General features: G+C 65.9%; 103 protein-coding genes, 4 tRNA genes and 1 pseudogene (1 of these 108 running past the window's edge). 20 read left to right on the forward strand and 88 right to left on the reverse strand.

Going from position 1 to position 115,343, the window contains the following annotated elements:
• The 8 genes from EF834_RS13410 to EF834_RS13445 all read right to left on the reverse strand — a co-directional run.
• Positions 1-6,988: amino acid adenylation domain-containing protein (locus EF834_RS13410; protein WP_408014518.1), on the reverse strand; the 6,988-nt coding region annotated here is incomplete at its 3' end.
• 557 nt (positions 6,989-7,545) lie between these two features.
• Positions 7,546-8,301 carry a FadR/GntR family transcriptional regulator gene (locus tag EF834_RS13415; protein ID WP_127947748.1) on the reverse strand — a complete coding sequence of 252 codons (756 nt, stop codon included), beginning with the start codon at positions 8,299-8,301 and terminating at the stop codon, positions 7,546-7,548.
• Between the two features lie 206 nt (positions 8,302-8,507).
• Positions 8,508-10,538, reverse strand: coding sequence for an acetoacetate--CoA ligase (locus EF834_RS13420; protein WP_127947749.1), 2,031 nt, complete (start codon positions 10,536-10,538; stop codon positions 8,508-8,510).
• Positions 10,535-11,401 (reverse strand): HpcH/HpaI aldolase/citrate lyase family protein, encoded by an 867-nt coding sequence (locus tag EF834_RS13425; RefSeq protein ID WP_127947750.1) that lies wholly within the window; start codon positions 11,399-11,401, stop codon positions 10,535-10,537. The genes EF834_RS13420 and EF834_RS13425 overlap by 4 nt, the downstream gene beginning before the upstream one ends.
• Positions 11,398-11,871, reverse strand: coding sequence for a MaoC family dehydratase (locus EF834_RS13430; protein ID WP_127947751.1), 474 nt, complete (start codon positions 11,869-11,871; stop codon positions 11,398-11,400). Before EF834_RS13430 ends, EF834_RS13425 begins: the two co-directional genes overlap by 4 nt.
• 3 nt (positions 11,872-11,874) lie before the next feature.
• The gene (locus EF834_RS13435) at positions 11,875-13,047 is read right to left on the reverse strand and encodes an acyl-CoA dehydrogenase family protein (protein ID WP_127947752.1); all 1,173 of its coding nucleotides are present in this window, start codon (positions 13,045-13,047) and stop codon (positions 11,875-11,877) included.
• Complete coding sequence (locus EF834_RS13440; protein WP_127947753.1) at positions 13,044-15,155, reverse strand: acetyl/propionyl/methylcrotonyl-CoA carboxylase subunit alpha; 2,112 nt, start codon at positions 15,153-15,155, stop codon at positions 13,044-13,046. Before EF834_RS13440 ends, EF834_RS13435 begins: the two co-directional genes overlap by 4 nt.
• Before the next feature lie 8 nt (positions 15,156-15,163).
• Positions 15,164-16,708, reverse strand: coding sequence for a carboxyl transferase domain-containing protein (locus EF834_RS13445; protein WP_127947754.1), 1,545 nt, complete (start codon positions 16,706-16,708; stop codon positions 15,164-15,166).
• Between the two features lie 118 nt (positions 16,709-16,826).
• Here EF834_RS13445 and EF834_RS13450 point away from each other — a divergent pair, with 118 nt between their 5' ends.
• A complete protein-coding gene (locus EF834_RS13450) occupies positions 16,827-17,480 on the forward strand; it encodes an SACE_7040 family transcriptional regulator (RefSeq protein ID WP_127947755.1) in 654 nt (217 codons plus the stop codon).
• A gap of 16 nt (positions 17,481-17,496) precedes the next feature.
• On the opposite strand, the gene EF834_RS13455 is transcribed toward EF834_RS13450, so the two are convergent.
• The 4 genes from EF834_RS13455 to EF834_RS13470 form a co-directional block, all read right to left on the reverse strand.
• A complete protein-coding gene (locus EF834_RS13455; RefSeq protein ID WP_127947756.1) occupies positions 17,497-17,760 on the reverse strand; it encodes a GlsB/YeaQ/YmgE family stress response membrane protein in 264 nt (87 codons plus the stop codon).
• Positions 17,761-18,000: 240 nt separating this feature from the next.
• The gene (locus tag EF834_RS13460; RefSeq protein ID WP_127947757.1) at positions 18,001-18,681 is read right to left on the reverse strand and encodes a YoaK family protein; all 681 of its coding nucleotides are present in this window, start codon (positions 18,679-18,681) and stop codon (positions 18,001-18,003) included.
• Complete coding sequence (locus EF834_RS18750; protein WP_408014512.1) at positions 18,612-18,968, reverse strand: class I SAM-dependent methyltransferase; 357 nt, start codon at positions 18,966-18,968, stop codon at positions 18,612-18,614. The genes EF834_RS13460 and EF834_RS18750 overlap by 70 nt, the downstream gene beginning before the upstream one ends.
• Complete coding sequence (locus EF834_RS13470) at positions 18,904-19,476, reverse strand: MarR family winged helix-turn-helix transcriptional regulator (RefSeq protein WP_127947759.1); 573 nt, start codon at positions 19,474-19,476, stop codon at positions 18,904-18,906. The genes EF834_RS18750 and EF834_RS13470 overlap by 65 nt, the downstream gene beginning before the upstream one ends.
• A 119-nt stretch (positions 19,477-19,595) precedes the next feature.
• Here EF834_RS13470 and EF834_RS13475 point away from each other — a divergent pair, with 119 nt between their 5' ends.
• Together EF834_RS13475 and EF834_RS13480 are read left to right on the forward strand one after the other, a co-directional pair.
• A complete protein-coding gene (locus EF834_RS13475) occupies positions 19,596-20,177 on the forward strand; it encodes an NADPH-dependent FMN reductase (protein WP_127947760.1) in 582 nt (193 codons plus the stop codon).
• Positions 20,174-20,554: a DoxX family protein gene (locus EF834_RS13480; RefSeq protein WP_127947761.1), complete on the forward strand. Its 381-nt coding sequence runs from the start codon at positions 20,174-20,176 to the stop codon at positions 20,552-20,554. Before EF834_RS13475 ends, EF834_RS13480 begins: the two co-directional genes overlap by 4 nt.
• Before the next feature lie 79 nt (positions 20,555-20,633).
• Here the strand turns inward: EF834_RS13480 and eutC are convergent, their stop codons facing one another.
• From eutC to EF834_RS13560, 16 genes are all read right to left on the reverse strand, one after another.
• Entirely contained in the window at positions 20,634-21,386 is a 753-nt protein-coding gene (gene eutC, locus EF834_RS13485; protein ID WP_127947762.1) for an ethanolamine ammonia-lyase subunit EutC, read from the reverse strand.
• Positions 21,383-22,789 carry an ethanolamine ammonia-lyase subunit EutB gene (locus EF834_RS13490; protein ID WP_127947763.1) on the reverse strand — a complete coding sequence of 469 codons (1,407 nt, stop codon included), beginning with the start codon at positions 22,787-22,789 and terminating at the stop codon, positions 21,383-21,385. The genes eutC and EF834_RS13490 overlap by 4 nt, the downstream gene beginning before the upstream one ends.
• Complete coding sequence (gene eat, locus EF834_RS13495) at positions 22,786-24,240, reverse strand: ethanolamine permease (protein ID WP_127947764.1); 1,455 nt, start codon at positions 24,238-24,240, stop codon at positions 22,786-22,788. The genes EF834_RS13490 and eat overlap by 4 nt, the downstream gene beginning before the upstream one ends.
• A gap of 129 nt (positions 24,241-24,369) precedes the next feature.
• The gene (locus EF834_RS13500) at positions 24,370-24,912 is read right to left on the reverse strand and encodes a DUF779 domain-containing protein (RefSeq protein ID WP_127947765.1); all 543 of its coding nucleotides are present in this window, start codon (positions 24,910-24,912) and stop codon (positions 24,370-24,372) included.
• A complete protein-coding gene (adh, locus tag EF834_RS13505; RefSeq protein WP_127947766.1) occupies positions 24,912-26,435 on the reverse strand; it encodes an aldehyde dehydrogenase in 1,524 nt (507 codons plus the stop codon). Before adh ends, EF834_RS13500 begins: the two co-directional genes overlap by 1 nt.
• Positions 26,436-26,520: 85 nt before the next feature.
• Positions 26,521-27,816, reverse strand: a complete 1,296-nt coding sequence (locus EF834_RS13510; protein ID WP_408014519.1) for a GAF domain-containing protein — start codon at positions 27,814-27,816, stop codon at positions 26,521-26,523.
• 67 nt (positions 27,817-27,883) lie between these two features.
• Positions 27,884-29,362: a mycofactocin dehydrogenase MftG gene (gene mftG, locus EF834_RS13515; RefSeq protein WP_127947767.1), complete on the reverse strand. Its 1,479-nt coding sequence runs from the start codon at positions 29,360-29,362 to the stop codon at positions 27,884-27,886.
• 2 nt (positions 29,363-29,364) lie between these two features.
• Positions 29,365-30,762 carry a mycofactocin biosynthesis glycosyltransferase MftF gene (gene mftF, locus EF834_RS13520; protein ID WP_127947768.1) on the reverse strand — a complete coding sequence of 466 codons (1,398 nt, stop codon included), beginning with the start codon at positions 30,760-30,762 and terminating at the stop codon, positions 29,365-29,367.
• Positions 30,763-30,844: 82 nt separating this feature from the next.
• Positions 30,845-31,525: a mycofactocin biosynthesis peptidyl-dipeptidase MftE gene (mftE, locus tag EF834_RS13525; protein ID WP_127947769.1), complete on the reverse strand. Its 681-nt coding sequence runs from the start codon at positions 31,523-31,525 to the stop codon at positions 30,845-30,847.
• 15 nt (positions 31,526-31,540) lie between these two features.
• Complete coding sequence (locus tag EF834_RS13530) at positions 31,541-32,122, reverse strand: hydrolase (RefSeq protein ID WP_127947770.1); 582 nt, start codon at positions 32,120-32,122, stop codon at positions 31,541-31,543.
• Between the two features lie 314 nt (positions 32,123-32,436).
• Positions 32,437-34,014: an SPFH domain-containing protein gene (locus EF834_RS13535; RefSeq protein ID WP_127947771.1), complete on the reverse strand. Its 1,578-nt coding sequence runs from the start codon at positions 34,012-34,014 to the stop codon at positions 32,437-32,439.
• A gap of 34 nt (positions 34,015-34,048) precedes the next feature.
• On the reverse strand, positions 34,049-34,597 hold the full coding sequence (locus EF834_RS13540; protein ID WP_127947772.1) for a hypothetical protein: 549 nt from the start codon (positions 34,595-34,597) through the stop codon (positions 34,049-34,051).
• 116 nt (positions 34,598-34,713) lie between these two features.
• Entirely contained in the window at positions 34,714-35,256 is a 543-nt protein-coding gene (locus tag EF834_RS13545) for a hypothetical protein (protein WP_127947773.1), read from the reverse strand.
• A 121-nt stretch (positions 35,257-35,377) separates the two neighbouring features.
• Positions 35,378-35,752 (reverse strand): hypothetical protein, encoded by a 375-nt coding sequence (locus EF834_RS13550; protein ID WP_127947774.1) that lies wholly within the window; start codon positions 35,750-35,752, stop codon positions 35,378-35,380.
• A 25-nt stretch (positions 35,753-35,777) separates the two neighbouring features.
• Complete coding sequence (locus EF834_RS13555) at positions 35,778-36,509, reverse strand: hypothetical protein (protein ID WP_127947775.1); 732 nt, start codon at positions 36,507-36,509, stop codon at positions 35,778-35,780.
• Positions 36,506-36,820, reverse strand: coding sequence for a type VII secretion target (locus tag EF834_RS13560; protein WP_127947776.1), 315 nt, complete (start codon positions 36,818-36,820; stop codon positions 36,506-36,508). Before EF834_RS13560 ends, EF834_RS13555 begins: the two co-directional genes overlap by 4 nt.
• Positions 36,821-37,271: 451 nt before the next feature.
• Here EF834_RS13560 and EF834_RS13565 point away from each other — a divergent pair, with 451 nt between their 5' ends.
• Positions 37,272-37,580, forward strand: a complete 309-nt coding sequence (locus EF834_RS13565) for a hypothetical protein (RefSeq protein WP_127947777.1) — start codon at positions 37,272-37,274, stop codon at positions 37,578-37,580.
• Between the two features lie 112 nt (positions 37,581-37,692).
• Complete coding sequence (locus tag EF834_RS13570; protein WP_127947778.1) at positions 37,693-38,337, forward strand: hypothetical protein; 645 nt, start codon at positions 37,693-37,695, stop codon at positions 38,335-38,337.
• 509 nt (positions 38,338-38,846) lie between these two features.
• Here the strand turns inward: EF834_RS13570 and EF834_RS13575 are convergent.
• From EF834_RS13575 to mftA, 7 genes are all read right to left on the reverse strand, one after another.
• A complete protein-coding gene (locus EF834_RS13575; RefSeq protein WP_127947779.1) occupies positions 38,847-40,805 on the reverse strand; it encodes a mycofactocin system FadH/OYE family oxidoreductase 2 in 1,959 nt (652 codons plus the stop codon).
• Positions 40,802-41,614, reverse strand: a complete 813-nt coding sequence (locus tag EF834_RS13580; protein ID WP_127947780.1) for a mycofactocin-coupled SDR family oxidoreductase — start codon at positions 41,612-41,614, stop codon at positions 40,802-40,804. Before EF834_RS13580 ends, EF834_RS13575 begins: the two co-directional genes overlap by 4 nt.
• An 8-nt stretch (positions 41,615-41,622) precedes the next feature.
• On the reverse strand, positions 41,623-43,590 hold the full coding sequence (locus EF834_RS13585) for a mycofactocin system FadH/OYE family oxidoreductase 1 (protein WP_127947781.1): 1,968 nt from the start codon (positions 43,588-43,590) through the stop codon (positions 41,623-41,625).
• 23 nt (positions 43,591-43,613) lie between these two features.
• Entirely contained in the window at positions 43,614-44,792 is a 1,179-nt protein-coding gene (gene mftD, locus EF834_RS13590) for a pre-mycofactocin synthase MftD (RefSeq protein WP_127947782.1), read from the reverse strand.
• A 32-nt stretch (positions 44,793-44,824) separates the two neighbouring features.
• Positions 44,825-46,048 carry a mycofactocin radical SAM maturase gene (mftC, locus tag EF834_RS13595; protein WP_127947783.1) on the reverse strand — a complete coding sequence of 408 codons (1,224 nt, stop codon included), beginning with the start codon at positions 46,046-46,048 and terminating at the stop codon, positions 44,825-44,827.
• Positions 46,049-46,160: 112 nt separating this feature from the next.
• Positions 46,161-46,421, reverse strand: a complete 261-nt coding sequence (gene mftB, locus EF834_RS13600) for a mycofactocin biosynthesis chaperone MftB (protein ID WP_127948111.1) — start codon at positions 46,419-46,421, stop codon at positions 46,161-46,163.
• 59 nt (positions 46,422-46,480) lie between these two features.
• Entirely contained in the window at positions 46,481-46,582 is a 102-nt protein-coding gene (gene mftA, locus EF834_RS13605) for a mycofactocin precursor MftA (protein WP_127947784.1), read from the reverse strand.
• Positions 46,583-46,806: 224 nt separating this feature from the next.
• Here mftA and mftR point away from each other — a divergent pair, with 224 nt between their 5' ends.
• The 6 genes from mftR (at position 46,807) to EF834_RS13635 (ending at position 51,520) form a co-directional block, all read left to right on the forward strand.
• Positions 46,807-47,448 (forward strand): mycofactocin system transcriptional regulator, encoded by a 642-nt coding sequence (gene mftR / locus EF834_RS13610; protein ID WP_127947785.1) that lies wholly within the window; start codon positions 46,807-46,809, stop codon positions 47,446-47,448.
• Positions 47,438-48,241: a mycofactocin oligosaccharide methyltransferase MftM gene (mftM, locus tag EF834_RS13615; RefSeq protein WP_127947786.1), complete on the forward strand. Its 804-nt coding sequence runs from the start codon at positions 47,438-47,440 to the stop codon at positions 48,239-48,241. The genes mftR and mftM overlap by 11 nt, the downstream gene beginning before the upstream one ends.
• 166 nt (positions 48,242-48,407) lie before the next feature.
• Positions 48,408-49,463 (forward strand): ferredoxin--NADP reductase, encoded by a 1,056-nt coding sequence (locus tag EF834_RS13620; protein WP_127947787.1) that lies wholly within the window; start codon positions 48,408-48,410, stop codon positions 49,461-49,463.
• Positions 49,464-49,901: 438 nt separating this feature from the next.
• Positions 49,902-50,192: a hypothetical protein gene (locus EF834_RS13625; RefSeq protein WP_127947788.1), complete on the forward strand. Its 291-nt coding sequence runs from the start codon at positions 49,902-49,904 to the stop codon at positions 50,190-50,192.
• A gap of 280 nt (positions 50,193-50,472) precedes the next feature.
• The gene (locus EF834_RS13630) at positions 50,473-50,835 is read left to right on the forward strand and encodes an SPW repeat domain-containing protein (RefSeq protein ID WP_127947789.1); all 363 of its coding nucleotides are present in this window, start codon (positions 50,473-50,475) and stop codon (positions 50,833-50,835) included.
• A gap of 76 nt (positions 50,836-50,911) precedes the next feature.
• Positions 50,912-51,520, forward strand: coding sequence for a TetR/AcrR family transcriptional regulator (locus EF834_RS13635; protein ID WP_127947790.1), 609 nt, complete (start codon positions 50,912-50,914; stop codon positions 51,518-51,520).
• 52 nt (positions 51,521-51,572) lie between these two features.
• On the opposite strand, the gene EF834_RS13640 is transcribed toward EF834_RS13635, so the two are convergent.
• Positions 51,573-52,340, reverse strand: coding sequence for a glutamate racemase (locus EF834_RS13640; RefSeq protein ID WP_127947791.1), 768 nt, complete (start codon positions 52,338-52,340; stop codon positions 51,573-51,575).
• A gap of 46 nt (positions 52,341-52,386) precedes the next feature.
• Positions 52,387-53,601: an NAD(P)/FAD-dependent oxidoreductase gene (locus EF834_RS13645; protein WP_206615280.1), complete on the reverse strand. Its 1,215-nt coding sequence runs from the start codon at positions 53,599-53,601 to the stop codon at positions 52,387-52,389.
• A 221-nt stretch (positions 53,602-53,822) separates the two neighbouring features.
• Here EF834_RS13645 and EF834_RS13650 point away from each other — a divergent pair, with 221 nt between their 5' ends.
• The 5 genes from EF834_RS13650 to EF834_RS13670 are packed head-to-tail and all read left to right on the forward strand — an operon-like array spanning position 53,823 to position 56,400.
• On the forward strand, positions 53,823-54,296 hold the full coding sequence (locus EF834_RS13650; protein WP_127947792.1) for an Asp23/Gls24 family envelope stress response protein: 474 nt from the start codon (positions 53,823-53,825) through the stop codon (positions 54,294-54,296).
• Complete coding sequence (locus EF834_RS13655; protein ID WP_127947793.1) at positions 54,293-54,598, forward strand: Asp23/Gls24 family envelope stress response protein; 306 nt, start codon at positions 54,293-54,295, stop codon at positions 54,596-54,598. Before EF834_RS13650 ends, EF834_RS13655 begins: the two co-directional genes overlap by 4 nt.
• On the forward strand, positions 54,595-54,774 hold the full coding sequence (locus EF834_RS13660; RefSeq protein ID WP_127947794.1) for a DUF2273 domain-containing protein: 180 nt from the start codon (positions 54,595-54,597) through the stop codon (positions 54,772-54,774). The genes EF834_RS13655 and EF834_RS13660 overlap by 4 nt, the downstream gene beginning before the upstream one ends.
• Positions 54,767-55,753, forward strand: coding sequence for a DUF6286 domain-containing Asp23/Gls24 family envelope stress response protein (locus EF834_RS13665; protein WP_235871200.1), 987 nt, complete (start codon positions 54,767-54,769; stop codon positions 55,751-55,753). The genes EF834_RS13660 and EF834_RS13665 overlap by 8 nt, the downstream gene beginning before the upstream one ends.
• Positions 55,750-56,400 carry a hypothetical protein gene (locus tag EF834_RS13670; RefSeq protein WP_235871201.1) on the forward strand — a complete coding sequence of 217 codons (651 nt, stop codon included), beginning with the start codon at positions 55,750-55,752 and terminating at the stop codon, positions 56,398-56,400. The genes EF834_RS13665 and EF834_RS13670 overlap by 4 nt, the downstream gene beginning before the upstream one ends.
• 30 nt (positions 56,401-56,430) lie before the next feature.
• Here EF834_RS13670 and EF834_RS13675 read toward each other — a convergent pair whose 3' ends face one another.
• Positions 56,431-56,838, reverse strand: coding sequence for a YybH family protein (locus EF834_RS13675; RefSeq protein ID WP_127947795.1), 408 nt, complete (start codon positions 56,836-56,838; stop codon positions 56,431-56,433).
• 117 nt (positions 56,839-56,955) lie between these two features.
• Here EF834_RS13675 and EF834_RS13680 point away from each other — a divergent pair, with 117 nt between their 5' ends.
• Positions 56,956-57,831 (forward strand): LysR family transcriptional regulator, encoded by an 876-nt coding sequence (locus EF834_RS13680; RefSeq protein ID WP_127947796.1) that lies wholly within the window; start codon positions 56,956-56,958, stop codon positions 57,829-57,831.
• A gap of 60 nt (positions 57,832-57,891) precedes the next feature.
• Here the strand turns inward: EF834_RS13680 and tuf are convergent, their stop codons facing one another.
• From tuf to EF834_RS13785, 20 genes and pseudogenes are all read right to left on the reverse strand, one after another.
• Positions 57,892-59,082, reverse strand: a complete 1,191-nt coding sequence (gene tuf, locus EF834_RS13685; protein ID WP_127947797.1) for an elongation factor Tu — start codon at positions 59,080-59,082, stop codon at positions 57,892-57,894.
• 90 nt (positions 59,083-59,172) lie between these two features.
• Positions 59,173-61,275, reverse strand: a complete 2,103-nt coding sequence (gene fusA / locus EF834_RS13690; RefSeq protein ID WP_127947798.1) for an elongation factor G — start codon at positions 61,273-61,275, stop codon at positions 59,173-59,175.
• A gap of 158 nt (positions 61,276-61,433) precedes the next feature.
• Positions 61,434-61,904, reverse strand: coding sequence for a 30S ribosomal protein S7 (rpsG, locus tag EF834_RS13695; RefSeq protein WP_127947799.1), 471 nt, complete (start codon positions 61,902-61,904; stop codon positions 61,434-61,436).
• Complete coding sequence (gene rpsL / locus EF834_RS13700; RefSeq protein WP_127915634.1) at positions 61,904-62,278, reverse strand: 30S ribosomal protein S12; 375 nt, start codon at positions 62,276-62,278, stop codon at positions 61,904-61,906. The genes rpsG and rpsL overlap by 1 nt, the downstream gene beginning before the upstream one ends.
• 328 nt (positions 62,279-62,606) lie before the next feature.
• Positions 62,607-63,131: pseudogene (locus EF834_RS18780) on the reverse strand (DUF3558 domain-containing protein).
• Positions 63,132-63,231: 100 nt separating this feature from the next.
• Positions 63,232-63,774 carry a putative immunity protein gene (locus EF834_RS13710; protein WP_127947800.1) on the reverse strand — a complete coding sequence of 181 codons (543 nt, stop codon included), beginning with the start codon at positions 63,772-63,774 and terminating at the stop codon, positions 63,232-63,234.
• Between the two features lie 2,458 nt (positions 63,775-66,232).
• Entirely contained in the window at positions 66,233-67,630 is a 1,398-nt protein-coding gene (locus EF834_RS13715) for an amidase (RefSeq protein WP_127947801.1), read from the reverse strand.
• 327 nt (positions 67,631-67,957) lie between these two features.
• Complete coding sequence (locus EF834_RS13720) at positions 67,958-68,707, reverse strand: class I SAM-dependent methyltransferase (RefSeq protein WP_127947802.1); 750 nt, start codon at positions 68,705-68,707, stop codon at positions 67,958-67,960.
• Positions 68,708-69,180: 473 nt separating this feature from the next.
• Positions 69,181-69,567 carry a DUF3558 domain-containing protein gene (locus EF834_RS13730; protein WP_408014513.1) on the reverse strand — a complete coding sequence of 129 codons (387 nt, stop codon included), beginning with the start codon at positions 69,565-69,567 and terminating at the stop codon, positions 69,181-69,183.
• A gap of 162 nt (positions 69,568-69,729) precedes the next feature.
• Positions 69,730-70,359, reverse strand: a complete 630-nt coding sequence (locus tag EF834_RS13735; protein WP_164874135.1) for a TetR/AcrR family transcriptional regulator — start codon at positions 70,357-70,359, stop codon at positions 69,730-69,732.
• A gap of 395 nt (positions 70,360-70,754) precedes the next feature.
• A complete protein-coding gene (locus EF834_RS13740; protein WP_127947806.1) occupies positions 70,755-71,540 on the reverse strand; it encodes an enoyl-CoA hydratase family protein in 786 nt (261 codons plus the stop codon).
• 11 nt (positions 71,541-71,551) lie between these two features.
• Positions 71,552-72,715: an acyl-CoA dehydrogenase family protein gene (locus EF834_RS13745; RefSeq protein ID WP_127947807.1), complete on the reverse strand. Its 1,164-nt coding sequence runs from the start codon at positions 72,713-72,715 to the stop codon at positions 71,552-71,554.
• A gap of 23 nt (positions 72,716-72,738) precedes the next feature.
• Positions 72,739-74,721, reverse strand: coding sequence for an acetyl/propionyl/methylcrotonyl-CoA carboxylase subunit alpha (locus tag EF834_RS13750; RefSeq protein WP_127947808.1), 1,983 nt, complete (start codon positions 74,719-74,721; stop codon positions 72,739-72,741).
• Positions 74,722-74,732: 11 nt separating this feature from the next.
• Positions 74,733-76,331 (reverse strand): acyl-CoA carboxylase subunit beta, encoded by a 1,599-nt coding sequence (locus EF834_RS13755; protein WP_127947809.1) that lies wholly within the window; start codon positions 76,329-76,331, stop codon positions 74,733-74,735.
• On the reverse strand, positions 76,328-77,476 hold the full coding sequence (locus tag EF834_RS13760; RefSeq protein ID WP_127947810.1) for an acyl-CoA dehydrogenase family protein: 1,149 nt from the start codon (positions 77,474-77,476) through the stop codon (positions 76,328-76,330). The genes EF834_RS13755 and EF834_RS13760 overlap by 4 nt, the downstream gene beginning before the upstream one ends.
• Entirely contained in the window at positions 77,473-79,224 is a 1,752-nt protein-coding gene (locus tag EF834_RS13765) for an acyclic terpene utilization AtuA family protein (RefSeq protein ID WP_206615281.1), read from the reverse strand. The genes EF834_RS13760 and EF834_RS13765 overlap by 4 nt, the downstream gene beginning before the upstream one ends.
• Positions 79,221-80,051 carry a TIGR03084 family metal-binding protein gene (locus EF834_RS13770; RefSeq protein ID WP_127947812.1) on the reverse strand — a complete coding sequence of 277 codons (831 nt, stop codon included), beginning with the start codon at positions 80,049-80,051 and terminating at the stop codon, positions 79,221-79,223. Before EF834_RS13770 ends, EF834_RS13765 begins: the two co-directional genes overlap by 4 nt.
• A 108-nt stretch (positions 80,052-80,159) precedes the next feature.
• Positions 80,160-80,513: a hypothetical protein gene (locus EF834_RS13775; protein ID WP_127947813.1), complete on the reverse strand. Its 354-nt coding sequence runs from the start codon at positions 80,511-80,513 to the stop codon at positions 80,160-80,162.
• A 159-nt stretch (positions 80,514-80,672) separates the two neighbouring features.
• Positions 80,673-82,211 carry a DHA2 family efflux MFS transporter permease subunit gene (locus EF834_RS13780; protein ID WP_127947814.1) on the reverse strand — a complete coding sequence of 513 codons (1,539 nt, stop codon included), beginning with the start codon at positions 82,209-82,211 and terminating at the stop codon, positions 80,673-80,675.
• Between the two features lie 224 nt (positions 82,212-82,435).
• Complete coding sequence (locus EF834_RS13785; protein ID WP_127947815.1) at positions 82,436-83,401, reverse strand: NADPH:quinone oxidoreductase family protein; 966 nt, start codon at positions 83,399-83,401, stop codon at positions 82,436-82,438.
• Between the two features lie 141 nt (positions 83,402-83,542).
• Here EF834_RS13785 and EF834_RS13790 point away from each other — a divergent pair, with 141 nt between their 5' ends.
• Positions 83,543-84,352, forward strand: coding sequence for an acyl-[acyl-carrier-protein] thioesterase (locus EF834_RS13790; protein ID WP_127947816.1), 810 nt, complete (start codon positions 83,543-83,545; stop codon positions 84,350-84,352).
• Between the two features lie 16 nt (positions 84,353-84,368).
• Here the strand turns inward: EF834_RS13790 and EF834_RS13795 are convergent, their stop codons facing one another.
• The 27 genes from EF834_RS13795 to EF834_RS13925 all read right to left on the reverse strand — a co-directional run bounded on the left by EF834_RS13795 (position 84,369) and on the right by EF834_RS13925 (position 110,857).
• Positions 84,369-84,569, reverse strand: a complete 201-nt coding sequence (locus EF834_RS13795) for a hypothetical protein (RefSeq protein WP_127947817.1) — start codon at positions 84,567-84,569, stop codon at positions 84,369-84,371.
• Positions 84,570-84,777: 208 nt separating this feature from the next.
• Positions 84,778-88,737, reverse strand: coding sequence for a DNA-directed RNA polymerase subunit beta' (locus EF834_RS13800; protein WP_127947818.1), 3,960 nt, complete (start codon positions 88,735-88,737; stop codon positions 84,778-84,780).
• Between the two features lie 134 nt (positions 88,738-88,871).
• Positions 88,872-92,378, reverse strand: a complete 3,507-nt coding sequence (gene rpoB, locus EF834_RS13805) for a DNA-directed RNA polymerase subunit beta (protein WP_127947819.1) — start codon at positions 92,376-92,378, stop codon at positions 88,872-88,874.
• Between the two features lie 394 nt (positions 92,379-92,772).
• Positions 92,773-93,684: a mammalian cell entry protein gene (locus tag EF834_RS18530; RefSeq protein ID WP_235871203.1), complete on the reverse strand. Its 912-nt coding sequence runs from the start codon at positions 93,682-93,684 to the stop codon at positions 92,773-92,775.
• 27 nt (positions 93,685-93,711) lie between these two features.
• Positions 93,712-94,359, reverse strand: coding sequence for a mammalian cell entry protein (locus tag EF834_RS13815; protein WP_127947820.1), 648 nt, complete (start codon positions 94,357-94,359; stop codon positions 93,712-93,714).
• A gap of 38 nt (positions 94,360-94,397) precedes the next feature.
• Positions 94,398-95,648, reverse strand: a complete 1,251-nt coding sequence (locus EF834_RS13820) for an MCE family protein (RefSeq protein ID WP_127947821.1) — start codon at positions 95,646-95,648, stop codon at positions 94,398-94,400.
• The gene (locus EF834_RS13825) at positions 95,648-96,886 is read right to left on the reverse strand and encodes an MCE family protein (RefSeq protein WP_206615282.1); all 1,239 of its coding nucleotides are present in this window, start codon (positions 96,884-96,886) and stop codon (positions 95,648-95,650) included. The genes EF834_RS13820 and EF834_RS13825 overlap by 1 nt, the downstream gene beginning before the upstream one ends.
• Positions 96,887-96,897: 11 nt before the next feature.
• On the reverse strand, positions 96,898-98,124 hold the full coding sequence (locus EF834_RS13830) for an MCE family protein (RefSeq protein WP_127947823.1): 1,227 nt from the start codon (positions 98,122-98,124) through the stop codon (positions 96,898-96,900).
• Positions 98,117-99,118, reverse strand: a complete 1,002-nt coding sequence (locus EF834_RS13835; RefSeq protein ID WP_127947824.1) for an MCE family protein — start codon at positions 99,116-99,118, stop codon at positions 98,117-98,119. The genes EF834_RS13830 and EF834_RS13835 overlap by 8 nt, the downstream gene beginning before the upstream one ends.
• The gene (locus tag EF834_RS13840; protein WP_127948114.1) at positions 99,115-100,179 is read right to left on the reverse strand and encodes an MCE family protein; all 1,065 of its coding nucleotides are present in this window, start codon (positions 100,177-100,179) and stop codon (positions 99,115-99,117) included. The genes EF834_RS13835 and EF834_RS13840 overlap by 4 nt, the downstream gene beginning before the upstream one ends.
• A gap of 8 nt (positions 100,180-100,187) precedes the next feature.
• Positions 100,188-101,513, reverse strand: a complete 1,326-nt coding sequence (locus tag EF834_RS13845) for an MCE family protein (protein ID WP_127947825.1) — start codon at positions 101,511-101,513, stop codon at positions 100,188-100,190.
• A complete protein-coding gene (locus tag EF834_RS13850; RefSeq protein WP_127947826.1) occupies positions 101,510-102,370 on the reverse strand; it encodes an MlaE family ABC transporter permease in 861 nt (286 codons plus the stop codon). Before EF834_RS13850 ends, EF834_RS13845 begins: the two co-directional genes overlap by 4 nt.
• A gap of 4 nt (positions 102,371-102,374) precedes the next feature.
• Positions 102,375-103,163 carry an MlaE family ABC transporter permease gene (locus tag EF834_RS13855; protein ID WP_127947827.1) on the reverse strand — a complete coding sequence of 263 codons (789 nt, stop codon included), beginning with the start codon at positions 103,161-103,163 and terminating at the stop codon, positions 102,375-102,377.
• An 11-nt stretch (positions 103,164-103,174) separates the two neighbouring features.
• Entirely contained in the window at positions 103,175-104,224 is a 1,050-nt protein-coding gene (locus EF834_RS13860; RefSeq protein ID WP_127948115.1) for an ABC transporter ATP-binding protein, read from the reverse strand.
• A 271-nt stretch (positions 104,225-104,495) separates the two neighbouring features.
• Entirely contained in the window at positions 104,496-104,885 is a 390-nt protein-coding gene (gene rplL / locus EF834_RS13865; protein WP_127947828.1) for a 50S ribosomal protein L7/L12, read from the reverse strand.
• 86 nt (positions 104,886-104,971) lie between these two features.
• On the reverse strand, positions 104,972-105,523 hold the full coding sequence (gene rplJ / locus EF834_RS13870; protein ID WP_127947829.1) for a 50S ribosomal protein L10: 552 nt from the start codon (positions 105,521-105,523) through the stop codon (positions 104,972-104,974).
• Between the two features lie 491 nt (positions 105,524-106,014).
• Positions 106,015-106,728: a 50S ribosomal protein L1 gene (rplA, locus tag EF834_RS13875; protein WP_127947830.1), complete on the reverse strand. Its 714-nt coding sequence runs from the start codon at positions 106,726-106,728 to the stop codon at positions 106,015-106,017.
• A gap of 92 nt (positions 106,729-106,820) precedes the next feature.
• Positions 106,821-107,255 carry a 50S ribosomal protein L11 gene (gene rplK / locus EF834_RS13880; RefSeq protein ID WP_127947831.1) on the reverse strand — a complete coding sequence of 145 codons (435 nt, stop codon included), beginning with the start codon at positions 107,253-107,255 and terminating at the stop codon, positions 106,821-106,823.
• A 108-nt stretch (positions 107,256-107,363) separates the two neighbouring features.
• On the reverse strand, positions 107,364-108,191 hold the full coding sequence (gene nusG / locus EF834_RS13885) for a transcription termination/antitermination protein NusG (protein WP_127947832.1): 828 nt from the start codon (positions 108,189-108,191) through the stop codon (positions 107,364-107,366).
• Between the two features lie 60 nt (positions 108,192-108,251).
• Positions 108,252-108,743 carry a preprotein translocase subunit SecE gene (gene secE / locus EF834_RS13890; RefSeq protein WP_127947833.1) on the reverse strand — a complete coding sequence of 164 codons (492 nt, stop codon included), beginning with the start codon at positions 108,741-108,743 and terminating at the stop codon, positions 108,252-108,254.
• Positions 108,744-108,776: 33 nt separating this feature from the next.
• A tRNA-Trp gene (locus EF834_RS13895) sits at positions 108,777-108,849 on the reverse strand.
• Positions 108,850-109,034: 185 nt separating this feature from the next.
• Positions 109,035-109,460 carry a (3R)-hydroxyacyl-ACP dehydratase subunit HadB gene (gene hadB, locus EF834_RS13900; RefSeq protein WP_127947834.1) on the reverse strand — a complete coding sequence of 142 codons (426 nt, stop codon included), beginning with the start codon at positions 109,458-109,460 and terminating at the stop codon, positions 109,035-109,037.
• On the reverse strand, positions 109,447-109,932 hold the full coding sequence (gene hadA, locus EF834_RS13905; RefSeq protein ID WP_127948116.1) for a (3R)-hydroxyacyl-ACP dehydratase subunit HadA: 486 nt from the start codon (positions 109,930-109,932) through the stop codon (positions 109,447-109,449). Before hadA ends, hadB begins: the two co-directional genes overlap by 14 nt.
• Positions 109,933-110,076: 144 nt before the next feature.
• Positions 110,077-110,244 (reverse strand): 50S ribosomal protein L33, encoded by a 168-nt coding sequence (rpmG, locus tag EF834_RS13910; protein WP_003937613.1) that lies wholly within the window; start codon positions 110,242-110,244, stop codon positions 110,077-110,079.
• 62 nt (positions 110,245-110,306) lie between these two features.
• Positions 110,307-110,379: transfer RNA gene (locus EF834_RS13915), tRNA-Met, on the reverse strand.
• Positions 110,380-110,424: 45 nt separating this feature from the next.
• A tRNA-Thr gene (locus EF834_RS13920) sits at positions 110,425-110,497 on the reverse strand.
• A gap of 274 nt (positions 110,498-110,771) precedes the next feature.
• A tRNA-Tyr gene (locus EF834_RS13925) sits at positions 110,772-110,857 on the reverse strand.
• Between the two features lie 168 nt (positions 110,858-111,025).
• Between EF834_RS13925 and EF834_RS13930 the strand changes: the two genes are divergently transcribed.
• Positions 111,026-111,517 (forward strand): YajQ family cyclic di-GMP-binding protein, encoded by a 492-nt coding sequence (locus EF834_RS13930; RefSeq protein WP_127947835.1) that lies wholly within the window; start codon positions 111,026-111,028, stop codon positions 111,515-111,517.
• A 60-nt stretch (positions 111,518-111,577) separates the two neighbouring features.
• Here the strand turns inward: EF834_RS13930 and htpX are convergent, their stop codons facing one another.
• Together htpX and EF834_RS13940 are read right to left on the reverse strand one after the other, a co-directional pair.
• A complete protein-coding gene (gene htpX, locus EF834_RS13935) occupies positions 111,578-112,441 on the reverse strand; it encodes a zinc metalloprotease HtpX (protein WP_127947836.1) in 864 nt (287 codons plus the stop codon).
• 114 nt (positions 112,442-112,555) lie between these two features.
• Complete coding sequence (locus EF834_RS13940; RefSeq protein ID WP_127947837.1) at positions 112,556-113,584, reverse strand: polyprenyl synthetase family protein; 1,029 nt, start codon at positions 113,582-113,584, stop codon at positions 112,556-112,558.
• A gap of 112 nt (positions 113,585-113,696) precedes the next feature.
• On the opposite strand from EF834_RS13940, the gene EF834_RS13945 reads away from it, so the two are divergent.
• Complete coding sequence (locus EF834_RS13945; protein WP_127947838.1) at positions 113,697-114,971, forward strand: geranylgeranyl reductase family protein; 1,275 nt, start codon at positions 113,697-113,699, stop codon at positions 114,969-114,971.
• A 36-nt stretch (positions 114,972-115,007) separates the two neighbouring features.
• Here EF834_RS13945 and EF834_RS13950 read toward each other — a convergent pair whose 3' ends face one another.
• On the reverse strand, positions 115,008-115,343 hold the final stretch of the coding sequence (locus EF834_RS13950; RefSeq protein WP_127947839.1) for a demethylmenaquinone methyltransferase. The gene runs 363 nt beyond the window's last position; only the last 336 of its 699 coding nucleotides appear in the window; the start codon falls outside the window, past its right edge — the gene reads right to left on this strand; its stop codon occupies positions 115,008-115,010.

The following is a 115,343-nucleotide window of genomic DNA, read 5'->3' on the forward strand; positions in this document are numbered from 1 at the left end:
TGAACCCGAACGAGGCACCCGCATGCGAGGCCACCACCGGACGCGCACGATCAGCCGGCAGATCCAACTGCTCCGGCAACCCCGCCAACGCCTGCTTCCAGTACTCGACCTGCCGCGCGATCACCGAATCGGCGTCGTCCTCCGAACCGAGGACCTCCCGCTGCCACAACGCGTAATCGGCGTACTGCACCGCAAGCGGCGCCCACCCCGGAACCATCCCGGAAGTCCGCGCCGCATACGCGCTCACCACATCCCGCATCAGCGGGCCCATCGAGAACCCATCCGCCGCAATGTGATGCAACACCAGCACCAACACATGCTCGGACGGGGACACCTCGAACAACCGCGCCCGCACCGGCAACACCGTCGCCAGATCGAACCCGCCGACCACCAACTGCTCGATCCGCGCGAGCACCTCCGACTCCGCGACGACCTCGACCCCGAAATCGAGATCGACCTCGCCGACCGGACGCACCACCTGGAACCCGACCCCGTCGACCTCCGGGAACACCGTCCGCAACGCCTCGTGCCGGCCCACCACATCGACCATCGCCGCCCGCAACCCGGCCACATCCAACGACCCCGACAACCGGATCGCCATCGGAATGTTGTTCACCGCCGACCCCGGATCGAACCGGTTCAGGAACCACATCCGCTGCTGCGCCAACGACAACGGCACCCGATCCGGACGCGGACCGGCCACCAACGCCTTCCGCGCACCCCCACCGGCATGCTGCTCGACCGCGACCGCCAACGCGCCGACCGAGGGCGCCTCGAACAACACCCGCACCGGCACCTGCGCATCCAACGCAGCCCCCAGACGCGACACCACCTGCGTCGCGACCAGCGAATTACCACCCAGAGCGAAGAACTCGTCATCGAGACCGACCCGCTCGACCCCGAGAACATCGGCGAACACACCCGCCACGATCTCCTCGACCGGCGTCGTCGGAGCCCGGAACTCACGCGCCTCCACCGTCGGCGCCGGCAACGCCCGCCGATCCAGCTTGCCGTTGACGTTGAGCGGAAGCCGATCGAGTTCGACGAACGCCGACGGCACCATGTACGAGGCGAGCGACTTCGACAGGCCCGCCCGCACCGCGGCCTCGTCCACCGGCCCCTGGGTGGGCACGAGGTAGGCGACGAGTTGCTCGTCGCGGACGACGACGACCGCCCGCGCGATCTCCTCGCGCTCGAGCAGCGCGGCCTCGATCTCACCGAGCTCGATCCGCAGACCCCGCAGCTTCACCTGGAAATCGGTGCGCCCCAAATACTCCAACACACCGTTCGCGGTCCACCGCACCAGATCCCCGGTCCGATACATCCGCTCACCGGCACCGCCGTACGGGTCGGCGACGAACCGCTCCGCCGACAGATCCGCCCGGCCCGCATACCCGCGCGCGAGCTGGACCCCGGCCAGATACAACTCACCCGGCACCCCCACCGGCACCGGACGCAACCGGTCATCGAGCACCAACGCCCGCGTGTTCGCCACCGGACCACCGATCGGCACACTCGCACCGACCGCATCCGCGCCGGTGACCTCGTGCGCGGTGGCCTGCACCGTCGTCTCCGTCGGCCCGTACACGTTGACCACCGACGCATCGGTCAGCGCACCCAGACGCGACACCGTCCGCGCCGCCAACGCCTCACCACCGGAGAACACCCGCGTCAACGACCCCGCCCCATCGGCATCGAGATACTCGACCGTCGCCTCGAGCACCGACGGCACGAACTGCGCCACCGACACCGACTCCGCACCGATCACCCGCGCCAACTCCACCGGATCCCGATGCGCATCACGCCCCGCGACCACCAGCGACGCACCGACCTGCAACGGCCAGAACAACTCCCACACCGACGCATCGAACGTGAACGGCGTCTTGAGCAACACCCGATCCGCCTCGGCGAGCGGATAATCCGCCTGCATCCACCCCAGCAGACTCACCACCGACCCGTGCGCAACCGCCACACCCTTCGGCCGCCCCGTCGACCCCGACGTGAAGATCACGTACGCGGTGTTCGACGACCGCAACGGCGCCACCCGCTCCGCATCCGACACCGGTGCACCGGAGAAGCCGGACAGATCGGCCTCGTCCACGTTCACCACCGGCACCGCAGTAGACAGATCGGCACCCTCACCCGAGGTGGTGAGCACGAGTGCCGGGTCGGCGGTATCGAGGATGTAGCCGTTACGGTCGGCCGGCTGGTCCGGATCGACCGGCACGTAGCCGCCACCGGCGACCGTGACCGCATACACCGCCACCAACATCTCCACCGACCGGCCCATCGCCACCGCGACCAGCGACTCCGGGCCCACACCCGCGGCGATCAGCAACCGCGCCAACCGGTGGACCCGGCCCGCGAACTCCGCATACGACACCGACCGGCCCTCGAACACCACAGCCGCCGCGTCCGGGGTCCGTGCCGCCTGCGCCTCGAACAGATCGACCAACGTCGCCGACCCGCCGATCGGGCGCCCGGTCGCGTTCCAACCCTCGAGCACCAGCGCCCGCTCCGCCTGATCGAGGACCTCGACATCCCCCACCGGCCGCGCCGGATCGGAGGTGACCGCCTCGAGCACCCGCACCAGCCGCTCACCCAACGAGACGATCGTGGCCTCGTCGAACAGATCGGTGGCGTACTCGAAGGCGGCCGCGATCGGCGCCGGAGCACCGGAGTCCTCGAACGCTTGCGAGATCTGGAGCTGCAGATCGAACTTCGATATAGGCACGTCCAACTCGGCCGCGCTCGCCCGCAGACCCGCAAAGCTCATGTCCCGAGCGCTGGTCACCTCGGTCGACAGCATCACCTGGAACAACGGATGACGGGCGGGTGATCGAGTCGGCTTCAGTGCCTCGACCAACCACTCGAACGGGACGTCCGCGTTGCTGTAGGCCTCGACGTCCGTCTCCTTGACCGCTGCCAGCAGATCGACGAACGACGCGGCCGGATCCACCTGGGTCCGCAGCACGAGCGTGTTGACGAACATGCCGATCAACCCGTCGAGTGCTTGGTCGCCTCGACCGGCGACGGGGCTCCCCACGACGATGTCCGACTTCCCGCTCAGCCGCGACAACAGCAAGGCGTACGCCGCGTGGACGACCATGAACAGTGTGACGCCGTGCTCACGCGCGAGGCCCTGGATGCGTGCGTGCGTCGCGGCGGGGATCTCGAAGCGGAACTTGGCTCCGGCGTTGGAGGCAACCGCTGGACGTGGGCGGTCGGTCGGCAGATCGAGCTGGTCCGGCAGGCCTTCGAGTGCCCGCGTCCAGTACGCGATCTGTTGTCCGGCAACCGAATCCGAATCGGACTCGGTTCCGAGCATCGCATGCTGCCATATCGCGTAGTCGGCGTACTGGACGGCCAGTGGCGCCCACTGTGGCGCTGATCCCGTCGCTCGTGCGGCGTACGCGGTCATGAGGTCACCGGCGAGTGGGCCGAACGACCAACCGTCAGCGGCGATGTGGTGCAGGACCATCGCGACGACGTACTCGCCGTCGGACAGTTGTAGCAAGTCGATGCGGAACGGCGGCTCGGTCGCCACATCGAAACCGCGCGAGGCGAGGTCGAACAGGGCCGACTCGAAATCGTCCGCTGGGACGACGATTGGTTCCAGCGCTCGCACGACGTCGGTCGCGGGCAGGATCACCTGCTGCGCAGTGCCGTCGATCTCAGGGTAGATGGTGCGCAGCGCCTCGTGCCGTTCGACCACATCGGCGAAGGCTTCCGAGAGCGCGTGGACATCGACCGCGCCCGACAGTCGGACCGCGAAGGGCAGGTTGTACACGGCGGTCGTGGAGTCGAAGCGGTTGAGGAACCACATCCGCTGCTGCGCGAGCGACAACGGGATTTGTGTGGGCCTCGGCAGCGAGCCGAGCGCGAGGGTGCCGGTGCCTTGCATGGCGGCACCGGCGGCGCGGGCGGCCAGCGCAGCGACCGTCGACGCCTCGAACAACTCGCGCACGCCCAGCTGAATGCCCAACGCGGCACCGGCACGTGTCACGACCTGGGTTGCGACGAGTGAGTTGCCACCGAGGTCGAAGAAGTCGTCGTCGAGTCCCACCTGCGGGACACCGAGTACCTCGGCGTACACCGCGGCGACGATCTTCTCCGTCTCCGTGCGTGGTTCCCGAAATTCCTTGTTGCTCAGGAACACCGGCTCCGGAAGCGCCCTGCGGTCGAGCTTGCCGCTGGTGCCCAGCGGGAACGCGTCGAGCACGGTCACCGATGCAGGAACCATGTATGTCGGCAGTGACCTGCCCGCGAACTCGGCCAACTCCGTGGGCACGATATTGCGTCCCGGTGTCGGCACCACGTACGCCACCAATTGGTCCCCGGTTGAGGTCGGGACCACGAGAACGACGGTCTGAGAGACGTCGTCATGGGCCAGCAGCACCGTCTCGATCTCGCCCAACTCGATACGCTGACCTCGGAACTTCACCTGGAAGTCGGTACGGCCGATGTAGTCGAGGGTGCCGTCCACTCGCCAGCGGACGAGGTCGCCGGTGCGGTACATCCGCTCACCCGCAGCCCCGATACCGCCGATGCCCGCGAACGGGTTCGCAACGAAGCGGTCCGAGGTGATGTCCGGTCGGCGGACGTAGCCTCGGGCGAGCTGATCGCCGGCGAGGTACAACTCACCCGGCTGCCCGATCGGAGTCGGGCGAAGGCGGTGGTCGAGCACGTACGCACGCGTGTTCCACACGGCCTGGCCGATCGGGACCGTCGTGACGTCCTGCGGGCCGGGCTCGTAGTGGGTCACCGAGACCGCGGCCTCGGTGGGCCCGTACAGATTGTGCAGGTCGGCACCGCAGACCCGACGGAACTCGGCGGCGGTCTCGGGCGGTAGCGCCTCTCCGGCCACGAAGACGTCTCGGAGTGAATCGCACAGTCCAGCAGGCGTATTCGCGATGAACACTGACAACATCGACGGCACGAAATCGGTGACGGTTACCGCGTTCTCGGCAATCGTGTTCGCCACGTACACCGGGTCACGGTGCCCGTCGGGCGTCGCCAGCACCATCGTGGCACCGATACGCAGCGGCCTGAAGAAGCCCCACAGCGACACGTCGAACGTGGTCGCGGTCTTCTGCAGGTAGACGTCCGACTCGGTCATCGGGTACTCGTGCAGGATCCATTCGAGCTGATTGTCGATCGCGGCGTGCGAGACCGCGACACCCTTGGGTCGACCGGTCGAACCCGACGTGTAGATCACATACGCCGTGTTCTCCGGGCGCAGCGGCGCCGACCGGTCGGCGTCGGTGAGAAGCCGGGTGTCGAGCGAGTTGTAGTCGAGCGTGTCGATCTCGATGGTGGCGGTGCCTGCAGGCAGCTCGACTCCGTCCGACACCGTGGTCAGCACGCACACCGGCCGCGCCGACTCGAGGATGTACGACGTACGGTCGGCGGGGTGGTCCGGGTCGATCGGTACCCACGCACCGCCGGACTTGACGATCGCGTAGAGGCCGACGATCAGGTCCAGAGATCTCCTGATGGAAAGGCCCACAAGCGATTCCGGACCCACGCCCCGCTCGGTCAGTAGGCGTGCAAGACCGGTGGCCCGAGCATCGAGCTCGCCGTAGGAGAGGGACGTCCCCTCGTAGACGATCGCGGTGGCGTCTGGAGTACGGGCAACCTGTTCCTCGAACGCCTCGGCAAGGTGACGCGTCCGGAAGCTGTGCTCAGTGCGGACCCAGTCGTTGAGAACGGTGCGACGCTCGGTCTCGGTGCCGAGCGGGATCCCCCACACCGGCCGGTCGCCGTCAGCCGCGACGTATCGCTCGAGGAACTCCACGAAGCGCTCGTGGTTGCGCCGAGCCTCGTCGTCACCGTAAAGATTGGGGTTCGACTCGAAGTCGATGTGGGTCGTCGTGCCCGTGACACTCTGATAGAGGTTCACGCCGAGGTCCTCGACCAGGCCCGTCGACAGGATGTTCAACGCGCCCGACATGTCCCCGAGCCGGATCTCCCGGCCGAACATCATGATGTTCACCAACGGACCGAAGAACGACGCCTGTCCAGCCGCGCCCTCTACGTCCCGGCGAATGTCCTCGTGCCGATAGCGCTGGTGACGCAAAGCCCCCGAGACCTCGGTGGTAACGCGACCCAGCAGCTCCGACACCGTCGTGCCCAGGGGGACGCTCAGGCGTAGCGGCACCACGTTGGAGGTCATGCCGCCGGAGCGACGCAGTACCGCGGTCGTGCGTGCGGTGACCGGCAGGCTCAGGATGACGTCCTCACGACCCGTCATCTGTGCGAGGTAGGCCGCGAATGCCGCGATGACCACAGTCGCTACGGTCGTGTTCTCGCGTTCGAGGAAGGCGTCGAGGGGTGTGGAAGGGCCCATCGGCAGCGTGCCGCTGTCGATGCGGCTCAGCGGTGCCGGTGGGGCCGCGCGCCCCGCGAGGCTCGTCGTCTCCTCGACGCCGCTCAACCGTTCGAGCCAGTATTCGCGGTCCGCCGCGAAACGGGTCGAGGCGCGGTAGGTGCTTTCGGTCTCGTACACCTTCTCGAGCGACGACGCAAGATTGCGCGGCGGTTCCGCCCCTTCCGCGGCCGCGGTGTAGAGCTCCGCGACTCGGTTCAGGAACGTCGCAGCGCCGAAACCGTCGAGCACGACGTGGTGCGCGCGGCTGTACCAAAAGTAGACATCGTCCTCGACGTGCAGCACGGCTGCGACCAGGAGCCGATCACGGAGAAGGTCCACCGGCGCGCTGCAGTCGGCACGCATCCATTCCAGCGCTGCCTCACGAGGGTCGGCCTCCGACCGCAGATCTACATATTCGATTTGATCAGCGAGGGTCGTGTCGACCACCTGATGTGGTTCGGCGTCGATCTCGAGCAGTCGGACGTAGCCTGAACCGGTCTCCTGCGCCGCGCGGATACCGGCCCAGTTCAACCTTGCGATGTCGAGGTCGCCGTGGAGCTCGACGTACTGGGCGATGTTGGCGGGAACGGACGGGTCGACGTGCTGCGCGAACCACATACCGAGTTGCGCCTGCGAGAGTGGGAACGGCCGTAGCTTCGCCTCACCGCCGAACGAAATGTCACCCTCTAGTCCACCGACGCCTAGCGAGTCCAAACTCAGAGCCTTTCTTCCCACAATCACACGTCCCTCGCACGCATCGACGGATCGATCCGCGGCAGGGCACCGTGCACATTCTGCTTCCGAACCCGACAAAACACCGGAGATTCGCCGGAATAGCCCGTACTAGGTGTCTATCTGCGCATGCGACCTGCTTCGTTACAGTACCGAGACACAGGCGAAACCGGTCATCGAGATGGGGATGAGATAGCCAACTACTCGCACTGTGATCGAACGCTTCGGCCGCGCCCCGGTATTTCCGAGGGGATCAAGTGCGGCTATGGATCACCGGAGTTCCTGAGTTGAGCACCCGCTGCAATCTACAGGACCACACCCCTCGGAGGGTGCTTACGTTGACGATGTCACACTGTCTGGATTTGACGGCGGTACTAGCGAGGACCGGCCGACCACGTCCTTTTCGGACATTGCCAGTTCATAGCTGCCCACGGCCGCTGCCCTCAGGACAGTACCTCCACCAGGGTCGTCGCGGAATCGCCCACCATGTACTTCTCGATTCCGTCGAGGTGCTTGCGCCAGAATTCCTGGGCCGCGATCGCGTCACCACTGCGCAGGTATCCGAGCAGCTTGGTGTAGGCGCGTTGCGCGGCGCGCGCCGCGGGACGCTCGTGACCATCACCCTGCGCGGCGATGAACAGCTCGTTGTGGGCCTCGATGATGTGGACGAGCATGCCGGCGAGGACGGTGAGGGTCTCGTTTCCGGCCAGATCCACCAGGCTCTGATGCAACTGGACGTCATGGTGCGCGAACCGCACCGCGTCGTCGACCAGTTCGGCACCCTCGGCGATGAGTTCCGCGAGCTTGTCCAACTGTTCGGAGTGGCCTGGTCCGGCGAGCACTCCCACCGCAGAGACTTCGAGCGAGGCTCGGGCCCGGTACACGTCGACCAGGGGTGTCCCCTTGTACTGCAGCAGCAGCCCTGCGTAGCGGGCGGCGACCGACGCGTCCGGGGCCATCACACGGGCGCCCCCGCGCGAACCGCGTAGGACCGTGATGATCGACTCGGATTCGAGGATGCGAAATGCCTCACGGAGTGTGGGCCTGGACACACCGAACTGTTCCATCAAGACGGATTCGTTCGGTAGGGGGTCACCCGCACCGAGTTCGCCCGTTATGATCCGTCGACGCAGGTTCGCGGCCACGAGCTCACCCGCCTTGGGCACCCGCACCACAGTCGATCTCGATCCGACCGTCACGTTGTCCCTCTCCTCGGCTACAGTCCTGACCCACGCCCGGACTCGACACCAGAAGAGTACAAGAGTTTAGTTGTTTACTCGCCTTCCTACGGACCATTTCGTAGGTGTCGGCAATCACCCAGGCGCTACGACGGCCCGGGGACTCCGGACTCGGGGCGACCAGGCCAGGGTGAGATTGCCGCAGCGCAGCAGTGACCGGACCCCCTCTAACCTCCTACAAGAGGGGGCTGTCGCGCCGCCCCGAAATCGGCAAACCAGTCGATCAGGGCGGCGTTGTCGACGGCGCTGCGATCGACGACGCGCAGTGGATCACCGCCCTGGAACAGACGCTTGATCGGCACCTCGAGCTTCTTCCCGGTTCGGGTGTGCGGGACACCCGGCGCCGAAACGATCTCGTCGGGTACGTGCCGCGGCGACGCGCGAGTACGAATCTCGTCCCGGATCCGATCCCGCACGGTGTCGTCGAGACGGACACCGTCGGCGAGCACGACGAACAGCGGCATCCAGTACCCGCCTTCAGGGAGGTCGACGCCGATGATCAACGCCTCGTCGACCTCCGGCATCCGCTCGACGACCTGGTAGATGTCGGCACTACCCATCCGGATCCCCTGCCGATTCAGCGTCGAGTCCGACCGCCCGTGCATGACGACCCCGCCTCGGGCGGTGATCGAGATCCAGTCTCCGTGCCGCCACACACCGGGGTAGGTGTCGAAGTAGCTGCCGCGGTACCGGGCGCCGTCGTCGTCATTCCAGAACCGCACCGGCATCGACGGCATCGGCCGAGTGATCACCAGTTCGCCGACCTCGCCACGGACCGGTCCTCCCGCCTCGTCGAAGGCGTCGAGCGCCGCTCCCAGATACGGCGCCGACAACTCACCCGGCCAGACGGGAACCGTCCGGCAGCCGCCGACGAAAGCCGACACGACGTCGGTTCCTCCGCTGATCGACGCCACCGGGACGTCACGGCCGACGTTGTCGGACAGCCACCACGACAATGACGCCGGCAGCGTCGACCCGGTGATCCCGACCGTGCGCAGCGACCCCAGGTCGTGATCCGCCTTGGGAACGGTCCCGGCCTTCTGACACGCCATGACGTATCCCGGACTGGTGCCGAGCACGGTGACGCCGAGACCGGAAGCCGTCTCCCACAACCGGTCCTGCGCGGGGTAGGCCGGGCTGCCGTCGTAACAGACGATGGTGGCCCCCACCAGCAGTCCGGCGACCTGGAAGTTCCACATCATCCAGCTCGGGCTCGTGTACCAGAAGAAGACGTCCTCCGGCCCCAGGTCCATCTGCAACGCGATGGCCTTCAGGTGCTCGAGCAGAACACCACCGTGGCCGTGGACGATGCCCTTGGGCAGCCCGGTGGTGCCCGAGGAGAACACCACCCACAGCGGATGATCGAACGGCACCGAGGCCGGTTTGAGCGGGGAGTCGCCGGCAACTGCGTCGCCCCAGAGGACAGTGTCTTCGGGGGCAGTGTCCGCAGAGGGAGTGCCCGCAGAGGGAGTGCCCGCGAGCGTTCCTCCGCCGAGTCGCGGGACGAGGACGGTGGCCACGAGCGACGCCAAGCCTTCACGCAGCTGCGCAATCTCGGCGTCCCTGCGGTGCTCCTTACCCGCGAATCGGTAGCCGTCCGCGGTCACGAGCACCTTCGGCTCGAGCTGGCCGAGGCGATCGAGAGCCGCGGGTGCCGAGTAATCCTGGCCGCACGCCGCCCACACTGCTCCGAGGCTTGCGGTCGCGAGGAACGCGACGATCGCCTCCGGCACGTTGGGCAGGTAGCCGACGACGCGATCGCCCGGGCCGACCCCGATCGACCGGAGAGTGGCGGCGAGCGCCCCCGCCTGCCGGATCAGCTCGGCCCAGCTCATCGACTCGCGATCGCCGGCCTCGGTCTCGTAGATGATCGCGGTCCGGTCGGGGCGCGCGCTGCGCACCACCTGGTCGACGTAGTTGAGCCTCGCGTCGGGGAACCACACGGCCCCGGGCATGGTGTCGTCGGCGAGCGCCGGACCCGGGTCGGCGGCGGACTTCACGTCGAAGTAGTCCCACACCGATTGCCAGAAGCCGGCTAGGTCGTCGACCGACCAACTCCACAGCGACCAGTAGTCCGGCAGAGACAAGCCTGTGCGACGCTCGACCCAGCGCGCGAAGTCGGTGATCCGGGCCTGCTCGACATCGGCGGCCGTCGGCACCCATTGGGGCCGGCTATCGATCATCTGTTCGCCCGTCATTCGGTCACCTCTCCCCCAGGGGATGCGACGCCGGAGCGTCGCACGATCTCCTCCGCGTGCCGCAGCACCGGTGCGTCCACCATTCGGCCCTCGAATGCGAACACGCCGCGCTCACGAGACGCCGCCGCGAGAACCCTCTCGGCCCAACCCAACTGCTCAGCGCTCGGAGCGTATGCGCGCCGGATGACGTCGATCTGGCTCGGGTGGACCGCAACCTTGGCGTCGAATCCGACGGCGACCGCGTCCTCGCACTCCTCTCCCAGTCCGTCGAGGTCCGGGATGTCGAGGAACACCGAGTCGAGCGCGAACCTCCCGTGTGCCTTCGCGGCGAGCAGCGCGGTCGACCGGACGTGCCGGGCAACGTCCCGGTAGCTCCCCTCGATGCGCCGGCTCGACGCTCCACCGAGGGCTGCGACAAGGTCCTCGGCTCCCCACATGACGCCGACGACGTTCTCGGCCTCGACAACCCGATCGATCACGAGGGCACCGCGCGGTGATTCGACCAGAGCGATCACCGACAGCGGCGCGAGATCGAGGGCATGATCGACGGATTCGCACTTGGGCAGCATGACCGCGGTGTAGGGCGTGCGGTCGAGCGCCGCACAGTCGAGCGCGTAGTCATCGGTACCGTGCGCGTTGACCCGGATGACCGTCCGGTCGGGGTCCAGCGGGACGTCGGCGAGAGCACGACGTGCGGCCGGCTTGTCCGCGGGCGCGACGCCGTCCTCGAGGTCGAGGATGACGACGTCGGCGGCGGCGGCGGCCTTCCTGAATCGCTCGGGCCGGTCCGCAGGGCAGAATAGCCAGGCCGGGCCGGGAACGACCCCGGCCCAGATGTTTTCGGCGGACGGTTCGCTGCTCATGCCGGCTTCCTCCGCACGAGCGTCTTGCGGACCGCGGTCGCGACCACGTCGCCGTGCTGGTTGCGTCCGGTGTGCTCGAACGTCACGATGCCCTCCCCCGGCCGGCTGCGGGACTCACGCAGGTCGGTCACGACGGTCTCGGCGTACAACGTGTCGCCGTGGAAGAGCGGTTTCGGGAAGGCGATCTCGGAGAAGCCGAGGTTCGCGACGATCGTGCCCTGCGTCAACTGGGCGACCGACAGGCCGACAAGGGTCGACAGGGTGAACATCGAGTTGACCAGCCGCTCACCGAACTGCGTCCCGGCGGCGAACGCGGCGTCGAGATGCAGCGCCTGCGCGTTCATCGTCAGTGTCGTGAACAGGACGTTGTCGGCCTCGGTGATGGTGCGCCCTGGACGGTGTGCGTAGACGACCCCGGTCTCGAATTCCTCGAACCACAGTCCGCGCTGGACGATCTTGCGCGCCGTCACCCCTCACACCCCCAATTCCCGTGCGATCAGCATCAACTGGACCTCGGTGGTGCCCTCGCCGATCTCGAGAATCTTGCTGTCGCGGTAGTGACGAGCCACCGAGTACTCGTTCATGAAACCGTATCCACCGAAAATCTGAGTGGCATCGCGCGCGTTGTCCATCGCGGCCTCGCTCGCGATCAGCTTCGCGATCGACGCCTGCTTCTTGAACGGCTTGCCCGACAACATCAATGCCGCGGCGTCGTAGTATGCGGTCCGCGCGACGTGGGCCCGCGCCTCCATGCGCGCGATCTTGAACTCGATGGCCTGGTTGGCGCCGATCGGGCGCCCGAACGCCTCCCGCTCCTTCGCGTAGCGGACGCTCTCGTCGACACAGCCCTGGGCGGCGCCGACCGACAGTGCCGCGATCGCGATACGACCCTCGTCAAGGATGCGGAGGAAGTTGGCGTAGCCACGTCCGCGCTCGCCGAGCAGGTTCGCCTCGGGGACCCGCACGTCCTGGAAGGTCAGCGGATGGGTGTCGGACGCGTTCCATCCGACCTTGTTGTAGGCCGGCTCGGCCGTGAATCCGGGGGTGGACGTCGGAACGAGGATCGTGGAGATCTCCTTCTTCCCGTTCTCCCCGATCCCTGTGACGGCGGTGACCGTGACCAGCTTCGTGATGTCCGTGCCCGAGTTGGTGATGAACTGCTTGCTGCCGTTCACGACCCATTCACCGTTGTCGAGCTTCGCGGTGGTGCGGGTACCGCTGGCGTCGCTACCCGCGCCTGGTTCGGTGAGGCCGAAGGCCGCCAAGGACTTGCCGCTCGTCAGCTGCGGCAGCCATTCCTGCTTCTGGTCCTCGTTGCCGAACCGGAACACTGGCATGGCGCCGAGCGAGACGCCGGCCTCGAGGGTGATCGCGACAGACTGGTCGACCTTGCCGAGTTCCTCGAGCGCAAGGCACAGGGCGAAGTAATCGCCACCCATGCCGCCGTACTCCTCCGGGAACGGCAGACCGAACAGCCCCATGTCGGCCATGCCGTCGACCACCTCGTACGGGAAGGTGTGGTTGGCATCGTGTTCCGCGGAAACCGGTGCCACGACATTGCGTGCGAAGTCCCGGACGGTCTTCGCGAGCTGCTGGTACTCGTCGGGCAGTGAGCCGGTGGACAGATACTCGGAAGCGGCAGTCATGACGCGACATCCTTCGTTTCGGGTTCGGGTGACTGTTCGGATTCGGTGGCGGGGTGGACCCGCGCGAGCGGTTGGTCGACCTTGACCTGGTCCCCGGCGGAGACGAGGACCTCGACGACCCCGTCGACCGGTGCGGACAGGGTGTGCTCCATCTTCATGGCCTCGACGACCACGATCGCTGTTCCGGCGGCGACTTGGTCGCCGGACAAGACGTCGACTGCGATGACCGCGCCGGGCATGGGGCTCGTGAGCTCAGCCTCACCAGCGTGCGCGTCGGCGCCGCGGACACTGGCCTCACGCAGATGCGAGACTGCCCAGGTTCCGCCGCCGCTCGCCAGCCACAACGTTCCGTCGTCCGGGTAGGACGTGGCCACGCGGTAGGTGTCGCTGCGTCCGTCGAGCACGACGACGAGAACACCGTCGTCGAGTCGCGCCGTGAGTGACCGGTTCTCGCCACCCTCGACACGAGTCTGGCCTTCAGCCGGTGTGCCCGTCATCAGAACATGCTCGGTCCGCTCCCCCGCCCGGAGCCGAAACGACAGCGGCTGTGGGCTACCCACGCGCCAACCGGTCGGCGCGTCCCACGGATCGGCACCGGTCCGCGTTCCCGCCGACCACAGCCCGAGCCAGTGGTACGCGGCCGCGGCGACAAGGACGTCGTCGCCGGCCGGCTCAGCGTGGAAATCGGCGACACGGCGGTCGAGCAGACCGGTGTCGAGGCGGCCGGCGCAGACATCGTCGTCGGCGAGCAGGAACCGGAGGAACTCGATGTTGGTGACGACCCCGAGCACCGCGGTGTCGGCGAGGGCCCGGTCGAGCCGCCGCAGTGCTTCCGCACGATCGGCGCCGTGTGCGATCACCTTCGAGAGCATCGGGTCGTAGTCGCTGCCGACGACGGTGCCTTCGTGCAAACCGGAGTCGACGCGCACACCATTGACGGGCGCCCCACCCGTCCGGCCGGGTTCGCTCAGGCCGACGACGGTGCCGCCAGTCGGCAGGAAACCGCGAGCAGGGTCCTCCGCGTACACGCGGGCCTCGATGGCGTGCCCGGTGAGCGAGACGTCGTCCTGGGTGAAGGCGAGCGGTTCACCAGCGGCGATCCGCACCTGCCACTCCACGAGGTCGAGTCCCGTCACCATCTCCGTGACCGGGTGCTCGACCTGCAGGCGGGTGTTCATCTCCATGAAGTAGAACTCGTCGGGGCGGTCGGACGACACGATGAACTCCACGGTGCCGGCTCCGGTGTAGTCGACGCTGCGGGCGGTGTCGCACGCGGCGGCGCCGATGCGGGCTCGGGTCTCTTCGTCGAGCAGCGGGGAGGGTGCCTCCTCGATCACCTTCTGGTGCCTGCGCTGGAGACTGCATTCGCGCTCGCCCAGATGGACGACGTTGCCGTGGCCGTCGGCGAGGACTTGCACCTCGATGTGGCGGGGCCGCAGCACGAACCGCTCGAGGAAGAGGGTGTCGTCGCCGAACGCGGACGCGGCCTCGCGGCGCGCACTGACGAGAGCGTCCGACAGGTTGGCCGGATCCTCCACCAACCGCATGCCCTTGCCACCGCCACCGGCGGACGGCTTGACCAGCACCGGGTAGCCGATGTCGTCGGCGGCTGCGATCAGTTCGCCGTCGGACAGCCCCGGCTTCGCGATTCCCGGCACCACCGGGACGTCGTACGCGGCCACCGCGTTCTTCGCGGTGATCTTGTCGCCCATCACCTCGATGGCCCGTGCCGACGGGCCGAGGAACGCGATCCCGGCCGCCGCGCAAGCGGAGGCGAACGCGGTGTTCTCGGAGAGGAATCCGTAGCCGGGATGGATCGCCTGCGCACCCGTGCGCTTCGCCGCGTCGAGCACCCGGTCGATGTCGAGATAGCTCTCGCGGGCGGGTGCGGGTCCGATCAGCACAGCGGTGTCGGCCTCGCGGACGTGCCGAGCACCGGAATCGGCCTCGCTGTAGACCGCGACCGAGCGGATGCCCATGCGTCGCAGCGTGCGGATCACCCGGACCGCGATCTCGCCGCGGTTGGCCACCAGGACCGTGTCGAACGCTGCGGAGTCGAACGCTGCGGAGTCGAACGCTGCGGAGTCGAAAGTTGTGGACTGAACCATTCCTGCCCTCACATCCGGAAGACGCCGTAGGAAACCGGCTCGAGCGGCGCGTTTGCACACGCCGACAGCGCCAGCCCGACAACTGTTCTGGTATCGGCCGGGTCGATCACGCCGTCGTCCCACAACCGGGCCGTCGAGTAGTGAGGATTGCCTTGGGCCTCGTACTGGTCGCGAATCTCGTCGGGGTCCTTCCCGGACCCCACGGCGCCGAGCACGGACGCGGCCTGCTCGCCGCCCATGACGGAGATGCGCGCGTTGGGCCACATCCACAGGAACCGCGGCGAGTACGCGCGCCCGCACATCGAGTAGTTGCCCGCACCGTAGGAGCCACCGATCACGACCGTCAGCTTCGGCACCCGGGCGCACGCGACTGCGGTGACCATCTTGGCGCCGTGCTTGGCGATGCCACCGGACTCGTACTCGCGGCCGACCATGAACCCCGTGATGTTCTGCAGGAATAGGAGCGGGATGCTGCGCTTGTCGCACAACTCGATGAAGTGTGCGCCCTTCATCGCCGACTCGCTGAACAGCACGCCGTTGTTGGCGACGATGCCGACCGGGTGCCCATGGATACGGGCGAACCCGGTAACCAGCGTCTTGCCGTACTCGGCCTTGAACTCCTGGAACTGTCCACCGTCCACCACTCGCTCGATGACTTCGCGGACGTCGTACGGAATCCGCGGGTCCGTCGGGACGACGTCATAGAGCTCGCTCTGGTCCGCGACGGGCGCGACCGTCTCGGCGACATCCCACGGCCTCGGGGCGCGCGGGCCGAGTGTCGACACGATGTTCCGGACGATGCGCAGCGCGTCGCGGTCGTCGTCGGCGAGATGATCGGTGACACCGGACACCTTCGAGTGCAGATCGCCGCCACCGAGTTCCTCGGCCGTGACGACCTCACCGGTCGCCGCTTTCACCAGCGGCGGACCGCCGAGGAAGATCGTGCCCTGATTACGCACGATCACGGCCTCGTCGCTCATCGCCGGCACGTACGCCCCACCAGCCGTGCACGATCCGAGGACCGCCGCGATTTGTGCGATGCCCCTGGCGCTCATGGTCGCCTGGTTGTAGAAGATGCGTCCGAAGTGCTCCCGGTCCGGGAACACCTCGTCCTGCATCGGCAGGAACGCGCCGCCGGAGTCGACGAGATAGATGCACGGCAGGTTGTTCTGCAGCGCGATCTCCTGCGCTCGCAGGTGCTTCTTGACCGTCATCGGGTAGTACGTGCCGCCCTTGACGGTGGCGTCGTTCGCGACGATCACGCACTCGCGGCCCGAGACCCGCCCGACGCCGCCGATGACGCCGGCGCCGGGGCACTCGTCGCCGTACATGCCGTTCGCAGCGAGCGGGGCGAGCTCGAGGAACGGGCTGCCCGGATCGAGCAGCGCATCGACCCGATCACGGGGCAACAGCTTGCCGCGCGCCACGTGGCGTTCGCGCGAACGCTCGCTGCCACCACGTGCCGCGACCTCGAGCTTTTCGCGCAGCTCCGCCACCAGTTCGAGGTGCTGTTCCCGGTTCGCAGACTGCGGCGGGTTTCGGAGGGTTGTCACGTCACCGTCCTCCCGGAGGTTCCCCGGTTACCATCATTCAAGTTAATTTCGACTAACTGAACAAAGGTTATCCATGATTAACTGAGTTGTCCAGATCACACACTCCAGGGAACGCGACATGACCGACCTCGGACCCGACACGCGCAAACAGGCTCACGACGGCAGACCCGCGAACCGCCGCAGCCGCGCGAAGGCCGACCGACGGCGCGAGCTGCTGCGTGCCGCGGCTCGACTCATCGCCCAGCGTGGTTTCCCAGGGGTGCGACTCGAAGACATCGGCGCGGCGGTCGGCATCAGCGGACCCGCCGTCTACCGGCACTTCCCGAACAAGGACGCGCTGCTCGTGGAACTGCTCACCGACATCAGCGAGCGCCTGCTCGCCGGGGGTGAGGAGGTGGTCGCACGGGCAGCCGATCCCGTGACCGCGCTCGAGGAACTCGTCGACTTCCATCTCGACTTCGCGCTCACCGAACCGGACCTCATTCGGGTTCAGGATCGCGATCTCCATTCTCTTCCGGACGAGGCACGCCACCGCGTCAGGCAGACCCAGCGGCGCTACGTCGAGATCTGGGTGGAGGTGCTACGGCGAATCGACCCGGGCCAGGACGCGACGCGAGCCCGCATTGCTGCGCATGCGACGTTCGGGCTCATCAACTCCACTCCGTACAGCGCGGCGTCCCCGTCCGCCGAGGGGGGAGCGGACGGGGACCCGACCCGCGCGGTGCTGCGGCGCATGGCACTGGCCGCACTTCCGCCGGGCGTGGTGCGGTGACCCGGAGCCGGCAGATTCAGGTCCGGCGGCTCGTGAGCGACGTGTAGACGAGCGTGAGAGCAACGGCCGCCGCGATGCTGATGATCCAACGCCACCAGTCGATTCCAGGGGTATCGCCAGTGTCGCTGATCATTCCCCACACCCAGTAGCCGATGAGCGCGCCTGCGATGCCGATGATCACCGTGATGACCCAGCCTATCGCCTGTTTGCCTGGAATCACCAGACGGGCGAGCACGCCGATCACGGCACCGAAGATGATCAGCCCGATGACTTCACCCATGTTCGGCTCCTTCCGTCCGCCACCATCCAGGCGGATGCACCTCCGCCCTGGCCCGACGCTATGGTTCGGGTCCAAGCCCTGCCGGACGATCAAGCGAATCGTTGTACGAGCGAGTCCGTCAGGGATTTTCGCGCTGGGACTTTCGCGCTGGGACTTTCGCGGCCCGTCAGGTCCGATCAACCAGTGCGCCGGACAACTCACGCATGTTCGCGCCGTGGATCTCCCGGCGACCGTCAACAGTCACTTGTGTGCGCCGCGACGGTCTGCGTCGGTGAGCCCTACGGACGGCGGCATCCGGGACAAGACGCCCGCGAGGGTCGCACCCCACAGCGCCGCCAGCCACAACGCGTTCAGTCCGAGTACTCGGTGCGCAGAGGCTCCGAGAACAACGCCGATCACCATCGCCAGCCATTGAAGGAAGTGCCGCACCCACCCCCAGCGTTCGCCACCGGTCAGAGCGGTCACGAGGCGCTGCGCCATCTTCACGAGCGTCCCGGTCATGTAGGTGAGGGTGACGCTCACGTCGGCCTCGCGCTCGAAGGTCGCGTTCTCGGCGCCCATCGCGAGGACCATCAGACTGACCGCGACGGGTGTCGCACCCAGAGCGTGTGTTGCAGCTGCAAGTATGAGCAGCCCGGTTACGAACACCATGACGGTGGGGCGATGACGAGGACCGGCTGTTCGGCCCGTGAGCGACCCTGCCATCACCCCGAGGACGTACAGGGCGACGATTCCGACAACGGTGAACGCCGTTGCGAAGGAGCCGTCGGCCATTGCGACCGCGAGCCTGGTGGAGTTACCGCTCATGAACGAGACGAAGTAGCCACCGAGCGTGAGGAATCCCAGCGCATCTACGAATCCGGCCATGCCGGACAGGAGCAATGCGACAATTGCGACACCTCGGGGGTTGCGGAGGGCCATGCCTGGACGATAGTCCCGGTAGCACCCATCGCGCCTGGTCGGCGGTTTGAAGGTCTGGTCTGATCTGCGACAATTCCGGCTACTTCCCAGCCATGCCGTGCCAGATAGATCGAGTTGTCGCCTGTGCCGCAGCCGACGTCCACCGCCGTCCCGGCGGGAAGCTCTGCGACGAGAGATTGCAGGCTTCTCGCAAGCTGTTTCGTGTCATGTACAGAGTGGGCTTCACACCCTGGGACGGTCCCGTTCTGCCGTGGCCTCACGAATCCCGCCTGTGTCGGACGCCCCACAGGCTCCGTCGAGTTGCGCAGTGATCGCGTATGCGGCGGTTCGGAGCGCCTGCTGTTCCGCGGTGCCGAGGGCGTCGAAGACCAGGTTGCGCACGGCCGCTACGTGGCCGGGGGCCGCGGTAGTCAGATGGGCGAGTCCCTCGTCGGTGAGGATTGCGTTGGTGAAGCGACCGTCCGTGGGGTCCGGCTCGCGTCGGACGTAGCCGCGCTTCTCGAGCCGCCTCATGAGGTGGGACAGGCGGGAGAGCTCGGAGTTCGCGATGACCGCCAGGTTGCTCATCCGGGCGGTGTGGTTCGGCTGGTCGGAAAGGCCGGCCAGTACGTAGTACTCCACGAAGCTGAGGCCGGCGTCGCACTGCAGCTGTGCGCCCAGCGCTGCGGGCAGCTTGGCGAGAAGCAGGTTGAGGGCGTGCCAGGTGTCGAGCTCATCGGCGGTCAGCCAGCGAACCTCCTCGGCCACCGCGTCGGCCGGCGGGGCGTGGAGGCACCGTTCGTCGGTGGTGTCCATGGCATCAGTGTAGGAAAAGAGGCATGACTTGAACGTTCATGCAACTTGTGCAACTGTGGTGTTACTTGAAAGTTCAAGTGATGGCCCGTGCGGGTCGTCAGCAAAGGAGCAACGGTTCGATGAGTGACCTGAAGATCGCCGTCATCCTGGGCAGTACCCGCCCGGGCCGGAACGGGAAGGCAGTGGCGGACTGGGTGGTGGAGCGCACCAAGGGTCGCGCCGACGCGACCTACGAACTGGTGGATCTGGCCGACTTCCCGCTGCCGCACCTGGACGAGCCGATCCCCGCGATAATGGGGCAGTACCAGCACGCCCACACCCAGGAATGGGCAGCCAAGATCGACGGGTACGACGGTTTCGTCTTCATCATCGGGGAGTACAACCATTCGATGCCGGGCGTGCTGAAGAACGCGGTCGACTACCTCCAGGCGGAGTGGCACGACAAGGCCGCCGCGCTGGTGGGTTACGGCGGCGGCGGGGGCGCGCGCGGTGTGGAGCACATGCGCGGTGTGCTGAGCGAGGTTCGGATCGCACACGTGCAACAGTCGATGGCGTTCTCCATGCACACCGACTTCGAGAACTTCACCACGTTCAGGCCTGCCGATCTGCACTTGGACTACCTCGGCAGGATGCTCGACCAGCTCGAGTCCTGGGGACGGGCCCTGCGCACCGCTCGCGTCCGGAACGAGTTGGCGGCATGAACGTAGTCGTATGGATCGTCACCGGCCTCCTCGCCGCCATGTTCCTGATGGCCGGCAGCATGAAACTGCTCAAGTCCAAGGACGATCTGGTCGCGTCCAACCAGTCAATGCACTGGGCCAAGGATTTCCCTGCGGGGCTCTTCAAGTTCATCGGCGCTGCTGAGGTCGCGGCGGCGTTCGGGCTGATCCTGCCCGGCGCGTTCGGCATCGCCACGTGGCTGGTACCGGCCGCGGCGATAGGTCTCGTCGTGGTCATGATCGGAGCTGCGATCACCCACCTGCGGCACAAGGAGTACCCAAACGTCGTGATGAACCTGGTACTGCTCGCGGCAGCACTGTTCGTGGCGATCGAGCGGATAGGCCCGCAGAGCTTCTGACGTCTCGAGCACTGACGTAAGCCGCGACCGACCCCGCCCCGAGCCACTCGGGGCGGGGTCGGTCGCGGCTTACGGAAACCTAGAGCTCGAGGATCGGGGACGGGGAAGCCAGCGGGTCCGCTCGGGAGGTGTCCTTGAGCGCGACGCCCGAGCGTCCCAGCCGCCGGGCCCCGTCGACCAGCGCGGACACGACAAGCGCGGCGTCCCGGTAGCCGAGGCCGTCGGGGGGATGGATGTTCGAGACGCAATTACGGTCGGCATCGACACGGCCCGGAACCGGCAGGTGGGTGAGGTAGATCCCCAGGCTGTCCGCCACCGACAGGCCGGGGCGTTCCCCGATCACGACGAGCACGGTGGCGACGCCGAGCGCCTGCCCGACGTGGTCGCCGAGGGCAACCCGTGCCTCCGTCGCGATCACCGGTGTCGCGATGCGGTACCGCTCCCCCAGCACCTCGACGAGTTCAGCGAGCAGTGTCGCCCCATGGTCGGTCAACGCTCGGGGCGAGAGGCCGTCGGCGAACACGACACCAATGTCGGCACCCGCGCCGGAAACCGAATCGAGTGAGGTGGGGATGCGGCCGAGGTCCGGTCGGCGCAGGTATTCGCTGCGATCGCGGGCACGGCTGTGCACGACGATTGGAGCCCCGACCCCGACGCCCGCGACCTGCGCGGCGAACGTCTCCACGTCGAGTGGTTCGTGCACGGCGTCGCGTGCTGCCGAGTGGGCGGCCCGGAGTTCGAGCACGCGCCGGGTAGGAAGTGCGTTACCGGCGCGCCCGAGTCCGATCCGTGCCCGGGTGGTGTTCCGCAGCTCTGCCCATGCATCGGTCATCGGACCAGCTCCCGCAGCGGCGACGACGCGAGGTCAACGGGCAGGATTCGACCGGATGCGTCGGCCATCCCCTGGCGCTGCAGCCATGCCTCGAACTCGGGTGCCGGGCGTAGTCTCAGTGCCCGGCGGACGTACAGCGCATCGTGGAACGACAAACTCTGGTAGCCGAGCATTACGTCGTCGGCGCCGGGCACCGTGATGACGAACGCGGTGCCGGCGACACCGAGGAGCGTGAGCAGGGTGTCCATGTCGTCTTGATCGGCCTCGGCGTGGTTGGTGTAGCAGACGTCGACACCCATCGGCAGCCCGAGGAGTTTCCCGCAGAAGTGGTCCTCGAGACCGGCACGAATGATCTGTTTCCCGTCGTAGAGGTACTCGGGCCCGATGAACCCGACGACGGTGTTCACCAGCAGCGGCGCGAACTCCCGCGCCACCCCGTACGCCCGCACCTCCAGCGTCTGCTGGTCGACGGGACGCCCGCCGGTGCCGAGATGCGCGCCCGCCGACAGCGCCGATCCCTGGCCGGTCTCGAAGTACATGACGTTGCTGCCGACGCTGCCACGCCCCAGGGCGCGCGCCGCCGCGTCGGCCTCCCGCAGCAGGGACAGGTTCACCCCGAATCCCGAATTGGCGCCCTCGGTGCCCGCGATCGACTGGAAGACCAGATCGACCGGCGCACCCTGATGGATCAGCTCGAGCGTCGTCGTCACGTGGGAGAGGACGCACGACTGCACCGGGATGTCGAACCGCACACGGATGTCGTCGAGCAGGTTGATCAGCTCGCCGGTCGCGCGGGGTGAATCCGTCGCCGGGTTGATCCCGATCACCGCATCCCCGCACCCCAGCAGCAGACCGTCGAGCGTGGCCGCGGCGATACCGCGGGGGTCGTCCGTCGGGTGGTTGGGTTGCAGCCGGGTCGCGAGCCGGCCCGGTACGCCGACGGTGGTACGGAAGGCCGATGTCACGACCGCGGCTCCGGCCACGGCGACCAGGTCCTGGTTCCGCATGATCTTGCTGACCGCGGCGACCATTTCGGGGGTCAGGCCGGGCGCGATCCGGCGGAAGGTGTCCGCCGCGTCCTCGCCCGCCGCGGTGTCCAGCAGCCAGTCCCGGAATCCGCCGACCGTGAGGTGTGCGATCTCCCCGAACGCGGCCCGGTCGTGCGAGTCGATGATGAGACGGGTGACCTCGTCGTCCTCGTAGGGCACGACCAGATCTTCGAGGAAGGTCTGCAGAGGGACGTCGGCGAGCGCCCACTGGGCGGCAGCACGTTCCGCGTCGGAGGACGCCGCGCACCCGGCAAGTTCGTCACCGCTCCGCAGGGGCGTGGCCTTCGCCATAAGGTCCACCAGGCCGTCGAATGTGTACCCGACTCCAGCTACCTGTTGGCTGTAGGTGGTCATACCAGTTCTTCCTCCGCCCTTGCTACAACAGCGAACTCCTCGTCGGGCGAATTGGCAACAAGGTGATGCCGGCTGTAGAGGGCGAAGTACGTCATGAAGCCCGCGAACGCGACGAACGTCCACAGCGCCGCCACCGGATCGACGAGGAAGGTCGCGATCACCGCGGCCGTGGCGATCACGAGGGCGAACGACGTCGTCACGACGCCGCCCGGCGTCCGGTACGGCCGTCGCATGTCAGGCTCGCGCTTACGCAACACGATGTGGCTGACCATCATCAGCACGTAGCTGACGGCGGCACCGAATACGGCCATGTTGAGCAGCATCGCCCCCTCGCCGGTGAGCGAGAGCACGAAACCGATGGCTCCGGGAACCACGAGCGCCAGGGTGGGCGCCTTGCGAGAGTTGGTGACCGACAGGCTCTTCGGCAGATATCCGGCGCGGGACAATGCGAACGTCTGCCGGGAGTACGCGTACATGATCGAGAAGAAGCTTGCGACCAGGCCCGCGAGTCCGATGTAGTTGACAACCTTGGCCGCGGTGCCGTCGCCGAGGGCTTCGACCAGTGGGTTACCCGAAGTGGACAGCCCCTCTGCGCCCATAGCCGCGGTGGCCAGGAACAGCACGGTGACAGCGGTAACGAGCAGCACGACCATGCTGATGATGATTCCGCGCGGGACGTTCTTCTCCGGATCTCGCGCTTCTTCGGCAGCCAGGGGGACACCCTCGATGGCAAGGAAGAACCAGATCGCGAACGGCACTGCCGCCCAGATGCCGATCAGCCCGAACGGCAGGAAGCTCGAGGCCCCGACCGCATCCGTAGGGGCGATGTCGAAGAGGTTGCCCGAGTCGAACAAGCCGACTGCGGAGATCGCGAAGACCACCAGGCCCACGAGTGCGATGACGGTGATGACGAACATTGCCTTGAGAGCCTCACCGGCGCCGGTCAGGTGGATCCCGATGAAGATGGCGTAGACCGCGAGATACACCCACCATCCGTCGGTGATCCCGAACAGGTTCAGCGACTCGACGTAGCTGCCGATGAAGGTGGCGATGGCGGCGGGAGCGATCGAGTACTCGATGAGAATGGCAGTGCCCGTGGCGAACCCTCCCCACGGCCCGAGTGCACGCCGGGCGAAGGTGTATCCGCCGCCGGCCGCGGGGAGCGCGGACGACAACTCCGCCATTCCCAGCACCATCGCCAGGTACATGCCTGCGATGAGCACACCCGCGATGAGCAGACCACCGAAGCCGCCTTCGGCGAGCCCGTTGTTCCATCCGGCGTAGTCGCCGGAGATGACGTAGCTGACGCCGAGGCCGGCCAACAACAGCCAGCCCGCCGATCCCTTACGGAGCGTGCGCTTCTCCAGATAGCTGCTGTCTTCCGGGTGGAAGTCGGCGGCATCGTGATGCTGGACTGCTCCGGCGTTCGTGGAATCTTCGACTCGTGACATTCAGTCCCCCATATCAGCCGTTCGCTGCGGCGCGGTTGCGCCGCAGCGAACGTTAGGTGCGATGTGTGCCGGTCGCGTCAACGGATCGTGACGACGACGTGAACCCCAGATACGCCTCCCTGCAAGGTGTTACGAGTCAGCGTGCGACTGCGGAACCGGGCACGCGTCGACCGCCTCCGACACAATCTGCGGCTCGAGCGAGGCCGGGTACCTGCGGCCTCGCTCCCATCCCTCGCCGTCGATCACATCCTCGGCGGCAAGTAGTGCGTTCTCCTCGGGAGTGAAGGCGCGTGCGCGGCTGAGGAACCGCAGCCCCTCGGGGCTCTCGAGACTGAACCCGGCTCCGCGGCCGGGGACGACGTCGAGGATCAGCTGCGTGTGCTTCCACGCCTCGAACTGCGAGCCGGAAATCCACACCGGCACCGCGTCGGCGGCATCGGGCGGGGTCGGCGCCGTCTCCCCGACGTCGAGCCGCAGATCGAGGACGCCGAGGAGCACGTCTCGGTCACCGACGATGAACTCACCGTCGGGGTAACACATCGGCGCGGAACCGTCGCAACAACCGCCCGACTGATGCATCATCAGCGGCCCGTGGACACCACCGAGGCGGCGCAGCAGCTCCGCCGCCCCGGCAGTTGCCTTCAGGCGCCGCGGCGCCCGAGAGCCGTCCATCAGAAGAAGCCTTGAGCCGTCTCGGAGTAGCTCACCAGGAGGTTCTTGGTCTGCTGGTAGTGCTCGAGCATCATCAGATGGTTCTCGCGGCCGATGCCTGACTGCTTGTAGCCGCCGAATGCCGCGTGCGCGGGGTACTGGTGGTAGGTGTTCGTCCAGACCCGACCGGCCTGGATGTCGCGGCCGGCGCGGTACGCGACCCTGCCGTCCCGAGACCACACACCGGCGCCGAGACCATAGAGGGTGTCGTTGGCAATCTCGATGGCCTGGTCGTAGTCCTTGAACGAAGTGACTGAGACGACGGGTCCGAAGATCTCCTCCTGGAAGATCCGCATCTTGTTCTGGCCGGTGAAGATCGTCGGCTGTACGTAGTAGCCGCCCGACAGGTCGCCGCCGAGTTCGGCACGCTCACCACCGGTGACGATCTTGGCGCCTTCGCCCTTGCCGATCTCGATGTACGACAGGATCTTCTCGAGCTGATCGTTGGAAGCTTGCGCACCGATCATCGTTTCCGTGTCGAGCGGATCGCCTTGGCGCACAGCCTTGGTTCGGATTGCTGCCATCTCGAGGAACTCGTCGTAGATGTCCTCCTGAATCAGCGAGCGCGACGGGCAGGTGCACACCTCACCCTGGTTGAGGGCGAACATGGTGAACCCCTCGAGCGCCTTGTCCTGGAAGGCGTCGGCGGCGGAGAGGACGTCGGAGAAGAAGATGTTCGGGCTCTTGCCCCCGAGTTCGAGCGTCACCGGGATGAGGTTCTGCGAGGCGTACTGCATGATCAGTCGGCCCGTGGTGGTCTCGCCGGTGAACGCGATCTTCCGGATCCGCGGGCTCGAAGCGAGTGGCTTACCCGCCTCGGTACCGAATCCGTTCACGATGTTGACGACGCCGGGCGGCAGCAGATCACCGATGATGCTGAACAAGTACAGGATCGATGCCGGGGTCTGCTCGGCCGGCTTGAGGACCACGGCGTTACCGGCCGCGAGGGCAGGCGCGAGTTTCCAGGTGGCCATCAGGATCGGGAAGTTCCACGGGATGATCTGGCCGACCACGCCGAGTGGCTCGTGGAAGTGGTAGGCGACGGTGTCGGCGTTGATCTCCGACAACGAACCCTCCTGCGCACGAATGGCGGCGGCGAAGTACCGGAAGTGGTCAACCGCGAGGGGGATGTCCGCGTTGAGCGTCTCCCGGATCGGCTTGCCGTTGTCCCACGACTCGGCGAGCGCGATCTTCTCGATGTTCTCCTCGATCCGATCAGCGATCTTGTTGAGAATTACGGCGCGCTCGGCCGCCGACGTCTTGCCCCAGGCCGGAGCGGCGGCGTGCGCGGCGTCGAGCGCGAGTTCGATGTCCTCGGCCGTCGAACGAGGAATCTCACAGAACGATTCACCGGTGACCGGCGTCGGGTTCTCGAAGTACTGACCCTTCACCGGGGCCACCCACTGGCCGCCGATCAGATTCCCGTACCGCGACTCGAAAGCCATCAGTGCGTTGGACGAACCAGGACGGGCATACACGGTCATCGAAGACTCCTGTCTGTGTAGTCACATTCGGAATGTGATTCAGGACACTAGTCGGGAGAACGTTGCAACCACGTTGCAAACACGGTCACAAGTGGGCTCCGAACCGACGGTCGAGCATGCGCAGGTGTGCGACCGCCTGCGCATGCAGCAGCGAACGACTATCGAGCGTCGACAGGTATTCGACCCAGGAATCGCGGTCCAGGCGCCCGTGGATCGAATTGGTCCAGGACGCCAGCACACGCTGGTCGCCGCAGCGCAGCACCGTGGCCTGCACCCGAGCCCACAAGTCCTCGCGTACCTCGGCGATTCCCGGCGAATCCGAACCCGCGAGCACCGGCCCCTCGTACAGGCGCAAGGCCGATTCCACGTCGCCACGGTCGAGGTGCGCACGCACGTCCGACAGGTCGGACTCCAACGGAGCCAGCAGCCGGTAGGGCCGCGAACCGAGGCGATGGGCCCCGAACACCCTGCGGAGTCTCGACATCTCGGCCCGCACCGTTACCGTGTCGAGTTCGCCTTCGTCGAGTAGCACGCCGAGATGATCGGCCGTCAACCCTTCCGGGTGCTCGGCAAGCAACACCAGGATCTCGGCGTGCCGCCGGGACAACTCGAGCCGCTCCCGGTCGAGGAGCAGCACCGGACGTCCGTGGCCGAGAACCTCGAGCCGAGCCGGACCCGACGCGATCGGCGGCGCCGTGAGCGCTTGCACACGAAGTTCGGCCTCGACGGCAGCGACTGTGGCCCGGACCAGCGCCAGCGCCTCCGGCGTAGCGACGCGGGGACCGCCGGTGATGTCGATGGCTCCGAGGATGAGTCCGGTCACCGGGTCGTGAACTGGGGCAGCGGAGCAACTCCAGTCGTGGACCGCCCGGTTGAAGTGCTCGGCTGCGAAGATCTGCACCCCGTGGTCGAGTTCGAGGGCGGTACCCGGTGCATTGGTCCCTACCCGGTCCTCGCTCCAGTCGGCGCCCTCGACGAAGTTCATGTGCAGCGCGCGGTCCTTCGCGGCGATATCGCCTTCGACCCACAACAGCCGGCCCCGATCGTCACTGATCGCGATCAGCAGCCCCGTGTCGACGACATCGTCCACAAGCAGGCGACGCACCACGGGACGTATGGCCGCGAGCCTGTGTGTTTTGCGGTACCGCTCGAGTTCGATTCCGTCGATCGCTACCGAGTCGTCGGGCCCGTCGGGGCTCACGCCGTTCCCCCGGCTGCGCAGCCACGAGTCGCGTACGACGGACCGGACGGCCGCGTCAGTCCCGGCCGACTCGACGAATGACTGGTGCGCGACAGAGGTCCGCTCGGCGAGCAGGCCGAAGTCCTCGCCTGGCCGCACCGCGATCCACGGATTGGGTGCGGGTTCCCGCATCGTCATCATCACCTCCGTTCGCGTGCCGATCGTCTCGCGCTCGCGAGGCCAGCTCACGAGGCCACTGTAACGCCCGTCACAAGAAGGTGCTGGCACGCAGTGCGACCATGACCGCGGTCGCGTGGGGTCCACGACTGGGGACGGTCGGAAGGATGGACGTGTCTACGACGAACAAACCGTCGACGCCGTGTACTCGGCACCGTTCGTCGACCACCGATTCGTCCTCGTTCACGCCCATCCGGCAACTCCCAGACAGGTGTAGCGACGTGCCGAGGTGATCCGCCAGCCATTGATCCGACAGCTCGATCGGCTCGGGCTCGAGCAGTCGGCTCATCGGCCCGGCATGCATGAGTTCCTCCGCGTGGGACACCGCATCCCGCAGGGTCCGACGGTCGTCGGCCGACTCGAGGTAGCGGTAGGACACCCGCGGAACGTCACCGGGGTCGGCCGACAACAGGCGGATCTCACCACGGCTGTGCGGACGCATCAGTACCACACCGAGGCACGGCTTTCCGGCCCCCGCCCCGGGAATGAGGTCACCGAACGACGCTGTATAGGGCCGCATTTCGATCGCACCAGTGTTGAGTGTCACCTGCAGAGCCGGCGTCCGCCGAGTCCGTGTCACCGGCCTCCTGTAGCGGTACGGCACCACGATCTCGGGATGATCGGTGAACTCTGCGCCGACCTCCGGCAGGTCCGCGACCACCGGTATGCCCAGGGCGGACAGGTGGTCGGCATCTCCGATGCCGGAGAGCATCAGCAGGTGTGGTGTCGCGACGGCACCGGCCGTGAGGACCACCTCCGAGGTACGGATCATCCGTACCTCGGAGGTGGTCGAGACCTCGAGTCCCGTTACCCGCGTGCCCGAGAACAGGACCCGGGTAACGGTCGTGTCGGACCGGACGGTCAGGTTGGGCCGGTCGAGATTGGGGATCAGGTACGCAGATGCCGGCCCCACCCGGACCCCGTCGCGGATGTTCAACGGCACCGGCCCGATGCCCTTCGAACCGGGAGCGTTCTTGTCGGGATCATCAGGATGGCCCGCGGCGTGCGCTACGTCGGCGAACGCGCTGCTGATCGGGTGCCACGCCTCCAGTGGTTCACGCCGAACCGGAATGGGACCGTCCGTCCCGTGCCACTGTCCGGTGAAGTCCCAATCCGTCTCGATCGCCCTGTAGAACGGGAGCACCTGCTCGTACGACCACGACGCCGGCCAGTCGCCGAAATCCTCGACCTGAGCCCGCACGAAGTAGCCTCCGTTGACCGCACCCGATCCGCCGAGTACCCGGCCACGCGCGATCCAGCCGGATCGACCGCTCGTCAACTCCACCGGGTAGGGCCAGGTCCAGCGGCTGTTCGGGCCCACCGGGAGAACACCCGCGTCGTTCAAGTCGGGTGGGAATTCCTCCGGACCACGATGGCCCGGACCGGATTCGACGACAACGACGTTACGCTCGGGATCCTCGCTCAGCCGGCCGGCGAGGACGCTCCCGCACGAGCCTGCGCCCACGACGACCACGTCCGCAGATTCCGGGAAGCCGCCGACCGCCGCCACGGTCAGCTACCGAGGCGGGGCTTGAGCGCTCGCAAATCCCGGGCCTTGATGACGCCTCGCCACAGGCCTGCACCGTAAGCGACGTCGTCGAGGCGCTTGAACATCGTGTGCCGGATCGGCCCGAGCCCTCCGGGCTCCCGATGTGTCGCCCAGTCCACCGCGCCCTCGGTGATCGCGACGGCCACCACCAGGCGCCTGATCCGACGTGAGAACAACACAGCGAGCAAGGTGACGGGCCAGTACGACCGGCACATCGCCGACGCGACCTGCCACGCGCCGCTGCTGAAACCACGTGCGGCGAGGATCGCGGCGATGCGGGTGGGCCGATCGAGGTCGACGAACGTGCGGCGTAGCCGCAGCACGGTGATCAGGAAAGTCACCAGCCCGGAGAGGATCCCGGTTCGGGTGCAGCTCGCGACGGCCAGGACGGACACCAGCGTCCACTTCGACATCGCGATCGGTGGCACCATGCCCTCGTGCCGCGCCGCGAGCTCGGCTGCCCCGGTTCCATAGAACGCCTTGCGGGTGAACCACCTCCCGAAGGAGACGCGATGGTCGTGCGCGACATGGGCGACAGGCTCGTAGCGCAGACGCCAGCCGGCCTCCTGTAGCCGCCAGCACAGGTCGACGTCCTCGGCTACGTGCATCGCCTCGTCGAACCCGCCCGCGTCCGCCAGAACCTCTCGACGCACCAGCATCGCGGCGCTCGGTACGTACGAGACAGCGCCGCCCGAACGGACCGCAGACTCCTTGCGGCCCAGATCGAGCGACGATCGCGCGTGCTCGTACCGAGCGAGCATCGCACCGTCAGGCTCTAGGGCGACGATTCGCGGCGCCACGAGCGCGACCGAGGGATCGCTGAAATGCCCGAGCATGCGTTCGAGCCACCCGGTCTGGGGAACCACGTCCGAGTCCAGGAAAGCAACGAAAGGTGTTTTCGCTGCTTGTAATCCGGTGTTTCGCGCCGCGGCCGGTCCGCGGGAACGGTCGTGCCGCAGCAGTGTCACGTGCGCAGTGCAGCCGGAAACATCCGGCAGCTCGAGCGGACTCGCGGAACCGTCGTCGACGACGACGAGCTCGAGTCCCCGCAGGGTCGGCATCAAGCGCGCGATGCCGTCGACGTTGTCCCGAACCGGCACCACGACAGTCACGTCGCTCGGCGATGGTGTGGTCATGGGCCGCGGGTTCGCCACCCCGGAATCGAGCAGTCGACGCGCGACGACGGCCGTTCTCGAGTCGACGACCTCGAGGTAGCCACCGCCGATCATGTCAACGGCGGCGGGCGCTAGCTTGAGCATGCGCGTAGGCGACCCACCGATCAGAACGCGGCCGCCGGAGTAAGAGCGCACCATGGGGTCGATCCGGATCCCGAACCCGTCGGGCAGTCGAGCATCGCGCATCACACGATGGTAGAGCTGACGGGACAGGCAGGCAGACCTTGTTGGAAAAATTCCGGACACGAGAGGCCAATCACCGCACCCGTCACATCAATCTCCCGTCCGGTCCCGGCGCCCATTCCGAGAGTGCCTTTCGAGCGCGATCGGCGAGCTCGTCGAACAACCGCCGGCCCTCTTCGGCCGAGGCGCCCGTCGGATCGCCCAAGACACCGTTGGCCGTGGCTGCCAGCATGCCGCCCGCCCGTAGAACAGGCATCAGTTCGGAGATCGGGGCCCGGTTGCCGACCTCCGCACGGCCCATCGCGACATCGTCCGGCGAGAGATGCAGCAGTATGGATGTTTCCGTACGCCCGGCGTGCGCGTCGCCGCCGGGCACCGCACACGGGATCCAGGCGACGTCCCGTCCCTCGTATCGCAGCAGTTCGACCGCCTTCGTCAGCGCTGGACCGTTCCCGCCGTGCCCGTTGACGAACACGACACGCCGAGCCCAACGACACGCCGACCGCCCGTACTCGACGAGCAGCAACTCGAGCGCCGCGCTGCCCAGTGAGATCGTGCCTGCGAATCCCTCGTGCTCGCCGCTGGCGCCGTACTCGATGGCGGCCGAGCACGCGACGCCCGGCAGAGCGCCCACCACCGCCGCGGCGATCCGAGTGTCGGTGTCCAGCGGCAGGTGTGGGCCGTGCTGTTCCAGTGAGCCGACAGGGACCGCGACCGTGAGTTCGTCGCGCGGCACGTCCGGCCAGGGAGTGCGGGCAAGCTCCATCGGTCGATGATAGGGCTAGCGGTTTCGGGCGAGCAGCGTGAGGATTTCACTTGTCGTGCCGGTTTCACCCAGTCGCGGGAAGATCCGTTCCACGCTGCTGCGATGTCCCTCGATCGTCGGGTCGGCCATCGCGTCGGTGGCGAGGGTGACGTGGTAGCCGTGCTCGTGCGCGGCTCGGGCCGTGGATTCGACGCCCAGGCTCGTCGCTATTCCGCCCAGCACGATCTGGGTCACGCCGCGGCGACGCAGCTGCAGGTCGAGATCGGTTCCGTAGAACGCACCCCAGTTCCGTTTGGTGACTCGAATGTCGCCGTCGTGCCCGGAGAGTTCGTCGATGACGACGTCCCAGCCCTCGGGTCGGCCAGTCGGCCTGGTTCCGTCCTCCGTCCGTCCCGGGGCCCAATCCGAACCGTCGGGCGCTGCGGTGACGCGGACCAAGACGACCGGAAGGCCGTGCGACCGGAAGGCGTCAGCCAGGGCGACCGAGTTGGAGACCACTTCGGCGGCCGTATAAGGAACGGTTTCCGCCGCCACGATTCCCCGCTGCAGGTCGATAAGGACGAGGGCGGTCGTGGGGTCGAGGGTCGTGACAGCCATGGGGTCCTCCTTCGCCGGTCAGCGAGATCAGCTGCCGGCGTTCGTCGTTCGGATCGGGGCGGCGCTGGACGGGCTTCCGCTCTTCGAGCACGACGAGCGTTGCGGCCATAAGCTGGGGGTCGACCCGTAGGTCCCTGTCCGCGCGGACGGAGGAGTCGGCGAGAGGCTTCTCGCGGGGCATGCCATCAGGCTACTCATTCAGTCCAGGCTGCACAGTTTGCACTGTGTAATCGGGTCCGCTCCGGCGAGTAGAAGTGCGGAGACAACAACGGCCCGCCCTACCGTGCCGGTGGGGCGGGCCGTTGTGGAGCCGGTCAGTCGCCGGTGGCTGCGCCGACGCCGTTGCCGGCAGCTTTGCCGGTGGCGGGTGCCGTCTCGGCGGACAGGCCTTGTCGGGTGCGTTCACCGACGGAGTTGAGGATGCTGGTGATGTCGACGCCCGACGATTCGAGAGTCTCGATCACCCCGGCAATCGTCGACGGGCTGATGCCCAGGATCGACCCGACCGAGCCGTTGACACCGTCGGCACCGCCGATGATCGAAATGCGGTCGATCTCGCCGACAGGCTTGGCTGCCGCCTCGGTGGCCTCGACGAGCGCGGTCAGGATGTCGGGGAGCATCAGCATCTGAGCTGCGGCCGGGGTGTAGGCGTTGAGCGCTTCGGCGACCTTGCGCTTACCGTCGGCCTCGGCCTCGAGGCGGGCACGCAGACCATCGGCTTCGGCCTCCTGCTCGGCCCGCAGAGCGTCGGCCGCGGCCTTGCGTCCAACGGCCTCGGCCGCGAGGCGAGCCTCGAGGCCGTCTGCCTCGGCCTGCTGCTCGGCTCGTACCGCGTTCGCGGCAAGGGTGCGCGCTTCGGCTTGGGCTGCGCCGACCCTCTTCTCGGCCTCGGAGTCGGCCTCCGCCTTGAGAATCGCGGCCTTACGCTGACCCTCGGCGCGGGCGATCGCGGCCTGGCGTTCGGCTTCGGCCGGGGCGATCACGTCGGCCTCGAGCGCGGCCTGGGCCTGCTCGGCGCGGCGGCGCTCAACCTCGATGCCGGCTTCGACGCGGGCTGCCTCTGCCTGCTGGCGGGCGATGACGACGTCCTTCTCGGCCTTCGCCTGGGCGAGGGGGCCGGCCTGGTCGGCGTCGGCGTTCTCGGCTTCGGTCTGTGCACGCAGGCGAGCGAGTTCGACGTCGCGGGCCTGGTTCGCAGTGGCAATCGCGGTGTCGGCTTCGGCGTTGGCGATCGCCCCCTCCTGGCGGGCCTTGGCGGACTGGATCTGCGCGTCGCGTTCGGCATTGGCTGTACCGACGGCAGCGTCACGCTTGACCTCGGCGATGCGCCGCTGACCGAGCGAGTCGAGATATCCGTTGTGGTCGCTGATCCCCGCGATCTTGAGGACGTCTACCTCCATTCCGATGTTCGCGAGGTCACTGCCCGCTTCCTCGACGACACTGCGGGCGAGCGTCTCGCGGTTGGAGTTGAGGTCCTCGACTGTCATCGTCGCGGTGATGCCGCGCAGCGATCCGGCGAGGATGTCATTGATCTGCCACTGAAGCTCTTCGAGATCGGATGTCAGGAAGCGCTGGACTGCGGTCTGGACTGCTTCGTCGGCGGAACCGATGCGAACCAGGCCGACCGCCTCGACGTTGACGGGGACGCCGTCGTTCGAAAGCGCGTTCTGCAAGTCGATCTTCACGTTGAACGGTTCGAGCGACATCTTGTCGACGCGCTCGATGCCCGGAATCTTGAAGCGGGCCCCGCCGCGGACGACCTTCGGGGTGCCGCGACCGGTGAAGACGGCTACCTCGTTCGGCGGCACCTTGATGTAGTTACGGATGTAGATCAACGGCAGTCCGACAAAGACCACCAGGGCGACGATGACAGCGCCCACAAGAACGATCATGTGCTTCCTTAGTTCGGTTGATGCAGTGTCAGTCCTATTGATGCAGTGCCGAATCCGAAGATTCTTCGGGTGGGATGGCGACGACGTGCAGGTGCTTGTCGTCGACGTCGCCAATGTAGACGGCTGCGCCGACCGGCAGGGTGTCCGGTTCCGTCGAGACCGCCTGGCCGCGGACACGGTTTCCCTCAGGGTCCGTGAACACGACCTCGCCCCACTGGCCCGGCGTGATGGCCAGCGTGACGGTGCCGAGCTGGCCGACATAGTGCTGTCGGCTGATGTGCGAGTTGGCCTGCTGGCGCAGCAGCAGTGGCAGAAGAACGCCCCGAGTGAGCGTGACGAGAGCGATCGCGCACGCAGCCGCGGCCAGCACCGCCACGATGGCGTGCGCACCGGCCAGAACCGATACAGCGCCACCGGCGCCGAACCCGAATAGCGCGGTGGCGGCGGTGGTCAAGCTCAGGAGCGGAAGTCCTGTGTCAGTGCCATCCCCCGCGCCCACATCGCCGCCGACCTCGCCGACGACGAGAGTGCCGACGATCCCAACCAGCCCCATCGCGAGGCACGCAAGATAGACGGTGATCACAAGTCCTCCCCTGGCAACGGATTCCGCGTTGACCCTATCTCAATCGCACCGTTGAACGTCCTGGACGCCACCACCCCGGAACGCAGTCCGCAGGTCAACTCCGACGGCCAAACCGTTCAGCGAACGAGTGCGATGCCTATGCTGGGACCGCCTCCTGGGACCTCGACAAGCGGGCTGTTCATCCACGTCTGTGGCGTCATGTCGTAGGTGAAGCTGTCAAAAATCCCGTCCACCGGGCGCAGGTTGACCACAACTGCGGTCCGTACCCGGTTGTATGCGCTTCCACGGACAACGTGGAAGTTGTCCGGCACGATAGCGCCGACGGTGATGAACTTCGTTGTCGGCGAGGACAGGTCGTCAACTTCATTCACTCGCCGGTATTCGGTGGCATAGACCGCGCCCATCTTCGAGGCGTGGGTGACCACGGTTCGACCTACCTCGTAGATTGGAAGTCCCGCGTTGCGAGCGGCGGTGAGAGCGTCGACCGGCAGCATCGCCGATGCCGTGCTACTGCCGTCCGAGGCACTCGTCGCGGCCGCGGCGACCGGTACCAACGCATTCGCGCTCGGCGCGGCGGTTGCCGGCCCCGCTACACCTGCTCCTATCACCACGGAAAGTGCTGTCACAGAGAGCAGTTTCTTGAACCTACGTGTATTCATGATGATCCCCCTACTGTTCTTCGTCAGCCCTGGACCAGATTCAAGATCCAGAGTCGTGACACACCGGCATCGAGCCATGCCGGAACGCGTTGGCTAGTGGATCTTCCGGATCAGGTGGTGGCTACCAGTCAGAGTTCAAGATCGAACCACGGTTCCGGAAGTAGTCGTCATCGTCGCCGTGTTCAGGTGCTGGCCGGCGAGTGGTGGCTGAGCGAGCCGCCTCGTACTCCGCATCGATCCGACGGCGCCCCTCGGCCGCCAGCGCTTCCTTCTCGTCCTCGGTCATCTGTGCCGCTTCGGCGACCGCGGCCTCGGTGTAGGGCCGGAATACCTCGGCGAAGTTCGTCGTCGTCACCACATCGCGCAGGCTCCTGCCGCCGGCCAGAACCTCCAACAGCATTCCGCGCATCGCGGGGTCGGGCGACTTTTCTGCCAGCACCTGAACCGACTTCCTCAACTGAGCAGCAAGCGCCGGATCGTCACGCAAAACACTCATCAGGGGGTCCTGGCTCGACTGCACGTCACACACCCCCGAACTGATAGGCCGAGGACGGAAGCTCCGGCAGTGGCTTGTCCTTGACGGTCGCGAGGTGGCCTGCCACTAGACCGATGGTGGCTTGCGCGCCTGCCCACGCAACGCCCAGCCACTTCTGAATGTTGCCGACGATGTCCCATGCCCTCTTCGCCATCAGCAGCGCCGACGCAAGCAAGCCAGCAGCCGCGGGAGCACCCACCACTGACCCTCCGGTGAGAAGTGCCGCCGCAAACTGAATCCCGGCCACGATCAGGGTGTCGACGAGCATGCCAACGAGGTCCTTGATCGCCTCCGAAGCTTCGTACATGCCCACCGAGGTCTGGTCGAGTTGCTCCGCCATTCCCCGGATCGCGTGGCTTTGACGCCCGACTACCTCGCTCAGCTCCGAGAAGTAACGTTCGGCCTCGGCGGCAGCCTCACCGCTCCACGACTCCAGAGCCGTTTCCTTGGCAGACGAGAGCTGCTTCGCCATAAGGGTATTGAACTCCGCCAAGCCTTCGAGGGATTTGCCCGCGACCTGGAGGGCCTGCCAGTCTCCGGCAAACTGGTCGGACACCATTGCCCATGGGTCGTTCGATCCGACCATTCCGCAGAAGACCATCGCCTCTCCGACCAGGTATGTCGGACTCGTAAACGAGCCGTCCAGCGCGTTCTCGAGGAGATTTGGTACAGGATCTTCGGCAACAGGAACCGTCAGCGCCGAGATGGGCTCGGTCATGAACACCCACTCCCCATTGCGGCAATCCCATCTGTGTTAGCTGCTTCTTGCTCGCTGTAACTCGCCGCGGCGGTAGCCAGATTCCGTGCAGAAGCTTCCGTCAAACGCCGCAGGGATTCAAGGTTCGTCACGAGCGCTTCGCGCATCTCGTTCACCTGCGACAGAACCGGCAGGAAGATCACCCCCACATCGGATGCGTCGATCGACAGCCAGTGGTCCACATGATCGGCAGCGTTGACGCATTGGGCGGACAATTCCCTCGTCCGACTCGAAAACTTCCCCAGCTCTTCAGGATCTACTTCGAAGATCATTTCGCCCCCTCCTCGATGATCCGGATGAAGTTACCAGTCCGGCCATGTGGCGGGCATGGCACCTCTCCTATCCCGACTTGCCGAAGCTATAGTCGATGTCACACCATCAATGGCGTGCCCGCACCGTCCGTCTCATTCCCACTGCGCCACATCACCACTCCCAACCCCACCGACCTCCAACGCAAGCACTGGCGGGAACTCGATGCCGAACTACCGTCGGTCTGCGTGCTGCACGGCGCGCGCGGGACATGGACATTCAAGGCTCGCTTGTCTTCGATTCCGCACGTTCCCTTCGATGATCTGTCCTGGCCACGCAAGATCCTTTACGATCGACGACTCTTCGCCCGGCTCGAGCGCCGCGAAGAAAGACGCTCTCGCAGGATCTGGGTGAAGAAGATTCGATGGCCCGCATGTCCGTCGTGTCGGCGGTATTCGCTCGAGGCGACGGACCGTGAGTCTCGCGTTGGTGGCCCTCGCCACCTACCTGATCACAGGACCGATGTCGCCGCTGACCGAGTGGATGTCGGAGGGTCTCAGGCTGCTCCTTCTCATCCCCGGACTAGTGCTCGTCCCCGTGGCAGCCAAGAGCGTACCCACGACCCGAGAGCTCACTAGAGCCGAGATTCCCGAGGACGCGACCGAGCTGGTAGTCCGAGACCCGCATCCCGAATTCGCGCGTGAGGCACTTGCGTTGGGAGCAAGACAGCTGTCGGAGATGGTGACTCCCGTTGGGTGGTGGAAGCGGCGGGAGGCGTTGTAACTGACGCACAGGCTCGCGATCGGCGCAGACCGACAAGCAGTGTGGCGTCTCTCCTCTCCCCGCCGGTTACCGGACTTGTCGAGGTGACCGGCGATGCCGGACCATCAACGGCATGCCCGAACCGTCCGTCTCATTCCCACTGCGTCACATCACCACTCCCAACCCCTCCGACCTCCAACGCAAGCACTGGCGGGAACTCGATGCCGAACTACCGTCGGTCTGCGTGCTGCACGGCGCGCGCGGGACATGGAAGTTCAGGGCTTACCTGTCCTCGCTGCCCTACTTTCCCTACGACGATCTGTCATGGCCACGCAAGATCCTCCACGATTTCCTCCGGCCCGTTAAGGCGCGGAGGCGGTACCGCTCACGACGCTCTCTGACGATCTATGTGAAGACGCGGTGGGCGGCGTGTCCGTCGTGCCGGCAATATCGCTCGAAGCGACGGGCCCTGAGCCTCGCGTTGACCGCCCCCGCCGCTCTCGTCCTCATCAGCCCCCTCTTGCCACTGACCGATTCGATGCCGGAGGGCTCTCAGCCGTTGCTGGTCTTCCCGGGACTTGTACTGGCTATCACTGCAGCCAAGAGCGTGTCCACCATCTGGGAGCTCACTCGAGCCGAAATTCCCGTGGACGGGACCGAACTCGTGGTTCGAAACCCACATCCCGAATTCGCCCGTGAGGCGCTTGCACTGGGGGCAAGACAACTGCCAGAGATGGTGACTCCCGTGGGGTGGTGGAAAAGGCGCGAGCCGTTGTGACCTATGCGCAGTGCGCAAGGCACCCCCCTGGCCCAACTTGCCGGGGTGACTGCCAATGTCACACCATCAAGGCGTGCCCAAGCCGTCCGTCTCATTCCGACTGCGCCACGCCATTGTCCCCAACCCTACCGAGCGCCAACGAAAGCAGCTGCGCGAACTCGCTCCGATCTCACCACTGATGGAGTGGATGCCGGAGGGCCCTCGGTCGCTACTCCTCATCGTCGGTATCGCATTGGCGATACCGACAGTCAAGAGCCTTGGCTCCCGATGGGAGCTCACGCGAGCTATCGTTCCCGAGGACGGCTCCGAATTGGTAGTCCGAAACCCGCATCCCGAATTCGCCCGCGAAGCGGTTGCACTGGGTGCAAGGCAGCTGTCGGACCGGGTGAATCCTGTGGGTTGGTGGAAGAGACGTGAGGCGATGTAATAGCCTGCCGATATTGGTCGTGACACCCCGGATGGATGTAGATCCTCGCGGGGTGAAGAAGTGAACGCCTTCTGCGCCAGCCCTACAGCGACAGCGCGACTCGCTCGCCCTCGATGACGGCGGAGTGCGCACGGCGAGGCGCCAGCACGTCCCCCACACGATGTATTTCGATACCGCTGTCGGCCAGTTCTTTCCACAATTCGTCCTCCGGCCGTTGATGCGTGGAGGACACCACCCAGTCGGTGATGAGCCGCGTGGCCCGGTCGGTGGGATGGTGCCGGAGGGTTACGGCGAGCCTGCTCCCGTCGACCGCCTCGCAAGCCGTCGGCACTAGCTCGGTCAGCTGGGTGATCCGCTTGCGGTGTGCCCGGCGGTTCCAGTCCTCGAGGTCCAGGGTGATGCCGAGATCCTGCCCGACGATCATCCCCGGCGTGCAGATGGTGACCTCGCACCCGGCGTCGGCGGCGTACTCCGCGACGGACGTTCCCTGATGAAAGCCCAGTTCGTCGACCACCAACACCGTCCCCAACGGATGCGCACGACCTTCCAGAACGTCGCGGACGTCCACCACCCGATCCACCCCGCCTGCCCAACTCGGACGCTGCGGACGCGCCCCGGTCGCAAGCACGACGACGTCGGGACGGCTCTCCGCGACGAGGTCGGCGGTCACCTCGGTACCGGTCCGCAGGTCAACCCCGAGTCGACGGCACTCAGCTTCCAGGTCCAGCACCAGGTCGAGTAGCTCACGCCGGCCCGGTACGACCGCCGCCGTCCGGATCTGCCCACCGACCACGCTCGCGCGCTCGAACAGAGTCACGTGGTGACCACGGCGCGCTGCGGTCGCGGCGGCCTTCAGTCCGGCGGGTCCGCCGCCGATCACGTGCACGCGCCTGCCGGGCATCGTAGGTTCGGGCAGGGTGGTCGACTCCTTTCCCGCGCGGGGGTTCACAACGCAGCCGAGCCACCGTCCGAGTCCCATCCGGCCGACACATTCCTGGTTGCACGCCAGACATCTTCGGGTCTCGGTGTCCTCGCCGGCCAGGGCTTTCGCGGCGAAGTCCGGATCCGCAATCTGCCCGCGCACCACCCCGATCAGGTCGCAGTGTCCCTCGGCAAGCGCGCGCTCGGCCTGCCACGGTTCCTTGAATCGGCCGACGCCCACGACCGGAAGGGAAACCCGTTGCCGGATGGCATTCGGAATGAAGAGCGCATAGCCGGAGGGCACCGCCATGGACGCCTCGATCATATGGAGGGTCTCGGTGGCCATCCCGATGGACGTGTTGAGGTAGTCGACCCGGCCGTCGGCCTCGATCAGTGCGGCGACTTCCACTGCCTCGTCGAGTCGCACCCCGCCGTCGAACAGGTCCTCGCCGGCGAGTCTGACTCCGAGTGCGTGTTCCGGGCCGATCGCTTCACGCACGGCCGCGACAACCTCGAGAAGGAACCGAGCGCGGTTGGGGAGCGATCCGCCGTATCCGTCGGTTCGCAGATTCGTGGCGGGGGCGAGGAAGCTGCGCACCAATGAGGAGTGGGAACACTGCAGTTCGATTCCGTCGAACCCGCCTCGCACACAGTGCTCGGCAACCAGTGCGTACCCCTCGACAAGGGTGCGGATCTCCCGCTGATCGAGCGCCTTGGGAACTTCACGGAACAGAGGGTCCGGGACTGCACTCGGCGCCCACAGCGGACGCCGGGAGTACATGCTCGAACCCTGACCGCCATTATGGTTGATCTGTGCCAGGATCGGGACGCCGTGCTCGTGGACCGCGTCGGTGGTCAGGCGATACCCCCGGACCACCTCGGGCCTGTACCCGGCAATGACCTTCTCGTACGGCCAGTCACCGGGGTGGGTGGCGTGCTCCTCCGAGATGATCAGTCCCGCCCCGCCCTTCGCGCGCGCGGCGTAGTAGGCGGCATGTTGGGCCGTTGGCTTTCCACCGACGGCGTACCCGGTGAGGTGCGCGGAGAAAACCACCCGGTTGCGAAGGGTCAGGGGTCCCAGTCGGAGCGGGCTGAACAGGTGTGGGTATGCGGCACTCACACCTTCGTATTGCCCATGTCCAGGGCGACCTGGCTTCCGGTCACCGTCCGGGAGCCGTCGCCTGCCAGCCACAGCACCGCCTCGGCGATGTCCTCGGTGTCCGCGAGCGGGTTGTCCGTGAGGATCGTTCCGAAACTCGACAGGTAGTGCGGGTGCTTCTCGAGGAGCACGAGGCTTCCGGCGTCGGTTCCCATCGCCGTCTTCACCCCATACGGATGGATGGAGTTGACCCGGATATTGAACTCTCCCAGTTCCTTCGCCGCCGCCTGCGTGAGACCGACGAGCCCGAACTTGGAGGCGGCATAGTTTGCCTGCCCCGGCAGCGGCTTGATGCCGGCCACCGAGCTGACCACGATGATCGAGCCGCCGCGGCCGCCCTCGATCATTGCCGGGACCGCGGCCTTGAGGGTCTTCCACGTACCCGTCAGATTGACGTCGATCAGCGTCTCCCACTGCTCGTCGGGCATCTCCCAGAAGCGGTTCCAATTGCAGATGCCCGCGTTCGCCACCACGATGTCGAGTCGACCGAACTGCTCGACGCCGCGAGCGACCACCGCCGACAGCTGGGCGCTGTCGCGGACGTCGGCCTGCTCGGCGAGGATCTTGCCGCCCTCCGCTTCCACCAGGCGCGCCGTCTCGGCAAGGTCGTCCATCGTGGCCGGTTCATAGGTGTTGTGCTCCGAAACCGGACCGCAGATGTCTACCGCGATGATCGACGCGCCCTCGCGCGCGAGCCGCACCGCGTGAGTCCGTCCCTGACCGCGAGCGGCCCCGGTGACGAACGCTACCTTGCCATCGAACTGACCCATGGATATTCCTATCTCTCGGTGACCATCGTGAATCGATTGTGGACTAGGGAATCCGAACCGAGGCCGGGCGCGGCGAGCGCCGCCGCACGCCCTTCTCGAATCGCCTCGAGTATCGTGCGGGGCGCCACACAGTCGCCGACCCGCATCGCAGTGCGCCGGGATGTGCGCAGGCGTTCGTCGGGCAGGCGGTGAGAGCAGTCGATGAGAACAGCGCACGGCACCGTCGACTCCTCACCGGTGTACCGGCTGCGGACCCGAAGAGTGCCGGACCCTCCCGAGACGATGCGACTGGTGAGGTAGCGCGTCACGCCTGCTCGGTGCAGACGGGCGCTCGCGTCGGCGAGGTCTCCCGTCATGCCGAGTCGCGATCCGGTGACGGTGTCCGGTGTCAGGATCGCGACCTCGCTCCGGTCCGCTGCAAGCCACTCGGCGAGTGCGACGGCCACGGGACCTCCGACGGGGTCGTACAGGACGATCGGGCCCTGTTCGAGCACTGCGCCGGCCAGCACGGCGGCCGCGTCGTGACACTGGATGTCCGCGTGGACCGGGAAGGGCAATGGCCTCGGCATACTGCCGGTGGCGAGAACGACGGGAATCCCGTCACGTTCCCAGCCGTCGAGATCGGATTCGGACACCGGCGATTGTGTCCGGAATTCGACTCCCCTGGAGCGGCATTCGTCTTCCAGCCAGTCGGTCAGCGCGACCAGGTGGGGAGCGTCCGCCGACACGGTTCGCACCATCCCCCCTGCACGCGGCCCGGCCTCCACGGCGGTGACCCGGGCGCCGCGGCCTGCGAGTACCCGGGCGGCCTCCAGCCCGGCCGGGCCGGTGCCGACGACCACGGCCGGCCCACGTAGGGGCTCCGCATCCGCTTCCGGCGGATCCACCGACTCGTACCCCGCCGCGGGATTCCCGATGCACGTGACGACGGGGTTGCGGGGGTCGCGCACGAGGCACGCCTGATTGCACCGCACGCAGGGGCGTGGTCTGCGCCCTGCACGTCGGGCACTCACGAGATCCGGGTCCGCGATCTGCGCGCGGGTCATCTCCACCGCGTCCGCGACTCCCGCGTCGAGGGCGTGCTGGGCCTCGACAGGGTCGACGACGCTGCCCTGCAACACCACTGGGACAACGCCGGCGACTGCCGCCCGGACGGCCCGGCACAGCTCGGTGTTGAAGGCGGGCGGTGCGTGGAAGTCGGGGCGGTAAGCGCTCGTCGACATCGTCCCGCCGCGTACGACGACGAGAAGGTCGAGTTCGGGGGCCAGAGCCCGTGCCTGGTCCGCACCCTGGGCGGGTGTTACCCCCGCCCAGGGTGCCTGCTCGTCACAGCTGAGCCGGAGCGCGAGGACACGGCCGGGACCGAGTTCGGCCCGGACCGCCGCGAGGACCTCGCGGGTCAGGCGGAGCGGGTCGGCCCCGTACTCGTCGTCCCGTAGGTTCGTCAGCCCGGAGTGGAACTGCCGGAGCAGGCTCGACGGTCCGGCGTCGAGTTCGACGCCGTCGCAACCCGCTTCGACGACGGCAGCAGTAGCGGATCGAAATCCGGCTACGAGCGCAGCAATCTCGGTGCGCTCCATCTCCATCGGCATTTCCCGGGTGACCACGTCCGGAACCCACGACGGACCCCACAGCACGGACTGCGAGTAGGCGCTGGACCCCTGCAGCCCGGTGTGCCCGAGTCCGGCGAGCACCAAGGTCCCATGTGGCCGGCACGCCGCGACAACGTCTCGCCATCCGTCGGCGCATTCGTCGGCGGACGGCGCGCGCTCGTACGGCCAGTCGCTCGGGTGGACCGAGGCCGTCTCGGTGACGATCACCCCGGTGCCGCCGCGGGCCCGGCGCGCGTAGTACGCGACATGCCGCGGCGAGAGCGCGCGGCCGTCACCGAGGTTGGTCTCGTGCGGACCGAACATCACCCGGGACGGCGCGGTGCGCCCGGCCAGGGTGAGCTGCTCGGTCAGCGTGTCGGACACGGCGTCTCGTTCAGCGCGGGTTCTTATTCCACGCCCAGGTCCCGGCGGAATCCGTCGGGGATCACCAGGTCCTTGGGGCTCAGGTCGTGAACGGACTTGTGTCCCAGGCCAAGAATCGCCGAATCGATTCCTCCGCGCAGGATGTCGAGGACGTTCTCGACGCCTGCCTGGCCGTTCGCGGACAGACCCCACAGGTACGCGCGACCGATCATCACTGCCTTGGCGCCGAGCGCAAGTGCCTTGACGACGTCGCTGCCGCGGCGGATTCCGCCGTCGAGCAGGATCTCCACCTGATCGCCGACGGCCTCGGCAATGGCTGGTAGCGCACGGATCGGCGCCGGGGTCCCGTCGAGGTTGTTGCCGCCGTGGTTCGACACCGAGATCGCCGAGACTCCGGCGTCCACGGCACGCTTGGCGTCGTCGACGCGCATGACGCCCTTGAGCATGAACGGTCCGTCCCACTGTTCACGCAGCCATGCGACGTCCTCCCACGTCGGCAGCGGGGTGCCCATCCACTGTCCGTATGCGCCGAAGAACGTCGGCGCCTTCTCGCCGGGCGCCGCCAGGTTCGGTGTCGTCAGATCCGGGAGCTTCCGGGTCTTGGCGAACTCCCACAACCACTTCGGACGCGTGATGCCTTCGGGGGCGAGCTGGAACATCGCCTTGAGGTCGAGCTTCTCGGGGATCGACGGGCTGCCCCAGTCCCGGCCGTTGGAGAAGGACCAGTCGAGGGTGATGATCAGCCCCGTGGCCCCCGCCTTGCGGGCGCGTTCCATGCGTTGCAGCAACGTGTCCCGGTCCCCCACCCAGTACATCTGGAAGAAGGTCTGCGGATTGGCCGCGGCGACGTCCTCGATGGACTTACTGGCGAACGAACTCAGGCCGATCGCGGTGCCGCGCGCTGCGGCGGCACGCGCCACTGCGATTTCGCCGTCGGGGTGCACGGCTTGCACACCGGTCGGCGAGATCAACACCGGCATCGAGATCGGCTGGCCCATGACGGTGGTCGACAGGTCGCGATCGCCGCACAGGCCCGCCACGTGCGGCGCGAATCCGAGTTCGGCGAAAGCGTCGATGTTGTCATCGACGCTCAGCCCCTTCTCCGATCCTGCGACCAGCGCCGCGTACACCGACTTCGGGAGACGCTTCCTGGCCCGCCGCTGTGCCTCGGCGACCGTTTCGAACCACGCATTCTTGGCCATCTATTACCTCTCGTACAGCTCAGCTGATTGCTCTATTGCATTCCGGCAAGGGGATTCTCGTCGCAGATCTTGGCTGGGGGACGAGTAAGCAGGGTGAGTGGGACCGGCGCACGCGGGGTACGGCGCTGACCGGTGCGCGAGTGGTCCTGACTCGACTTCGGGACGGTGCGCTCGGCCTCGAGCGCCGATGCCCCGTAGCCTTGGACGCACTCGGGGTCCGGGCCGTCCATCGGCAGCCCCGTGAAGAACTTCGCCGCCATGCAGCCGCCGCGGCACGAGTCGTAGTGATCGCACTTGCTGCACGCACCCCCGGTCTGCGGCGACCGCAGATCCCGGAACAGTTCCGAGTGCTGCCACACCCGCTGGAATCCGCCGTCCGCTACGATGTTCCCGGCGAGGAACTGCTCGTGGATGGCGAACGGGCACGCGTAGACGTCACCGATCGGGTCGATCAGGCAGACCACGCGACCGGCGCCGCACAGGTTGAGACCGGGCAGCGCGTCGCCGTAGGCCGACAGGTGGAAGAACGAGTCACCGGTCAGCACTCCTTCGCCGTTGGCGACCAACCAGTCGTAGAGTTCGCGCTGCTGCTCCTGGGTGGGATGCAGGTCGTCCCACACGTCGGCGCCGCGGCCCGACGGACGCAGCCGCGTGATGCGCAGCGTCGCACCGTATTTGTCGGCGAGCGCCTTGAACTCGTCGAGCTGACTGACGTTCTCACGGGTGACGACGACCGAGATCTTGGCGTCCTGGAAGCCCGCCTCGGACAGGTTCTCCAGTGCACGGGTCGCCATCGCGAACGAACCCGGACCGCGCACGGCGTCGTTCACCTCGGCCGTCGCGCCGTCGAGCGAGATCTGGACGTCGACGTAGTCGCTGGCCGCAAGACGCTCGGCGACCTTCTTGTCGATCCGGACGCCGTTGGTCGAGAACTTGACGCCCACCTGGTGGGAGGTTGCGTAGTCGACGAGTTCCCAGAAGTCCGTGCGCACGGTTGGTTCGCCGCCACCGATGTTGACGTAGAAGACCTGCATGCGCTGCAGTTCGTCGATGATCGCCTTGCATTGCTCGGTGGACAGTTCGCGCGGGTCACGTCGTCCCGACGACGACAGGCAGTGCACACACGACAGGTTGCACGCGTAGGTGAGTTCCCACGTGAGGCAGATGGGCGCGTCGAGACCGAGTTCGAACTGGTCGACCAGGCGGCCCACCTTCGGAGGTGTTCCAGGGGCGGGCGGCTCGAGAACTGAGGTCATGGCTGGATCCTCGAATGTGGCTGCATCCTCGAAACAGGCTGCGTCCTCATTCGGAATGTGCCTGGAATTTCAGGGATGTCTGGTTGGGTACAGGATGTGGAGAAGGCTGGTATCAGGACGGCACGATCATGTGCGAGTCGGCCAGGGTCTCGAGGGCACGCAGATACGGTCGGGCCGCGTCCTCCCCGATGCCGTGGGCGTCGAGCGCTGCACGCACGTTCGGGTGCTCGGGCAGGGATTCGACGATCTCGACGATGGTCCGGTTCTTCAGGAACGAGAGCTTGCGCGTTCCGAAGTGGTAGAGCAGCGCCCCGAACGGTTCGGGGCGCAGCGCCACCTGCGGGTGAAGCTTCCACGCCGTGTCGAGAGCGATCGTTTCGAGAGCGAGCGTGCCGGCCGAAGCACTACCGTCGGCGGCTTGTTCGGACACGATCAGTACACGCCGCACATGCCGTCGATGGAAACCTCCTCGACGAGCGACTCTTCGACGAGCGAGTTCTCGTCGGCAGAGACAACACCATCGCGATCGGACATAGATTCCTCCTCCAGATGGGACCCCGAAGACGGAGTCTTCAAATCAGACCCCACGGAGTCTTCAAATCAGACCCCACGGAGTCTTCAAATCAGAGACCCCGAAGACGGAGCCTTCCGACAGACCCCGATCGGAGTCTGCGGCCACAGTGACGTGTTCACTGTGACTCGACTCACCACTGTAATGGCATCGAGTGCACAATAACCAGTGAAGGAGGTCACAGAGGTTGCAACCCCGTAGGAACTCGTCGTCGAAGATCGGACGGAGGCCGACGACCACCCGCGAACGAATCGCCGCGGTGGGTCTCGACCTGTTCGCCGCCCGCGGGTTCGACGACACCAGCGTCGACGACATCGCGGAGGCCGCAGGAATCGCACGTCGAACGTTCTTCCGGTACTTCCCGTCGAAGAACGCGGTTCCGTGGGGCGACTTCGATGCGCACCTGTCGGAGATGCGGGTCATGCTTTCCGAACTGCCGGACGACATACCCGTGCTCGACGGCCTGGTGTCAGCGCTGCTGGCGTTCAACACCTTCCCGCCCGAGGTAGCCGCGGGGCACCGCGAACGCATGCGGCTGATCTTCGTGGTGCCGTCCTTGCAGGCCTACTCGGTGGTGATGTACGAGGGCTGGCGCAGTGTGGTCGCCGAGTACGTGGCACGCCGACTCGGAGTCGAGCCCACCGACCAACTACCGTGCACCGTCGGCTATCTGCTGCTGGGCGTAGCGCTAGCTGCCTACGAAACGTGGCTGACCGACAATTCCTCCGACCTCATCGACCTGCTCACCAAGGGCAGTCGTCTCCTCTACACGAGCTTGTCCGACCTGAACGAACCACAGTTGAACGGGGACGCCCACCATGACTCTTGATTCCCTCGCGCCCTGCGCGCCCGGCCTCTGGTCGCACGAGCACGTCACGGTCGAGCGCGTCCCGAGCGGGCCCATCACGCTCACTCAAACGGGCGACCTTCTGCACGTGCGGCATTCGCTCGGGCCGGAGTCACTGAGCGAGCGGCTGGTGGCTGAGGTGACCGCGTCGATCGGTGGTGCCGGCTTCGGTCAGACCGAGTTCGAGCTCACGATGGTCGGGCTCGTCCGCTCGACCGTGCCGGACGCACTGGAGTCGTGGACGGTCTACTACCGCAACTCGCTCACCGAACTCCTGGACGGCACCGCGGACTTCGCCCCGATTCACGACAAGGCAGCCGAACTTGTGCGCGGCAGTGTCCTCGACCTGGGTTCATGTTTCGGTTTCCTGCCGCTTCGACTCGCCGGCGCGGACGTCCCGGTCACTGCGACCGACATCCTGCCCGGCACGATGACGTTACTCGACGCGGTTGCCCCCACCCTGGGCTTCGAGATCGAGACACTCGTGTGCGACGCCGCGGACGTGCCGGTGCCCGACGACTACGCCGACACCGTCACCGCGGTGCACCTCCTCGAGCATGTCGACCAGGCGGCGGGGACGGCGATGCTTGCCGAAGCGCTGCGGATCGCCCGCGAGCGAGTCGTCGTCGCGGTGCCCTACGAGGACGTTGCCTCGGCCTGCCACGGACATGTGCGCACTTTCGATGCCCAGGCGCTGCACGCGCTCGGCGCCTCGACCGGGCGGCCGTTCGAGGTCTTCGATCATCACGGCGGTTGGCTCGTCCTCGAGGCCTGAGCTCGGCTGCCCTTACCTCGACTGCCCTGTACGCTCCCGGGAACATTCCGGTCGGCAGAAGCTGGAATCGGAGAACTACGATCCCCTGTTGCGCCGCTGCACTGCTATCCTGAAACTAGAACATGTTCTAGAATCATGATTGATCCACGAGAGGACCCGCGTTCGTATGACCACTATCGACGTGCCGCACAGCTCTCGATCCGCGGTGCTCACCGTGTCCGGGGTGATCGAGGAGACTCCCGACGCGCGATCTCTGGTCTTCGACGTCCCCGCGGACCTGAAGAGCAAGTTCGACTACAAGCCCGGCCAGTTCCTGACGCTGCGCATCCCCAGCGACCTGACCGGCTCCGTGGCCCGGTGCTACTCCCTGGCCAGCTCGCCGTTCACCGACGACGCTCCCAAGGTGACGATCAAGCGGACCGTGGACGGCTACGGCTCCAACTGGCTTTGTGACAACATCTCGGTGGGCGACCAGATCGAGGTGCTTCCCCCGTCCGGCGTCTTCACTCCCAAGTCGCTCGACCACGACTTCCTGCTCCTCGGCGCCGGCAGCGGCATCACCCCGGTCATGTCGATCCTCAAGGCGGCGCTGACCGAGGGCAAGGGCAGGGTCGTCCTCTTCTACGCCAACCGTGACGAGAACTCGGTGATCTTCGCCACCGAGCTGCGCGAGCTGGCCGCCAAGTATGCCGACCGCCTGACGATCATCCACTGGGTCGAGTCGGTCCAGGGGCTGCCCACGGCGGCTCAGATCGCAACGCTCGCGGCGCCGTTCACGTCCCACGAGGCGTTCATGTGTGGCCCGGGCCCGTTCATGGACACCGTCCACGAAGCACTGGCGCAGGCCGGCATGCCGCGCACTCGGGTCCACGCAGAGATCTTCAACTCGCTCGCCGGCGACCCCTTCAAGGACGTCGACCTCGAGGAGATCACCGACGAAGAGGCGGCCGACGCCGCGACGGTCGAGGTCGAGCTGGACGGCGAGACGCACAACCTGAGCTGGCCGCGCAAGCAGACGCTCGTCGACGTCATGCTGTCCAAGGGCCTGGACGTGCCCTACTCCTGCCAGGAAGGCGAGTGCGGCTCGTGCGCCTGCACCGTCCTCGAGGGCAAGGTCGAGATGGACCACGCAGGCGTCCTGGATCAGGAAGACATCGACAACGGTTACATCTTGGGCTGCCAGGCAAAGCCAGTCAGCGACCATCTCAAGATCGAGTTCTGACGCTCGGTTCCCGCGCAATTCGGGCCCGACTCCGCGGTCAGGTGAGGTCGGGCCCGTCTGGCGTCCGGGATGGATCGACCTGACGCCGCCCTTGTACGTTCCCAGAGGCGGCAGCACTGACAGGGACCCTGGAAGTCGGCACCGACAGGCGTGTGCCGCCTTTCAGGTCCCGGGCTCGTAAGCGGAGCTGATCAACTCCGGCAAGGGCAAATCCGAGTTCACCCGCCGGAAGGACTATCAGGTCCACGGCAGGCGTCGACTGGGCCCTCGACGACCATATTCAGTTGAGAGACTCGCTTCTACGCCTTACTTTCCGCCGTACCATCTGCGGAATGCCGATGTAAGCCGCGTCGCGACCCGCGCCCACAACGACGTTGCGGACCATGTGTCCGGCGTGGGGAGTCCTGAACTCGATTAAGAAGGGCAAGCACCAAGTCGATGGGGACCACGGACAGCGTGAAGGAGCTTGCCGACGCCCTCGTGGCAGACGGCCGCTACTTCCAGCCGATCGGAGGTTGGGACTCTGCACTCGCCACTTATCACGCCGGCGAGTACCAACTCACGGTCGTTGACGCGTTCGAAGAGGCCGCCGAGAAGGGCCTGCCCATGCAGGAAGAGTTCCAGAGGGCTGCGGTCGACCTGATCATCGATCGGCCCGGTGCTGACGAGATCGACGTCGAGAACCTGACTATCGCGCTCGACCAGATCAGAGCAGCCGACTCGGCTTGACCCACACCCCCAAGGCCCTTTGGGCGCGTTGCGTTCCGGGGCCTTTCGGTCCAGCCCCTTCGTATCTACATCTCCTGTTGTATCCACATCTCCCTCGTCGCCCGGCGAGCTTTAACGTTCCGCCCAGCGTTCAAAGGACGGTCTATGACCTCGACGTGAAATCTGTGTCCTGAACTGCACAAACCCGTGACCGTAGTGCAATTCGGACAGTATTGATCGGGCGGTCAGTCAGCACAAGACTGAGGTCGAGGGCAAATCCTTATCCCTGAGGAGGCGGGTCATGAAGGCATCAACTCGTTGGCAGGACTACGCGGCCGTCATCATCGGCGCCTTCGCAGCACTCTCGCCGCTCTGGCTCGACACCAACGTCGGCGCCAGGTGGTCGCTGATCGTGCTGGGTGTTCTCGTCGCCCTCGTCGGCCTGGCCCGCATGGCCCGGCCCGCAATGGCAACGGCGGACTACGCGATAGGCGTGCTCGGCGTCCTGATGTTCGTGTCTCCGTGGGTCATGGACTTTCACACCACGACCGCGACGGCATGGACGGCTTGGGTCGTCGGCGTACTCACGGTGCTGGTCGCCATCGCCGGGTTGCCCGCGATGAGCGAACGCATGCACGGACGCGGAGGAGTCGCCACGCACTGACCGGAACCTGATACGTCGGTGGGACGGGCGCTCACGCGCTCGCCCCACCGACGTCCGACTGGAGGAGAAGCGCACCATGCACCCACGCAGGCGCAGCGCCAAGATTGACGGGGATGCGCGCGAAGCGATCCTCGACGCGGCTGAGACGCTCATTGCCGCACGCGGCTTCGACGCCACTTCCACCGCTGCAGTCGCAGAGGCAGCGGGAGTACCCAAAGGCCTGATCTTCTACTATTTCCCCACCAAGACCGACATCCTCACGGCGCTGCTCGCCGAACGTCTTCCCACCGAACCACTAGACGACCTCTCCCCCCTCATCGCGCCCGGCGATCCGGCAAGCAGCCTGGTAAACCTCGATGACGCGATCAATCTGCGCGACCACCACTCGTCGGTGATGCGCGTGATCATCTGGCGTGAAGCCGACACCCACCCCGACGTCCGGGACTACCTGCGGCGGTTTCGCTCGTACCTGCAAGACGCGACCATACGGATCCTTCAGGCCAGCTCGGTGTCACCGGTCCAACCGGGGACTCTGCGGGCGTGCGCCAACGCGTGGGTGGCGGCGATGTTCTCTGCCGCCGGCGCCGACCGGATGCGCGACCTCGACGACATCCCCCGTCTGAAACGCGACGAACTCCGCACGGTCGCACAGGTGGTGGCCGCCGGGATGGTCCAGCTGGGTTGACAGCCCGCAGCGGCAGGCACGACGGGACAGCAGATTCAACGGGACGCCAGATTCAGCGGGTCGGGGCCGCGAGCAGCAGCCGTCCGTCGTCGAAGCTCGCGGCGCTGGCAGGCAGCGCACCCCGGTTCCCACTCAGGACGACTTCGACCGTGCCGCTGCCGGTCGAGTCCCGACCGAGCGCGTCGATGCGCCGCAACGTCTGGGCCGCGACGGCCTCGGCGCTGTCGAACAACACGACGTCGTCCCGAAGTTGGGTCGCGATCTCCTCCGCCACCAGCGGGTAGTGGGTACACCCCAGCACTACGCCCGTGACGTCGTCGGGTGTGTGGTCGGCCGCGGCCGTTATCGCCTCACGCGCCCCGTCGAGGTCGCCGCGATCGATCGCGTCGGCGAGGCCGTGACAGGCCACCCCGACGACCGAACTGCCGTTTGCGAACTGCTCGACCAGCTTCGCCTGGTACGCGCTCGCGGTCGTTGCCTCAGTGGCCCAGATCGCGACCGAGTCGCACGCCGCCGCCGCCGGCTTGATCGCCGGGACAGTGCCGATCACGGGAACCTCCGGCCCCAGCTCGGCCCGCACGTGCTCGAGTGCCGTGACGCTCGCGGTGTTGCATGGGAGCACCACGACTCCGGCGCCGCGATCGACCGCCTGGCGGGCGGTGTCGACAACCCTGTCGATCACCCACCCCTCGTCGCGCGGACCCCACGGCGCTCCGTCGGGGTCGAGCGAGAGCATCAGATCGAGATCGGGGCGCAGCCGGCGCAACCATGCAGATGTCGGGAGCAGGCCGAGACCCGAGTCGATGAGCGCAACGATCACCCGACAAATCTAGCCGGTCGGGTCGTACCGGGTCGGGCAGGCAGGTTCAGGCGGGTGCTGATTCGAGCAATTCCGCGACCGGCGTGCCCGCCGCGATCTTCGCGCGCATCTTCATCACCGCACCAGCCGAACCCAATCCGACGACCGCGGTCAGCGCCCCGCCACGTGAGTAGTACGCGACGAACTTCCGCCCGTCGTCCTTGATCACGTGGACGTCGTCGTCGGCCGACACGGTTCCCAAGGCCTGGATCTTGAGGCCGTACTGGTCGCTCCAGAAGTACGGAACCTGCTTCGGCGCGTTCGGGTCGCTCGTTCCGGTCAGTGCTCCCGCGAGGACCTTCGCCTGGTCGCCGGCGTTGCTCCAGTGCTCGATGCGCTTGTGCCCACCGGATTCGTGCTGCCAGGCTGCAACGTCGCCGACCGCCCACACGTGCGGGTCGTTGGTACGGCCTACCTCGTCACAGAGGACACCGGCGCCGGGATCGCTGCCGAGGTCGATCCCCGACTCCTCGAGCCACCCGGTGACCGGCACCGAACCGATACCGATCGCGACGACATCGACCTCCAGTTCGGTGCCGTCGGACAGCACGGCGCCGCTCACCCGCTCCTCCCCGGTGAGGGAGGTCAGTCCGACCCCGGCGCGAACGTCGACCCCCTCCTCGGTGTGCATGCGCCCGATCTTGGCACCGACCTTCGCACCCAGCACCGACGCGAGCGGCGCCGGCTGCGGCTCGACGAGCACGACGTCGAGGCCGAGGGCACGCATGCTGGCCGCGAGCTCACACCCGACGAACCCGGCGCCGACGACCAGCGCGCGGGCACCTTCGCGCAGGTCCGAGCGCAGCGCGCGACTCTCGTCGACCGACCGCAGCACATGCACCCCGGCCAGATCCGGCAGTCCGGGGATGCGACGTGGACTCAGCCCGGTCGCGATGATCAACTCGGCGTAGTCGATCTCGCTGCCATCGGCGAGGTGCAGCACCCGCCCACTGCGGTCGATGCCGGTCGCGGCGACCCCGAGGCGCAAATCGATACGGTGTTCGTCGTAGAACTCCCGGGGCCGCAGCGTGGTGTCGTCGCTCTCCCCGCGGACGACCTCCTTCGACAGCGGCGGGCGGTCGTAGGGCAAGTGTGGCTCGCTGCCGACGATGACGAGTTCACCGCCGTATCCCGACTGACGCAACTCCTCCGCTACCCGGACGGCTGCCAGACCGGCCCCGACGATCACGACCGGACCGCCGACCTCTTCGCTACTGGTCATCCTGCACACCCTCCGTCACCAAGTTCGATACATCACCGGACGCGCTTTCGCGAGCCACGCCACAGCTAGAACATGTTCTACCAAACCCACTTGCTAGCGGGTACCCGCCGGGGCGGGGTGGGCAAAGCTCGACCGGCTCCCGCGTCGGGCCGGCGCCCGAGTCACTAGAGTTGAAGCGGAACCGGCGTCGGCACGGGAGCGACCCCGGAAGAGGAGCAATGATGACCACCGATCCGGGCAACGGCCGGATGAGAACCCAAGGCGAACGCATCCAATTCGGAACGAGCGCCTCCCACGATCTGATCGACGCGCAAGGCAAGACGATCATTGCTGACGCTGTGGTCGCGAAGATCGCCGGTATCGCCACCCGGGAGATCAGCGGCGTCTACGACGTCGGTGGCGGCACCGCACGCGTCGTCGGCGCCCTGCGCGACCGAATTCCGGGGGCCCGCGTCAACCACGGTCAGGGCGTCGCGGTGGAGGTCGGCGAGAAGCAGACCGCGATCGACATCGGCATCGTCGCCGAATACGGCGTAGCCCTCCATGAGCTCGCGGTCGGAATCCGGCGCAACGTGATCGCCGCGGTGGAGAACATGACTGGCCTCGAAGTCACCGAGGTGAACATCACCGTCTTCGACGTCGTGCTGCTCGACCAAGGCGACGCCGACACCGACACCAGGCCCCGAGTGCAGTGACCGGATCTCCGACCGCTCCGGTCTCGGCGGCGGAACGCGCCGCCGAGGCAGCGCTGGCCGTGCCGGGGGTGGCGGGCCTGCACGGGGGCGAGTTCGGCACGATCGCCACCTACCTCCCCGGGCGACGCATCACCGGTGTCCAGATCAACGCGGACAGCTGTGCCGTGCATCTGATCCTCCGGTACCCGGCCGACCTCTTCGAGACCGCCGAACGTGTCCGCACCGCCGTCCGCTCGATCGTGGGTATTCCGGTGGACGTCACGATCGAGGACATCACCGACGAGACAGGACCTGAACTATGACCAGCACGAGCATGGGACTGATCGCGGGGTTGCTCCTCGCGCTCGCCGGGATCCTCGGCGGCTTCAGCGGTTTCGTCTTCGCAGTCCTCCTCGGCGCCGTCGGCATGGCGGTCGGCGCCCACCGCGACGGCCACCTCGACCTCGGCGCCCTCCTCAGGTCGCGCGGCCGTGGTTGAGATCGACCGTGGTGAGATCGACACTTCCGCCACCGTTGCCGAACGGTCCGTCAAGGTCGACGAACCGGACACGCGGGGGCGTCTGATCCTCCGGGACCGCGCGATCGCGCGGATCGCGACGACTGCGGCGCTCGAGGTTCCGGGCGTCGTGGTGCAGCGCGGCGGGCTCACTCGAATCACCGGCCGCGACCTCCCCCGCGCCGACATCTCGACGGGAAGCCACTCGGTGGCCGTCAACCTGTATCTCGGTGTGCAGTGGCCGTGCGACGTCCCCGAACTGACCCGGCGGGTTCACCGCAAGGTCGGCGACCAAGTCGAGACCCTGACAGGCATGCCACTGCATCAACTCGGCGTCTTCATCGCCGGCACCGAAACGGAGACTGCTGGCGACGACGACTCCGAGTACCCGGCCCCCGCGCCGGCCGATGCCGTCGCCGCGCCGCGACCTCCGACGGCGGCACCGGCCGCTGTCCCCGCCGCCGTCTCGATCGCGGTCGGGTTCCTCGCGCTCGGCGCGATCGCCGCCAGGGAACTTCTCATCTCCCGAGGAACGCTGCCGGGTGCCCCGTGGCTGCGCAACACCTTCGAGTGGGCGGGCAGGCAGCACTGGCACCACTGGCTCGTCTTCGCCGCGCTCGCCGCGCTGGCACTCGGCATCCTCCTCGTACTGCTGGCGCTTGCGCCCCGCACCCGCACCCACATGCCGGTGCGTGCCGACAGCGATACGCCGACGGTGTGGCTTCGCCCCGTCGATGTTGCCCGGCTGTGCAGTGTCGAGGCCGGCTCTGTCGCCGGAGTGGCCGGCGTGCACACGACGGTCGACCGCAGGCGCGCCACCGTCCACGTGACCGCGCAGCCCGACGCCCCGACCGACGATCTCAGAACATCCGTCGAGACCACCGTCGGAGACGCTCTCGCCCCTCTCGACCGAAAACTGAAGCTGCGAGTGAAGATTCGCCGCGGTAAGAGCCGGACGTGAAGCGCGCAACGGCGGCGCTGAACCGCGTACTCGTCCTCGTCGTCGGATTGCTGCTCGCCGCCGTCGGGGGCGCCGCACTCGCGTGGGAACGCGGCGTGCAGGTGGTCCGCGATGCGGTCACCCACATCGATAGCGACTGGGTCACTGCGATCCCCGACCAGTCGTGGTGGAACTGGGCTCTCGCCGCCACGATCGCCGTCTGCTTCGTGCTCGGGACCGTCGTGCTGGTGGTCGACCTCAGGGGACGACGAGCGGCGCCGAGCACGCTGCTCGAGACGGCCACGACGACCGCCGTCGCGATCGACCTCGGCCCCGTCGCCGCCGGTGTCGCCGCCGAACTCGGACGGCTGCCCGGGGTCCGGCGCGCCCGCGGGCGAGCGATCTCGGACCGAGGCCTCGCGACGATTCAGGTGATCCTGGATGCCGACCCGCACAGCGACACGGCCACCCTCGTCCGCACCTCGGAGCAGGTCGCCGCAGCGACGACGTCCGCCCTCGGCGGCCCCGATGTGACCGACGTGGCGGTTCGCGTGCTGCTGCACCTCGACCGGGCGGATCACCCACCCGTCCCCGTTCCCGAAGCACCGCCCGTGCTTGAGGATGGAGTAGACCGACCGGGCGCTCGAGCCGCCGGCGCGGACCTTTGAGTTTCGCCGCCCACGGACTGCCGCCGGGTGCTAGCGGGAGCCTTCGGGGCGTAGGAACTCGGGCTGATCCAGCACCCGGAGCCAACTGCCGTCAGGCTGCCTTCGGACCACTTGGGCACGGGCTCCTGCACCGTCCCGTGGCGGGGTCGACGTCAGTGCGAGGTCGCCGCTGACGAGCGTCGGGAGCGAGGGCTCGGGCTCGAAGCGCGGGGCGTGATCGAGGACCTGCGCCCACAACTCCCGGATCGCGGCCCGACCAACAGTGACCGACCCCGGCGGGTATGCCATGACGGCGTCCTCCTCGTACAGCGCGGCGACGCCGTCCGCGTCCCCCGCGTTGGATCGCTCCACGAACAACCGGGTGATGTCCTCCGGCGTCAGGGCCTTCTCGAGCTGGGCCCTCTCGAGCTGGGCTTTCTCGAACTGGGTCTTCGACATGTGCGGCTTTCCTCTCGCGAACCGGTATCGGTCACTCCAGCATCGAGGTACACAAAAGAGAAGTCCAACAGATAGTTGTTCTCAGAACTAGAAGATAGGTTTATAGAATCCAGGTTCATGGAACTGCGTCACCTCGAGTACTTCGTGGCCGTCGCCGAGGAAGCCAACTTCACCCGGGCCGCCAAGCGTGTGCACATCAGCCAACCCGGCATCAGCGCACAGATCCGGCAGCTCGAAAGCGAACTGGGAGCAGAGCTGTTCGACCGGTCGAGCAGGGTCGCGACGCTAACCACGGCGGGAGAGGCCGCGCTGCCCCACGCCCGCGCGACGCTGGCCGCTGCAGCCGCCGTGCGCGACGCCGTGGACGACGTCAACCAGTTGGTACGCGGTCGGCTCGCGGTCGGAATGGTCACCGCATGCACCGTGACGCCGTTGTTCGACGCCCTGGCGGCCTGCCGCGGGGCGCACCCCGGAATCGTCTTCGATCTCGTCGAGGACAACTCCGACCGGCTCGTCGACCGTGTCCGGGCGGGCACGCTCGACCTCGCCCTCGTCGGGGTGGCGGAGCGTCCACCGGCCGAGCTCTCGTCCCTGACGGTCGTGTCCGAACGTCTCGTCGCGGCCGTCCCGTCGGGACATCCACTGACAGCGTCGCCGGCCGTGCCCCTGTCGGAGCTGTGCAACCAGCCGTTGATCTGTCTGCCCGCGGGTACCGGTGTCCGCACCGTCTTGGACCGGAACTGTGCGGCGCAAGCCGTCACCGCTTCTGTCGCGATGCAGGCCAGCGCACCCGACGCGGTCGCGGATCTCGCGCGACGCGGACTCGGGGTAGCGGTCCTGAGCGAATCGATGGCAGCGTCGTACCCGGACCTCGCGTCGATCCCGATCGCGGACGCCGCTCTCGAGGCGGTACTAGCGCTCGTCTGGAAGCCGGCGCCCTCTCCGGCCTTGCGTGAGTTTCTCGATCACGCGCGCCGCGCTTTCATGCCCTGAAACGCCGAATGGCGCCCACTCCCGAAGGAGTGAGCGCCATTGGCGTCAGCAAGCGTTAGCTCACTTGATGATCTTGGTGACGCGACCGGCACCGACGGTGCGGCCACCCTCACGGATCGCGAAGCGCAGGCCCTCGTCCATGGCGACCGGCTGGATCAGCACGACGGACATCTCGGTGTTGTCACCGGGCATGACCATCTCGGTGCCCTCGGGCAGGGTCACCACACCCGTCACGTCAGTCGTACGGAAGTAGAACTGCGGACGGTAGTTGTTGAAGAACGGCGTGTGGCGGCCGCCCTCGTCCTTGGACAGGATGTATGCCTGGCCCTCGAACTCGGTGTGCGGAGTGGTGGTGCCGGGCTTGACCACAACCTGGCCACGCTCGACGTCCTCACGCTTGATGCCACGGACCAGCAGACCGACATTGTCACCGGCCTGACCCGAGTCGAGCAGCTTGCGGAACATCTCGATGCCGGTAACCGTGGTCTTGGTGGTGTCCGTGCGGATGCCGACGATCTCGACTTCCTCGTTGACGTTGATCACACCGCGCTCGACACGACCGGTGACGACGGTGCCACGACCGGTGATCGTGAAGACGTCCTCGATCGGCATCAGGAACGGCTTGTCCGTCTCGCGGACCGGGTCCGGGATCGACTCGTCGACAGCCGCCATCAGGTCCTCGACGGACTTGACCCACTTCGGGTCGCCCTCGAGCGCCTTCAGGGCCGAGATCGGGATGACCGGAGCGTTCTCGTCGAACTCCTGGTTGGCCAGCAGCTCGCGGACCTCCATCTCGACGAGCTCGAGGATTTCCTCGTCGTCGACCATGTCGGCCTTGTTCAGGGCAACGAGGATGTAGGGAACGCCGACCTGACGAGCGAGCAGGACGTGCTCACGGGTCTGCGGCATCGGGCCGTCGGTGGCAGCCACGACCAGGATCGCGCCGTCCATCTGGGCCGCGCCGGTGATCATGTTCTTGATGTAGTCGGCGTGACCGGGAGCGTCGACGTGAGCGTAGTGACGCTTGTCCGTCTGGTACTCGACGTGCGCGATGTTGATCGTGATGCCGCGAGCCTTCTCCTCGGGAGCCTTGTCGATCTGGTCGAACGCGAAGCTCTCGTTGAGGTCCGGGTACTTGTCGGCGAGCACCTTGGTGATGGCCGCGGTGGTGGTGGTCTTGCCATGGTCGACGTGACCGATGGTGCCGATGTTCACGTGCGGCTTGGTCCGCTCGAACTTCGCCTTCGCCACTGGAATGTCCTCCTGGACTGATTGTGCTTGCGGTATGCAGCAGTGCGGTTGTTATTACGTTGGTCGTGCTGCGGCCGATGAAAACCGAGGTTATTCGCCGGTCGCCTTGGCGATGATCTCCTTCGAGACGTTCGAGGGAACCTCTGCGTAGGAGTCGAACACCATGGAGAAGTTCGCTCGACCCTGGGTCTTCGACCGCAGGTCACCGATGTAGCCGAACATCTCCGAGAGCGGAACCAGCGCCTTCACGACACGGGCACCACTGCGTTCCTCCATGGCCTGGATCTGACCACGGCGGGAGTTGAGGTCGCCGATCACTTCGCCCATGTAGTCCTCGGGCGTGGTGACCTCGACAGCCATGAGCGGCTCGAGAATGACCGGGCCGGCCTTGCGGGCGGCTTCCTTGAGCGCCTGCGAGCCGGCGACCTTGAAGGCCATTTCCGAGGAGTCGACGTCGTGGTATGCGCCGTCGAGCAGGGTCAGCTTCATGTTCACGAGCGGGTAGCCGGCGAGAACGCCGTACTGCATCGCGTCCTGGGCGCCGGCGTCGACCGAAGGGATGTACTCCCTGGGCACGCGGCCACCGGTGACCTTGTTCTCGAACTCGTAGCTCGCGCCGTCCTCGCCGACGAAGGGCTCGAGGGCGATGATCACCTTCGCGAACTGTCCGGAACCACCGGTCTGCTTCTTGTGCGTGAACTCGTGCTTTTCGACCGGCTTGGTGATGGTCTCGCGGTAGGCGACCTGAGGCTTGCCGACGTTGGCCTCGACCTTGAACTCGCGACGCATGCGGTCGACGAGGATGTCGAGGTGCAGCTCGCCCATGCCGCCGATGACGGTCTGGCCGGTCTCCTCGTCCAGCTCGACCGAGAAGGTCGGGTCCTCTTCCGCGAGCTTCTGGATCGCGGTACCCAGCTTCTCCTGGTCGGACTTGGTCTTGGGCTCGATGGAGACCTGGATGACCGGGTCCGGGAAGGTCATCGACTCGAGCACGACCGGGTTCGCCTGGTCGCACAGGGTGTCACCGGTCGTGGTGTCCTTAAGGCCGATCATCGCGTAGATGTGGCCGGCCACGGCCTCGTCGACCGGGTTCTCTTTGTTGGCGTGCATCTGGAAGAGCTTGCCGATGCGCTCCTTCTTGCCCTTGGTGGCGTTGAGCACCTGGGCACCCGGCTCGACACGACCCGAGTAGACGCGCACGAAGGTGAGCTTGCCGAAGAACGGGTGTGCCGCAATCTTGAAGGCCAGAGCCGAGAAGGGCTCGTCCTTGCTCGGCTTGCGGGTGAGCGCCTCGTCCTCGTTGTTCACGGCGTGGCCGTGAACCTCGCCGATGTCGAGCGGGTTCGGCAGGTAGTCGATGACCGCGTCGAGCATGGGCTGGACACCCTTGTTCTTGAACGCGGAGCCACACAGCACCGGGTACAGCTCGGAGGCGACCGTCATCTTGCGGATCGCACCCTTGATCTCCTCGACGGTGAGCTCCTCGCCGCCGAAGTACTTCTCCATGAGAACTTCGTCGGACTCTGCGACCGTCTCGAGCAGCTTCTCGCGGTACTCGGCCGCCTTGTCGGCCAGGTCCGCCGGAATCTCCTCGATGGTCGGCTCCGCGCCGATCGCGACGGTGCCGCGCCAAGTGATGGCCTTCATCTCGACCAGGTCGACGACGCCGTCGAACTCGTCCTCAGCGCCGATCGGCAGCTGCAGGACCAGCGGCTTCGCACCGAGGCGGTCGATGATGGTCTGCACGGTGAAGTAGAAGTCCGCGCCCATCTTGTCCATCTTGTTGACGAAGCAGATGCGCGGAACGTCGTACTTGGCGGCCTGGCGCCAGACCTGCTCGGACTGGGGCTCGACGCCTTCCTTGCCGTCGAATACCGCAACAGCGCCGTCGAGGACGCGGAGCGAACGCTCGACCTCGACCGTGAAATCGACGTGGCCGGGGGTGTCGATGATGTTGATCTGGTTCTTGTTCCAGAAGCAGGTGACAGCGGCGGAGGTAATCGTGATACCCCGCTCCTTCTCCTGCTCCATCCAGTCCGTCGTCGACGCGCCGTCGTGGGTCTCACCGATCTTGTAGTTGACACCGGTGTAGTAGAGGATGCGCTCGGTCGTGGTGGTCTTACCGGCATCGATGTGCGCCATGATGCCGATGTTGCGGACCTTGTTCAGGTCGGTCAGCACTTCCTGTGCCACAGGATTCTTCCCCGCTCGTTAATCGTGTCGGCCCTTCCGGGGCCACGTCTCTTTTCCTTGTCAGCCGGCCCGGTGACGGAACCGACACAGTAGTGACGACGCCAGGCCGGGAGTTTGCAACGGTGTCGTACCCGTGAGGCCCCCGGCCTGGCGCGCTATCACCAGCGGTAGTGCGCGAACGCCCTGTTGGCTTCCGCCATCTTGTGGGTGTCCTCGCGACGCTTCACGGAAGCGCCCAGGCCGTTGCTCGCATCGAGGAGCTCGTTCGCGAGACGCTCGACCATGGTCTTCTCGCGTCGCTGGCGCGAGAAGGTGACCAGCCAGCGCAGGGCCAGCGTGGTGGACCGGCCGGGACGAACCTCGACCGGCACCTGGTAGGTGGCACCACCGACGCGGCGGCTGCGTACCTCGAGAGCGGGCTTGACATTGTCGAGCGCGCGCTTGAGGGTCACGACCGGATCGGTGCCGGTCTTCTCACGAGCCTGCTCGAGTGCACCGTAAACGATACGCTCGGCGGTCGACTTCTTGCCGTCCAGCAGGATCTTGTTGACGAGCTGGGTGACCAGCGGCGAACCGTAGACCGGGTCGGCGACCAGGGGGCGCTTGGGAGCGGGGCCTTTACGTGGCATCAGCTCTTCTCCTTCTTGGCGCCGTAGCGGCTGCGGGCCTGCTTGCGGTTCTTGACACCCTGCGTGTCGAGCGAACCGCGGATGATCTTGTAGCGCACACCCGGGAGGTCTTTGACACGGCCGCCGCGGACGAGCACCATCGAGTGCTCCTGCAGGTTGTGGCCCTCACCCGGGATGTAAGCGGTCACCTCGACGGAGCTGGTCAGGCGCACACGGGCGACCTTCCGCAGCGCGGAGTTCGGCTTCTTCGGGGTGGTGGTGTACACGCGAGTGCACACGCCACGACGCTGCGGGCTGCCCTTCAGGGCCGCGGTCTTGACCTTGGCGGCCTTGTCGCGGCGGCCCTTACGGACCAACTGATTGATGGTTGGCATGTACCGGCTTTCTTCGTTGTTTCCAGACTGCTCACACGAGCAACCTTGGCTGTTCTGAAATTAGGGATCCATCGGTTGGGACAAGGACGCTGCTGCCCCGCACCCACCCCTCGTGTGCACACGAGGTCGGGCGTGTCGCGTACCCCCACACAGGCAACCGGATGCTCGTACCTGCAGAACACAGAAACGCGCGCACGGCGATGCCCCGGCATAGGCACACAAATCGGCCCGGACGCACCGGAACTATGCCTGTGGAGCGACCCCGGCGGTCGGACACGACCCCCAACAATACCTAACGGCTCCATTCGAGGTCAAAGCGGCCGAGGAGTCAGGCTCTCAGCTCGAGCGTCAGTTTCACCAGCGTGGCCGCTGCCTCACAGGGATCGGGGTGGTCCGCGGCCTGATACTGCACCCACCAGCCGATCACGCCCGAGTCCGGTGCGCCCGAAGCGATCCCACACGTGTCAGGATCCTGCGGTTGCCGCGATAGCACCGCGCGCCGGCCGTCGACGCTCACATCCTCGACCATGTAGCCCAGACGGCGCGAGGTTTCACGCTTGACAGCGAGCGAACCGGTCTCGAATCAGTTGAACGTCACACGAACCGGACCGGCCGGTCCTGCCACCGACCAGCGACAGATCACACCGAAGAACCCCCGTTCGATTGCTCCCCCACCGACAGAGTCGGCTATCTACTCGGAATCGACGGCATCGCATTCGGTGAGCAGCGCCGCATACCGCGACGACGCCGGTGGCTCCGTCGCTCTCTCGGGTGTGCCCGGAACAATCGCGGCGCACCCGGCCACCAGGAGGAGACCGATCGTCCCGGCCGCGGCGCTCGCGGTGGACGCGATTCGGCGTCCGCTGCTCGCCCGAACCGATCATTCTGTCTGGCACGCCCTCACCCGGCCTGTCGGCACGGCGTTGCCCTGTCGAAGCCATGACGAAGAAGCCCTACTCACTCACTGAGCGGAGAGAAGCGTCCAGCGACCTCATGAGCTGCGCGAGGCGACCCTTGCCAACCGGCGCCAGGGGATACCGGCTGAGTACATCAGCCAACGTCGGCGTGGCGCGTTGCCGAGCCTGCGCCACCAGCTCGTTCCCGACAGCAGGGTCGTCGCCGGCGTTCAACTCGGCGATGCGCGCTGCACTTGCTGCAGCGCGCAAGATGTGACCGACCTGGTGGGCCTTGGCGATCGGGTGAAGGTAGGCGGCGGACGCCGCATCGCCAGCGCAGCGTGCAGCGAGACGTGCAGCCTCTGTGGGTGCCTCCTTCGCAGCTCGGTGTGCGTCCAGCGAAGCTACGCGCTGCAGCTTGGTCCTGCTAGCGCCGTTGACGAACTCCCACGCAGCATCGATGGCGGCGCGAGGCCGAGGATCATCAGGACTCACGGCCTCGAACACTGGTAGGACTTCCTGAGCGCTTTCCGCCACGTAGCGTGTGACAGCGCGCAGTTCCTCGATGGTCAGCTCGAAGTCGCCGGACCCAGTCGTCATCGCCAGAGCTTCCCACATGCCCACCCGCCGGCGGGTGCGATGGTTCACGCAGACCGGCACCGAGACGGTCGCCGTTCCCGACCGCTACCGTGCGCTGTCGTTGTGGCAGTAACGTTTTCACAGTGCCATTGGAGCAACCAGGCCCGGTGGAAGCATGGCTACGATCAGGGTCTCGAGAAACTGGCTACGAGATCGATTGGTTTGTTCGGCTTGGTACTCGAGACTGGCAGTCCGTTCGCTTGCCTGCGGAGCGCGGAATACAAACTGGCCGGGGCTTCGCCTCGCGCTCCGGTTCTGGTTCTGCGACCGAACCCGAAGCGCGCCCCCACGACGACTGCGCAAAGGCTGATCGCGAGTCCAAGGAAGCGGAAGCCGAGTCGGCCGCACAGCGGACCGGCTCCGCCGTTCTCCGAGGGTGCTATTCGAATTGAGTGTGGTTGTTACGGTCCATGTTTGGGCTATTTACGCTTCAGGTGTCCCGGGGTATCATGGCGGCATGTTTTTGGGACGGGTTGAGGGCATTGTGACGGGCCGTGGCGCGGCGCACGCAAGCGCGCCCCCGCCTCTGGCTCCCCTCGGTTGGCGTCGAGGAAGCTAGCGGTGAATACCGTGCCCCAATCTTAGCCGTGCACTAGGTGTTGTGTTGGAGGAGTGCACCTTTCGGCCCTCCAACTGACGAGCTGTGTTCTCGCATTTCGAGCGGAGCGCAGCGGCGCCACCGGTCCAAGGCAGCGTGACAGGCCGTGATGCGGCGCGCGCAAGCGCGCCCCACCTCTCGCTCTTCCCGGTTGGCTTCGAGGAAGCTGGCGGTGAATACCGTGTTCCTAATTTTAGTCGCGTTCTAGTTGTTGTGTTGGGGGAGTGTATGTTTCGCCTCCCTTACCGGTGAGCTACGGGATCGCATCTCAAGCAGAGCGCAGCACACCGATTAGGGGCGGCATGACAGGCCGCGGAGCGGCGCGCGTAAGCCCGCCCCCGCCTCTCGCTCCCCCCGGTTGACTCGAAAAGGAGGTGGACTATGTGTTGCATTTTTTTCTTGAATCGTGTGCTTGGCGTTGCATTGGAGGAGTGGACGTTTGGGTACGGACCTCGTCTCTCTCTGTAAGGCGACCGTCTTTCTCTCTAGCTGGTGAGCTGCGGTCCCGGGTTTCGAGCGGAGCGCAGCAACATCCAGTGAGGACAAGCGTGACAAGCCGCGGAGCGGCGCGCGTAAGCGCGCCCCCGCTTCACGCTTCCCCTCGTTGACCCGAGAAGGAGGTGGACTGTGAACGAGTCTATTATCATCAATCATGCGCTAGGCGTTGCATCGGAGGAGTGGACGGTAGTGTCCGGACCTCATCTTTCCGCGTACAGCGACCGTCTTATCGTTCCCCAATCAATCATGTGTTGAGTGTTCTGTTGGAGGAGTGCATATTTGGGGTCCCCGGCAGTTGAGCTGCGGCCCCGCGCCTTGAACGGAGCGCGCCAACACCGATTGAGGGCAGCGCGACAGGCCCCCGTGCCTCGCTCTGCCCGGATGACTCGGAAAGGAGGTGGACTGTGAACGAGTTCATAATCATCAATCATGTACTGGACGTTGCATCGGAGGAGTGGACGTTAGTGTCCGGACCTCGTCTTTCTCTGTACGGGGACCGTCTTGTCATTTCCCGTTGACCCGAGAAGGAAGTGGACTGTGAAGTCCATACATATCAATCATGTGCTGGGTGTTCTGTTGGAGGAGTGCATATTTGGGGTCCCCGGCAGTTGAGCGCCTTGAACGGAGCGCGCCAACACCGATTGAGGGCAGCGCGACAGGCCCCCGTGCCTCGCTCTGCCCGGTTGACTCGGAAGGAAGTGGACTGTGGAGATTCTTATTAGTTGTTTTTGGTGTTCACAAGGTTGACTCGAGAAGGAAGTGGACTATGAATTACATATTCATCAATCGCGTGCTAGACGTTCCATCGGAGGTGTGGACGCTTGCGATCGGCCCGGTTGCCACCGGGCGCGACACCATTGGACTTTCTCTACCATACGCGTTCTAGGTGTTCCGTTGGAGGACTGCACGTTTAGGCTCCCCTGCCAGCGAGCTGCGGGCCCACGTTTCGAACGGAGCGCAGCAACACCGATTGAGGGCAGCATGACGCTTCGCACCCGGGAGCCACGCAATGGCTCCCGGGTGCGAAGTGGGCGCGCCCCGGACTCGGAGCCCGGAGGGACGTGGCTATTCGGAAGTTTGGGTCGCGCGTCAAGGGCCAGGGTTACAGAGACGCCCGACGGCCGGTTCGCAGTCGAGATCACGCGCATCCCAGACGCAATCTGGCCAACAGAAATCGGCGACCGGGTGACCTGTCGCCGCATCCATAGTGTCGACGGCGGTGGCAGTCGCGTCCCCGTCGTTCTACCGGCGAGTTTCGCCTCCACGAAGGCGGCGTCGACCTCGCAGCAACGACTCATCAATACGACGGCTCATCGATACGACTCAGACGGGTGGGCGACGAAGATGCCAGTCGGTTGCGCTCTGGAAGGCGCTTCCCGCCCTGGCCAGGAGGAGCTCGTCGAGGTGGCGCGACACGAGTTGAAAGCCGATTGGCACGCCGGCGCCGTCGAAGCCGCCCGGCAGGGTGATCGTCGGGTTGCCGGAGAAGTTGAACGGGGCTGTGTACCGGAAAACGTTCGGCAGGTTGTCGGAGTCGTACAGCAGCTGGGTGAAGCGATCGAGCGTCAAGTCACCCACGGGCAAGACAGGAAGAAGAACTAGGTCGAGATCCTCGAAGTGTGCCTCGAACCTTCCGCCGAAGGCTCGCCTCTCGTCCTCGATGCGGGCGATGTCTATGCCCGAGACCGCGTACGCGGAACCCAGGAGCTCCCGCATCCACCGACCGTATTCTGTCGACCGAGACGGAAACGTCTCTTCGTGCACAACTGCCGCCTCGGTCCCCGCGTAAGCGCCCCATCCTGCCGCCAACCCCATCGTGGACGGCAGCCGCACCTGGCAAATGGCCGCGCCCAGGCTCTCGAACGTTGCCAGCGCATCGCGAAGGACGTTCACCACCGCTGACTCGACACCGTCGAAGGCAGCCTCTGGGTCGAACCCGATCCGCATTCCTTTCATTTCCGGCGGACCTACGGAGTAGTCGGGCACTTCGGCCCTGCCAGCGGTCGGATCATTCACGTCGGGACCGGCGATGGCTCGCAGCACGTGGTAGGCGTCCTCGGCGCTTCGCGCGATGGGGCCGACAACGTCCAGCGACGGCGCCATGCCGAACACGCCATGGACACTGACGCGTCCCCATGTCGGCTTGATGCCGGTGACAGCGTTCATGTTGCACGGGTTGCGGATAGAGCCGCCTGTATCGCTTCCGAGGCTGGCCGTGCACATCCCGGTCGCGGTGGCGACAGCCGAGCCGCTGGACGACGCTCCAGCCCAGTAACTCGAGTTCCACGGGTTCACGACCGCCGGAGAGTCCGGGTGGTACTCGCCTCCAGCAGCCTCGGTCAGGTTCAGCTTCCCGAGCAGCACTGCTCCGGCACGACGCAGGCGAGAAGCCACCGTTGCGTCGTAGGCAGGTATGAAGTTCCGGTGGATCGACATACCGGCGGTGGTCCGAATGCCCTCTGTGTAGACCAGATCCTTCAGGCCAATCGGAACGCCGTGCAGGGGTCCCCGGTGTTCGCCGCGGGAGATCTCCTCCTCGGCTCGGCGCGCATCAGCGAGGGCACTCTCGGCCAAGACCGTCAGATAGGCCTCGAGAACAGGGTTGAGCCGATCGATTCGCTCCAAGTGGGCTCGAGTCACCTCAACCGGCGACAACGCCCCGGTGCCGAAGTCCCGGGACAGATCGGAGATCGAGGCGTAGCACAGATCGATATCCCCCATTACCTCACCCCCCACTTCTCACTATCGCGCAACCATCGCAGTCCAAGCAAGACTCACGAGACACAGAGCCTCAGCCGAGTCCTTCTTGCCAATATCACAGAGCCCATCCAAGTCTCATTATCGATTGCAGGAGAGGTGCTTTCACCTACAGCAGCGATCGGGACACACAGATCCGCAGACAATCCAGGTTGAAAACTGGATCACTCTTCCCTTCGACTCGATGTGGCGCCCATCAGACCAGTTCTTCACGAAGAGAACAATATTGAGCTGCCAATTCACAGTCATCAGACTCGCGTTGGACAGGGCATGAGCAGGTGCCGTACCACGTCACTCCCGGACACACTCCATGACAACCGCGGGTGGAAAGTTCAGGTAGTCATCCCAGTAGTCGCCCTCGTCGCCAGCCTCGGGCGCGGGTGACAGTTCGGGCATGTGCACCGCGAAATCACGGAACCCAGCATCACGGAAGGCTGATTCATACGCGTCGATCGGCAGGTAATAGTTCATGATGACAAGGGGGGAATCATCCAGGAGTGCCGTCAACTGGATCGGTGCTCCCTCGAACACGGACTCGGCCAGCTCTATCGAGAATCCATACTTGCGATAGTTGGGCACCTTGCTAAACGAGTACAAGTCCGGATTGGTGGTGATGGTGACGAACCGTCCTCCCGACTTGACGCGGCACGCCAAGCCACGGCACATGCGCCCGAGTTCGTCGCGGTCTCGCGCGTACATCAGCAGGTAAGCGGCGACCGCGACGTCGAAATCCTGTTGCGGCACAACCGAGCGGGCGTCAGCAACGATGTACTCGATACCCAGCGGTTCCCGCTCCTCCTGCTTTCGGGCCAGTCCGATCATCTTTTCGGAAATGTCCAGCCCCACCATCGGGTCAGCGCCGGCCCGGCGGAAAATTCGGGTGAAATCCCCTGAACCGCAAGCGACATCGATAACCTTTCGACCCTTCACGTCACCGACATGCTTCAGGAACGAGTACGCCTCGATACGGGATCGGACAGGAAAGTCCTTGGTCTGCTCATACTTCTCAGCGATGAGGCCTTCGTTGTAATCGATGACCATGCTGCCCCCATGATCCATATGCGGCCGCATCGAGCACCCATCCCGCACAGCTTGCGACCGTCTACCCGAAGTTTACTCGCGGGGCGCTGTCACGTCTTGATACCAGCAAAGCCAGGTCTCGAATGGGCTTGCCCGACTCATCGAGGGCGTTTACCGCAGCTATGCGCTACGTTCTCGGACAACCACAATGACGACTCCTCAGGGAGCGTCGACCCGCTAAAGCCGACGGCGCGAAGCGAAGTGAGATCGTGTCTCGCACAGGTACCGCCGCCGCCTTGGCGCATCCGCCAAACCGATAGCCGTCCGCGGTGATCAACGCCTTCGGTTCAAGTTGACCGAGCCGAACGCCTGCGGCGGCGCGGAACAATCCTGTCCACACGCCAGGTGACGCTGGCGCAACTGCCCATCCCGACATCCTTCTCACTCGGTGTAGCCGCTACACCGGTCTCACTCGGTCCTCAATCCCGACCTGCTCAGGGCACGGCCCTCGACACGGTCAGTTCCGCGAGCTGTCGGGCCGCTGCGCACGGATCGGCCGTCGGCACCTCGCCGGCGTACCAGGTCGACCAGTGCACGAAGTCGTCGTCGAACTGGACCCCCAGTTCGCACGGCCGGCCCGAACCGGAGGCGACGAACCCCGGATGACCGCCAACCTCGATGTCGTTAGCCGGACGCCCGATCAATTCACTATCTGCCCGCTCGCGTCCGATGGGACTGCCTCGGTACCAGGAAAACGACACGTGCGGAGCACCCTGACCGTCCTGCGCCGACATTTGCCACTGGCAGCCCACCAAATTGCGGACGACAGTCGCGAACCCACGGATTGCGAATGCCCCGGCGACCTCATCGTCGGTGACCAAACCGTACTCCCCGAAGAAATCCCGTGTATCTGCCTCGCGCTCCTGGACGTTTCGGTCCCGGCGTGAATGTCGGTCGCACCGCATCCCGCGAGCACCAAAAGGCCCACCAGGACACACTGGGACGCCCACCTGCCTGCGTGACATAGTGCCGAACCCTGCGGGTCAGAGCGCGGGCGACGCGGGTGGCGTTGCCGGTGCGAGCGACGTCAGCGCGGCGTCGAGCTGTGCCGACCAGCACCGCACGATCTCTGTCCGACGGCGCGAGTCGTCGGTCAGGATATCGGCGAGCCCAAGCCCGCGCGCGAGGTCGAGGGTGGCCTGTACGAGCCGCCGGACGGTGGGGTCCGAGTCGTCGACCCCGAGACTCTCGATAGCAGTGCGGTGCGCAACCCGACCGAACCGCTCCTCGAGCGGAAGGATGCGCGCCCGCAGTTCGGGGTCGGCGGCCGCCGCGGTCCATACCTGCAGTGCCGCTTTGAACAGCGTTCCCGTGTAGTAGTCGACGAGTCGGCCGATCACCGCTTCGGTGCGCCCGTTCCCTTCAGGCAGTTCAGTGACCTCACGGCGCGCCTGTTCCATCCGGCTATCGAACATGAACTCGAGCGCCGCGGTGATGAGATCCTCGCGCGTGGGGAAATGATGCTGTGCCGCCCCGCGCGAGACGCCTGCACGCTGAGCGACCACCGCCACCGTCGTAGCCGACCAACCGAACTCGACCAGGCTGTCGACCGTCGCTTCGAGGAGCCGCTGCCGGGTCACGCGGCTCCGGTCCTGTTGTGGTGCACGCATCACTCAGCGCCCTCTCCCGGTCTCTCCCCACGTCCCCGCGATCACATCCACTGCGGCTGCCTACCTCCTGAGCGAACGGCCGACATTCCGCAGGTTAACAGTGTGCAAAATGAGGTGATCCCGCCCACATGGTGATTGCGGAAGCATCTCAAACCTATTACAAAAGGGGACGGGAAGGGACGTCCTTCTTTGCCTCATCACATCACCTCTACAGGAGCAATTATGGGTTCTGTTGAAGAAATCCCCACCCTCGGAGATATCGCTGAGTTCGCGGAGGGCATGAGCGACGTCCTCGCCGGCCTGAGCTTCATCGCCGGCTCGCTCGCTGGTCTTGGCTGATCCAAGCCTACGAAAGTAGCGGGACCTGTTCCGATATCGGAACAGGTCCCGCACTCGTCTCAGCCGTCGACCGCCCACCTCGGTGGCCGCTTCTGCAGGAACGCCGTCATTCCCTCGACGGCCTCCTCCGAGCCGAACAACCCCGCCGACTGCTCCGCCAGCACCTTCGCGTAGCTGTCGAAGTCGGCCAGCATCCGCATGGTCGTGAGCTTCTTCGATTCGGCCAGCCCCTGCGGTGAACACGCCCGCAACGTGGAGGCCAACTCCCGTACGGCCTCACTCGAATCCTCGGCTGCCCAAGTGATTAGGCCAATCGCCTCAGCCTCGCGCGGACCGAACTTCTCCCCCGTAAGGAAGTAACGACCTGCCGCCCGGGGGGTGAGCCTCGGGATGACGGTCAGCGAGATGATGGACGCTGCGAGGCCGAGACGCACCTCCGTGAGCGCGAACGTACTCTCCGGCCCGGCAACGACCATGTCGCACGCGCCGACCAGTCCCATACCGCCCGCCCGGACGTGTCCGTCGATCCGTCCGATCACCGGCTTCGGCAACTCGACGATCGCTCGGAGCAAGTCGGTCATCTGTTTGGTGCGTTCGGCGGCGAGCCCTTCCGGGGTCGACTCTGCCACGGCACTCGCCTCCGACAGGTCCGCGCCCGCGCAGAAAGTGCCGCCGGTGTGGGTCAGCACGACAGCTCGGACCGCGGCGTCGGTGGCCGCGTCGGCCAAGCCTTGCCGCAGCTGCTCGACGAGCCTGGTCGAGATGGCGTTGCGATTGTGCGGCGAGTCGAGGGTCAGAGTCGCCACACCGTCGGCGATCTCGTACCGAACGAGGCGATCCGTCATCTTCCCTACCTCTAGTAGGACTTCGGCAGACCCAGCGAGTGCTGGGCGACGAAGTTGAGGATCATCTCGCGGCTCACCGGTGCGATCCGCCCGATGCGGGCAGCGCCGAGCATTGCCGACAACCCGTATTCCTTGGTCAGTCCGCCGCCGCCGTGCGTCTGGATCGCCTGGTCGAGCGCCTTGATTGAGGCTTCACCGGCTGCGTACTTCGCCATGTTCGCGGCCTCGGCGGCCCCGAAGTCGTCGCCGCTGTCGTAGAGGGCTGCTGCCTTCTGCATCATCAGCTTCGCCAAGTCGAGCTCGATCTTGCACTGCGCGAGCGGATGTGCGATGCCCTGGTGCGCGCCAATCGGGCTCTTCCAGACCGTGCGCTCCTTCGCGTACTTCGCTGCCGCCTCGAGGGCCCATCGCCCCATCCCGATCGCCATCGCCGAACCCAGGATCCGCTCGGGGTTCAACCCGGCGAACAGCTGCATGAGCGCCGCATCCTCGGAGCCGACGAGAGCATCCGCCGGAAGCCGCACGTCGTCGAGGAAGAGGGTGAACTGGTGATCGGGTTCGACGATGTCCATCTCCATAGGCGTCGAGACCAGGTTCTCGGAGTCGGTGGGGACGATGAACAGCGCCGGCTTCAGCTTGCCGGTCTTGTGATCCTCGGTGCGTGCGACCACGAGGACAGCGTCTGCCTGGTCGACACCGGAGATGAAGACCTTGTTGCCCCGGAGGATCCAGTCCTCGCCGTCGCGCCGGGCAGTCGTGGTGATCTGGTGCGAATTCGAGCCGGCGTCAGGTTCGGTGATGGCGAACGCCATGATCTTCGAGCCGTCGGCCAGCCCGGTGAGCCACTCCTGCTTCTGGGCCTCAGTGCCGTACTTGCCGATGATGCTGCCGCAGATCGCGGGCGAAACCACCACGAGCAACAGCCCGGCGCCCTGCGCGGAGAGTTCCTCTTGCACGAGCGCGAGCTCGTAGATGCCCGCTCCCCCGCCGCCGTACTCCTCCGAAATGTTCACCCCGAGGAAGCCGAGCTTGCCCGCCTCGTTCCACAGTTCGGTCAGCGGTTCGCCCTTGCGCGCCTTCGGCAGGACGTAGTCGACGTAGTTGAAGCGCGTTGCGAGCTTGGACACCGCCGCCCGCAAGTCCTTCTGTTCCTCCGTCTCGATGAAGCTGCTCATGCTCTCTCTCCTTTTGCCCGTGCCTAGTTCGACGCGGGGACTTCCACAACTGCCAGGACAGACCCTACGTCGACCTGCTGACCGACGACGACGGGGAGTTCGGCAAGCACACCCGACGTCGGCGCCTTGACGGTGTGCTCCATCTTCATGGCCTCGAGCCACAGAATAGGCTGACCCGCCTCGACCTGATCACCCAGTGCGGCACCCAGGCGGATGACCGCACCGGGCATGGGCGCGAGCAGCGAGCCCTCGGCGACGGACATCGACGGGTCGACGAACCGGGGAACGGCCGTGAGCGTCACGGGCCCGAGCGGCGAGTCGATGCACACCACGTCGCCGTAGCCGGACACGTCGAACGAGCGGCGAACTCCGCCGACGTCGAGCACTACTCGATCCGGCGCGGACGAGATCAGCGACACATCCTCGAAGTCATCGGCCTTCATCCCCGAACGGGTCAACAGGTAGCGGATGTCGTGATCGCCGTGAATCCCGCTGTACCGCTTGACCTGTGGCTGCGACGGCAGGTTCCGCCAGCCACTCGGCAGTCCACCGACCACAGGCGCGACCGCACGGTTGGCGGCGGCATCGGCGAGGGCCGCCGCCAACGCCGACAAGGATTCGGCGGTCGCGTTGGCCAGCGGACGCGACAGGACGTCGAGTCCGTGCGTGTCGAAGAACGCGGTATCCGTGTCCCCCGCCAGGAATGCCGGATGCCGCAGGACGTTCACGAGTAGGTCGCGGTTGGTCTGCAATCCGTGCAGGCGAGTGCGGGTCAGCGCCGACGCGAGGACCTGCGCGGCCTGCGCGCGGGTGGGCGCATAGGAAATGACCTTGGCGAGCATCGGATCGTAGAAGACGCTCACCACCGAGCCGTCCTCGACGCCCGAGTCCAGCCGCACACCGGTCCGGTCGAGAACCTCGAATTCGGCTACACTGCCAGGAATTTCGATATGTTCGACGGTTCCGCTCTGGGGTCGCCAGCCGTGTGCGGGGTCCTCTGCGTAGAGGCGCACCTCGATCGAATGGCCCCGAAGCGGCGGCGGGTCGGCCGGCAGCTCGGCGCCACCGGCGATCTGTAGCTGCAACTCCACGAGGTCGAGTCCGGTGGTGCATTCGGTGACCGGGTGCTCCACCTGGAGTCGGGTGTTCATCTCCAGGAAGAAGAAGTCACCCTGTTCGTCGGCGAGGAACTCGACGGTTCCGGCACCCTGATATCCGATGGCACCGGCTGCGAGCCGCGCGGCCTCGAACAGTTTGGTGCGCATGGCCGGAATGCGTTCGACGAGTGGAGACGGCGCCTCCTCGACCACCTTCTGGTGACGACGTTGGATCGAGCACTCGCGCTCGCCGACGGCCCACACCGTGCCATGCTGGTCGGCCATCACCTGGACCTCGATGTGGCGTCCCGTCTCGAGGTAGCGCTCGCAGAACACCGTCGGATCGCCGAACGCGGACTGCGCCTCCCGGCGGGCCCCCTCGATCTCGTGAGGCAGCTTCGACAGTTCGCGCACGACGCGCATTCCGCGGCCGCCACCACCGGCGGATGCCTTGACCAACACCGGGAGGTCGGCCTCGGTCACCGCGTCGGGGTCGAGTTCCGCGAGAACCGGAACACCGGCCTCCGCCATGATCCGCTTGGACTCGACCTTCGAGCCCATCAGTTCGATCGCCTTGGCGGGAGGTCCGATCCAGGTCAACCCGGCGGCCTGGACGGCCTGAGCGAAATCGGCATTCTCTGAGAGGAATCCGTATCCGGGATGGATCGCGTCGGCTCCGGATGCCTGGGCTGCAGCGACGATCGCGTCGGCCCGCAGGTACGTATCGGCGGGCACCGCACCGGGCAGTCGGACCGCTGCGTCCGCATCGGCGATGTGTGGACTGTCGGCGTCCGGGTCGGAGAACACCGCGACGGTTCCGACGCCCGAGCGACGGCACGTCGCGAAGACCCGGCGGGCGATCTCGCCGCGGTTGGCGACCAGTACGGAAGTGATGTCTGAAATGCTCACGCTGGTCCTACTCACATCCGGAAGACACCGAAGTTCTCGGTGCCCTCGATCGGGGCGTTGGCAATGGCCGACAGGCACATTCCCACCACCGTGCGGGTGTCGCGGGGATCGATGACTCCGTCGTCGTACAGACGCCCGGACAGGAACGTCGGCAGCGACTCGGCCTCGATCTGGTTCTCGATCATGGCTCGCATACCCGCGTCGGCCTCCTCGTCGAAGACCTGTCCACGTGCCTCGGCGGACGCGCGGCCGACGATCGAGATGACGCCCGCGAGTTGCGCACCACCCATGACTGCGGACTTGGAACTGGGCCATGCGAACAGGAAGCGGGGATCGAAAGCGCGCCCACACATGCCGTAGTGGCCGGCGCCGTACGATGCACCGAGCAGGATCGAGATGTGCGGGACGGTCGAATTGGCAACCGCATTGATCATCATCGATCCGTGCTTGACCATGCCGCCTTCCTCGTACTCCCTGCCCACCATGTAACCGGTGGTGTTGTGCAGGAACAGAAGTGGCGTGTTCGATCGGTTGGCCAACTGGATGAACTGCGTGGCCTTCTGCGACTCCTCGCTGAACAGGACGCCGCGCGCGTTGGCCAGGATGCCGATGGGGTAGCCGTGCAACTCGGCCCACCCGGTCACGAGCGACGAGCCGTAGAGCGGCTTGAACTCGTCGAAGTCGGAGCCGTCGACGATACGTGCGATCACCTCGCGCGGATCGAACGGGATCTTCAGGTCCGGCGGGACGATGCCGAGCAGTTCCTCGGGGTCCTCCAGGGGTTCGATCACCTCGGCCCGCGGCGCCGGTCCCTGCTTCTTCCAGTTGAGACGCCGGACGATGCTGCGGCCGATACGGATCGCGTCCTGCTCGTCCACAGCGAAGTAGTCGGCCAGACCGGAGGTGCGGGCGTGCATCTCGGCGCCGCCGAGCGATTCGTCGTCGGACTCCTCGCCCGTCGCCATCTTCACGAGCGGGGGCCCGGCCAGGAAGACCTTGGAACGTTCCTTGATCATGACGACGTGGTCGGACATGCCGGGGATGTAGGCACCGCCCGCGGTGGAGTTGCCGAAGACGAGCGCGATGGTCGGGATGCCGGCCGCCGACAACTGGGTCAGGTCACGGAACATCCGTCCACCGGGGATGAAGACTTCCTTCTGCGTCGGCAGATCGGCACCACCGGACTCGACGAGCGAGATCACCGGCAGCCGGTTCTGGAGCGCGATGTCGTTCGCACGGAAGCCCTTCTTGAGCGTCCAAGGGTTGGACGTGCCGCCCCGGACCGTGGGATCGTTCGCCACGATCAGGCACTCGACACCGCTGACGACGCCGATGCCGACGACGGTGGACCCGCCCACGGGGAACTCGGTGCCCCACGCGGCGAGCGGAGACAACTCGAGGAAGGGAGAGTCCGGATCGAGCAGGAGTTCGATGCGCTCCCGAGCGAGCAGTTTGCCCCGGGCGTGGTGGCGCTCGATGTACTTCTCCCCGCCTCCGGCAAGGGCTTTCGCGTGCTCGGCTTCGAGTTCGACGAGCTTGGTCGTCATCGACTCCGCCGCCGACTGGTACTCCGGCGAGTTCGTGTCCAGTGCCGACTTCAGAATCGTCATGACTGGTACCCCAGACGCTTGGCCGCCAGCGAGGTAAGGATCTCCGTCGTCCCGCCCCCGATACCCAGAATTCGCATGTCCCGGTACTGCCTCTCCACTTCACACTCTGCCATGTAGCCCATGCCACCGAACAACTGCACCGCCTGGTTGGCCACCCACTCGCCCGCCTCGACCGCGGTGTTCTTGGCGAAACACACTTCCGCGACCAAATCCTCGTTCGATGTGAGCGAGCGTTCGACGAGGGTACGGGTGTAGACGCGGGCGACGTCCACCCGTCGCGTCATCTCGGTGAGGGTGGTCTGCACGCCCTGCCGCGAGATGAGCGGACGCCCGAACGTCTCACGGTCGCGGCACCACTGCAGGGTCAGGTCCAGGCACCGCTGCGCGCTCGCGTACGCCTGGACGGCCAGCGCGATTCGTTCGGTGAGAAACGCCTGCGCGATCTGCGCGAACCCCGAGTTCTCCGCGCCCACGAGATTCTCTACCGGAACCCGGGCGTCGACGAACGACAACTCCGCGGTGTCCGATGCCCGCCAGCCCATCTTGTCGAGCTTGCGAGCCACCTCGAACCCCAGTGTGCCCTTCTCGATCACCAGCAACGACACCCCGGACGCGCCGGCACCGCCGGTGCGAACCGCGGTGACTACGAAGTCTGCGCGGACGGCCGAGGTGATGAACGTCTTGGCGCCGTTGACGACGTAGTGGTCGCCGTCCCGCGCCGCCGTCGTACGCAGGTGCCCGACGTCGGAGCCACCACCCGGTTCGGTGATCGCCAGCGAACCGATCTTCTCGCCCGCGAGGGTGGGCCGCACCCATCGGTCGATCTGCCGCCGGTCACCCGCCGCGATGAGGTGCGGCAAGGCGATCCCGCAGGTGAACAGGGACGCGAACAACCCGCCGGACGCGCCGGCCTCGTGCATCTCCTCGCAAATCAGCATGGCATCGACCAGATCGCCACCATCGCCTCCGACCGCCTCGGGAAAGCCCGCGCCGAGCAGGCCCAACGCCGCCGCCTCGCGATGCAACTCCCGCGGGATCTCGCCGTCACGCTCCCAGTCGTCGAGGTACGGGAGGATCTCCTGCTCGACGAAACCGCGGACGGTCTTACGCAACTGCCGACGCTCGGGCGTTTCCCACACACTCATACGTGTCCCTCCTCAGCGGAAAGGGGAACCAGGTCGGCGGGGATCTCGATGTGCCGGCTGCGCAGCCACTCGCCGAGGCCCTTGGCCTGCGGATCGAACCGGGCCTGCGACGCGACACCGCGGCCGAGGATGCCCTCGATCACGAAGTTGACGGCCCGAAGATTCGGCAGGACGTGTCGAACGACGTCGAGTTCCTTCGCCTCCGGCAACATCCGCTTCACCTCGTCGACGGTGAGGGCGTCGACCAGCCAGCGCCACTGTTCGTCGGTACGGACCCACACGCCGACGTTGGCGTTGCCGCCCTTGTCGCCGCTGCGGGCGGCCGCGATCGTCCCGAGCGGGACGGTCACGGTCTCGGACGGGGTGGAGGGTGCCGGCGCTGTGGGCTCGGGCAGTGTGGGCTCGGGCACGTCCTCGAGGGCCCGTGTCTGTGGGCTGACGGCGATGTCGACGCGGGTGCCGTCGGGCAGGACCGCCACGTGCGGCACCTGGTCCGCATCGACGTAGCCGGGTGTGAACACTGCATACGGCTGACCGTTCGACGGCGGCGCCGTGAGCGTGAATCCCGGGTAACTCGCGAGCGCGAGTTCGACCGCGGCCGACGAGAACGCGCGGCCGACGACGTCGGGATCGGTGTCACGGACAGTGCAGCGAAGCAGCGCGCTCGCGGCCTCCTCGGTGTCGGCGTCCGGGTGATCGGTACGCGCGAGCGTCCACTCGAGCTCTCGGGGCTTGCGCCCAAGCCACGAATCCATCTGCTGCCGAACCAGTTCGGCCTTCGCCTCGATGTCCAGGCCAGTGAGTACGAAGGTGGCCTCGTTCCGGAAGCCGGCGAGCGCATTGAGAGACACCTTGTACTGCGGCGGTGGCGCTTCACCGGTGACACCGGAGATCCGGACCCGATCGGGTCCGTCGTCGGACACCCGGATCGAGTCCATCCGCGCGGTGACGTCGGGTCCGGCGTAACGCCCGCCCGTGATCTCGTACAGCAACTGGGCGGTGACCGTGTCGACGGTCACCGCTCCCCCAGTCCCTGCGTGCTTGGTGATCACCGACGAACCGTCGGCGTCGATCTCCGCGATCGGAAAGCCGGGGCGCGTGAGGTCGGGGATCTCGGTGAACCACGAGTAGTTGCCGCCTGTGGCCTGCGTGCCGCACTCGATCACGTGCCCGGCGACCACGGCCCCCGCCAACTTGTCGAATTCGTCTCGCGCCCAGCCGAAGTGCGCAGCCGCGGGTCCGACGATCACCGACGCGTCGGTGACCCGACCGGTGACGACGACGTCTGCGCCGGCGTTCAGGCACTCCACGATGCCCCACGCTCCGAGGTAGGCGTTAGCGGTCAGCGGCGGAGTAGCTGGGTCGCCCTGGCGGTCGAGTCCAAGTTCCGCAGCCCGCGCGATCAGGTCGTCGCCCTCGACGTGGGCGATACGTGCGCTGAGTCCGAGCCGGTCCGCGACCTCCCGCAGGGCGTCGGAGAGCCCGGCCGGGTTCACCCCACCGGCGTTGGTGACGATCTTCACCCCGCGGTCCAGGGCGAGCCCGAGGCAGTCCTCGGCCTGGCGCAGGAACGTCTTCGCGTAGCCGCGCGACGGGTCCTTCATCCGGTCGCGACCCAGGATCAGCATGGTGAGTTCGGCGAGGTAATCGCCAGTCAGGTAGTCGAGGTCGCCGCCCTCGAGCATCTCGCGCATCGCGGAGTACCGATCACCGTAGAACCCCGAGCAGTTGCCGATGCGCACACTCACTGCGCCGCCTCTGCCCCTGCCGCCTCGAGCCCGCCGGTCTGCGCAGCGTTTTCGCCGCGGCCCGAACCGGGCGGACCAGCGAAAGCCTGTGCAATGTCGAGCCATCGGTCTGCGTCCGTGCCCACCGCCTGCAAGGCGGTGTCGCCGCGGTGAACGCGCTGCGTCACGAGCAGACAGAAGTCCTCGGCCGGACCGGTCACCCGCTGCTGCGCCTCGTCCTCGCCCCACGCCCAGACGGAGCCATCCGGAGCGGTCAACTCCACCCGGAACTCATCGGCGGGCGGGGTGAGCTCGTTGACGGTGTACGCGAAGTTGCGGGTCCGGACACCCAGGCGCGCAATGTGCTTCAAACGGTCGGTCGGCTCGACCGACACTCCGAGTGTGTCCGCCACGTCGCGCCCGTGAGCCCACGTCTCCATCAACCGAGCGGTCGCCATGGATGCCACACTCATCGGCGGCCCGAACCAGGGCAGCTTGGTTCCGGCCGGGACGCCCAGCAGCACTTCGGCAAGCTTCTCGCGGGTGGTTCGCCAGTCGGCCAAGAGCTCGTTCGGAGGCCGCTGTGCCTCGACTTCGGCTCCCTCGTCGACGAAGCCGAGCGGGTTCTTCCACGCCTCGGCGAGTTGCGCCGCGAACGCCTCCTCGTCGGTAGCCGCAATCAGTGCAGCCCGGTCGGTCCACGCGAGATGTCCGATCTGATGCGCGACGGTCCAGCCTTCCGCCGGGGTCGTCAGGGCCCACTGCTCGATCGGCAGGTCCGCGACGAGCGCATCGAGCGCTGCACCTTCTGCGCTCAGGTCATCGACGATCTTCTTCAGGTCAGCCACACACCCCTCCTCGAATGTTTGACCAGCATCACACCGGGGTGGTCAAAAATCAAGCAGGGCTGATTGTTTATTCGGAGAAGGCTGTCCGCACATCGCGAATGGTGCCGGTCAGGCCGTCATGTCGGCAGTGGTAGCCCGGGTCCGGCGGCCGCCGGTAAGCGACCATTCCAGATCCGGCACTCGGGTGACCCGATTGTGCCGTTCCACGGTGAAGTTCGTGATGGGCAGACGCTCCACCGTCGTCGATTCGGCAAGCATGTTTCCGGCGACGCCTTGTTCGAAGACCGAGAACGCAGTGTGGTTGACCGAATTGACGGCGATCTGCAGCGCCGAGAGTGCGGTGTCATGCGGGCCGAACTCGGCGAGCGTCTGACCGCCCCCGATCGTGGTGCCCACCACCGCGTAGTAGTGCCAGTGCGAAGCATTGTCCGGGTTGTGTGTGACGCCAGGCTCTGCAGCCATGATGCGCCCCTTCCCTGTTCGAGGCTCCTCTGGCCAGGATAGAACCGGCTGCCGACAGCGTCGATGTGGCACGCCGAGGCGGCCGCGAACACGCCTAGGGCCCCCGAGCGAGGAATCGCTTGGGGGCCCTAGGGAGTCCGGACTCGAGAGTCCGGCGTCTCAGTGCACCATCGCCGGCTGAACGTCCTCGGTCGTCGGCGTGGAGCGCCGACGGGGGAGGAAGAACGCCGGAATCAGCGTCAACACGGCAACTACGAACGCCACGGTGAACGTACCTGCGAAAGCATCCGCTGCAGCGCCGAATCCCTGGTCGAGCATCGACTGCGGAACCTGCTCCGCGATCGCCGGCTCCTCCCGGGACGCGACCGCCATGCCGGCATCGGGCCGGTCGAGCAGCTGGTTCGTCAGCACCATCGACATCGTCGCGGTACCGATCGAGCCGGCAGTCTGCTGGACGATGTTCATCAAGGTCGAACCACGGGCGATCATCTCGTTCTCGAGGGTGACCAGCGCAGCCGCCATCAGCGGCATCATGGTGCAGCCCATGCCGAGACCCATCACGAACAGCGAGCCGGTCAACAGCAGGTACGACGAGTCCGCAGTCAGCTGCGTGAACGTGGACAAGCCGACCGCGATCAGCGGCAAACCCGTCAAAACGATCTTGCCCGAACCGATCTTGTCGACCAGCCGCCCGGCGATCGGCATCGTCACCATCGCACCGATACCCTGCGGGGCCATCAGCAGACCCGCGGCCAAAGCGGACTCGCCGCGCACCTGGATGAAGTAGCTCGGGAACAACAAACCCGCGCCCATGAACGCGATGATGAACATCGTCGTGGTCGTGACCGCGATCGTCAGCTGCCGGTTCTCGAACAGGTGCAGATCGATCAGCGGGTGGTCCTTGCGGAGCGAATGGAAGACGAAGCCCAGGATCAGCGCGAGTCCGAGGCCAGCCGAGACCAGCACCCGAGCCGAGGCGATCGTGCCCACCTCCGGGATCGACGAGACCCCGAACAGGAAGAGCGCGAGACCCGGCGATAGCAGCAGCATGCCGACGACGTCGAAGGTCTGGGACGGACTCGGCTCATCCTTGGGCAGCAGCTTCGCGGCAGCGGCCAGAGCGACGAGGCCGACCGGCAGGTTGATGAGGAAGATCCAATGCCAGCTGGCAGCATCGATCAGCCAGCCGCCCAGGATCGGGCCCCCGATCGGGCCGAGGAGCATCGGAATCCCCAGCACCGCCATGACCCGGCCGACCCGATCCGGGCCGGCCGCGCGCGTCATGATCGTCATGCCGAGCGGCATCAACATGCCTCCGCCGAGGCCCTGGACCACCCGGAAGGCGATGAGCGACGTGATGTCCCACGCGAATGCGCAGGCCACCGAGCCGATCACGAACAAGATCAGCGCGGTGATGTACAGCCGCTTGGTGCCGAAGCGGTCGGCCGCCCAGCCCGTGACCGGGATGACTGTGGCCAGTGCGAGCGTGTAGGCGGTCATGGTCCAGGCGACGACCGCCATGGTGGTGTCGAACTCTTGCGAGAACGTCGTCAACGCGACGCTCACGACCGTCACGTCGAGGATGGACATGACGGCTCCGAGCACCACCACGGATGAGATCTTCAAGACCGCGCCGTCGATCTTGTCCGACTCCCGGGCCCCCGATCGGGGCTCGAACGTCGAGTTGGGCGTCGTCATGTGCAGAGTTCCTGACTTCGGGCTCGCGAGGGGTCACCCGCGAGAGGGTTGAATGATCTCGAGCAACCGTCTTCGGTTCGGCTCGCTCAGCCGACGCGAACGCTCGGAGATCGTCATGTCTGCCCTCGGCGACCCCGCCGTGGCCCGTCCACGACACCATGCCCCTGTGACAAGCAGCAACGGATTTTCGGGGTAACCGAACCCCTACGTGAGCAGAAGCACACTCATTCCTGGACGAGGACTGCCTTTCCGAGTACACGACCGGCCTCGAGATCCGCGAGAGCTTCTGCGGCCGACGCCAGCGGATACCGAGCCTTCACGATGGGGCGCAGCCCCGCGCGGACGTGCTCGAGCAGCGCAGCATGAGTCTTGGCGAGCGCAGACGGATCGTGTGGCAGGAACTCACCCCACGCGGCGCCGACGATGCTGATGTTCCGAAACAGGACCCGATTGAGCTTGACCGACGGGATGTCCCCGCCCGCGAAACCGATCACGACCAGTCGCCCCTCCGCTGCGAGGGTCCGGACGGCGTCGTCGAAGGCGTCCCCGCCAACGGGGTCGACGACGACGTCGGCACCACGCCCGCCGGTGAGTTCCCGGACCCGGCCGGCCCACCCTTCGGTCAGCCGGACGACGTCGTCGGCGCCGATCTCACGCAGGAAGTCGTCGGCACCATCGCGGCGCACCACCGCGATCACCCGGGCGCCGTGCGCCTTCGCCAACTGGATGGTCGATGTCCCGACGCCGCCCGCCGCACCGAGGACCACGACGGTCTCCCCCCGCCGCAGGTTGGCGCGGCGTCCGAGCGCGAACTCCATCGTCTGGTAGTTGATGATGAGCGACGCCGCTTCCTCGAAGCTCAGGTCGTCCGGGATCGGTAGCACCACAGCGGGATGGACCGCAACGCGCTCGGCGTATCCGCCGAGACTGGATACCGCCAGCACCCGCTGACCTTGTTCGAACCCGCTCCCCTCCGGTGCGCTCACGACGACGCCGGCCACCTCGGTACCGGGCACGAACGGCGGCTGCGGGGCATGCTGGTATTTGCCATAGCTGATGAGCAGGTCCGGGAAGCACACGCCACTGGCCTTTACATCGATCAGGACCAGCCCGTCCGAATCCGGTTCGGGCAGATCCTGTACCTCCATCGCCGACGGTCCCTTCAGCTCCGTCACCACCACTGCGCGCACTTTCCACCTCCGAATCTGTAGGGCCCGGATGCCCTCCCGACGACGCTACCCAGCCGGGCAGCCCGTGAACGAACGGGGTGACGGCCAGCCGATCAGCTGCCACAATCGCTGGCGACAACAGCAGAGACCGATGGGAAAACCTTGGCTTCCGAGCAGATCGCCCCCGCAACGCAGACCGTCACCGCAGCGCATGTTCTCGCGCCCTCGCCGCCACCTGAGGATTGCTTCGAGACCTCACGCCCCATCCGCACCGGAGACGTCGACACCGAGTACCGCCTGCGACTCGATGGCATCGCCCGCTACCTGCAGGACATCGGCACGGATAACCTGGTTGCCTTGGGATTCGACGAGACCGATCCCTTGTGGGTGGTCCGACGCACCGTGATCGACGTGCACCGCCCCGCGGTGTGGCCCGATCGGATCCACCTGCGCCGCTGGTGTGCAGCCCACTCCACGCGGTGGTCGTCAATGCGGGTCCAACTGAACAACGACGAGAACGCCCTGATCGAGACCGAGGCCTTCTGGATCAACATCGGAACCGAGACTGGGATGCCGGCCCGGATCAGCGACGGCCTACTCGAGCGCCTGGCACTCACCTCCAACGAACACCGACTCCGGTGGAAGCCGTGGCTACCCTCGATGCCCCCCGAAACGGACGAGCGGGAAGATCGTGACCAGATCTTCCCGCTCCGGGTCACCGACATAGACCCGTTCAATCACGTCAACAACGCTGCCTACTGGCACGCTGTGGAAGAATCCCTGGCAGAGCGACCGGATCTGCTCGAGGCACCGTACCGGGCGGTCGTCGAGCACCTGAGCCCCATCTACGGGCGAGACCAAGTCAGGCTCCACACGAGAACCGACGACTCGTCGCTGTCGTTGTGGTTTCTCGTCGACGGCGAGGTGCGGGCGGCGGCTCGGGTCGAGCGTCGGGAGACGCGCTCCGAGTGACTGCAGATCAGTGAATTCAGATCACCTTCTTGACGACGAAGGCGATCAGTCCCAGCACGGCTGCGAGAACTAGTACGGTCCAGAAACCGAGCAGCCACCACAGCACGCCGAACACCACCAATACAGGCGCCGCGGTAATCAGGGCGATCGTCGGGCTCTCCCGCACTACTTCGAGTGCCGTCTGGGCGTTGGCTCGATCGATCTTCTTTCCGGCCATCTCGTCTCCATTCGTCGGACCACCCAAATCGGGCGGGTGTCGTCGAGGGTAGTCGCGGCGCCAGGACCACGGCGCCAGGGCTCCACGGCTGGAGGACCAGGGAAACAGTCGAAGGCCCCACCCCCGAAGAGAATGGGGTGGGGCCTTCGACTGTGGTGAAGGGCTGACGACTCCTGCGACTCGTCAACGATCCACGCGAGCGGAGCGACTACCGGTAGTCGTTGCTGAACCCGTAGTCGTCCAACGGAACCGCAGCACCGGTGCCCTGGCCGAAGCCATCCGGTGTGTAGTACTGATCGTCGTAGGACGGCACCGCGTAGGCGGCGGCCCGCGCTTCCTCGGTGGGCTGAACCTGGATGTTGCGGTACCGGTTGATGCCGGTACCGGCCGGGATCAGCTTGCCGATGATCACGTTCTCCTTCAGACCGATCAGCTTGTCCGAGCGGCAGTTGATCGCCGCATCGGTCAGCACGCGGGTGGTCTCCTGGAACGACGCAGCCGACAGCCACGAGTCTGTCGCCAACGACGCCTTGGTGATGCCCATCAGCACCGGACGGCCGGCCGCGGGCTCGCCGCCCTCGGACACGACGCGCCGGTTCGCCGCCTCGAACTCGCTGCGTTCGACCAGCGAACCGGGCAGGAACTCCGTCGAGCCCGAATCGATGATCGTCACGCGGCGCAGCATCTGGCGCACGATGACCTCGATGTGCTTGTCGTGGATCGACACACCCTGGCTCCGGTACACCTCCTGGACCTCGTTGACGAGGTGGATCTGCACCTGGCGCGAGCCCATGACACGCAGCACCTCGTGCGGGTCGGCAGCGCCTTCCATGAGCTGCTGACCGACCTCGACGTGGTCACCGTCCGCCAACAGGCGCTCGGTGCCGTCCTCGTGCTGGAACACGCGCAGACGCTGCCGCTTCGAGAGCTTGTCGTAGAGGATCTCTTCGCCGCCGTCGTCGGGGATGATGGTGATCTTGTAGAAACGCTCGCCATCCTCGAGCTGCACCCGACCGGACACCTCCGCGATGGGCGCCTTGCCCTTCGGGACGCGAGCCTCGAACAACTCCTGGACACGCGGCAGACCACCGGTGATGTCCGCTGCGCCGGCCGCACCACCCTGGTGGAACGTACGCATCGTCAACTGGGTGCCGGGCTCACCGATCGACTGGGCGGCGACGATACCGACGGCCTCACCGATGTCGACGAGCTTTCCGGTCGCCATCGAGCGGCCGTAGCAGGTGGCACACACACCGGTCGCGGTGGTGCAGGTGAGGACCGAGCGGACCTTGACCTGCGTGATCCCCGCCTCGAGCAGCGCGTCGATCGCCGGATCGCCCAGGTCGTGACCGCGCTCGACGATGACGTTCCCGTTCTCGTCGACCGCGTCCGCGGCGAGGGTGCGGGCATACGTCGAGGTCTCGACGTGCGCGTCGCGGATGATCGACCCGTCGGCCTGCTTCTCCGCGATGTGCGTGACGATGCCGCGCTCGGTACCGCAGTCGACCTCGCGGACGATGACGTCCTGCGAGACGTCCACCAGACGACGGGTCAGGTAACCCGAGTCGGCGGTGCGCAGCGCCGTGTCCGCCAGACCCTTGCGAGCACCGTGCGTGTTGATGAAGTACTCGAGGACCGTCAGCCCCTCCTTGAAGGAGGACTTGATCGGACGCGGGATGAACTCACCCTTCGGGTTCGTCACCAAGCCCTTCATACCGGCGAGCGAGCGAACCTGAGTCATGTTGCCGGCCGCACCGGACTTCACGATCATCGGGATCGGGTTGTCGTCGGGGAAGTGGGCCTCCATGACCTTGCCGACCTCGTCGGTGGCCTCGGACCAGATCTTGACCAGGGCGGCGTTGCGCTCGTCGTGGTTGAGGGCACCGCGCTGGTACTTCTTCTCGATCTGGTCTGCCTGTGCCTCGAACTGCTCCATGATCTGCGGCTTCTCCGGCGGCACGAGGACGTCGGAGACCGAGACCGTCACGCCGGATCGCGTGGCCCAGTAGAAGCCCGCATCCTTCAGCTTGTCGACGGTCTGCGCAACCACGATCATCGGGTAGCGCTCGGCGAGATCGTTGATGATCGCCGCCTGACGCTTCTTGGGCATCAGCTCGTTGACGAACGGGTAGTCCGTCGGGAGCAGATCGTTGAACATCACCCGGCCGAGCGTGGTCTCGCTGGTCCAGCCGTCGCCGTAGTTCCAGCCCTCGGGGAACAGTTCCGCCTCGACGTCGCGCGGTGGGCGCTGATGGGTCAGACGAACCTTGATCTTCGCCTGCACCGACAGCACGCCGAGGTCGATGGCCATCTGCGCCTCGGACGGGGACGAGTACACGCCCTGGTCCGCCTGATCGGTTGTGGCCGGCTGGTACTCGCCCAGCGCACCATCGACCTGGCGGGTCAGGTGGAACAGGCCCGTCACCATGTCCAGACGCGGCATCGCGAGCGGACGGCCCGACGCCGGCGACAAGATGTTGTTCGACGACAGCATCAGGATGCGGGCCTCGGCCTGCGCTTCCGCCGACAACGGCAGGTGCACGGCCATCTGGTCACCGTCGAAGTCGGCGTTGAAGGCCTCACACACGAGCGGGTGCAGCTGGATGGCCTTGCCCTCGACGAGTTGCGGCTCGAACGCCTGGATTCCGAGGCGGTGCAGGGTGGGAGCACGGTTGAGCAGTACGGGGTGCTCGTTGATGACCTCTTCGAGGACGTCCCACACCTGCGGGCGCTGACGCTCGACCATGCGCTTGGCGGACTTGATGTTCTGCGCGTGGTTCAGGTCGACCAGACGCTTCATGACGAACGGCTTGAAGAGCTCGAGCGCCATCAGCTTCGGCAGACCGCACTGGTGGAGCTTCAGCTGCGGGCCGACGACGATGACGGAGCGGCCGGAGTAGTCGACGCGCTTACCGAGCAGGTTCTGCCGGAACCGGCCCTGCTTGCCCTTGAGCAGGTCGGACAGCGACTTGAGCGGCCGGTTACCGGGACCGGTCACCGGCCGGCCGCGACGACCGTTGTCGAACAACGCGTCCACGGACTCCTGAAGCATCCGCTTCTCGTTGTTGACGATGATCTCGGGAGCGCCGAGGTCGATCAGTCGCTTGAGTCGGTTGTTCCGGTTGATGACGCGGCGATACAGGTCGTTCAGGTCGGACGTGGCGAACCGGCCGCCGTCGAGCTGAACCATTGGACGCAACTCCGGCGGAATCACCGGGACGGCGTCGAGCACCATGCCCATCGGCGAGTTGCCGGACTGCTGGAACGCGGCGATGACCTTCAAGCGCTTGAGGGCGCGCAGCTTCTTCTGCCCCTTGCCGCTGCGGATGGCCTCGCGCAGCGAATCGGCCTCGGCGTCGATGTCGAAGTTCTCGATGAGCTTTTGGATCGACTCGGCGCCCATCGCCCCGGTGAAGTACTCGCCGTAGCGGTCGACCAGTTCGCGGTACAGCGACTCGTCGACGATGAGCTGCTTGACGCTCAGCTTGGTGAACGTGTTCCAGATCTCCTCGAGCCGGTCGAGCTCACGCTGAGCCCGGTCGCGGAGCTGACGCATCTCGCGCTCTCCGCCGTCCTTGACCTTCCGGCGGACATCGGACTTGGCACCCTCCGCCTCGAGCTCGGCGATGTCGGCTTCGAGCTTCTGGGCGCGAGCCTCGAGGTCCGCGTCGCGCTGGTCGGCGACGGTCTTCTTCTCGACCTCCATCTCGGCCTCGAGAGTGGTGAGCTCGTTGTGGCGAAGCTCCTCGTCGACACCGACGATGACGTAGGCCGCGAAGTAGATGATCTTCTCGAGATCCTTGGGGGCCAGGTCCAGCAGGTAGCCGAGCCGGCTCGGCACACCCTTGAAGTACCAGATGTGGGTGACCGGGGCCGCGAGCTCGATGTGACCCATGCGCTCACGACGAACCTTCGCGCGCGTCACCTCGACGCCGCAGCGCTCGCAGATGATGCCCTTGAACCGGACACGCTTGTACTTACCGCAGTAGCACTCCCAGTCCCGGGTGGGGCCGAAGATCTTCTCGCAGAAGAGGCCGTCCTTCTCGGGCTTGAGGGTGCGGTAGTTGATGGTCTCCGGCTTCTTGACCTCGCCGTAGGACCAGTTGCGGATGTCCTCGGCGGTCGCGAGACCGATGCGGAGTTCATCGAAGAAGTTGACGTCGAGCACGTAACTTCCTTTCCCCAGAGGGATTGCGGATCAGCGGTGGAGGTCCGCTTTTCCTGACTGCCAATTCAAATGTGCTCTAGCGCCCTCGGGCCGTGTGCGCGACGTGCTTCCCACACGGCCCGAGGACCGGAAATCTAGTTGGCGAGATCGTCCACTGTTGCGGCCTCATTCCGGGACAGGTTGATGCCCAGGTTCGCGGCGGCACGCTCGAGGTCCTCGTCATCGCCGTCGGCCATCGCGATGGCGGCGCCGTCCGAGGACAGCACCTCCACGTTGAGGCACAACGACTGGAGCTCCTTGAGGAGCACCTTGAAGGACTCGGGGATGCCCGGCTCAGGGATGTTCTCGCCCTTGACGATGGCTTCGTACACCTTCACGCGGCCAACGACGTCGTCGGACTTGATGGTGAGCAGTTCCTGCAGGGTGTAGGCGGCGCCGTACGCCTGCATCGCCCAGCACTCCATCTCACCGAAGCGCTGGCCACCGAACTGGGCCTTACCGCCGAGCGGCTGCTGGGTGATCATCGAGTACGGGCCGGTCGAACGCGCGTGGATCTTGTCGTCGACCAGGTGATGCAGCTTGATGATGTACATGTAGCCGACCGACACCGGGTACGGGAACGGCTCGCCGGAGCGACCGTCGAACAGCGTCGCCTTCCCGTCCATACCCACCATCTGCTCGCCGTCGCGGTTCGGCAGCGTCGAACTGAGAAGGCCGTTGAGCTCGTCCTCCTTGGCCCCGTCGAACACCGGGGTCGCGATATTCGACTCGGCCGGCGCGGACAGCATCTCCTCGGGCAGATTCTGCGCCCAGTCCGGACGCGAACCGTCCCCCGCGATCTGCACGTTCCAGCCGGACTTGCCGATCCAACCGAGGTGAGTCTCGAGCACCTGGCCGATGTTCATACGACGCGGAACACCGTGGGTGTTCAGGATGATGTCGATCGGGGTGCCGTCGGGCAGGAACGGCATGTCCTCCTGCGGGAGGATCTTGCCGATCACGCCCTTGTTGCCGTGGCGGCCGGCGAGCTTGTCACCGTCCTGGATCTTGCGCTTCTGGGCAACGTAGACGCGAACGAGCTCGTTGACGCCCGGAGGCAGATCGTCGTCGTCCTCGCGGGAGAACACGCGGATGCCGATGACCTTGCCGGACTCGCCGTGCGGCACCTTCAGGGAGGTGTCACGCACCTCGCGAGCCTTCTCACCGAAGATCGCACGCAGCAGACGCTCCTCCGGGGTCAGCTCGGTCTCACCCTTCGGCGTGACCTTGCCGACCAGGATGTCGCCGTCGCGAACCTCGGCACCGATGCGGACGATGCCACGCTCGTCAAGGTCGGCAAGGACCTCGTCGGAGACGTTCGGGATGTCCCGGGTGATCTCCTCGGCACCGAGCTTGGTGTCGCGGGCATCGATCTCGTGCTCCTCGATGTGGATCGAGGTGAGAACGTCCTCCTCCACGAGGCGCTGCGACAGGATGATCGCGTCCTCGTAGTTGTGGCCCTCCCACGGCATGATCGCCACAAGCAGGTTCTTACCCAGCGCCATCTCACCGTTGTCGGTGCAGGGGCCGTCAGCCAACACCTGGCCGAACTCGACACGCTGGCCCTCGTCCACGATCGGACGCTGGTTCGCGCACGTGCCCTGGTTGGAGCGTGCGAACTTGCGCAGGCGGTACGTCTTGCGGCTGCCGTCATCGGCCATCACGGTGACGTAGTCCGAGGAGACCTCCTCGACCACACCGCCCTTCTCGGAGACGATGACGTCGCCGGCGTCGACCGCGGCCCGCAACTCCATGCCGGTACCGACCAGCGGGGCCTCGCTGCGCACCAGCGGCACCGCCTGACGCTGCATGTTCGCGCCCATCAGGGCACGGTTGGCGTCGTCGTGCTCGAGGAACGGAATCATCGCGGTCGCGACCGAGACCATCTGACGCGGCGAGACGTCCATGTAGTCGACGTCCGAGGACGAGACGAACTCGACCTCGCCGCCCTTACGGCGAACCAGGACGCGCTCCTCGACGAACTGACCACTGGAGTCGACCGGCGAGTTGGCCTGCGCCACGACGTGGCGGTCCTCCTCGTCCGCTGTCAGGTAGTCGACCTGATCCGTGACCCGGCCAGCCTCGACCTTGCGGTACGGGGTCTCGATGAAGCCGAAGGGGTTGACCCGCGCGTAGACGGACAGCGACCCGATCAGGCCGATGTTCGGGCCTTCCGGGGTCTCGATCGGGCACATGCGCCCGTAGTGCGACGGGTGAACGTCTCGGACTTCGAGGCCTGCGCGCTCACGCGACAGACCACCCGGGCCCAGCGCCGACAGGCGGCGCTTGTGGGTCAGACCCGACAACGGGTTGTTCTGGTCCATGAACTGCGACAACTGGGAGGTTCCGAAGAACTCCTTGATCGCGGCCACAACGGGGCGAATGTTGATCAGGGTCTGCGGCGTGATCGCCTCGACGTCCTGAGTGGTCATGCGCTCACGGACGACGCGCTCCATGCGGGACAGACCCACGCGGATTTGGTTCTGGATGAGCTCACCCACGGTGCGCAGTCGACGGTTGCCGAAGTGGTCGATGTCGTCGACCTCGACCAGAACCTCGGTGCCGCCGGGCGCGGTCATCACCGGGTCAGCAGCGTGCAGTCGCACGAGGTACTCGATCGTCGCGACGATGTCTTCCTCGGTGAGGACAGACGCCTCGACGGGCACGCCGGCGTTCAGACCGAGCTTCTTGTTGAGCTTGTAGCGGCCGACGCGGGCGAGGTCGTAACGCTTGTCCTTGAAGAAGAGGTTCTCGAGCAGAGTCTGCGCGCTCTCCTTCGTCGGCGGTTCGCCCGGACGCAGCTTGCGGTAGATGTCGAGCAGCGCCTCGTCGGTTCCGGCGGTGTTGTCCTTCTCGAGCGTCGACATCATGATCTCGGAGAAGCCGAAGCGCTCGGTGATCTGCTCCGTGGTCCACCCCAGGGCCTTGAGCAGCACGGTGACCGGCTGACGGCGCTTGCGGTCGATACGCACGCCGACGGTGTCGCGCTTGTCGACGTCGAACTCTAGCCACGCGCCACGACCCGGGATGACCTTGACGCTGTGCAGAGTCTTCTCGGTGCTCTTGTCGATGGTCTCGTCGAAGTACACGCCCGGGGAACGCACCAGCTGCGACACGACGACACGCTCGGTGCCGTTGATGATGAACGTGCCCTTGTCGGTCATCATCGGGAAGTCACCCATGAAGACCGTCTGGCTCTTGATCTCACCGGTGTTGTTGTTGATGAACTCAGCGGTGACGAACAACGGCGCCGCGTAGGTCATGTCCTTTTCTTTGCACTCGTCGACCGGCGCCTTGACCTCGTCGAAGCGCGGGTCCGAGAAGGACAGGGACATCGACCCCGAGAAGTCCTCGATCGGAGAGAGCTCAGCCAGGATCTCTTCGAGACCCCCCATGACCGCTCCGTCGCCACGCGCGGCCGCACGCTCACGCCAAGCCTGCGCGCCGATCAACCATTCGAATGAATCAGTCTGTAGGTCGAGGAGCCCTGGCACCTCGAGGGGTTCACGAATCTTCGCGAACGAAATCCTCTTGGGGGCTCCGGGGATTCCGGCAACTGCCTTGGTCTGGCTAGAGACTGCCAAGATGCGTCCTTCCAGCACCTCACGCGGGCCGCTACTGCTGGTGCGACCGCCGCTGTATCTGCTTCTTCATGTGGGGCGAATTCGCTGGTCACGACCCGAACGAATTCTCGCCACAGGAGCAGGAAGCGGATCGCTTCACCGCAGTGAGGTCGAGGGGTGGACAGGAGGCAGCCAGCGCAACGTCCAAACTTACACCCAAACTCAGTCGATGTCGAGCAGGGCACAGAGAAGACACTTCGCGTGAGTGCCGCGCGCGGGTTACCGCGTTAATGTTCACGCATAGAGTGACGCGTGATGATCTCCGCGTCAAGCCCGGTCCCGATGTTCCGACCGGAAGGAATGTCGGAAACACCACGATCTGGAATCTTTCGTCGGGCGACGGGGCGCTGGCCGATCTGCCCCGAACGCCCGACTACTGATCCGCGATATCAGACAATAACCACACGCCCCCCACTTTTTCCATCCGGATGATCAGCGGGCCCGAGGCGCTCCCCTGCGCCACGCCGTTCTCCTCGGCACTGACGATCATGTTCACGACCAATTCTGCGCGGTCGCCGTCGAGGACCTTGACCCCGACGTCGGTCAGATGGACAGCCGTGCTCGTGCCGGACTGCTTGACCGCCGACACCGTCACGTCGACGGTTTCGTCGAACTCGCCGCGCATCCCCTCGGTCAGCACACTGCGAGCGCGGTCCGGGTACTGATCGATGTTGTCGGGGGCATACGCGTAGAGCGTGTCCAGCGCGGACCGGGTCGCGTCGGCGACCTCGGAGGTAGCCGCGATGTCGACATACGCGGTGTTGCTCACGTGCGTGCCCGGCCGCCACGCCGCAACGGCCGCGAACGCCGCCAGCAACACCGCGGCGGCGCCGAGCACGGCCACGCGTCGCCAGCTGAGCCGACCAGGAGTCGCCACCGGCGCGGCCTCCGGAACCTCCGGCGCGGCGACCTCCGGAACCTCCAGGGCGGCCGCCTCTGGAATCTCCGGAGCGGTAGCCTCTGGAATCTCCGGAGCGGTAGCCTCTGGAATCTCCGGAGCGGTAGCCTCGTCGGCCGCTACAGCCTCGACTGCTTCAGGCGGCGCAGCAACAGCTTTCCCGGTCTTCCGCAAGTCCACCTTGCCCTTGGCGGGAGCATTCTGCGCGGTCGTCGACAGACCCTCGACAGCCGGCGTCGTAGCGGCGGCCGAAGGGTCGGCTGGGACGGCAGGGGTGGCCTCGGAAGTGGCTGAGTTGGTTTCGGAAGTCGGACGAACCGAACTGCCGGCAATCTTCCGGCGCCGCGAAGACGTGATTGACCCGGGCTTACGGCGAATCGGGGGCACTGCACACACTCCTTCGGATTCTCGGCACTACCGGCCGCCGGCGTCGGGCCCAGGCTCTTCAGGTCCGGCACCTGGTTCTTCCGATCCGGCATTGGGATCCGGCTGCTGCGCCGGGGTCTGGTCGAGAAGCACGTCGTTGCCGAGGTTCACCCACTCCGATACCTTCCAGACCCCGTCGTCGCCCTCGTCCATGGTCAACCTCATCGTCTTCCGCCACGTCTCCGAGAACTGGTCCGGCCACGTTGTGGTGGTGGCGAGCACGACGAGAGCATCCGCCGTACCGTCGTCGGTGTCGAGCGACGTCAGCGTCGCCCCGAGTACCTCCGCCATGGTGCGCGCGCCAGTCTGCTCAATCTGTTGCGTGTACTGGTCCCGAGTCGCGGTCACATAGTCGGTAAGGTCGCCGGTGATCGACGACTCAATGTTGTCGAACGACTGGTCCAGGTTCGCGGAGTCGTACGAGTTGAGGTTGATCGCGGCCTGACGGGCGTCGGACAACGCCGACTCACGAGCATCGGCCTTCGGCTTCTCCACGAAGGCAGCACCGAACCAGCCTGGGGCGAAGGCGATCGCTGCGCTCGCCGCGCCGACGAGGATGACCATCACCGCAGCAGTCGCCGCTACCAGGGCTTTCGTGTTCTTGGTGGTGCTGCGATTGGTCGTGGTGTTCGTCACACGGCAACCCTACTTTCGGGTGGTTGAGCTTCCGCACGCTACCGGATCGGCGCGACGCCCATGAGGGTCGCGATTTGGGTGGCGATCGGATTCAGGTCGAGCTTGTCTGGGTCGGTCTTGGGGATGGTGTCCCACGGTTGCGGGGTCAGCGGGTCGGCATAGACGATGCGCTCGGCACTGCGCACGCCGGTCGGGTTGCCCTGCTCCACGGCACATCGCACGTTCGTGTTGAACGGGAAATCGTCAACGGTGTCGTCGAAGTTCGGGTTCTGGGCCTTCATCTGCTCGAGGATTTCGTATGTGCCCTCGTAGCCCTGCGTGCACGGTACCGGGTTGTTCGTCTCGAACACGAGGCCGAAGTGGATGGTGCCGTCGCCGGGAGCTACCGCCGAGGCTCCGGCCGACAGCGCAGGCAGGAACTGGAACAGCGGCTGCAGTGTGATCGACCTCGGGCCTACCGTCGTGAAGGTCGCCGCCAGGTTCGTCAGGTCCGTGGTCAGCGCCTCGCCACTGTCGTCGACCACCACGCCGACCGTATCCGAGGCGTCCTTGCCGGTGCCTATCAGCCTTCGGACATCCGGGTCGCTCGACTTCAGCTGCGCCGCCAACTGCTCGAGGCCACTACTGAACTCGCGGATCGCGCCGGACTGGTCGGCCTGGGTGTCGAGGACGACCCGGCCGTCGCTGATGAGAGCAAGCGTCTGCGGCAGCGCCTCATTCGCGGTGTCGGTGAACCGGTTGAGCGAGTCGACGAGCACCTGCAGGTCCTCACCCTTGCCGGAGAAGGCCTTGCCGAGTTCGACGACGGTCGTACGTAACGACTCGATGGGCACCGAACGGGCCAACCGGTCGACACTGCTGATCAGGTCCTCGACCGGGATCGGTGTGGCCGTGTTCTTCTCGGAGATCTCCGACCCGTCGGTCAGGTACGGGCCCTCGTCGGTGTCAGGTTGCAGGTCCACGTACTGCTCACCGATCGCGGACCGGTTCGCGACGACAGCCTTGGCGGACGCCGGAATCCGGGGGGCACCGTCGCTGATCATGAGCGCGACCGACACCCCGTCCTCGGTCAGTGTCAGGTCTCCGACACGCCCGACCGGTACACCCCGGTAGGTCACCTCCGCGTTGGTGAAGATGCCGCCGGAGGTCGCGAACTGCGCATCCACCTGGTATTCGCCGAACCCGAGCAGGGTGTCGAGTCGGACGTACTTGGCACCGACAAAGCTGATACCGAGCACCGCGATGAGAACGAATGCCACCAACTGCCACCTGGCCAGCCGAGAGACCATTACTCACCCACCTTCAGCAGTTGCAGGAATGCATCGAACGGGTTCTGGGGCGCGTTCGTCGCCGGCAGCGGAGCTGTGCCCGGCGCCGGTTCCGGGTTCGGCACGATCGGCGGCAGCGGCAGCAACGACACCGTCGGCCAACCCGGTCGCGGACCGTTGCCGTTGTAGTACGGATTGCTCGGGTTCACCGGGACCGGAGGACCGTACTGGGGCGGGTAGTAGACCGGGTCGGGCTTGCCGACGCCCAAGTTCGACAGGACTTCCCCGATCTGCAGGTCGATGGACAAGAACACGTTGGCCTGGCCACCGTGAATCGACGGGATGATCGAGTCCGGGAACGGGAACGTCGGAACGATCGGCGCCGACGTGATGATGTCCGGTGCCGCCTCGCCCAGCTGCTGCAGCGTGGGCCGCAGCGCGCGCAGGTCCGCGATCAGGTCGTCCTTCGACCGGTTGACGACGTCTGCTCCGACCTGGCCGAGCCGATCCACCTGGGTAAGCATCTGCACCAACTGCGGGCGTTGCTCTTCGAGGATCTCGATGCCTTCGGGCAACTCGTCGAGGATCTTCTCGAGCTTGGCGGTCTGGTCCCCGACCCGGGCATTGAGCGTGTCGAGTCCGTCCAGTGTGCGAGTGATCGAGTCACGCTGCGCCTCGAGCCCCCGAATCAGGGTGTTCGTCTGCTCGAGGAGACTGCGAACCTTGGTCTCCCGGCCGTCGAGGGCCACTTCGAGCTCCGAGACGATCGGCTGCAACTGCGCAACGCCACCACCGTTGAGCAGCAAAGACATAGCACCAAGCACCTGTTCGATGTCGGTGGCGTACCGGGTTCGATCCATCGGGATGGTGGCGCCGTTCGCCAGCCGGTCGGTCGACGGGTCCTCGACCGGTGCAGAGAGCGCGATGAACTTCTCCCCCAGCAGGCTGGACTGTTCGACCTCGGCGACCGCGTTGGCCGGGAGATCGACCGAACTGTTGATCAGGGTGTCGACCTGCGCGGTCCAGCCGTCCGGCGCCACCTCGATCTTCTCGACCCGCCCGACCGGGACGCCATCGACCTTGACGCTCGACTGCGGGACCAGGTCGAGCACGTCGCCGAACTGGATCGTCACCCGGATCGGGTCGCTGCCGATGTCCGCGCCGCCGGGCAATGGGATCGAATAGATGCCACCCGAACCGCACGCGCTCGCCGTCAACGCCACCGCGCACACGCCTGCAGCCACCGCTGCCGCTCGCATCCTCACCGCCCTCACGGCGTGCCCCCCAACCGCGGCGACTGGATGCCCGGAACGGTTCCTGGAACCGCCCCCTGCTGCAGATTGTCGCCACTCAAGATACCCAGTGGCAGGTTCAACGTCGGGGTCCTGACGTCCGCGGTCAGCTGATCCGTGATGAGCTTGCAGTTGTCGATGAGCGGCCTCATCTCCTCGCCGATCGCCTCGAACCGCGGATCACCGGGCATCAACTTGGCCACATCGATGAGCTTGCAGCCCAGTCCGAACGGATCCTGCAGGTCGGTCAGGTCGACGCGCATGTGCAGGGTGCCGGACTCGCCGTCGTGGGCGTTGACGAGGTTGCTGATCGCCAGCGGAATCGTCACCAACGCCTCCGCGAGCGAATCCCGCTGATCCGCAATGGTCTGGGTGACGGTCGTGAGGCCGTCGAGATTCTGGTCGAGCAAGTCCCTGTTGTTCTCGACGAACCGGGCCACATCTCCGAGTGCGAGCGACAACTGGTTGAGCGCCAGCCCGAGGCTGTCCTTCTCTGCCGCCAGATATCCGCTCAAATCCGCGAGTTGGGTGTTGAACTGGCGCACCTGCGCATCGTTCGCCGCAAGAGCGCTGACGAACACCTGCAGGTTCTTGACGGTGTCGAAGATGTCGGCGCGAGAGTCCGACAGTCTGCGGGCCGCTGCGGACAACTGCGTGAAGGTGTTGCCGAGCGCATCGCCGTTGCCGTCGAGGTTCGCGGCCGCGGTATCGACCAGGTCGGATAGCGCGCCGTCACTGTTGGCGCCGTTCGGCCCCAGTGCCTCCGACAGTTCGGTGACGCTCGCGTACAACCGATCGACCTCGACCGGCGTCGCCGTCCGCGATCGCGGGATCGTCGCGTCTCGGCCCATCTTGTCGCCACCGGTGTACACGGGGGTGAGCTGGATGTAGCGGTCGGACACGACCGATGGTGTCACCTGCGCGGCCCGTGCGTCGGCGGGGATGTCGATGCCGCGGTCGACGGTCATCTTCACCTCGACCTCGGCGCCCAGCGGCACCACCGAGTCGACCGTGCCGACCTTGACACCGAGGACACGCACGTCGGAACCCGCGTAGATGCCCACCGACCGGTCGAAGTACGCGGTGATCCTGGTAGTGCCCACGTTCTGGAACAGCCACCACGGCAGTCCGACCGCCAGGACCGCGAATGCCGTGATCAGGGCGACCGGAATCCATCTGCGACGACCGGCTCGGGTCTCACTCATCGGGTCCCCCCAAAGTGCGGAAAGGCTCGCGGTATCCGGGGATCTCCGGGAGCCCAGGCGGGGTCAGGTTGGTTACCGCTGTGTCGAACCATCGGCCGTTGCCGAGAACGTTGGCGTAGATCCGGTAGAACGGTCCTGCGTACTCGAGCGCCTTGCTCACGTTCTCCTGGTTCTCGTTGAGGATGTCGATCACGCCCTGCAACTGAGTCAGAGCCGGGGTGATCTGCTCCTCGTTGTCGGCGACCAACCCGGTGAGCTCCTGGGACAGGGTCTGCGTGCTCCTCAGCAGTTGACCGATCGCCTGCTGCCGGTTGTTGAGCTCGACAAGCAGGGTGCCCCCGTTCGCGAGAATTTGATCGAACTGCTCGCTGCGGTCGGCCATGATCCGCGAAGTCTGCCTCGTGGCGTCGAACAGCCGCTCGAGTTCTTGGTCGCGCTTGGCCAACGTCTCGGACAGCCGGGCGATACCGTCGAGCGAACTGCGGATCTCGTCAGGGGTTCCCGAGAACGCCTGCGACAGCACCTCGAAACTGGACGCCAGCTGGTCGGTGTCGACCTGCTCGAGCGTCAACGCCGCGTCGCTGAAGGCGTCGATGACATCGTATGGCGACGTGGTCCGCTCGAGCGGAATCCGTGCCCCTGAGTGGAGGACGTCGGTGCCACGCGGGTCGAGCGCCAGATACTTCTGTCCAAGGATCGTTTTGATCTGGATCGACGCGGTGGTCTGGTCACCGATCCACGCGTCCTGGGTACGGAATGTCACCAGGACGCGGTCGCCGTCGAGTTCCACGTCGGTCACCTTGCCGACCTTCACACCGGCCACCCGCACCTCATTGCCCGGTCTGAGTCCCGCAGCTTCGGAGAATTCGGCGGTGAACCGGTTGGCGGCACCGACGATCGGCAGGCTGTCGAGGAAGGTCGCCGACAGGGTCGCGAGCAGGATCACGACGATGCCGAGGGCACCGGTGACCGCTGGGGTGCGCTTCTTGCTCATCGCTCACCGTCCACGAAGCAGCGCGGGGCTGCGTTGGTGTAGATCGGTTGGTTGACGGTCGGGAGATTCGTCGGGAGGTTCAACTGCGGCGCGGTGCCGGGCCCGGCGACGATGTCGATGCCGCAGAGGTAGAACTGGAACCACGAGCCGTAGCTGCCGACCCGGCCCAGCTTCTCCATCTTCACCGGCAAGTTCGCGAGGACCTGGTTCACATCGTCGGACCGGTCGTTGATGTGCCCGGCCAGCATGTTGAGGCCGGCGATCGAGCCTTGGATCGACGGCCGCGTGGGCACCAACAGGTCCGCGGTTGCGGCGGTCAACTCGGACAGCGACTGCACCGATTGACCGACCATGTCCCGATCTGCGTTGAGCCCACTGACCAGGCGCTCGGTGTTCACGATCAACTGGTCGACCTGCTCGTCACGCTGGTTGACGGTGTCGAGCACCTTCTCGAGGTTGGTGATCAGTTCGCCGATCACCCTGTCCTTGTCGGCAATCGTGTTGGTCAGGGACGCGGTGTTTGCCACGAGTTCCTCGATGGTTCCGCCTTCCCCCTGGAACACTTGGATGATCTGGTACGACAGCCTGTTGACGTCGTCGGCGCTGAGCGTCTGGAACAGGGGGCGGAACCCGTTGAACAGCGTCGTGAGGTTCACGGCCGGCTTGGTCCGGTCGAGCGGGATCGTCTCCCCCTCGGTGATCTTGTACCCCTGCTGACCGGCGCCCTGCTCGAGCGCGATGTACCGCTGCCCGACGAGGTTGCGGAACCGGATCGTCGCCGTCGTGCTGGCCGGCAGCCAGTCGCGATCGGTGACCGTGAACTCGACCTGCGCCTCGCGGTCGTCCACGATCTCGATCTTGGTCACTTGTCCGACGCGGACTCCGGCAATGCGGACCTCGTCACCCTTGTTCAGTGACGTGACGTCGGTGAAGCGCGCGTTGAACTTGGTTCCCCCGGCGGCACCTGCATTCGCGATCGTGAGTGCGAGCAGGCCCGTCGCAACGATCGTGACCACCGCGAAGATCAGCAGTTTGGTGAGCGGGCCGGCCACCCCTCGCAGGTGTCGCCTCATTTGACGCTCACCTCATTTCCGCGGAGCGCAGGGGCACCGATCATCGTCGTCCAGGACGCCAGGTCCTCCGGAGCGGTACCGGTGGCCGCGCCGTAGACGACGGCCAGGGTGTCGCGCTCGAGCTGCGAGCCGGCGTACGTCGCGGCCGGCAGCACCGAGTACTGCGGGGCCGGAACCTCGGGGATGTTCTGCTCGCCCGGGTAGCGGGTCGGAATCTGGTACGAACCGTCATGAATCGAACCGCCCGGATACTGGCCGATGTCGACGCCCAGCGGCGGCGGCTCGTAGCAACGGGGTCCCCGGGTGTCGATCAACCGCGGCTCGTCCTGGTTGGGAAGGTAGCGACCTCGAGGGTTGACCAACTCGATCGTGGTCCGAGCGCCCGGCATGTCGGTGCCCTCGCCGGTGATCGCACCGGACCGCTCCATCACCTCAGCGAAGTTCTCGAACGTGCAGCCGAACGTCCCGGAGAACCGCGCCAGGATCTCGAGCGCCTCGCGCGAGTCCGCGGCGATCGAGATGAGCGAATCGCGGTTGGTGGTGAGCAGGTCGGTGGTGCTCGATCCGGTCGACGTGACCGATGCCATCAGCGCGTCGAGGGAGTTACGTTCCTCGACAATGGTGGCATTGGTGGTGCGCAGATCGTCGAGTGCGTCGATCAACTGCGGCGCGGCGTCCGAGTACGTCTGTGTGAAGGTCGCGAAACTCTGCAGACCGGCCTCCACGTCCGGCATGCGGGTGTTCACGTCCGCGAAGATCGTGTCGAGCTGGTCGAGGGTGACCCCGAGCCGCTCACCACGGCCGTCGAGCGCCTGCGACAGAGCACCGAGGGTCGATGCGAGGCTCTCCGGCGGAATCGCCTGCAGCAGCGGCAACAGGTCATCGAACAGCTGACCCAACTCGATCGCGTTTCCGCTCTTGTCCTGGTGGATGGTGCCGCCCGCACGAATCGGGGTGGGGCTCGGATTCTCCGGAATGACGATGTCGACGTACCGCTCGCCGTACAGCGTCTTCGGCAACAACCTCGCGGTCGCGTTCGACGGGATCAGGTCGACCTTGTCCGGATCGATCGCCATGACCGACGTGACCTGTCCGTTCTCGGTCGACGCGTCACGCACCTCCCCGACGATCAGACCGCGCACCTTGATGTCGGCATTCCGTGGCAGCGCATTACCGACCGTGTCCGTGACGAGGTCGACCTCGACGACGGGCTTGAAGGTCTTGTTGTAGGTCGCGACGGTTCCACCGATGAACAGGGCCAGAACCACGAAGAACGCAAGTCCCATGACCCGACGGCGCAGCTTCGAAGGAGACTCGATCATCCGGCCACCCGCACTGTGGTCGTCGTGCCCCAGATCGCAAGGCTGAGGAAGAAGTCCAGGATGGCGATGGTGACGATGGCGGTACGCACGGCGCGCCCGACCGCGACGCCGACGCCGGCCGGTCCGCCGCTCGCGTGGAATCCGTAGTAGCAGTGAACGAGGATCAGGACGAACGCGAACACCAACACCTTGCCGAAGGACCACAGCACGTCCTCGGGCGGCAGGAACAGGTTGAAGTAGTGGTCGTACGAGCCCGTGGACTGGCCGTTGATCACGGTGCTCACGACACGCGACGCGAGATACGCCGCGAGCAGGCCCACGATGTAGAGCGGGATCACCGCGACGAAGCCGGCGATCACCCGGGTGGTGACGAGGAAAGGCACACTCGGCACCGCCATCACCTCGAGCGCGTCGATCTCCTCCGAGATACGCATCGCGCCGAGTTGTGCGGTGAACCCACAGCCCACCGTGGCCGACAGTGCAAGCGCCGCAACCACCGGCGCTAGTTCACGGGTGTTGACGTATGCCGACAGGAAGCCCGTCAGGACCGAACTGCCGATCTGATCCAGAGCCGCGAAGCCCTGCAGGCCGACGACGACGCCGGTGAAACCGGACATCATCACGATGACGCCGATCGTTCCGCCTATCACCGCCAGCGCGCCGCTGCCGAAGGTCACCTCGGCGAGTAGCCGGAGTACCTCCTTGCCGTATCGACGCAGCGTCCGCGGGGTCCACGCGATGGCCCTCACGTAGAAGGACATCTGCTCGCCGGCATTGTCGAGCACATCCAATGGCTTGCGCACCGCCCCCCGCACCCGTGTCAGCGCCTGGTCGCTGCGGCTCCGCGCGATCGTCATCCGCTCACGCCCCCTTCGCCGGAACAATCTGCAGGTAAACCGCCGTGAGGATCAGGTTTGTGAAGAACAGCAGCAGGAAGGTGATGACGACAGCCTGGTTCACCGCCTCTCCGACACCCTTGGGACCACCCTTCGGAGTCAGCCCCTTGTAGGCCGCGACCACACCGGCGATGACACCGAAGATGGCGGCCTTGATCTCCGCGGCAAACAGATCGGGAAGCTGGGCGAGCGCCGAGAACGATGCGAGGTAAGCGCCTGGAGTACCGCCTTGAAGGACGACGTTGAAGAAGTAGCCGCCCGCGATGCCGATGACCGAGACGAGGCCGTTGAGCAGCACCGCCACCAGCACCATCGCTAGCACCCGCGGCACGACGAGACGCTGGATCGGGTTGATGCCCAGAACCTCCATCGCGTCGATCTCCTCGCGGATGGTCCGCGAGCCGAGATCGGCGGTGACCGCAGATCCGGCTGCGCCTGCGATCAGGAGCGCGGTCACGATCGGACTGCCCTGTTGGATCACGGTGAGGACGCTGGCGGCACCCGTGAACGATTCGGCACCCAGCTGTTTGATGAGCGAGCCGGTCTGCAGAGACACCACCGCGCCGAACGGAATCGCGACGAGCGCGGTCGGCAGGATCGTCACACTCGCAATGAACCAGGCCTGTTCGATGAACTCCTTGAACTGGAACGGTCGCTTGAAGGTATTGCGGACCACGTCGATGAATAGTTGGACGAGATTGCCGGCCTGCTCCAGCGCCCCGGTGAGCGGCTTCGGCATCGAGGTGGCCCCCATACGCGGTCTCACTAACCGCGCTCGAAGGTGGACTGCCCGAGTCCTCCGTCGTCGTACGCGGGTATCACCTGGGTGTCGTCACCATCTTCCAGGCTCGCCAGGATGCCCTGCTGCGCCTCGTACGGCAGGGTGTGGAGGATCTGGCGGACTCGCGCCTGGCGACGCGCGACTGCCTGCCGGAAGGGAAGCCCAGGTGTGGCCTGCATCTGTGGCACCACACCGCGGACGTCGTCGGTACCGCCGTGGTGATGTCCGGCGTCGACGAGAGCCTGCTCGTGCGCCATCTGCACCTCGTCCTTTTCCTCGGACATTCCGATCGGACCGATCTTGCTTCCGTTGAGGAACTGGTGGACGACAGGCTCGTCACTCGTCAGCAGCACCTCTCGGGGCCCGAACATGACGAGTTGCTTGCGGAAGAGCATGCCCAGGTTGTCGGGCACGGTGCGAGCGAGGTTGATGTTGTGCGTAACTATCAGAATCGTGGCGTCGATCTGCGCGTTGATGTCGATCAGCAGCTGGCTCAGGTACGTCGTACGAACAGGATCGAGACCGGAGTCCGGTTCGTCGACGAGGATGATTTGGGGATCGAGCACCAACGCACGGGCCAATCCGGCGCGCTTGCGCATACCGCCGGAGATCTCACCGGGAAGCTTGCCCTCCGCGCCGACCAGACCGTTGAGTTCGAGTTTCTCCATCACGATCTGGCGGATCTCGGATTCGGATTTCTTGGTGTGCTCACGCAGCGGGAAGGCCACATTGTCGTAGAGGTTCATCGACCCGAAGAGCGCACCATCCTGGAACAGGACGCCGAAGAGCTTGCGGATCTCGTACAAATCACGCGAGGAGCACTGCAGGATATCGGTGCCGTCGATGACGATAGAGCCTTCTTCGGGCCGGAGCAGACCGATCAGGGACTTGAGGAACACCGACTTGCCGGTTCCTGACGGTCCCAGCAGTGCGCTGACCTCGCCAGCCGGCAGCGTGAGGGTCACGTCCTGCCAGATCTTCTGAGAGCCGAATGACTTTGTGAGCCCTTCGACCGCTACCTCGACTCCCACTATTTCCTCCTGCGTCAGGCAAGTCGCCCCCACCGTGGTGCTCACTGTGGGTTGCGTCACTGTATCGCATTGGCGTTGCCATCCCTGCCACCGAACCTGACCTGTGAGTAAGGTTCATCCACAGCCGGATGGTTTGCGGTTGAAACTATGTCCGAACATCACGACCGGATCAAGGCCGAAATCCAGAAAGGGCCGCCCCACAACGGGAACGGCCCTTTCGTCCTTGCCTCGACGAGACAAGTTGCTTCGCCAAGATGCGAAGCGGAAGATCGTCTTACTTGACGGTGATCTTCGCGCCGGCAGCCTCGAGCTTCTCCTTGGCAGCGTCGGCAGCGTCCTTGGCAACCTTCTCCAGGATCGGCTTCGGCGCGCCCTCGACGAGGTCCTTGGCCTCCTTCAGGCCCAGGCCGGACACGACCTCGCGGACGACCTTGATGACCTGGATCTTCTTGTCGCCAGCCGACTCCAGGATGACGTCGAACTCGTCCTGCTCGGACTCGGCCTCGCCGGCAGCAGCCGGAGCACCCGCGGCAGCCGCAACTGCGACCGGAGCGGCGGCGGTGACCTCGAAGGTCTCCTCGAAAGCCTTCACGAACTCCGAGAGCTCGAGGAGGGTGAGCTCCTTGAACGCGTCCAGCAACTCTTCGGTGGTGAGCTTCGCCATGATGGCGGTCCTTCCTATCTAAGTCCTGTGTCGCCGATCCGCGACCGGACAGGTGGTGATGGTTGTGATGCGCAGGTGCGGATCAGCTATTCGGCGGCCTCGGCGGGAGCCTCGGCCCCGCCCTCCGCAGCCTTCTTCTCCTGCAGCGCGGCGGCCAGGCGGGCCACCTGCGAGGCGGGAGCGTTGAACAGGCCGGCAGCCTTTGCCAAGTTGCCCTTCATCGCGCCGGCGAGCTTGGCCAACAGCACCTCGCGGGACTCGAGGTCCGCGATCTTGTTGACCTGATCCACGGACAGCGGAGCGCCGTCCATGTAGCCGCCCTTGATGATGAGCGCCTTGTTGTCCTTCGCGAAGGTCTTCAGGGCCTTCGCAGCGTCGACCGGCTCGCCCTTGATGAATGCAATGGCGGTCGGTCCGACGAACAGGTCGTCAAGGCCCCCGACGCCCGCCTCAGCGGCGGCACGCTTGACCAGGGTGTTCTTGGCGACGGAGTAGGTGGCACCCTCTCCGAGAGCGCGTCGCAGCTCGGTCAGGCTCGTTACCGACAGACCACGGTATTCCGTGATCACTGCGGCAGTCGACTCCTTGAACTGCTCGGTGATCTCCGCTACTGCGGAAACCTTCTCAGGCTTTGCCATACTTCGCCTCCTCTCGTGACAGTCGTTGTTCCACTGTTGACACGGTCGTCCGACGCGACAGTCGTCCGACGTGGGCCGTGACATGCAAAACGCCCCGGTGCAGGGCACACGGGGCGTACACGAGGAGATCCATCTTCCGGCGTAGCCGGGCGCAGACAAACATCCCCCACCTCGTCCTCCTGCGTGGGCCGCCGGGCAATCCCGGACCTTCAACCGATCCCATTGCTGGGCACGGTGACCAACGGTCTTGGGTAGAACAGTTTTCGGGGCGGAGCTCGCATCAAGCACCGAACTCCATCGAGCAGCGTAACGAAGTCGGCTCTCGAGCGCAAAAACGGCATCGCCCTGTTCGCCGACCGTGCCCACCATCACACGGCCTCGGCGGCCCATCGCCGACTCGTTCGCGCGCCCGGTCCTCGAATACGTCGAAGGCCGGCACAGATCGCTCTGCGCCGGCCTTCGGGGTCGATCAGGTCGCGAGGTGTCGCGACTTACTCGCCGTCCTCGAGGAGGTTACGGGTACGGTTCGGGTCCACCGGGATGCCCGGTCCGGTGGTGGTCGAAACCGTGATCTTCTTGACGTAACGGCCCTTCGCCGACGACGGCTTGACACGCAGGACCTCGTCCAGTGCCGCACCGTAGTTCTCGACCAGCTTGGTGTCGTCGAACGACGCCTTGCCGATCACGAAATGCAGGTTGGCCTGCTTGTCGACGCGGAAGTTGATCTTTCCGCCCTTGATGTCGGCGACAGCCTTCGAGACCTCGGGGGTGACCGTGCCGGTCTTCGGGTTCGGCATCAGGCCGCGCGGTCCGAGGACGCGGGCGATGCGGCCGACCTTGGCCATCTGGTCCGGGGTGGCGATCGCGGCGTCGAAGTCCGTCCAACCGCCCTGGATACGCTCGATCAGGTCGTCGGAGCCGACAGCGTCCGCACCGGCGGCCTCGGCCTCTGCGGCCTTCTCGCCGACAGCGAACACCACGACGCGCGCGGTCTTACCGGTACCGTGCGGCAGGTTGACCGTGCCACGAACCATCTGGTCTGCCTTGCGGGGGTCCACGCCCAGGCGGATCGCAACCTCGACGGTCGCGTCCATCTTGGTCGACGAGGTGTCCTTGGCCAGCTTCGCAGCCTGCAGGGGGCTGTAGAGCTTGGTCGCGTCAATCTTCTCCGCGGCGGCGAGATATGCCTTGCTGCGCTTTGCCATTTCTTCTGTCCTTACTTCTCACCCGGGCGTACTGTTCCGGGCGAATGGTTCAGTTGTGGTTTCGGACCTGGCCGGTCCTCCCACGGGCGGAATCAGCCCTCGACCGTGATACCCATCGAACGAGCGGTGCCCGCGATGATCTTCGCGGCCGCGTCGATGTCGTTCGCGTTGAGGTCTTCCTGCTTGGTCTTCGCGATCTCGCGCACCTGGTCCATGGTCACGGTCGCGACCTTGGTCTTGTGCGGCTCGCCGGAGCCCTTCTGGACACCAGCAGCCTTGAGCAGCAGCTTGGCGGCCGGCGGGGTCTTCAGCTTGAAATCGAAGCTGCGGTCTTCGTAGACCGAGATCTCCACAGGGATTACATTGCCGCGCTGGGACTCAGTCGCCGCGTTGTAGGCCTTGCAGAACTCCATGATGTTGACGCCGTGCTGACCGAGCGCCGGACCCACGGGCGGTGCAGGGTTGGCCTGACCAGCCTGGATCTGAAGCTTGATGAGCCCTGCGAGCTTCTTCTTCTTGGGGGGCATCTTCGTTCCTTGTTCTTACTGGGTTTGTTTCTTGCGTACTGCGTGCAAGTGTGCGGGTCCCGAGGTCCGGTCCCACGACGTCGAGCACCGAACGACGCGGGATGTGGGCTAGATCTTCTGGACCTGGTTGAAGGACAACTCCACCGGGGTCTCGCGACCGAAGATCGAGACTAGGACCTTGAGCTTCTGCTGCTCGGCATTCACCTCGCTGATACTCGCCGGCAGGGTCGCGAACGGGCCGTCCATGACGGTGACCGACTCGCCGACCTCGAAGTCGACCTCGATTGCCGGCTTGGCCGTGGCCGGAGCCGCAGCCTCACCGCCGGCGACGGCAGCAGCGGCCGCGGGCTTCTTCTGCCCCTCCTGCGGCATGAGAAACTTCATGACCTCGTTCAACGACAACGGCGACGGACGCGAGGTGGCACCGACGAAGCCGGTGACGCCCGGGGTGTTGCGGACCGCGCCCCACGACTCGTCGTTGAGGTCCATGCGGACGAGGATGTAGCCGGGCAGGATCTTGCGATTGACCTGCTTGCGCTGGCCGCCCTTGATCTCGGTGACCTCTTCCGTGGGAACCTCCACCTGGAAGATGTAGTCACCGACGTCGAGATTCTGGACGCGCGTCTCGAGATTGGCCTTCACCTTGTTCTCGTAGCCGGCGTAGGAGTGGATGACGTACCAGTCGCCGGGAGCCCTGCGCAGCGCCGCCTTGAACTCGGCGGCAGGATCGACCTCTTCCTCTGCGGTCTCCGGAGCCTGCTCTGCCACGGCACCGTCCTCGACCTGCCCACCGGCAGCGTCGCCTTCGACAACTGCGTCGTCAGACACACCGTCTTCGGCTACGGTCTCGGCCGAAACACGCTCATCGGCCTGGGCCTCGGCCGAAACACGCTCCTCGGCCGAGCCCTCGTCAGAGTCGTTCTCGGGGGTGCTCACTGGAGGCACTCTTCCTCTCGTCAATCACATCGTTCAGGAACGCCGACGGGCGCGCCCGGGTTAGCCGAACAACCAGGAGGCGCCCCTCAGGAACACCACGTCGAGGACGGAGATGAACGTCACCATGAAGGTGACGAACACGAGCACCACGATGGTGTAGGTGATCATCTGCTTGCGATTGGGCCAGATGACCTTCTTGAGTTCGGCGATCACTTCCCGCAGGAAGCGACGAATCCGCTTGAAGATGTTCTCGGTGTGGGGCTTGTCCACGGTGCCGGACTTCTTGGCACCCGACTTCGAGGCGTCGACGGAACGCGCCTTCGGCGACCTGACGGAGGAAGCCGCGACCGCGGGCTTCGACGCCTCCACGGCGCCGGCTCGACGCCCGGTGCGCTTGCCACTCGGCCTTCCTGCTGGGACCGCGCTCGTGGGGTTCTCTTCAGCAGAAGTGTTGCCGTTTGCGGACTGATTGGAAACGGCCGATTCGTCGACGGGGCTGGAGTCCCAAGACCCGGTCGTGCCGCCGTCGCGCTTGCCGCGCTCCTCGCTCACGTCGTTCCTCTCAGTCGCTGGCCAATCCGGGTGCAGGGGCGACAGGACTTGAACCTGCAACCTGCGGTTTTGGAGACCGCTGCTCTGCCAATTGAGCTACGCCCCTTCGGTCGGCCGATCGAGCCGGCCGACCAATCTGGGTTCACATGACATGCGCGCCACCCCGTGCGGACCGTTCACAGCCTGTAGCAACAACCTGTGACGGAACCGTTGGGCAGCGCGCAGCGCCTGAGTAACCCCAGAAACTTTAGTGTACTTGAACGACCGGATCAAACCCAATCCGCTCGGCGCTCAGGCCAAGCGGACCGTTGCCGTGGCTCGTCCGAAAATCCTACGACCCTCGGATTTCGCCACGATCGCGACTACCGCGGTCTTGCTTTCGGCGTCCACCGACTTGATCTTGCCGGTGAACTGCACTTCGGCGGCCTTGTCGGCCGCCACATACACCGGGCTGGTGAACCGAACGTTGTATTCGGTCACGGCACCCGGATCGCCGAGCCAGGACGAGACGAATCCGCCACCCAGACCCATGGTGAGCATTCCGTGCGCGACGACGTCCGGCAGGCCCGCAAGACGGGCCACGTGGTCACTCCAGTGGATCGGGTTGGGGTCGCCCGACACGCCGGCGTAGTTGACGAGGTTGCCACGGGTCAGGGTAACGACGCGTTCGGGCAGTTCGTCACCGACAGCGACGTCCTCGAACCTACGAAGCGACATGCATCATCACATCCCTGACCGCGTGGGCGATGTTGTCGTCCACCTCACCCCCGGAGCGCGCAACAAGTGTGGTCCAGGTGGTCTGAACCGGTTCGCCGTTCAGATCGGAGGCGATGTTCTTGGTGACGATGATGTCACTGCCGGCAACCTGGCGGAACGACTCCAGGTAGATGTCGGCGATCAGGCGATCGCCGGCCTTCAGCGGCCGGTGGAACACGAACCTTTGATCGGTCTGCATGATCTGGCTGAGGTCGTAGCCTGTGACGATCTCCTCGAACAGCCTGCGCTGGGCGAGCATACCGAGGACCGACAGGAAGGTCAGCGGTGCGACGAGGCCGTCGTATCCGAGGCCCTGGGCCGCTTCCTCGTCGTGATGAGCGGGATGGTCGTCGAGCACGGCGCGGGCGTACTCGCGAATCTTCTCCCTGCCGATTTCGTAGAAGTCGCTCACGCGATAGTGGTGTCCCACCATCGCGGCCGCATGTGCGGCGGGATCGACCGTCAACTCGGCCTCTCTCACGACTGTCTCTGTCACGGCAATACCCCCCTGTCGACGCCATCCATTAGGGCAGTCTGTCAGTGAACGCGACGCGCGAGCGTCAACTACGAGAAGAAACTACTTGGACTCGCGATGAGCTCGGTGAGTTCCGCAGTTCGGGCAGAACTTCTTCAGCTCGAGGCGATCGGGATCGTTGCGACGGTTCTTCTTGGTGATGTAGTTGCGGTGCTTGCACACCTCGCAGGCCAAGGTGATCTTCGGCCGAACATCAGTCGAGGAGGCCACTGGACGCCTTCTTTCGCGTGAATCTGATCAGAAATCGATCAGGATGGATCATTCATCTTGTGTAGCGGTGACCGGACTTGAACCGGCGACGCAACGATTATGAGTCGTTTGCTCTACCAACTGAGCTACACCGCCTCGGTGTCGAGTGTCGCGCTAAAACGGCGGCACCACAATCCAGCGAGCCCCCTGACGGAATCGAACCGTCGACCTTTTCCTTACCATGGAAACGCTCTGCCGACTGAGCTAAGGGGGCGCGGCTTCACTGCGCACCCCGTGCGCTGAAGCCTCCAGAAGATTACACAGACCTTTACCCCAGCACCAAATTTGCTGGTCAAGATAGGTGAATCCTCGCCACTACGATATCGGGTCACAGCGGCCCTTTGCCCTCGCCGGCCCCACGACGAGAAGGGCGGCCTCCTTACCGGGCGACGACCACAGTGCCGACGACCCAGGGCGGACGACGAGAGCTCGACGACTGGGCGCCGAAAACAGTTCAGCCCCGGAACTTTTCAGTACCGGGGCTGAACTGGTGGCAGGTGTAGGATTCGAACCTACGTAGGCGTAAGCCGACGGATTTACAGTCCGCTCCCATTGGCCGCTCGGGCAACCTGCCTTGACTGCGACCAGGGCACCTCGGCGCCCTGACGCGTATCGAAGAATACAACGAAGTCCCCCCGGATACGCAAACCGAGTGGATACGGGCGGTTGCGAACCGATAGCGTCGAGGCCAACCCGCCACTGCCCGTGGTGGGCTCGACTGCTAGTGAAATAGGAGTGTGAAGTGGCTGATTCGTCCTTCGACGTGGTGAGCAAGGTTGACCGTCAAGAGGTAGACAACGCTCTGCATCAGGCCGCGAAGGAGTTGGGCACCCGGTTCGATTTCCGGAACACCGGGGCGAGCATCGAGTGGTCCGGCGAGGAGTCGATCGCACTGAGTGCCGAGACCGAGGAGCGCCTCCTGGCGGCGCTCGAGGTGTTCAAGGAGAAGCTGATTCGCCGCGACATCTCGCTGAAGGCGTTCGATGCCGGGGAGCCCTCACAGTCCGGCAAGATCTACAAGCTGAGCGGATCCCTGGTCCAGGGCATCAGCAGCGAGAACGCCAAGAAGATCTCGAAGAAGATCCGCGACGAGGGCCCCAAGGGCGTCAAGGCGCAGATTCAGGGCGACGAGCTGCGTGTGACCAGTAAGAAGCGTGACGACCTACAGGCGGTCATCACGCTTCTGAAGAACGAGGACTTCGGTATCGCCCTGCAGTTCGTCAACTATCGCTAGGGCAGCTGCGACGGCCACGGTGCGCGCCCCCAGCTGTGACGGTTGAGCGCGCACCGTCCGTCAGCGCATCCCTGCCATTCGCTCGAGTCGCTCGATGCGGTCGGCCATCGGTGGGTGCGTGGAGAAGAGCTTGCTGACCCGCTCGCCGGCGCGGAACGGGTTGGCGATCATCATGTGCGACTGGGCCGCGATCTTCGGTTCCGGCGGTAGCGGCGCTGCCTGGGTGCCGCGTTCGAGTTTGCGCAGCGCCGACGCGAGCGCCAGCGGATCCCCCGTGAGTTCGGCGCCGGACTGGTCGGCCTGGTATTCCCGCGATCGAGACACCGCCAGCTTGACGATGGTCGCCGCGATCGGACCGAGCAGCGATACCACCAGAAGCGCTAGCGGATTGGCGCCACCCTGTCCACGCCCGCCGAACAGGTTCGCGAAGATCGCCATGTTCGCCAGGCCCGAGATGATGGCTGCCATCGCACCTGCAACCGACGAGATCAGGATGTCGCGGTTGTAGACGTGTGAGAGTTCATGACCGAGCACGGCGCGCAGTTCTCGCTCGTCGAGGATGTCGAGGATGCCACTCGTACAGCACACCGCCGCGTGCCGAGGATTGCGACCGGTCGCGAACGCATTGGGTGCTGCGGTGGGACTGATGTACAGCCGCGGCATCGGTTGGTGAGCGGTGGTCGCGAGTTCGCGGACGATCTTGTAGATGACGGGTGCCTGAACCTCGGTAATCGGCTGGGCACGCATCGCCCGCAGCGCGAGCTTGTCGCTGTTGAAGTAGGCCCACGCGTTGGTCGCCACAGCCAGAAAGATCGCGAAGATCAGGATGGTCTGGTTCTGGAACAGTGAGCCGATGAAGATGATGAGCGCCGACATGCCGACCAGCAGGCCGAACGTCTTGGCACCGTTTGCGTAGCCGTGCACCACTCGCCTCTTCCCTGTCCAGCACCGCCCCAATGCGGGAACGGCCCTGACACTACAACGAACCAGCCCGGGATCACGGTTCCCGCGCTGGTTCGAAGACTGTTCAGTAGGTGATCAGCCGACGCGTTCGACGGTGTAGTCCACGAGCCGGACCAGCGCCTCGTTGGCCGGCCCCTGCGGCAACAGGGCGAGTTCGGCCCGAGCCCGGTCGGCGTACTCACCAAGTTTCGCCTTGGCTGCGGTCATGCCCGCCGAACGCTCCAGCAGGGCGAGCGCCTCGGCGAGGTCTGCGTCGTCGGTGACCGGACCATCGAGCAGCACCCGCAGCCGATCGGCCTCAGGACCGTCCTCGTGCAGCGCATACAGCACGGGCAGCGTATGGACGCCCTCACGGAGGTCGGTGCCGGGCGTCTTGCCGGACTGCGCGGACACCGACGAGATGTCGATGATGTCGTCGGCAATCTGGAACGCGGTGCCTACAGCGTCGCCCAACCGCTCGAGTCGGGCGATCTGGTCGGCGTCCGCGCCGGAGCAGGTGCCGCCGAACCGGCCGCTGGCGGCAATCAGGGATCCGGTCTTCTCCCACACGACTTGGAGGTAGTGCTCGACCGGGTCCTTCTTGTCGCGGGCGCCGATCGTCTCGCGCATCTGGCCGGTGACAAGCTCCGCGAACGTCTCGGCGATGATCCGCACGGCCTCCGGGCCGAGCGTGGATACCAGTCGTGAGGCGTGCGCGAAAAGGTAGTCGCCGGCGAGGATCGCGATGCTGTTGCTCCATCGGGCGTTGGCGCTGGGCGCGCCGCGTCGCATTGCGGCCTCGTCCATGACGTCGTCGTGATACAGCGTCGCCAGGTGGACGAGCTCGACGACGGTGGCTGCGGTGACCACGTCCGGGTCGGCGCCCTTGGGTCCGAGCTGTGCGGTCAGGACGGTGAACAGTGGGCGGAACCGCTTGCCGCCCGCCTTCGCGAGGTGCAGAGCCGCCTCGGTCAGAAAGTCCTCACCGTCGGACAGTTCACTGACCAAGAGCTCCTCGACACGGGTGAGCCGGTCGCGCACCAGATCAGCAAGCTGCTGGTCGCCGAGATCCACTCCGGCAATGACAGTGCTCGGCCCCTCAGTGCTCACGATGCCAGTACTCATTCCTGTAGTCGGTGACGCCTCGGTTACCACGGTAGTGAACCTAGCGTTACCACCAGCGATCGCCTCACCTGCCCTCGGCGCAGTCGGCCATCTCGACTGAGAACATACTGGGGTGGTGGCCGAACATTCCCCGAACGCTGGGTTCAGCGACGTACCGAAGCTCCCCTCGAGCACGGAGGTGCTGGTAGTCGGCGCAGGTCCGGCGGGTTCCGCGGCAGCGGCCTGGGCCGCGCGCGACGGCCGCGACGTACTCCTCGTCGACGCGGCGACGTTCCCGCGGGACAAGACATGTGGTGACGGTCTGACGCCGCGGGCGGTCGCCGAACTCGATCTCCTCGGCCTTGGTGGCTGGGTTCGCGAATGTACGGTCAACCGAGGTCTGCGCCTGACTGGCTGGGGCCGGGAGTTGCGGTTGCCGTGGCCCGGAGGCACCCTCCCGACCGTCGGCAGCGCGGTCCCCCGAGCCGAGCTCGACAACCGCCTGCGCCTGGCGGCGATCGAGTCGGGTGCGCAAATGGTGGAGGGCGCCAAGGCTGTCGGGGTCGAGCGTGACGGCAATCGGGTGCGCGCGGTGACATTGAAGACCGCCGCCGGCCCGCGCACAGTCACGTGCGAGAAGCTCGTCGTCGCGGACGGCGTCCGATCGCCGCTCGGCAAGCAGCTGGGCCGGGAGTGGCATCGCGACACCACGTACGGGGTCGCGGCGCGTGCGTACGTATCGTCTGGTCGCCACGATGATCCATGGATCACGTCGCACTTGGAGTTGCGCGACGATTCCGGCACCCTGCAGCCCGGCTACGGCTGGGTGTTCCCGCTCGGTACCGGTGCGGTCAACATCGGCGTCGGGACGCTCGCGACGGCCAAACGGCCGACGGCGGGCGCGCTCCGACCGCTGCTCGAGCTGTACGCGATGCAGCGCCGCGCCGAGTGGCAGCTGGCCGGTGATGTGCATTCGGTGGCGTCGGCGTTGCTGCCGATGGGCGGAGCCGTGTCGAACGTGGCGGGCCGCAATTGGGCATTGATCGGCGATGCGGCGGCGTGTGTGAACCCGCTCAACGGTGAAGGTATCGACTACGGGCTCGAGGGTGGGCGTTTGGTGTCCCGCGCGCTCGCCGACGACGATTTGACCGAGGTGTGGCCGGCGATCCTGCGTGACCAGTACGGCAGGGCGTTCTCGATCGCACGCCGCCTCGCGGGACTACTGACGCTGGCGCGTTTCCTGCCGGCGTCGGGTCCGGTCGCGATGCGCTCGCGGGCGATAATGACCGTCGCGGTGCGGGTGATGGGCAATCTCGTGACCGAGGAGGACGCCGACGTCGTGGCTCGTGCCTGGCGGGCGTCCGGTGGGGCGTCGCTGCGGCTGGATTCCCGGCCGCCGTTCAGCTGAGCAGGGTCACCCGATGGTCACCGGATGTAAGTGCGATCACCGTGTCGCACGGTGCAGCGCGACGATGCCGCCGGAGAGGTTGCGCCACTGCACCTTCTTCCAGCCGGCGGCCTCGATCCGTCGGGCAAGTTCCTCCTGCGCGGGCCACTCTCGGATCGACTCGGCAAGGTAGACGTAGGCGTCGGGGTTGCTGCTGACTGCGCGCGCGACCTGCGGCAGCGCCTTCATCAGGTACTCCATGTAGACGGTGCGGAACGGGCCGAACACCGGCGTGGAGAACTCGCACACGACGAGACGACCACCGGGTTTGGTGACGCGCGCAATCTCCCGCAGGCCGGCATCGAAGTCGGAGACATTGCGCAACCCGAACGA

The sequence above is a fragment of the Rhodococcus spongiicola genome (assembly GCF_004011835.1).
Taxonomy (GTDB): Bacteria; Actinomycetota; Actinomycetes; order Mycobacteriales; family Mycobacteriaceae; genus Prescottella; species Prescottella spongiicola.

Excerpts from the sequence above, each read along its gene's own strand:
- EF834_RS13795 (WP_127947817.1), bottom strand. The coding sequence starts at position 84,569 with ATGGCCGGAAAGAAGATCGATCGAGCCAACGCCCAGACGGCACTCGAA.
- EF834_RS13435 (WP_127947752.1), bottom strand. The coding sequence starts at position 13,047 with ATGACTGCCGCTTCCGAGTATCTGTCCACCGGCTCACTGCCCGACGAG.
- EF834_RS13820 (WP_127947821.1), bottom strand. The coding sequence starts at position 95,648 with ATGGTCTCTCGGCTGGCCAGGTGGCAGTTGGTGGCATTCGTTCTCATC.
- EF834_RS13455 (WP_127947756.1), bottom strand. The coding sequence starts at position 17,760 with ATGGGTGAAGTCATCGGGCTGATCATCTTCGGTGCCGTGATCGGCGTG.
- EF834_RS13660 (WP_127947794.1), top strand. The coding sequence starts at position 54,595 with ATGACCAGCACGAGCATGGGACTGATCGCGGGGTTGCTCCTCGCGCTC.
- EF834_RS13530 (WP_127947770.1), bottom strand. The coding sequence starts at position 32,122 with ATGGCTGTCACGACCCTCGACCCCACGACCGCCCTCGTCCTTATCGAC.
- EF834_RS13675 (WP_127947795.1), bottom strand. The coding sequence starts at position 56,838 with ATGTCGAAGACCCAGTTCGAGAAAGCCCAGCTCGAGAGGGCCCAGCTC.
- EF834_RS13760 (WP_127947810.1), bottom strand. The coding sequence starts at position 77,476 with ATGAGTGTGTGGGAAACGCCCGAGCGTCGGCAGTTGCGTAAGACCGTC.
- EF834_RS13440 (WP_127947753.1), bottom strand. The coding sequence starts at position 15,155 with ATGGTTCAGTCCACAACTTTCGACTCCGCAGCGTTCGACTCCGCAGCG.
- mftE (WP_127947769.1), bottom strand. The coding sequence starts at position 31,525 with ATGGAGCTTGCCCGCACTCCCTGGCCGGACGTGCCGCGCGACGAACTC.
- EF834_RS13630 (WP_127947789.1), top strand. The coding sequence starts at position 50,473 with ATGAAGGCATCAACTCGTTGGCAGGACTACGCGGCCGTCATCATCGGC.
- EF834_RS13830 (WP_127947823.1), bottom strand. The coding sequence starts at position 98,124 with ATGAGTGAGACCCGAGCCGGTCGTCGCAGATGGATTCCGGTCGCCCTG.
- EF834_RS13835 (WP_127947824.1), bottom strand. The coding sequence starts at position 99,118 with ATGAGCAAGAAGCGCACCCCAGCGGTCACCGGTGCCCTCGGCATCGTC.
- EF834_RS13720 (WP_127947802.1), bottom strand. The coding sequence starts at position 68,707 with ATGGTCATCGATTACAACGAAGGCCTCATCGCTGAGAAGTATGAGCAG.
- EF834_RS13680 (WP_127947796.1), top strand. The coding sequence starts at position 56,956 with ATGGAACTGCGTCACCTCGAGTACTTCGTGGCCGTCGCCGAGGAAGCC.
- EF834_RS13745 (WP_127947807.1), bottom strand. The coding sequence starts at position 72,715 with ATGAGCAGCTTCATCGAGACGGAGGAACAGAAGGACTTGCGGGCGGCG.
- EF834_RS13420 (WP_127947749.1), bottom strand. The coding sequence starts at position 10,538 with ATGACGGGCGAACAGATGATCGATAGCCGGCCCCAATGGGTGCCGACG.
- mftD (WP_127947782.1), bottom strand. The coding sequence starts at position 44,792 with ATGGCCAAGAATGCGTGGTTCGAAACGGTCGCCGAGGCACAGCGGCGG.
- EF834_RS13470 (WP_127947759.1), bottom strand. The coding sequence starts at position 19,476 with ATGGACACCACCGACGAACGGTGCCTCCACGCCCCGCCGGCCGACGCG.
- rplL (WP_127947828.1), bottom strand. The coding sequence starts at position 104,885 with ATGGCGAAGCTCACCACCGAAGAGTTGCTGGACGCGTTCAAGGAGCTC.
- EF834_RS13570 (WP_127947778.1), top strand. The coding sequence starts at position 37,693 with ATGCCCGAACCGTCCGTCTCATTCCCACTGCGTCACATCACCACTCCC.
- EF834_RS13650 (WP_127947792.1), top strand. The coding sequence starts at position 53,823 with ATGACCACCGATCCGGGCAACGGCCGGATGAGAACCCAAGGCGAACGC.
- rpsL (WP_127915634.1), bottom strand. The coding sequence starts at position 62,278 with ATGCCAACCATCAATCAGTTGGTCCGTAAGGGCCGCCGCGACAAGGCC.
- EF834_RS13555 (WP_127947775.1), bottom strand. The coding sequence starts at position 36,509 with ATGACCGAGCCCATCTCGGCGCTGACGGTTCCTGTTGCCGAAGATCCT.
- rpsG (WP_127947799.1), bottom strand. The coding sequence starts at position 61,904 with ATGCCACGTAAAGGCCCCGCTCCCAAGCGCCCCCTGGTCGCCGACCCG.
- EF834_RS13625 (WP_127947788.1), top strand. The coding sequence starts at position 49,902 with ATGGGGACCACGGACAGCGTGAAGGAGCTTGCCGACGCCCTCGTGGCA.
- EF834_RS13780 (WP_127947814.1), bottom strand. The coding sequence starts at position 82,211 with ATGACGACGCCCAACTCGACGTTCGAGCCCCGATCGGGGGCCCGGGAG.
- EF834_RS13755 (WP_127947809.1), bottom strand. The coding sequence starts at position 76,331 with ATGACGATTCTGAAGTCGGCACTGGACACGAACTCGCCGGAGTACCAG.
- EF834_RS13775 (WP_127947813.1), bottom strand. The coding sequence starts at position 80,513 with ATGGCTGCAGAGCCTGGCGTCACACACAACCCGGACAATGCTTCGCAC.
- EF834_RS13560 (WP_127947776.1), bottom strand. The coding sequence starts at position 36,820 with ATGATCTTCGAAGTAGATCCTGAAGAGCTGGGGAAGTTTTCGAGTCGG.
- EF834_RS13500 (WP_127947765.1), bottom strand. The coding sequence starts at position 24,912 with ATGGACGGCTCTCGGGCGCCGCGGCGCCTGAAGGCAACTGCCGGGGCG.
- mftC (WP_127947783.1), bottom strand. The coding sequence starts at position 46,048 with ATGACCTCAGTTCTCGAGCCGCCCGCCCCTGGAACACCTCCGAAGGTG.
- adh (WP_127947766.1), bottom strand. The coding sequence starts at position 26,435 with ATGACCGTGTATGCCCGTCCTGGTTCGTCCAACGCACTGATGGCTTTC.
- rplA (WP_127947830.1), bottom strand. The coding sequence starts at position 106,728 with ATGGCAAAGCGCAGCAAGGCATATCTCGCCGCCGCGGAGAAGATTGAC.
- EF834_RS13580 (WP_127947780.1), bottom strand. The coding sequence starts at position 41,614 with ATGGGTCAGTTCGATGGCAAGGTAGCGTTCGTCACCGGGGCCGCTCGC.
- EF834_RS13450 (WP_127947755.1), top strand. The coding sequence starts at position 16,827 with ATGACCGACCTCGGACCCGACACGCGCAAACAGGCTCACGACGGCAGA.
- EF834_RS13490 (WP_127947763.1), bottom strand. The coding sequence starts at position 22,789 with ATGACCACCTACAGCCAACAGGTAGCTGGAGTCGGGTACACATTCGAC.
- EF834_RS13645 (WP_206615280.1), bottom strand. The coding sequence starts at position 53,601 with ATGACCAGTAGCGAAGAGGTCGGCGGTCCGGTCGTGATCGTCGGGGCC.
- hadB (WP_127947834.1), bottom strand. The coding sequence starts at position 109,460 with ATGTCGCTTCGTAGGTTCGAGGACGTCGCTGTCGGTGACGAACTGCCC.
- EF834_RS13620 (WP_127947787.1), top strand. The coding sequence starts at position 48,408 with ATGACCACTATCGACGTGCCGCACAGCTCTCGATCCGCGGTGCTCACC.
- rplK (WP_127947831.1), bottom strand. The coding sequence starts at position 107,255 with ATGCCCCCCAAGAAGAAGAAGCTCGCAGGGCTCATCAAGCTTCAGATC.
- mftF (WP_127947768.1), bottom strand. The coding sequence starts at position 30,762 with ATGCGCGATGCTCGACTGCCCGACGGGTTCGGGATCCGGATCGACCCC.
- EF834_RS13480 (WP_127947761.1), top strand. The coding sequence starts at position 20,174 with ATGAACGTAGTCGTATGGATCGTCACCGGCCTCCTCGCCGCCATGTTC.
- EF834_RS13825 (WP_206615282.1), bottom strand. The coding sequence starts at position 96,886 with ATGCGAGCGGCAGCGGTGGCTGCAGGCGTGTGCGCGGTGGCGTTGACG.
- EF834_RS13545 (WP_127947773.1), bottom strand. The coding sequence starts at position 35,256 with ATGAATACACGTAGGTTCAAGAAACTGCTCTCTGTGACAGCACTTTCC.
- EF834_RS13460 (WP_127947757.1), bottom strand. The coding sequence starts at position 18,681 with ATGGCCCTCCGCAACCCCCGAGGTGTCGCAATTGTCGCATTGCTCCTG.
- EF834_RS13855 (WP_127947827.1), bottom strand. The coding sequence starts at position 103,163 with ATGGGGGCCACCTCGATGCCGAAGCCGCTCACCGGGGCGCTGGAGCAG.
- EF834_RS13475 (WP_127947760.1), top strand. The coding sequence starts at position 19,596 with ATGAGTGACCTGAAGATCGCCGTCATCCTGGGCAGTACCCGCCCGGGC.
- mftA (WP_127947784.1), bottom strand. The coding sequence starts at position 46,582 with ATGTCCGATCGCGATGGTGTTGTCTCTGCCGACGAGAACTCGCTCGTC.
- EF834_RS13850 (WP_127947826.1), bottom strand. The coding sequence starts at position 102,370 with ATGACGATCGCGCGGAGCCGCAGCGACCAGGCGCTGACACGGGTGCGG.
- EF834_RS13510 (WP_408014519.1), bottom strand. The coding sequence starts at position 27,816 with ATGATGACGATGCGGGAACCCGCACCCAATCCGTGGATCGCGGTGCGG.
- rplJ (WP_127947829.1), bottom strand. The coding sequence starts at position 105,523 with ATGGCAAAGCCTGAGAAGGTTTCCGCAGTAGCGGAGATCACCGAGCAG.
- EF834_RS13940 (WP_127947837.1), bottom strand. The coding sequence starts at position 113,584 with ATGAGTACTGGCATCGTGAGCACTGAGGGGCCGAGCACTGTCATTGCC.
- eutC (WP_127947762.1), bottom strand. The coding sequence starts at position 21,386 with ATGACCGATGCATGGGCAGAGCTGCGGAACACCACCCGGGCACGGATC.
- EF834_RS13845 (WP_127947825.1), bottom strand. The coding sequence starts at position 101,513 with ATGATCGAGTCTCCTTCGAAGCTGCGCCGTCGGGTCATGGGACTTGCG.
- EF834_RS13715 (WP_127947801.1), bottom strand. The coding sequence starts at position 67,630 with ATGGGGGATATCGATCTGTGCTACGCCTCGATCTCCGATCTGTCCCGG.
- EF834_RS13425 (WP_127947750.1), bottom strand. The coding sequence starts at position 11,401 with ATGAGCAGCGAACCGTCCGCCGAAAACATCTGGGCCGGGGTCGTTCCC.
- EF834_RS13535 (WP_127947771.1), bottom strand. The coding sequence starts at position 34,014 with ATGATCGTTCTTGTGGGCGCTGTCATCGTCGCCCTGGTGGTCTTTGTC.
- EF834_RS13550 (WP_127947774.1), bottom strand. The coding sequence starts at position 35,752 with ATGAGTGTTTTGCGTGACGATCCGGCGCTTGCTGCTCAGTTGAGGAAG.
- eat (WP_127947764.1), bottom strand. The coding sequence starts at position 24,240 with ATGTCACGAGTCGAAGATTCCACGAACGCCGGAGCAGTCCAGCATCAC.
- EF834_RS13710 (WP_127947800.1), bottom strand. The coding sequence starts at position 63,774 with ATGACGACTGGGTCCGGCGACTTCGAGCTGACCATCGAGGAACTGCGC.
- EF834_RS13740 (WP_127947806.1), bottom strand. The coding sequence starts at position 71,540 with ATGACGGATCGCCTCGTTCGGTACGAGATCGCCGACGGTGTGGCGACT.
- hadA (WP_127948116.1), bottom strand. The coding sequence starts at position 109,932 with ATGGTGGGACACCACTATCGCGTGAGCGACTTCTACGAAATCGGCAGG.
- EF834_RS13635 (WP_127947790.1), top strand. The coding sequence starts at position 50,912 with ATGCACCCACGCAGGCGCAGCGCCAAGATTGACGGGGATGCGCGCGAA.
- mftM (WP_127947786.1), top strand. The coding sequence starts at position 47,438 with ATGACTCTTGATTCCCTCGCGCCCTGCGCGCCCGGCCTCTGGTCGCAC.